Origin of the sequence: Bacillus paralicheniformis, assembly GCF_001042485.2 — a bacterium.
In the GTDB taxonomy this organism is placed as follows: domain Bacteria; phylum Bacillota; class Bacilli; order Bacillales; family Bacillaceae; genus Bacillus; species Bacillus paralicheniformis.
On record NZ_LBMN02000023.1, the window covers coordinates 56,991 to 172,333 of the forward strand.

Sequence of the window (115,343 nt, forward strand, 5' to 3'; positions counted from 1 at the left end):
AGAAGGAAGTGTGACAGTAGACGGCGTGACAATGCCGCTTTCAAAACCTTTTTTTGTAATGGCCACACAAAACCCCGTCGAGTATGAAGGGACATATCCGCTGCCGGAAGCTCAGCTTGACCGCTTTTTATTCAAGCTGAGAATGGGATATCCGACAGTGCGCGAAGAGCTTCAAGTGCTCGATCTTCAGGAAAACCGCAGCCCGATTGAGGAAGTTGAGCCTGTCATAGAGAAAGAAGAGCTTGCTGCATTTCAAAAAGAGGCTGAAAAGGTGTATGTAGACGCTGCGATTAAAGAATACATTGTTGAGATCGCCCAAAAAACGAGGAGTCATTCCGCCGTTTATCTCGGCGTGAGTCCGCGCGGCTCAATCGCCTTGATGAAGGCTGCTCAGGCGTTTGCATTTTTATATAACCGTGATTATGTCATTCCTGATGATATTCAGTATTTGGCGCCTTTTACCCTTGCACACAGAATGATTCTACGGTCAGAGGCGAAATTTGAAGGAAAGCGGCCTGAAGCTGTTCTTCAGGACATTATGTCAAAAACGGAAGTTCCGGTCAGAAGGCCGATGAGCAACTGATGAGAGAGCGCATCGGTCTTGTGAAGTACGGATGGAAGCTGTTTATCGTGTTTCTTCTGTTTGCTTCAACGTTTTGCTATGCGATGTTTCAAGGGGGATTTGTCAGCTGGTTTTTGTTCTACTCATTTCTTCCCTTTGTGCTTTATGCTTTCATGCTTGCCTTTTATCCGCTGAAGAACATGACAGCGGAGCGGAGGCTGAGCCGCGGGCAGTATAAAGCCGGTGATCAATTGGAGGCTTTTGTCGTGCTAAAGAGAAAATGGCCCTTTCCGATCATGTTTATGATCGTGGAAGACTGTCTGCCTGATTCGCTGGGGAGAAACGGGCGTTCGGCAGAAGCCAAACAGTTTCTCTTTCCTTGGTTTAAAAAAGAAATTAAGATGACGTACACGATCAATTCGGTCCCGAGAGGAGACCACCGTTTAGCAAAAATCAGGGTCCGCACAGGTGATCCGCTCGGACTGCTGGAAAGAGAATGCGAGATTCAATTGGAAGACTCCTTTCTCGTTCTGCCTTCCTATCAAGAGATTACTTTCCGCGCCAGCGGAAGCTCTTATGATGAACATGCAGGCCGCGTTTCAGAGCTTCGCCGAAAGGACAGCACACTGGCATCAGGTATCAGGGAATACCAGCCGGGCGACCGGTTTGCATGGGTCGACTGGAAGACGTCAGCACGGCGCAGCCAGCTGATGACGAAGGAATTTGAGCAGACGAAAGGGGATGACCTGCTCGTCTTCATGGATCAGTCTCCCTCTGATGCTTTTGAAGAGATCGTCGCGTTTACCGCTTCTATCATTCGTTCGGCCATGAGGAGCGGGACGAATGCAGGGCTTGTTTCCACAGGAAAAGAGCGGAATGTCTTCCCGGTTCGGCAAGGGGAGGAGCATCTGAGAAAGCTGTTTTACTACTTGGCGCTTGCCGATTGCGATGCGGTCCAGCCGTTTCACAGTCTGCTGGAGGGGGAATTTGGCCATCCCGATATGAGAAAAGCCGTTAAATATATTGTGACAAGCCGGATCACCAACGAATTGGTGCAGGTTTTGAAGAAACCGCTCTCCAGCGGACTGCCCGTCATTTGTTTGGTGAAGAAAAAAGGCGGAGCTCTCTCAAGTGAGGAAAGCGCCGCTGTCCAACAATTAAAAGCGCGGGGGATTGAAGTGAACGTCATTTACGGGGAACATTTTTCCCGGGGTTTTGCTGAAGCGAGGTGAGAAAATGTTGTCCGGGGGAAAAAGAAACAGTTTCGGTTTATTGCTTTTTTATGTCCTAACCTTTTTGCTTCTGTGGGAATGGCTGCGTCCTTTGCAGTATTTTACCGATACGGGGCACACCGTCTTTTTTATTTTGTTTATTGCCTTAGTATTCTTGCTTACATTTTTTAAGGTCCCTTGGTTTATCAGATTTCCGGTCAGCCTTGGCTTCGTTCTGTTTGCGCTGCACACGATTTTTTACGAAGGATCGGTGTTTTCACCTTCATGGATTGCCCTGCTTTTTCAGGATTTAAATCAAAATTTCTCCTATATTTTCTCCGGCATGTGGCGGGATATGTCGCCGTTGTTTCGGACGCTGCTCTTTTACGTCCTTCTTTGGCTGCTTGTATACTTGCTGCATTACTGGGTGATCTATCAGCGCAGAATTTTATTCTTTTTTATCATGACCGTTGTTTATATCGCGGTGATCGATACATTTACGCCGTTTGACGCATCATATGCGATCGTCCGGATCGTGCTGATCGGCTTTTTGCTTCTCGGCCTGCTGTATTTGGAACGGATCAGGGAATCAGAAGCGTTAAAATCCTCAAGATCGCGGTTTGCCAAATGGTTTACACCGCTCTTATTGATGACTGCCGCTGCCGTTTGCATCGGCGCGGTCTCGCCGAAAGCCGATCCCGTCTGGCCTGATCCGGTGCCGTTTCTGCAGACGGCTGCGACAGGCGATTTTGCTTCCTCAGGCAAAAGCAAAGTCGGCTATGGAACGAATGATGAGGCATTGGGCGGGCCATTTTCAAAAGACGATACATGGGTATTTACGTGGCAGGGAAATGAACGAAGCTATTTCAGGGTGGAAACGAAAAGCCGCTATACAGGTAAAGGCTGGATTGAAGACGAAAAAACGGGCGCGTCCATCCAGCTTGACAAGGGTGAGCTGGATTACCAGTGGTACGACGAAGGCGTGAAGACCGAAACGCGCAAAGCGATCGTCGATATCGATCCGGCTTATCGGTACGATCACGTCCTGTATCCGATTGGGACGACTGAAATCAAGCTCAACAATTTCTTTGTGCCGCTCCGCATGAACTTAAACACAGAGAAAATAAAACCGGCCGGCAAGACAGGCGCGGACATTCAGAACCTGGAAAGCTATTCGGCCACCTATAAATCACCCGTCTTTGATGTTGATCAGCTGAGGAAGGTCAGCTTTGAGTCGGAGGGAAAATGGAGCAGAAGCCATGAGAAGTATCTGCAGCTTCCCACTTCCCTTCCCGACCGCGTGAAAACATTGGCGCACGATTTAACGAAAGACGAAGATAATATATATGACAAAGCGAAAGCGATTGAGAAGTATCTCGGTTCTTCCGAGTTTTCTTATGAAACGGAAGATGTGGCTGTTCCTAAAGGAGAGCAGGATTATGTCGATCAGTTCTTATTTGAGACGAAAATCGGCTACTGCGACAATTTTTCCACAGCTATGATCGTGCTGCTGCGGTCGGCCGGAATACCGGCCCGCTGGGTGAAAGGCTATACATCCGGTGAATATGCAGGAACGACGGCAGACCGGAAACGGACGATTTACGAGGTGACAAACAACAATGCCCATTCCTGGGTTGAAGTGTACTTTGAAGGACAAGGCTGGGTTACGTTTGAACCGACGAAAGGCTTTTTAAATCCGGAGCAGCTCGTTGAAGAGTCCAGCGGCCGGCAATCTGGCGCGGCTTCTGATAAAAAAGAAGATGATAAGAAAAACGACGGAGGTCAGCGTCCGCAGGATGTAAAAGAACAAGACAACAAAGAGAAGCCCGAACCTCAGACAAAGCGTGATGCCAATGGCGGTTCTCATGCCGGCAGCGGGGATGCAGACCGTACCCTTTTGACTGGTGCGGCCGTACTCGGTCTGTTGCTGGCGTTGACAGCGGTGCTTTACTTTACAAGGGCAAAATGGATGCCGCACATCATCATCAACAGGCTGAAAAAACGGCGTGATGGCGCGGTTTTCTTCAAAGCTTACGAAGAGCTGCTCCGCCAGCTGAAGCGCCAAGGCATGCAAAAAGAAGAAGGACAGACGCTGCGCGAGTTTGCGAAGACGGTTGATGAACGCTTTCAAAACGGTGAAATGACAGCTTTGACCCGGCAATATGAACGGGCTTTGTATCGAAAGGAAGACGCCGCAAAGCTGTGGAATGATTCGGCGGAGTTATGGGAAAATTTAATTAAAAAGAGATAGTCTTGACCGCTTTCAGTCGTATTGTTAGAATAAATGAATATTAAAAACCCTTATATATTCTTGCTGGCAGGCTCGGCGGCTTATCTATCGGACAAGCCGGGCCTTGTCCCGTGAATGGGGGCAGGACGGCCTTGTGTCTGCCGCCATTTTTTCTGTGCAAAAAGACAATTTGATAAAGAGGTGACACCATGACGAAGTTAGTAAATGAAATGATTCTTGTGTTGGATTTTGGAAGTCAGTACAACCAGCTGATTACCCGCCGCATTCGTGAGTTTGGTGTATACAGTGAATTGCATCCTCATACATTGACGGCAGAGGAAATTAAAGAAATGAATCCGAAAGGAATTATTTTGTCCGGCGGTCCGAACAGCGTTTATGACGAAGGATCTTTCCGCTGCGACGAAAAGATTTTCGAACTGGATATCCCTGTTCTTGGCATTTGCTACGGCATGCAGCTGATGACGCATTACCTTGGCGGAAAAGTAGAAGCGGCGAGCCAGCGCGAATACGGAAAAGCGAACATTCATATCGAGGGTGAACCGGATCTGTTTAAAGATCTTCCAAACGAACAGGTCGTCTGGATGAGTCATGGTGATCTAGTTGTTGAAGTTCCAGAAGGCTTTACCGTTGATGCGACAAGCCATCATTGCCCGAATTCAGCAATGAGCAAGAAGGATAAGAAATGGTACGGCGTACAATTCCATCCGGAAGTCCGCCATTCAGAATACGGAAACGACCTTTTGAAAAACTTCGTTTTCGGTGTTTGTGAATGTGCCGGCGAATGGTCAATGGAAAACTTTATTGAGATTGAAATGCAGAAAATCCGCGAAACAGTCGGCGATAAGCAAGTACTGTGCGCCTTGAGCGGAGGGGTTGACTCCTCTGTCGTTGCGGTCTTGATCCATAAAGCGATCGGCGACCAGCTCACTTGTATTTTCGTAGACCACGGGCTCCTTCGAAAAGGCGAAGCGGAAGGCGTGATGAAGACGTTCAGTGAAGGCTTCAACATGAACGTGATCAAAGTTGATGCGAAAGACCGCTTCCTGAACAAGCTTAAAGGCGTCTCAGACCCTGAGCAAAAACGTAAAATCATCGGTAATGAGTTTATCTACGTGTTTGACGATGAAGCGGAAAAACTGAAAGGTATTGACTTCCTTGCACAGGGAACGCTTTACACCGACATTATCGAGAGCGGAACAGCGACAGCTCAGACGATCAAATCGCATCACAATGTCGGCGGACTTCCGGAAGACATGCAGTTTGAACTGATCGAACCGCTGAATACGCTCTTCAAAGACGAAGTGCGTGCGCTCGGTACCGAGCTCGGCATCCCTGACGAAATCGTGTGGCGCCAGCCGTTCCCGGGGCCAGGCCTCGGCATCCGCGTTCTTGGAGAAGTGACGGATGAAAAGCTTGAAATCGTCCGCGAATCAGATGCGATTCTCCGCGAAGAAATCGCCAAAGCTGATCTTGAAAAAGATATTTGGCAATACTTCACTGTTCTTCCTGATATCCGCAGCGTCGGCGTCATGGGAGACGCAAGAACTTATGACTATACGATCGGCATTCGCGCCGTGACATCGATTGACGGCATGACATCCGACTGGGCGAGAATTCCTTGGGATGTCCTTGAGACAATCTCGACACGGATCGTCAATGAAGTGAAGCACATTAACCGTGTGGTTTACGACATTACGAGCAAGCCGCCTGCAACAATCGAGTGGGAATAAGACAAATGCCCCAGCCTTTATGAGGCTGGGGCGTTTTTTTATTGGGAGAGGAATCAGTTATATTCATTGCTTTCATCACCGCAACAGCTCTGTTTCTGCTCAAGAAAAAAATAATTTCCCGAATGGCCTTATCAGGCGTCCTCTGTCTGTTCGCCGTACTTGCGTTCATTTTTTATTTTGCTGCAACGGTGAACTTTACATCCGTCAGTCTGGAAAACGAGAGTATTGCAGGCTTAAAAATCGGCGACAGCGTTAAAAATGACCATCGATTTGTAAAAAGTGGAACAGGGGTTGTGGAATATAAAGCCAAAAATATGTCAGGCGTAAAAGCAGAAATAGATAAACAGGAGAAAATTGTGCTATTGTTCAATATTTCTTCCGCTCAAACCGTGACTATTGCAAAAGGCATCAAAATCAACGATACACTTCAAACAGTGGTCGAAGTATATGGAAAAGAATATAAAGAGCTTTGGTTTGTCGAAGGGTATGAAACCGGAATACAATATCAGGATAAAAAAAGAGACGTGGTGCTTGAATTTTATTTCAATGATCACAAGGTGCACTTGATTGAATTGAAGAAAACAGGGAATTAACCCGCTGCAGACCACGGTCAGAATCTGGAAAAAGCAACGAACGAAGCGAACATTAAAATCATTAATGTTCGTTTTTTTGTATTGTGTTCAGCGTTAGATATTGCTACAATAGTATAGTAATTCAAAAAAGACTTGTCGTATAATCATGGGGATATGGCCCATAAGTTTCTACCAAGCTACCGTAAATAGCTTGACTACGCTTGTATACAATATTTTGTCCGTGAAAAAAACATTTTTTCAGTATGAAATATGCCGTAGTCAAGCGTCCCGCCAATTGGGGCGTTTTTTGTTTAAAAGCAAAGGTTTTTGAAACAATAAAAGCGACAGACAAACGAGAGGAGTATACCATTTTGAAGCGTTACTTTCAGTTTGAAGAATTGGGTACAAACTACCGGAGAGAAATGATCGGCGGACTTACCACATTTTTGTCCATGGCATATATTTTGATCGTCAACCCGCTTACCCTTTCTCTGGCGTCGGTGGAAAATTTCCCGGATGCATTGAGAATGGATCAAAGCGCGGTCTTTACGGCAACAGCGGTTTCAGCAGCTGTCGGCTGTTTTATCATGGGGCTGCTTGCGAAGTATCCGATCGCCCTTGCGCCCGGAATGGGGCTTAACGCATTCTTTGCATTCTCCGTTATTCTGAACATGCAGATTCCATGGCAGACGGCCCTTTCCGGCGTTATGGTTTCCGGACTAATTTTTATCGCTCTTTCGCTGTCCGGTTTGAGGGAAAAAATTATCAATTCGATTCCTTATGAGCTGAAAATGGCTGTCGGTGCGGGAATTGGTCTGTTTATCGCTTTCGTCGGTTTGCAGGGCTCCAAAATCGTCGTATCCAACCCGGATACCATTGTGTCGTTTGGAAATATTCATTCAGGTCCCGTTCTTTTGACTGTTTTCGGACTGATCATTACTGTCATTTTAATGGTATTGCGCGTGAACGGCGGCATTTTCTTCGGTATGCTGCTCACGGCGATTGTCGGCATGATCTTCGGTCAGATTGATGTTCCTGACAAAATTGTCGGTGCTGTTCCCAGCCTTGCACCGACATTTGGACAAGCCTTTATCCACCTTCACGATATCTTTTCGGTGCAGATGCTTGTCGTTATTTTAACGTTTTTATTCGTCGACTTTTTTGATACGGCCGGTACATTGGTGGGGGTTGCATCACAAGCCGGTTTGATGAAGGATAACAAACTGCCGCGCGCTGGCAGGGCTTTGCTTGCCGATTCTTCCGCAACTGTTGCCGGAGCGATCCTTGGTACATCGACTACGACCGCTTATGTTGAGTCAAGTGCCGGGGTAGCGGCCGGAGCGAGAAGCGGTTTTGCGGCGATCGTAACAGGCGCTTTGTTCTTGCTGTCGCTGTTCTTCTCGCCTGTCCTCAGCGTTATCACTTCGCAAGTGACGGCGCCTGCTTTAATCATCGTCGGCGTGCTGATGGTGGCGAATCTCAACAAAATCGACTGGACGAAGTTTGAGATTGCGGTGCCAGCATTCTTCACGATGATCGCGATGCCGCTGACATACAGCATCGCCACCGGAATCGCGATCGGATTTATTTTCTACCCGATCACGATGATCTTTAAAGGCAAAGCAAAAGAGATCCATCCGATTATGTACGGATTGGCTGTTGTATTCATTCTTTATTTCATTTTCTTGAAATAAGGTGTGCTGTGCGAAAAAGGCTTGTTCATTTGGACAAGCCTTTTTTATTTTCAAATCATTAAAAACGGAACCTTCCGCCTTCGTTTTTCGTCATATATAAGGGCTGCCGCATCTATGATAAAAAGAGGTTTGTCTTGACTGTTTCACACAGCTTATGTAATTTATAAAAGTGCTTTTCATTTATGTAAAGCTTTTGAATAGAATAGGAGTTGCTTATATGATTGAAGAACATCACAAACGAAATGAAGATGATATAGAAGAACCTGCTTCGAGGATGTCGAGGAATTCCCGGAAAAAAGCGAAGAAAAGCAAGGAGACGAATCCGTCTGCGGCGAAAGTCAAATCGGTGATGGAGAGCGTGATTGCCGCTTTGTTCCGCTATTTCAGCTTTGTGCTCGATATTTTAAAATCCCCGGTGCGCAGCGCACTTGATTTTGACCGGTCTTATTTTAAGTATTCCGTTATTTCAATGACGCTTTTAGCCGTTTTCTTTTCGCTCGGCAACTTTTATCAGCTGCTTGCGGGCAGGGGGAGAATTCTCGGGTTCGGCGTGTCAGTGCCGTTCCTGGAAGTGTTTTTGGTTGTGTTTATCTATTGCATGGCTTTCATGTTTTGGATGGCAGCATCGAGCTGGGTTGTATCGAATTTTATGCTCAGGTATAAAGTTTCATTTTTCGATATCACGGCAAAGTACGGTTCTCTATTGGTTCCGTTTATCGTCCCCGCCGCTTTGTGGATGATATTCGCGATTATCAACTTCACGGCCGCGACGGTGATTCTCTCGATCGTCATCTTTATGGGATTGACATTCGGGACTTTTACGCTGATTCAATCGATTTATGAAAAAAGCGAAAAAGCGCGGTTTGACCTGATGTACTGTGTGTTTACCGTCTTTTTGCTTGAATTGGTATTCGTTGCGGCAACATGGAAGCTGGTAGGCGGATACTTGTTGTCGTCGCTTATTCCTGTTTAAGGAGATATTGCCGGTTCTTCTTGAAGAACCGGTTTTTTCTCCGCATTAATTCTGAGTTGACTCATAAGAATAATATATATTTTAACCAATAAGATGGGGGAGTGATCGATGGCTAACTTTCTTCGAAAAGCTGTAAAACAAAAAAAGGAGTATTTAATCAGGCAGCTTGCAAAATCAGGGCGGCTGGACAATTTGAAAGACCTCTCGTCATACACGCTGAGCGATTTGGAAAAGGAGCACCGCAAACTGAGCGAATCCGTTGGAGATCGTCAGCGGGATCATAAGCACCAGCTCTGAAAGACGTTCATTTGAACGTCTTTTTTAATTGTGTTTCAATGCTTTGAAACCGGCAGAAAAAGGGTAAACTGATGGGAGTGAGCAATGTCGAAAAATTTTGTGGTGAAGCAGGGCCATTACAGGATTGTGTATGGAGAATTTCTCTAGTAGAATATGATTGCTTTGCATCTAAAGGAGGGATTTCAATTGCTTCACTCAGCACTATTGAATGGTGTGATCATGGTTGGAATTATTCTGGTTATCAATATTATATACGTAACGTTTTTAACCCTTCGAATGATACTGACTCTTAAAGGCCAGCGGTATCTCGCCGCTTTTATCGGGACAATCGAAATGCTTGTCTACGTCGTCGGGCTGGGGCTCGTTCTAGATAATTTAAATCAAATCCAAAACGTGATTGCTTACGCGGTCGGATTTGGAATCGGAATCATCGTCGGCACGAAAATTGAAGAAAAGCTCGCTTTGGGCTATATTACCGTTAACGCCATTACGAAAGAGCTTGATTTGGATTTGCCGAAACAGCTCAGGGAAAAAGGCTACGGCGTCACCCACTGGGTCGTCGGCGGACTTGAGGGAGACAGAACGGCGATGCAGATTTTGACGCCGAGAAAATACGAACTGCAGCTGTACGAAACGATTAAATCAATCGATTCAAAAGCATTTATCATTTCCTATGAACCGAAGACGATACACGGCGGATTCTGGGTGAAAGCCGTAAAGAAAAGGAGAATTAAAGAATAATGACAAAGCCGAAAAAAAAGCGCTTTGAAGTAACGGAAGGCGAAACGATCGAATCCGTGTTGACGAAGATGCAGGAAGAAGGCTATACACCGGTGCGTCGAATGGAGGAGCCGGTCTTCAAAGAAACAAAGGAAAATGGAACGATTCAGGTTGTTCCGTGCGGAAGAAAAATTATATTCGAAGGTAAATTACTCTAAACCCGAACATTAGAACAACAAAATATACTATCGTTCGATAATGTCGTTGACATTATCACAGTCCGTTGTTAAGATAAACATGACATGAAAACACATCCTCATATAATCTTGGGAATATGGCCCATAAGTCTCTACCCGATGACCGTAAATCATCGGACTATGCAGGAAAGTGGACAATAAACTGACATGGAGATCGCGAGAAGCGGACTAACTGACGATACACGCGCCATGCCCGGTTTGTGTTGCTTCCTACAAATGCAATACATGCCGGGCTTTTTATATGCGAAGAATAACAGCTAAAGGTGGGACAAAAAGATATGCAGCCTCTTCTTGGTGTTATCATGGGAAGCACATCTGACTGGGAAACGATGAAACATGCCTGCGGCATCCTCGATGAACTGGGAATTCCGTACGAAAAAAAGGTCGTCTCCGCACATCGGACGCCTGATTTAATGTTCGAATATGCCGAAACGGCGCGGGAAAGAGGCTTGAAAGTCATCATTGCCGGAGCGGGCGGAGCCGCTCACCTGCCGGGAATGGTCGCAGCCAAAACGACGCTGCCCGTCATCGGTGTGCCGGTTCAGTCAAAAGCGCTGAACGGTCTCGATTCGTTGCTTTCAATCGTTCAAATGCCGGGCGGTGTACCCGTTGCGACCGTTGCCATCGGCAAAGCGGGAGCGGTCAACGCCGGACTGCTTGCGGCGCAGATTTTGTCAGCTTTTGACGAAAAGCTTGCCGGAAGATTGGATGAACGAAGGGAAAGCATCAGAAAAACCGTGTTGGAAAGCAGTGATCAGCTTGTATAAACAAACGATTTTTCCGGGAGCGACAATCGGCATTATCGGAGGCGGACAGCTTGGCAAAATGATGGCGGTCGCGGCCAAACAAATGGGCTATAAAATCGCTGTTGTTGACCCTGTCCCTTCATCACCGTGCGGACAGGTCGCAGACCTTGAAATTACGGCTGCTTATAATGATCGCGAAGCGATACGGAAGCTTGCCGAAGCGAGCGATGTGATTACTTATGAATTCGAAAACATCGATTATGATGCGCTGAACTGGCTGAAAGAGCACGCTTACCTTCCGCAAGGGAGCGAGCTGTTGCTCCTTACGCAAAACAGGGAAACCGAGAAAAAAGCGATTGAATCAGCGGGCTGCAAAGTCGCCCCGTACCGAATCATTCACGACCGGACGGAACTGGAAGCATCCGTAGCGGAGCTCGGTCTTCCGGCGGTGCTGAAAACTTGCCGCGGCGGGTATGACGGAAAAGGGCAGTACGTCCTGAAACAACAAGCACAAATCGGGGAAGCCGCAGCACTTTTACAGCACGGCACATGCATTTTGGAAAGCTGGGTTCCTTTCAAAATGGAATTGTCCGTGATCGTGACGAGATCGGTTCACGGAGAGACAACCGTTTTTCCGGCGGCAGAGAACATCCATAAACAAAATATTTTATTCCAGAGCATCGTCCCGGCACGGGCCGATAAAGCGGTTCAGGAACAAGCGGCAGCACTTGCCCTCAGGCTTGCCGAAAAGCTTCAGCTTGTCGGAACACTGGCCGTTGAGCTTTTCCTGAAAGAAGACGGCGAACTTCTCGTCAATGAGCTAGCGCCGCGGCCGCATAATTCCGGCCATTACACCCTTGATCTTTGCGAAACGAGCCAGTTTGAACAGCATATCCGTGCTGTCTGCGGACTGCCGCTCGGCAAAACGGACCTTCTGAAGGAAGGAATGATGGTAAACCTTCTCGGAGATGAAGTGTACATGGCTGAAGAAGATCCCGAACTATTAAAAGAAGCGAAGCTTTATATATACGGAAAGCATGAAGTCAAACCGGGCCGCAAAATGGGGCATATCACATTTTTAAGAACACCCGACAATGAATGGATCGGGAAGATGACAGAAAAGTGGATTGAAAGAGATGGAGGACGAAAACAATGATCGAACGTTATTCAAGACCGGAAATGGCTGCGATTTGGACGGATGAAAACAGATTCCAAGCATGGCTGGAGGTTGAAATACTGGCTTGTGAAGCTTGGGCTGAGCTCGGCGTCATTCCGAAAGAAGATGTGAAGGTTTTACGGGAAAAAGCGTCGTTTGACATCAACCGCATCTTTGAAATCGAGCAGGACACGCGCCACGATGTCGTCGCATTTACCCGCGCCGTATCGGAAACGCTTGGCGAAGAGAAAAAATGGGTGCACTACGGACTGACATCAACAGATGTGGTCGATACCGCTCTTTCCTATCTATTAAAACAGGCGAACGATATTTTGCTCAAGGACATTGAGAGATTTGTTGACATCTTGAAAGAAAAAGCAAAGGAACATAAATATACGGTCATGATGGGACGCACACACGGCGTGCATGCAGAACCGACGACATTCGGCTTGAAGCTCGCCCTTTGGTATGAAGAAATGAAGCGCAACCTGGAACGCTTCAAGCAGGCGAAAGAAGGCATCGAAGTCGGTAAAATTTCAGGCGCCGTCGGAACGTACGCGAACATCGATCCATTCGTCGAGCAGTACGTATGTGAGAAGCTCGGCTTAAAACCGGCGCCGATTTCAACACAGACGCTGCAGCGCGACCGCCACGCCGATTATATGGCTGCACTGGCGCTAGTTGCGACAAGCATCGAGAAATTCGCCGTTGAGATCCGCGGCCTCCAAAAAAGCGAAACCCGCGAAGTCGAAGAATTTTTCGCAAAAGGCCAAAAAGGTTCTTCTGCCATGCCGCATAAACGCAATCCGATCGGTTCGGAAAACATGACGGGAATGGCGCGCGTCATCCGCGGCTACATGCTGACCGCCTATGAAAATGTACCGCTTTGGCATGAACGCGACATTTCGCATTCATCAGCAGAGCGCATCATTCTGCCTGATGCGACGATCGCGCTGAACTACATGCTGAATCGCTTTGGCAACATTGTGAAAAACTTGACCGTGTTCCCTGAAAACATGAAGCGCAACATGGACCGTACACTCGGATTGATCTACTCTCAGCGCGTTCTTCTCGCTCTCATTGATACCGGCATGGCGCGTGAAGAAGCGTATGACACCGTTCAGCCGAAAGCGATGGAAGCATGGGAGAAACAAGTGCCGTTCCGCCAGCTTGTCGAGGCTGAGGAAAAAATTACGTCCCGACTGTCTCCGGAACAAATTAACGACTGCTTTGATTACAATTACCACTTGAAAAACGTCGACTACATTTTTGAACGTTTAGGCTTAGCGTAGAATAGACCGCCCGCTTTAACAGGCGGGGGTCTAAAAGATGAAATATTTCCAACATTCGGGTTAGGAGGCCTTCTGTGAATATTGTGAAAAATGAACTTTTATATGAAGGAAAAGCGAAAAAGATATACCTGACGGATGATGACAACACGTTGTTTGTCGAATACAAAGACTCGGCGACGGCTTTTAACGGAGAAAAAAAAGCCGAGATTGATGGAAAAGGCCGTTTAAATAACGAAATTTCCAGCCTGATTTTCACAAGGCTTCACGAGAAGGGAATCAACAACCACTTTGTTGAACGAATTTCAGAAACGGAGCAGCTCATTAAAAAAGTGACGATCATCCCGCTTGAAGTCGTTGTCCGCAATGTCGTTGCAGGAAGCATGTCCAAACGGCTCGGCATTCCGGAAGGCACGGAGCTGGAGCAGCCGATTATCGAGTTTTACTACAAGGATGACGCGCTCGGCGATCCGCTGATCACAGAAGACCATATCCGGATTTTAAACGCGGCTGAGCCTGAACAGGTGGAGAAAATCAAATCGATTACGAGACAGGTAAACGAAGAGCTGCAGACGATTTTCGCGGCTTGCGGTGTCAGATTGATAGATTTCAAGCTTGAGTTCGGGCGCGATAAAGACGGCGAGGTCCTGCTGGCCGATGAGATTTCCCCGGATACGTGCCGGCTGTGGGATAAAGAAACGAATGAAAAGCTTGATAAAGATGTGTTCAGAAGAAACCTGGGCGGATTGACGGATGCATACGAAGAAATATTCAAAAGACTTGGAGGCATGTAATATGTACAAAGTGAAAGTGTATGTCAGCTTAAAAGAGAGTGTTTTAGATCCTCAGGGGAGCGCCGTTCAGCATGCTTTGCACAGCATGTCCTACAAAGAAGTTCAGGACGTCCGCATCGGCAAATACATGGAGCTCACAATTGAAAAATCGGACCGCGACCTTGACGTTCTCGTCAAAGAAATGTGCGAAAAACTTTTGGCCAACACGGTGATTGAAGATTACAGATACGAAGTCGAGGAGGTTGTCGCACAGTGAAATTTGCGGTGATTGTGCTGCCGGGCTCAAACTGCGATATCGATATGTTCCACGCGATCAAGGATGAGCTTGGCGAAGAAGCTGAATACGTCTGGCATACAGAAACAAGTCTTGATGAATATGACGGTGTCCTCATTCCGGGGGGATTCTCATACGGGGATTATTTAAGATGCGGCGCGATCGCCCGCTTCGCAAACATTATGCCGGCCGTCAAAAAAGCGGCTGAAGAAGGGAAGCCGGTGCTCGGCGTCTGCAACGGCTTTCAAATTTTGCAGGAGCTCGGTCTTTTGCCGGGCGCGATGAGACGCAACAAAGATTTGAAATTTATTTGCCGTCCGGTTGAACTGGTTGTCCAAAACAATGAAACGCTTTTTACATCTTCCTACGGCAAAGGCGAATCCATCACGATTCCGGTCGCGCACGGCGAAGGAAACTTCTACTGTGATGAAGAAACGCTTGCCGGATTACAAGAAAACAACCAAATCGCTTTCACATACGGAACGGATATCAACGGAAGCGTCGCCGGCATTGCAGGCGTCGTCAATGAAAAAGGCAATGTATTAGGCATGATGCCTCACCCTGAACGCGCAGTCGATTCTCTGCTCGGAAGCGCCGACGGTCTTAAACTGTTTCAATCTATCGTGAAAAATTGGAGGGAAACTCATGTCGCTACTGCTTGAACCAAGTCAAGAACAAATTAAGGAAGAGAAGCTCTATCAGCAAATGGGTGTCAGCGATGACGAGTTTGCCATGATTGAATCGATTCTCGGAAGGCTTCCAAACTATACGGAAATCGGGATTTTTTCGGTCATGTGGTCAGAGCACTGCAGCTACAAAAATTCCAAGCCGATCCTGAAAAAGTTCCCGACAAAAGGCGAACGCGTCCTGCAAGGGCCGGGGGAAGGCGCAGGAATCGTCGATATCGGCGACAATCAGGCGGTTGTCTTTAAAATCGAATCGCATAACCATCCGTCAGCGATTGAGCCTTATCAGGGAGCTGCAACGGGTGTGGGCGGCATCATCCGCGACGTCTTTTCAATGGGCGCGCGTCCGATCGCTGTTTTGAACTCTCTCCGGTTTGGTGAACTCACTTCACCGCGTGTGAAGTACTTGTTTGAAGAAGTAGTCGCGGGCATTGCCGGATACGGAAACTGCATCGGCATTCCGACCGTAGGCGGTGAAGTTCAGTTTGACAGCTGCTATGAAGGCAATCCGCTTGTCAACGCGATGTGTGTCGGTTTGATCAACCATGAAGATATTAAAAAAGGGCAGGCGAAAGGCGTCGGCAATACCGTCATGTACGTCGGTGCGAAAACGGGGCGCGACGGCATCCACGGCGCCACGTTCGCCTCAGAGGAAATGTCTGACCAATCAGAAGAAAAACGCTCGGCTGTGCAAGTCGGCGATCCATTCATGGAAAAGCTGCTTCTTGAAGCGTGTCTGGAAGTCATCAAATCAGACGCCTTGGTCGGTATTCAGGACATGGGTGCGGCAGGACTGACAAGTTCAAGCGCGGAAATGGCATCCAAAGCCGGATCGGGCATCGAGATGAACCTTGACTTGATCCCGCAGCGCGAAACAGGGATGACGCCGTACGAAATGATGCTTTCCGAATCTCAGGAGCGCATGCTTTTAGTCATCGAACGCGGCCGCGAACAAGAGATCATCGATATTTTTGACAAGTATGATCTTGAAGCTGTGGCTGTCGGTCACGTGACAGACGACAAGATGCTGCGCCTTTTCCACAACGGGGAAATGGTTGCCGATCTTCCGGTTGATGCGCTTGCAGAGGAAGCGCCGGTTTACCATAAGCCGTCAAAAGTTCCGGCTTATTATAAAGAGTTCCTTGAAACAGACGTTCCTGCACCAAAAGTCGAAGATGCGAAAGAAACGCTTCTCGAGCTGTTAAAGCAGCCGACTATTGCGAGCAAAGAATGGGTTTATGACCAATATGACTACATGGTCAGGACGAACACAGTTGTCGCACCGGGCTCTGATGCAGCCGTCCTGCGGATTCGCGGCACGAAAAAGGCGCTTGCCATGACAACGGACTGCAATGCCCGCTACTTGTACCTCGATCCGGAAAAAGGCGGGAAAATCGCTGTCGCTGAAGCGGCCCGCAATATCGTCTGCTCCGGAGCAGAACCGCTTGCCGTTACGGATAACCTCAACTTTGGGAATCCGGAAAAGCCGGAGATTTTCTGGCAGATCGAAAAAGCGGCAGACGGGATCAGCGAGGCGTGCAACGTGCTCAGCACACCGGTCATCGGTGGAAACGTCTCTCTTTACAACGAATCAAACGGAAGCGCGATCTACCCGACGCCTGTCATCGGAATGGTCGGACTGATCGAAGATACAGACCATATTACGACCCAGCACTTTAAAGCAGCGGGCGATTTGATTTATGTCATCGGCGAAACATTCCCTGAGTTCGCCGGAAGCGAGCTGCAAAAACTGTCCGAAGGAAAGATTTACGGCAAAGCGCCTGCCATCGACTTGGAAGTCGAACAAGCGCGTCAAAAAGCGCTTCTGAAAGCGATCCGCACAGGGCTCGTGCAGTCCGCGCATGACGTCTCAGAAGGCGGCATCGGCGTGGCGCTGGCGGAAAGCGTCATATCTTCTCAAGGACTCGGCGCCAATGTAACGCTTGCAGGCGAATCTGCATTGTTATTCAGCGAAACACAATCACGGTTTATCGTCTCTGTGAAAAAAGAGCATCAAGAAGCGTTCGAAAAGCTTGTCAAAGACGCCGAGCTCATCGGCGAAGTAACGTCAGACAGCGCGCTGTCTGTTCAAAGCCAGGAAGGACAACAATGGATTCATGCGCAGATAGAAGAGCTCGAAAGCGCATGGAAAGGAGCTATCCCATGCTTGCTGAAATCAAAGGCTTAAATGAAGAATGCGGCGTATTTGGGATTTGGGGGCATGAAGAAGCACCGCAAATTACGTACTACGGCCTTCACAGCCTTCAGCACAGAGGGCAGGAGGGCGCCGGCATCGTCGCGACAGACGGCGAAAAAATGTCCGCCCACAAAGGCCAGGGGCTGATTACCGAAGTTTTTCAAAACGGCGAGCTCAAAATGGTGAAAGGAAAGGGAGCGATCGGCCATGTCCGCTATGCAACGGCGGGCGGCGGCGGCTTCGAAAACGTCCAGCCGTTCCTTTTCCATTCGCAAAACAACGGCAGCCTTGCGCTTGCGCACAACGGAAACTTAGTAAACGCCAGTCAGCTGAAACAGCAGCTTGAAAACCAGGGCAGCATTTTTCAAACGTCTTCTGATACGGAAGTGCTCGCCCACTTAATTAAAAGAAGCGGCCACTTCGAGTTGAAAGATCAGATTAAAAATGCTCTTTCCATGCTGAAAGGCGCTTATGCTTTCCTGATCATGACGGAAAAGGAAATGATCGTAGCGCTTGATCCGAACGGACTCAGACCGCTGTCTATCGCAATGCTCGGGGACGCGTATGTCGTCGCTTCTGAAACGTGTGCGTTTGATGTGGTCGGCGCGACATATTTGCGAGATGTAGAACCGGGCGAGATGCTGATCATCAATGATGAAGGCATGAAGTCAGAGCGGTTCTCCATCAACATCAACCGCTCGATCTGCAGCATGGAGTACATTTATTTCTCAAGACCTGACAGCAATATTAACGGCATTAACGTTCACAGCGCGAGAAAGAATCTCGGCAAAAAGCTTGCTGAAGAATCAGGCATTGAAGCAGATGTGGTGACAGGGGTTCCGGATTCAAGCATTTCAGCGGCGATCGGCTATGCCGAAGCGACGGGAATTCCTTACGAACTCGGACTGATCAAAAACCGCTATGTCGGCAGAACGTTCATTCAGCCGTCACAGTCGCTCAGAGAGCAGGGCGTGAGAATGAAGCTGTCAGCCGTCCGCGGGGTCGTTGAAGGCAAGCGCGTCGTCATGGTAGACGATTCTATCGTGAGAGGGACGACGAGCCGCAGGATTGTGACGATGCTGCGCGAAGCCGGAGCGACGGAAGTGCACGTCAGAATCAGTTCCCCGCCCATTGCCCATCCGTGCTTTTACGGAATTGACACATCAACGCATGAAGAACTGATCGCGTCCTCCCATTCAGTGGAAGAAATCCGTCAGGAAATCGGCGCCGATACATTGTCATTCTTGAGCATTGAAGGACTCCTTTCCGGGATCGGAAGACAGTATGAAGACGAAAACTGCGGGCAGTGCATGGCCTGCTTTACAGGAAAATACCCGACCGAGATTTATCAGGATACGGTTCTTCCTCACGTGAAAGAAGCCGTTTTGACAAAATAAACCGGCCGGCGCTCTTGAAGCGCCGCGCCTCCTGAAATGAATAAAGGGCAGCAGAAGCGATGCGGCTGCTCTTTTGATTTTGAATATTACGAATGGACAAGCGCGGAATAAGGAGTGGATTGTGTTGTCTGAAAGCTATAAAAACGCCGGGGTTGATATTGAAGCCGGATATGAAGCCGTAAAACGAATGAAAAAACATGTGGAAAGAACGAAGCGAATCGGCGCAATGGGCGGTCTTGGCGGATTTGGCGGCATGTTTGACCTGTCAGAACTGCCGTACAAACAGCCGGTTCTGATTTCGGGAACGGACGGTGTCGGCACAAAGCTGAAGCTCGCTTTTGCGATGGACAAGCATGACACGATCGGCATCGATGCCGTCGCTATGTGTGTCAACGATGTGCTCGCTCAAGGAGCAGAGCCGCTGTTCTTTCTCGATTACCTTGCGGTCGGAAAAGCCGATCCCGTCAAAATTGAAGAGATTGTAAAAGGCGTCGCAGAAGGCTGTGTACAGTCAGGATCAGCGCTTGTCGGCGGAGAAACGGCGGAAATGCCGGGTCTTTATACAGAGGATGAATACGATATTGCCGGGTTTTCAGTCGGAGCTGCTGAAAAAGATGGCATCGTCACGGGCGAAAACATCAGCGAAGGGCACCTTTTAATCGGACTTTCTTCAAGCGGACTTCACAGCAACGGCTTCTCTCTCGTTCGGAAAGTTCTTCTTGAAGATGCCGGTCTGAACCTTGATGAGACGTATACACCTTTTGAACGGCCTCTTGGCGAAGAGCTTTTAGAGCCGACGAAAATTTATGTCAAGCCTGTCCTTGAAGCAGTGAAATCAGGCAAAATTGCCGGCATGGCGCACGTGACCGGCGGCGGCTTTATCGAAAACCTGCCGCGCATGATGCCTGATGGCCTCGGTGTTGAAATCGACATCGGCTCCTGGCCCGTCCCTCCTGTCTTTTCGTTCATTCAGGAGAAAGGCGGCCTGAAGTCCGAGGAAATGTTCAATGTTTTCAATATGGGAATCGGGTTTGTCCTTACGGTGAAAGAAGAGGATATGACAGACGTGATTCAAACGCTCGAAAACAACGGTGAAAAAGCTTATCTCATCGGCAGAGTGAAAGCCGGAAGCGGCGTTGAGTTTGGCGGTGCCGGTCTTTCATGAGAAAACTCGCGGTATTTGCATCAGGAAGCGGAACGAATTTTGAAGCGATCGCAAGAAGAATGAGAGAAGAGAACTGGGATGCCGAAATCGTCCTTGTCGTCTGTGACAAGCCCGATGCGAAAGTGCTTGAAAGAGCGGAAAAAGCCGGAATCCCGTCGTTCGCATTCCAGCCGAAATCGTTCGAAAATAAAGCGGCTTTTGAACAGGTGATCGTTGAACAGCTCCGCCTCCACGGAGCGGAATGGATTGTCCTGGCGGGGTATATGAGACTGATCGGCGATACGCTTCTTTCGGCTTACCGAAATAAAATCATCAACATCCATCCGTCGCTCCTGCCGGCGTTCCCCGGCATCGACGCGATCGGACAAGCGTACAGAGCAGGCGTGAAAGTCGCGGGCATCACAGTTCACTATGTAGACGAAGGCATGGACACCGGTCCGATTATCGCCCAGCGCGCCGTTGAGCTTGAAAAAAGCGAAACACTCGCGTCTCTTGAAGAAAAGATCCACAAATTGGAGCATGAGCTTTATCCCGAAGTAATCAAAGATCTTCTTGAACTAAATGGCAGAGGTGAAAAGGAATGACGATCAAACGCGCATTAATCAGCGTATCTGATAAAACGAACATTGTCCCTTTTGTAAAAGAATTAACAGAACTTGGTGTTGAAGTGATTTCAACGGGCGGCACAAGCAAACTTCTTCAGGAAAACGGCGTTGACGTTATCGGCATTTCTGAAGTGACAGGCTTTCCCGAAATCATGGACGGCCGTCTGAAAACCCTTCATCCGAATATTCACGGCGGGCTTCTTGCCGTCCGCGGCAACGAAAAACACATGGCGCAGCTCAATGAACAGGGAATCCAGCCGATCGACCTTGTCGTTGTTAATTTATATCCGTTTAAAGAAACGGTTTCTAAAGAAGACGTCACATTCGAAGAAGCGATTGAGAATATCGACATCGGCGGTCCAGGCATGCTTCGCGCAGCAGCGAAAAACCACCAGGACGTGGCGGTCATCGTCGATCCCCGCGACTACAGCCCTGTATTGAACGACTTGAAAGAAAACGGCAGCGTCTCTCTTGAGAAAAAACGCGAGCTGGCAGCGAAGGTGTTCCGCCACACGGCAGCATATGACGCGTTGATCGCTGACTATTTAACAAACGTAACCGGCGAAAAAGAGCCTGAACAGTTCACCGTCACTTTTGAGAAAAAGCAATCGCTCCGCTACGGCGAAAATCCGCATCAGGAAGCAGTCTTTTATCAAAGTGCGCTCCCTGTCAAAGGGTCAATCGCTTCTGCTGAACAGCTGCATGGAAAAGAGCTCTCCTACAACAACATCAAAGACGCGGATGCAGCACTACAAATCGTCCGCGAGTTCACCGAGCCGGCTGCGGTTGCTGTCAAGCATATGAACCCTTGCGGCGTCGGGACGGGCAACACGATCGAAGAGGCGTTTAACAAAGCATACGCCGCTGACGAAACGTCGATTTTCGGCGGCATCATCGCCTTGAACCGCGAAGTGGATAAAGCGACGGCTGAAATGCTTCACAACATCTTTTTGGAAATCATTATCGCGCCGGCATTCAGCCAAGAAGCGCTTGATATTTTAACATCCAAGAAAAACCTTCGTCTCTTGACCCTCGATGTTAATCAGCCTGTGAAAAACGAAAAGCAGCTGACATCTGTTCAAGGCGGGCTATTGATTCAGGATCTGGATATGCACGGCTTTGACGACGCCGACATCACAATTCCGACGAAAAGGGAGCCGACCGAACAAGAATGGGCTGACTTGAAGCTCGCTTGGAAAGTTGTGAAGCATGTCAAATCGAATGCGATTGTTCTGGCAAAAGACGATATGACGATCGGCGTCGGCGCCGGGCAAATGAACCGCGTCGGCTCCGCGAAAATCGCAATTGAGCAAGCGGGCGGGAAAGCGAAAGGAAGCGCGCTCGGGTCGGATGCGTTCTTCCCGATGCCTGATACGGTCGAAGAAGCGGCTAAAGCCGGTGTGACGGCGATCATTCAGCCGGGCGGATCGGTTCGTGATGAAGATTCGATTCAAAAAGCGGATGAATACGGGATCGCGATGGTGTTCACCGGAATCCGCCATTTCAAACATTAAGGGAGTGACCAGCGTGAACGTATTGATTATCGGCAGAGGCGGCAGGGAGCACACGCTCGCCTGGAAAGCGGCGCAAAGCCCCCTTGTCGGCACTGTATATGCGGCGCCCGGCAATGACGGAATGGCCGGAACCGCCGTACTCGTTGATCTAGATGAAGGCAATCACGAAGGGCTTCTCGCTTTCGCAAAGGAAAACAATATCGGACTGACGATTGTCGGTCCCGAGGTCCCTTTAATCGAAGGGCTTGTTGATGCATTTGAAGAAGCGGGTCTTCCGGTGTTCGGTCCGTCGAAAAAAGCAGCGGTGATTGAAGGAAGCAAGCAGTTTGCCAAAGATCTGATGAAAAAATATCAAATACCGACAGCAGAATACGAAACGTTTACATCTTTTGAAAAAGCAAAGGCGTATGTTGAGGAAAAAGGCGCGCCGATCGTCATCAAAGCTGACGGGCTTGCCGCTGGAAAAGGCGTCACAGTCGCGATGACAGCCGAAGATGCGGTTCAGTGTCTGCATGACTTTTTAGAAGATGAAAAGTTCGGCGATGCAAGCGCCTCTGTCGTTATCGAGGAATTTTTGAGCGGTGAAGAATTTTCGCTGATGGCTTTTGTCAAAGGTGAAAAAGTGTATCCGATGGTGATCGCGCAAGATCACAAGCGGGCATTTGACGGAGACAAAGGCCCGAATACAGGGGGAATGGGCGCATATTCCCCGGTGCCGCAGATTTCGGATGCGGTCGTTGAAGACGCCGTTAAAACGATTTTGGAGCCGGCGGCCGAAGCGATGGTTGAAGAAGGCCGTTCGTTTACGGGAGTCTTGTATGCTGGCTTAATGCTAACCGAAAAAGGAACAAAAGTGATCGAATTCAACGCGAGATTCGGAGATCCGGAAACCCAGGTCGTACTGCCGCGTCTTGAATCAGACCTTGTACAAGTCTTGCTTGACCTCCTCGCCGACAAAGAAGTGGAGCTGAAGTGGAAGGATACGGCGGCAGTCACCGTTGTTCTAGCATCTGACGGCTATCCGGAAAGCTATGAAAAAGGCACGCCGATCAGCACGCTTGAGCCTGATATGGAACAGACCGTCGTCTTTCACGCAGGCACGAAAAAAAGCGGCGGTCAGTTTGTGACAAACGGCGGCCGCGTCGCCAATGTCACGGCGTTTGCCGAGACGTTTGAAGCGGCCAGGGAAGCAGCCTATCAAGCGGTGGAACGAGTAAGAAAACCGGGGCTGTTTTACCGGACGGATATCGGCGCGCGTGCGCTCAAGGCAGCGCAGAAATAACCGGTGAAGAGACAGAGCGGGAGCACCCGTTTTGTCTCTTTTTTTCGTCAATTTTTTTGGATCATTTTGATCAACGATTCAGCCATCAATTCGGGCGGATAAGGCATGCCATTTTCAAGCCACCATGCGGCTGTGCCCGCAAAGGCGGAAATCACAAATCGCCGCTGGATATCAAGAGGCACTGAGCGGTTAGTATCGGCAGCTGCCGTTTTTTTGATCCCCGTCAAAAAGCTGTCATTCCAAAAATCATTAAGCAGCTCCTTAATGTTCAGCTCATATCTTCTGTTGATGATAATCGCAAAATCATCGCAGTTCTGTTGTAAATGCTGATAAAAGCGCAGCACATACCAGTACGCTTCAGGCTTTTCCCCGCTGCAATCTATATCAAGCGGCGAAAAAATATCCTCTTTCATCGCTTCAAACATGTCTCTCATATTTTGATGAAGCAAATCGTATTTATCTTGATAATGCTGATAAAATGTCGTTCGATTCAAGTTTGCCCGTTGCGTAATATCCTGTACAGAGATTTTTCCCCATTCTTTTTCAGCCAGCAGTTCAAACAAGGCTTTTTTTAAACTTGTTTTCGATTTTGTAATCCGCTTGTCCCCGCGGTAGCTGTCAGCCACTTCAGCCGCCTCCTCAAACTTTTTCGACACTTCTTTTCCATTTGTTGGTTGAATGATCCGGTGGATTCTTTTAATTTTAAACTAACATATTGAACTTCATGAATCAGCTGACAAGAACCGAAGGAGTGAAAGCGAATGAGTCAAACAAAACAGCAGAACCCTATTCAGAAAGCGCTGCTTAACGGAAAGAACAGACAAGACCCGTATGATCCGTTTCCATGGTATGAAAAAATGCGCACCGAATCACCGATTCACTATGATGAAGACAGCAAGGTGTGGAGTGTGTTCCGTTATGACGATGTCAAAAGAGTGATCAGCGACAAAGACTTTTTTTCAAATCAGTTCCATCAGCTTGGAACCGGCAATACGTTTGCGAAAACGTTGATCAGCATGGATCCGCCGAAACACACGAGAATCAGATCGATCGTCAACAAGGCTTTTACTCCGCGTGTCATGAAAGAGTGGGAGCCGCGCATTCGCGAACTGACGAATGAACTGCTCGTTCAAATCCGCGGCAGGGAAGAGATCGACCTTGTACAGGATTTTTCATATCCGTTGCCCGTCATCGTTATTTCGGAATTGCTCGGCGTTCCTTCAATGTATAAGCACCATTTCAAAGAATGGTCCGACGTGTTGGTCAGCCTGCCGAAGAGCGACCGGCAAGAAGATGTGAACGAGTGGAAAAATATCAGGGATCAAGGCGAAGAAGAGCTGACCGCGTTTTTTGAAAAGATGATCGAAGAGAAAAGACAAAACCTCGGCAATGACTTGATTTCGCTCTTGATCAAAGCCGAACAAGAAGGGGACAAGCTTTCTCCTGATGAATTGGTTCCGTTTTGCAACCTGCTCTTGATGGCGGGGAATGAAACGACGACCAATTTGATTTCAAATGCGGTCTACAGCATTCTCGAAACACCGGGTGCGTATGACGAGCTCGCCAGGCATCCTGAACTGATTCCGCAGGCCGTCGAGGAAGCCGTCCGTTTCCGGGCGCCTGCGCCGATGATCGTGCGCTTCGTTAAACAGGATACCGAGATCAGAGGAGTAAGTTTGAAAAAAGGAGAAGGCGTCGTCGCTTTTCTTGCTTCTGCCAACCGTGATGAAGCGAAATTTGAAAGGGCGCACGAATTTGATATTCACCGTCATCCGAACCCGCATATCGGATTTGGCCACGGCATCCATTTCTGCTTAGGCGCTCCGCTCGCGAGGCTGGAAGCAACGATTGCCCTTGAGGGGCTTCTGAAGCAGTATTCCTCGATGGAAAAGCTTGCGATCGCGCCGATGGCGGACAGCAGCATGTACGGCTTGAAACAATTCCGTCTGCGGGTGAAGTCAGCGGGGAAAACGGCGCCATACTAATTTTAAAAGCGCCTGAAGTGGTGCTTTTTTGTTGTTGGTGGAAAAATCGCCTAACCTTTAGTACCATTTTATTAAGACAGTGATAGGGAAGGAGAAAGCATATGAGTCATGTAACCTGCAAAAGGTGTAAAAAACAAATATCAAAAGACGAGACATTTTATTACATAGACAAGCCCGTCGGATTATCAGGAATCACCCATGTCAAAAGGTTTCTGGAGAGCAACGGCTTGATTTTATGTGAAGATTGTATAAGAGAGCATTTGCAAAAATGACCTCATTCAATATCAAAAAAGCCCCTATAAAAGATGACGAAATCCTAAAACTTTAAACCGTTTTAGGATTTCGTCAACAATCTGCCACTTTCATTCCCAAGAAGGTGTTTTTTTACGGACAGGGCATTTCTTTCATAAGCCGGCCAGCAGGAATTTGACTGGATAAGCCTTGTGCCTTAAAATGAAAGTAATAAAAATGAATACTCCAAAGGGGAGTAGCTGTCACAGTAAAGTCGTCATTACGGGATGTCCTAGATCCTCGGCTTTGCTGGCAATCTAATTGTTAGCGAGACCTTTGCCAAATCTGATTTGGTGAAGGTCTTTTTGTTTATCCACTTCACCAAATCGGTGGAGTTTTTTCATTTTTATCAAAAGGGAAAGGAGACTGACCGTGTCTAAGCTCGGGAAATGGCTGAAGCGTGAATTGGTGAAGAAAGGTCTGCCTTTGGCGAAAGAAAAATTAATTCCGATTTTGAAAGAAAAAATGAAAAAGAAACGATAAGGAGGCAAACAATGAAAAGAATTCTTATAGTTCTTGCCGGAATGGGCCTTTTAGGTGCAGGCGGATGCGGAATGCTTGATCAGGTGAATGACGGATTGAACTATACAAATGAAGCGGCCGGATATATCCAAGAAGTGAAGACATTTGCGGAGGAGGCGCCTTCCTTGGCTGAACAGGCTGTAAACGACACGGGTGCAAAAGAAAAGCTGGAAACTCAGCTTGAGTCTATCCAGCAGGCTGCAGCCGATTTTAATGAATTAACCCCTCCCCATGCCGCAGCCGAGATTCATAACACCATCGAGAAGCATAATGAAACACTGCAAAAAAGCGCTGAGGATGTTTTGAAAAGTGTTGAGGAAGGAAAATTAACAGTCGAGAAGCTGGAGCAGTCAGAATTGGTGCAAAGCGCTCAGCAGATCAGCGATGTGATGGGCCAGATTGAAAAATTGACCGAATAGAAAAAAGCATCCCGGTTTAGGATGTTTCAGCTTGTCGACAAAGTCATAAAAAGTGGCTTCATCGACAAGCTTTTTTTAAAAAAATGTGAGTGGAATCTAGATTTTGGAGGTTTTACTATGTTGTCCAAGCACTCAAAAGATCAGCGTGAACAGCTTGAAGTCGTTGCCTTAAGTGAACTTGTCCTTGAAGATGATCTGGTCAGGAAGATGGAAGAAGCCATGGATTTTTCATTTATTTATGAAAAAGTTGCCCCTCTTTATTCTTCAAAAGGACGTCCAAGCATTGATCCCGTTGTATTGATCAAAATGGTTCTGATTCAATACGTGTTTGGGCATCGCTCCATGCGCGAAACCATCGAACGGGTTTTTTGCGGCATGGCCTGCGCTGGACAACCCTGTGGGGAAAGAAAAAATTGTCCATGCAGGCGATGCTTGTTTTCGCTGACATGAATGGACATGGAAAGGCCCTAACCGCCGTCCTTTTCATCGAAAAAACAAAATAAACTGGACAAAAAATAGGTAGGACCTTAGAAATCCGACCTATTTTGTCAACGGTCTGAAATCACCTATAAAAGGTGCTTTTTACGATTGTTCGCCAGCTTCTCCCTGCTGCTTCATATAAGTTTGGCAGACATATGTCATGGGACAAAATCGCAAGATGCCGGAAGCGGCCTTCATCGCCCCCATAAACATGCAGAAAAGCGTCATTCTGCACCACGGTTTTCTCGTAAACTTTGCCGCTGCCGCCGACAGGATCGTCAGTCCGCAGGCAATGCGAAAAACGGCGTCAAACAGTCCGATGTTTTGCTTCATGCTTCATTCCTCCTATTTAAATAATTAAATAAAGTGTTTTTTCGAAAAATTGTAACGGATTGGTAATGCGTGACGATAGTAAATGTGTTAACATAGGATCATTACATGTAAAGGAGAGTATGTGAATGTCCGAACGCACCTTAATTTGGAAAAACAAACACATCAGATCGCAAGTTGATGTTGTAAGTTCAAGGCTGCAGCCAACGCTCCTTTTACGAAATGCCTCTGTACTGAACCCGTATGTAAAGCAATGGATTCTGGCAAACGTATGGATTCATCATGACAGAATCGTTTACGTCGGCCGTGACTTGCCGAAGACGGCTGTTAAAACTACAATAGATTGTGAAGGAAAATACATTGTACCCGGGTATATTGAGCCGCATGTCCATCCTTTTCAAATTTATAATCCCCAAACTTTGGCTGAATATGTGTCACAGTTTGGAACGACGACATTCGTAAATGACAACTTGTTTCTGCTTTTGCATTGCGGAAAAAAGAAAGCGTTTTCTATATTGGAAGAACTGAAAAAACAGCCTGTCCACTACTATTGGTGGTCAAGGTATGACTTGCAGACTGAAGTGTTGAATGAAGATCAAATTTTATCGATCGATTACCGAAAACGTTGGGGAGAACACCCGGACGTCATCCAGGGAGGAGAAATGACAGGCTGGCCGCGCCTCTTGGACGGCGATGATCTGCTCCTTCATTGCATGCAGTGCACGAAAAGAAGGAGAAAGCGGATCGAGGGCCATTTTCCGGGGGCATCGGAAAAAACGCTCACGAAGATGAAGCTTTTCGGCGCTGATGCAGATCATGAAGCCATGACTGGAAAGGAAGTGCTGAAGCGGCTTGAACTTGGATACCACGTCGGCTTGAGGCAGTCTTCCATCCGTCCTGATTTGCGAAAGATTTTGCGCGAGCTGCACGAAGACGGCTTTCACCATTATGACCATATGTTTTATACAACGGACGGTGCAACGCCGAACTTTTATAAAGAAGGCATGACAAACAAGCTGATTGAAATTGCCATCGAAGAGGGCGTGCCGCTGATCGATGCCTATAATATGGCTTCGTTTAATATCGCTAAGTATTATCATATGGAGGATATCCTCGGTGTGGTGGCACCGGGCAGATACGCAACGCTCAACATTTTGAATAGCCCTGATGAACCGAATCCGGAGACAGTTTTGGCAAAAGGGCGGCTGATCAAATCAGGCGGCGTAAATATGAATGCGTTTTCAGTTCCGGATTGGCAAAAAGGGGGTCTTGTCCCTCTGAACCTTTCATATGATCTAACGATGGATGACTTGCAGTTTTCCATGCCGCTCGGCTTAAAAATGAGGAATTCCGTGATTATGGAGCCTTATACGATTGAGATTGACAACTCTGTCAACCAGCTTTCTTTTGACCATGATGAAAGCTATCTCTCGCTGTTCGACAAATACGGAAAATGGCGTGTCAATACGATGCTGAAGGGCTTTGCAACCCGCGTCCAAGGGTTCGTCAGCTCCTATTCGACAACGGGAGATATTATCGCGGTCGGCAAAAACAAGGAAGACATGCTTTTGGCCTTCAAGCGGATGAAAGAAATCGGGGGAGGTATCGTATTAGCGGAAAACGGAAAAATCCTGCACGAAATTCCTCTTCATTTAAGCGGCGGCGCATCAAATGAGATGTATGAAAAGGTGCTTGAAAGGGAAAAGACGTTAAAAGAGCTTTTGTTTGAAAGAGGCTATACGTTTGACGACCCGATCTACACCCTGCTCTTTTTGCAAAGCACTCATCTGCCTTATATCAGGGTGACGCCGAAAGGGATCTTTGATGTGATGAAAAAAACTGTACTCTTTCCATCGATAATGCGTTAAAATATAAAAGAGCGGGAGCTAATCTATGGTGAATCGATATGTAAGAGTACTGCTTTGTTTTGCTTCTCTTTTACTGCTTGCATCGTGCCAGTCGCAGGAACAGCAGGAAAAGGAAAAGAACATTCATCCGCTGACAGGATTGAAGGCGGACGGAGATATTCGGCAGCGGCCCATTGCCGTTGTGGTGAACAATCATTCAAAAGCACGGCCGCAGTCGGGATTAAGCAAGGCTGACATTGTCATTGAAGCTCTCAGTGAAGGACCGATCACACGATTGTTGGCGATCTATCAAAGCGACATGCCTGAAGCGGTTGGCCCAGTCCGCAGCGCCCGGGAGTATTTCATTGATTTGGCTCTCGGTTTTGACAGCCTCTTGGTGCATCACGGCTGGAGTCCGGGTGCAAAAAGCCGCCTGTTGAACGGCGACGCCGATCATATCAATGGGATGGATTACGACGGCAGCCTGTTTTGGAGGGCCGATTTTCGGGAAGCGCCGCATAATTCGTACACGTCATATAAAAATGTAAAGCAAGCAGCAGATGACAAAGGATATGCCATCGAAACCCGCACAGAACCGCTCACTTTTAAAGCAAGCCCTGACAAACCTTCGGATGCGCTTTATTCTATACGGTTAGATTACGGAACAAAATCCGTTACAAACCGTGTCGAATATGGTTATGATAAAAAGGTTGAAGGCTATGTGAGAAAGTCAGACGGTATTTTGACAACAGACCTTGAAACAGAAGAACCGGTTGTTCTTCAAAACATTCTAATAGCGGAAGCCGAACATCATATGAAAGATGCGTACGGGAGAAGGGATATTGACCTTCGTTCAGGCGGAAAAGGACTCCTTTTGCAAAACGGGGAAGTCCATCGGATCAGCTGGAAGAACGAAAACGGCCGGATCATACCGAAGACGGACGGCAAGACCGTTCCGTTTGTGCCGGGAAAAACGTGGATCAATGTCGTTCCCGATCTCAGCAAGGTTTCTATTAGCAAAGGAGAAGGTGTGTAAAGATGCAGATCGATAAATTGCGCGGGAGAGAGCTGGACCAGCTTTTTCAATCCATACTATCACTAAAAGATCTCGAAGAATGCTATCGTTTTTTCGATGATTTATGCACAATAAATGAAATTCAGTCATTGGCTCAGCGGCTCGAAGTAGCCAGAATGCTGCGCGACGGTAACACGTATCACAAAATTGAGACGGAAACCGGAGCGAGCACCGCGACCATTTCCAGGGTGAAACGCTGCCTGAACTACGGAAATGACGCTTATATCATGGCGCTGGACCGCGTCAAAGCAAATCAATCTGAATCATCTTCATGATGTCATGAAACCGCCTGGCTCAGGGCACTGAGCACCGGCGGTTTTTTTGTGCTTTCTGCACGTTTATCGTTTATTCGTTATCCGTTTTTCGAAAGGGGCTGAATTTGTTATAATATTTAAATGGTAAGAACGAATGGAGGAGCTTTTTTCATGTACGATATTACCGAGTGGAAGCATGTCTTTAAACTCGATCCGAATAAAGATATTACGGATGATCAGCTTGAACAGCTGTGCGAATCTGGAACAGACGCGGTTTTGATCGGCGGAAGCGATCATGTCACAGAAGATGATGTCCTTCGGCTGATGTCAAAAGTGCGCCGCTTTTTAGTGCCGTGCGTCCTGGAAGTGTCGACGATTGACGCGATCGTCCCGGGATTTGATCTCTATTTTATTCCGACTGTGCTCAACAGCAGAGATACCGACTGGATTGCCGGCTTACATAAAAAGGCGATGAAAGAATACGGCGAGCTGATGTCACCTGATGAGATTGTTGTTGAAGGGTACTGTATTTTGAATCAGGACTGCAAGGCTGCCGCTTTGACAAACGCAGATACCGAGCTTGACATTGAGGATATTAAAGCATACGCCCGCGTGGCAGAACATCTTTTCCGCCTCCCGGTCTTTTATCTTGAATACAGCGGCATGCTGGGGGATTCGGAGACCGTTAAGGAAACAAAAGCGGTGCTTCAGGAAACGACGCTGTTTTACGGCGGCGGCATCAAAGATGCGGAGACGGCGGTAAAAATGGCTGAGCACGCCGATGTGATCGTCGTCGGAAACGCGATTTATGAGAATTTCGAAGATGCGCTGCAAACGGTAAAGGCCGTAAAAGGATGAGCACAACGAACCGGATTGGTTTATAATAGAACATATGTTTGAATAGGCGGTGAACGGAATTGAATTACATTAGCGACCAATTATTAAGCGGATTAAACAAGATGCAGCAGGAAGCGGTCAAAACGACGGACGGTCCGCTTTTGATCATGGCCGGAGCAGGAAGCGGAAAGACGCGGGTATTGACGCACCGCATTGCGTATTTAATGGCGGAGAAGCGCGTTGCCCCGTGGAACATTTTGGCGATTACATTTACGAACAAAGCGGCCAGAGAAATGAAAGAACGTGTGGAACGCATTCTCGGACCGGGAGCGGACGACATCTGGATTTCGACGTTCCACAGCATGTGTGTGAGAATTTTGCGGAGAGACATCGACAGAATCGGCATCAACCGGAATTTCTCGATTCTTGATACGTCAGATCAGCTTTCCGTCATTAAAGGAATCTTAAAGGAAAGAAACATCGATCCGAAAAAATTCGATCCCAGAAGCATACTCGGATCGATCAGCAGTGCGAAAAACGAATTGATCGACCCGGAAGAGTACGAGAAAACAGCCGGCGGTTTTTTTGAACAAGTCGTCAGCGATGTCTACAAAGATTATCAGAAAAAACTGCGGAAAAACCAGTCGCTCGATTTTGACGATCTGATCATGACGACGATCATCCTGTTTGACCGGGTGCCGGAAGTGCTCGAATACTACCAGCGGAAATTCCAATACATTCATGTCGATGAGTATCAGGATACGAACAGGGCGCAGTATTTGCTCGTCAAAAAAATGGCGCAGCGCTTCGAAAACATCTGCGTCGTCGGGGACTCCGACCAGTCGATCTACAGATGGCGCGGCGCGGACATTGCCAACATTCTGTCGTTTGAAAAAGACTATCCGAATGCAAGCGTCATTCTACTCGAACAAAACTACAGGTCGACAAAGCGGATATTGAACGCGGCCAATGAAGTGATTCAGAACAACTCCAACAGAAAGCCGAAAAACCTCTGGACCGAAAATGACGAAGGAGCGAAAATCTCCTACTTCAGAGGCGACAACGAATTTGGCGAAGGCCAATTTGTCGCGGGCAAAATCAGGGAGCTCGTCGGCTCGGGAAAACGATCTTTCTCTGATATCGCGATTTTGTACCGGACGAACGCTCAATCGCGTGTCATCGAGGAAACGCTGATGAAAGCGAACATCAACTACAACATTGTCGGCGGCACGAAGTTCTATGACAGGAAAGAGATCAAAGACATCCTTGCGTATTTGCGCCTCGTCGCAAATCCTGACGACGATATCAGCTTTGCGCGGATCGTAAACGTGCCGAAGCGCGGCGTCGGTGCGACTTCAGTCGATAAAATTGCGGCTTATGCCGATATGAACGGAATGTCTTTATTTGAAGCGCTCGGACAGGTTGACTTTATCGGCCTCAGCGCAAGAGCGGCGAACGCGCTTGACGAGTTCAGACAGACGATCGAAAACCTGACGAACATGCAGGAATACTTATCTGTCACAGAGCTTACGGAAGAAATTCTTGAAAAAACCGAATACCGCGAAATGCTAAAAGCGGAAAAATCCCTGGAAGCGCAGAGCCGTCTTGAAAATATCGACGAGTTTCTCTCCGTAACGAAAAACTTTGAACAGCAAAGCGAAGATAAATCGCTCGTCGCCTTTTTGACGGATTTGGCCCTTATCGCCGATATCGATCAGCTTGATCAGAAGGAAGAAGAGACCGGAAATCAAGACGCGGTCATCTTGATGACGCTTCATGCCGCAAAAGGACTGGAATTCCCGATCGTGTTCCTGATGGGGCTTGAAGAAGGGGTATTCCCGCACAGCCGCTCCCTAATGGAGGAAGCGGAGATGGAAGAGGAGCGGAGACTCGCATACGTCGGCATCACGAGGGCTGAGGAAGAGCTTTATTTAACTAACGCGCGGATGCGGACATTGTTCGGGAGAACGAATATGAACCCGGAATCAAGGTTCATTGCGGAAATACCGGAAGAATTATTGGACAATCTAAACGAGAAGAAAAAAGATCTGAAAACGCCGTTTGGAAGAAAGCCGGAGCGGAGAGGCCCGGTTACCCGGCCGGCTGCATCGTACAGCAAAACCGGCGGCGACGGTGTCAATTGGGCAGTCGGCGACAAAGCCTCCCATAAAAAGTGGGGCGTCGGAACCGTTGTCAGCGTCAAAGGATCCGGCGAATCGACTGAGCTTGACATCGCCTTCCCGAGCCCGACCGGAGTGAAGCGTCTTCTCGCGGCCTTTGCGCCTATTGAAAAGCAATAAATGGCAAAAGACCTGAAATGAAAGGACGAAACCAATGGAAAAAGAAGCAGCTAAACGCCGTGTGGAACAACTGCATGCATTGATTAACAAATACAACTACGAATATCACACCCTTGACGACCCAAGCGTGCCTGATTCCGAATATGACAAGCTGATGAAGGAACTTATTGCTCTTGAAGAAGAGCACCCCGACCTGAAAACGCCGGACTCTCCTTCTCAGCGCGTCGGCGGAGCCGTTTTGGACGCCTTTCAAAAAGTGCAGCATAAAACGCCGATGCTGAGCCTCGGCAACGCGTTTAATGAAGAAGATCTGCGCGACTTTGACCGCCGCGTCCGCCAGGCGGTCGGAGATGTTGAGTACAACGTCGAATTTAAAATAGACGGTCTTGCTGTTTCACTGCGCTATGAAAACGGCGTATTTGTCAGAGGTGCGACAAGAGGCGACGGAACAACGGGCGAGGATATTACAGAAAATTTGAAGACCATCAGAAACATTCCCCTCCGAATGAAGCGCGATCTTTCAATTGAAGTGCGCGGCGAGGCTTTTATGCCGAAGCGCTCCTTTGAATTGCTGAACAAAGCGCGGCTCGAACGGGATGAAGAGCCGTTCGCCAACCCGCGGAACGCTGCTGCCGGCTCATTAAGGCAGCTCGATCCCAAAATCGCCGCGAAACGAAATCTCGACATCTTCGTCTACAGTATAGCGGAGCTTGACGAAATGGGCGTTGAAACGCAAAGCCAGGGACTTGATTTCCTCGACGAACTCGGCTTTAAAACCAATCATGAAAGAAAAAAATGCAGCACGATCGAAGAAGTCATTGAGATCGTCGAAGAGCTCAAGACAAAACGCGCCGACCTCCCGTATGAAATCGACGGGATTGTCATTAAAGTCAACTCCCTTGATCAGCAGGAAGAACTCGGCTTTACGGCAAAAAGCCCGCGCTGGGCAATCGCCTACAAGTTTCCTGCCGAAGAGGTTGTCACAACGCTTTTGGACATTGAATTAAGCGTCGGCCGGACGGGTGCAGTAACCCCGACTGCGATTCTCGAACCTGTAAAAGTGGCGGGAACGACCGTCCAAAGAGCTTCTCTCCACAACGAAGATTTGATTAAAGAGAAGGATATCAGACTGCTGGACAAAGTCGTCATTAAAAAAGCAGGAGACATCATTCCCGAGGTTGTCAACGTGCTCGTCGAACAGAGGACGGGAGAAGAGAAAGAATTCAACATGCCGAAGGAATGCCCGGAATGCGGAAGCGAGCTTGTCAGAATTGAAGGAGAAGTCGCGCTTCGCTGCATCAATCCGGAGTGCCCGGCTCAGATCAGGGAAGGCCTGATCCATTTCGTTTCCCGGAACGCGATGAATATAGACGGTCTTGGCGAGCGCGTCATCACCCAGCTGTTCCGCGAAGACCTCGTCCACAATGTCGCCGATCTGTATAAGCTGACGCGCGAGCAGCTGATCAATCTCGAGCGGATGGGGGAAAAATCGACCGACAACTTATTGAAGTCGATTGAAAAATCGAAGGAGAATTCATTGGAACGGCTTCTCTTCGGACTCGGCATCCGCTTCATCGGCGCCAAAGCGGCCAAGACACTGGCGATGCATTTTGAAACGATTGACAGGCTCAAAAAAGCGACAAAAGAAGAATTGGTCGAAGTCGATGAAATCGGCGAGAAGATGGCGGACGCCCTCGTCACTTATTTTGAAAAAGAAGAGATTTTAAAGCTGTTGGACGAGCTTGAAGAACTCGGGGTGAACACCGAGTATAAGGGCCCGAAAAAAGCGGCCGCTGAAGCGAGCGATTCGTATTTTGCGGGGAAAACGATCGTCCTGACCGGGAAGCTCAACGAAATGTCGCGGAACGACGCGAAAGTGGAAATCGAAGCGCTCGGCGGAAAAATCACAGGCAGTGTAAGCAAAAAAACCGATCTCGTCATTGCCGGCGAAGCGGCAGGCAGCAAACTGGCGAAAGCTGAAGAGCTGAACATCGAAGTATGGGATGAAGCAAGACTGATCAGTGAGCTAAAGAAATAAGAGGAGTGTTTTCTATTGAAAAAGATATTATGTTTGGCGGCTGCTGCGGGTATGCTCATGCTCTCGGCCTGTGCGCCGAATTTTGGGGGAGAAGAAGAGCAGGAGATGGTGCAGAAAACGGATAAGTCGAAAGAAAAAGCCATCATTCCGAAATACAACATCTCCGATTCTTATTATAAAATGGTTCTTCCTTTCAAGGCGGGGAAAGCCCGCGGCTTGACGACCGAACGCCTGAATACGCGGCTGGATATCGATGAATTTGAGACAGGCATGATGCGCCTTGCGCAAGATTCATTTTCTACTGACGATTACCTTTTTCAAGAAGGACAATATCTGGATGAGGATACAGTTACGAGCTGGCTCGCCCGCAAAAAAACGGGAGACGACCTGAAAAAAGCGGAGAAAGACGATAAAAACTTCAAAAACCTCGGACTGAACCCCGCCCTTTCCGGGAGCGGGTCAACAGAGAAGCAAAACGAAGAAAGCCCGGTATACCTCGCCCATATGCTTGAGCATGACTACCTCGTCCGCAAAGACAAGGATACGATTGAGCTCGGCGGCGTCGTAATCGGCCTTGCGCTGAACTCTGTCTACTACTACCGCGAAAATGTCGGCGACCCGCAAAAAGAAGTGACCATCAGCGACAAAAAGCTGAGGCAGGAAGGCGAAAAAATCGCCGAGGAAGTCGCGAAACGGATCAGAAACATGGATGATTTGAAAAACATTCCGCTGACCATCATGCTCTACAAGCAGGCGCCTAAGTCATCGATCGTCCCTGGAAACTTTATCGCCAAAACCGATGTGAAATCAGGGACAAGCGAGCTCGGCGGCTGGGATAAAATCAATGAAGAGTACACGTTCTTCCCTTCAACAGAAGGTTCAGAGAAACATCCGGATGACGCGGAGCTCTTCAAACGCTTTAAAAACAAAGTCGACACGTATTTTCCAAACTACACAGGGGTTGTCGGCACGGCTCTCTATAAAGACGACCAAATGCAGGACATGAAAATCAACATCCCGATGCAGTTTTACGGCAAAAGCGAAGTCATCGCCTTTACCCAGTTCTTGACCGGTGAAGTGATGGATTACTACGGCAAAAGCGGACTGAACGTTGAGATCAACATTAATTCGTCAGCCGGGCAGGAAGCCGTTATCCTGAAAAAGCCGGGAGACAAGGAACCGACCGTCCATATTTATGATTCATAAAAAAGAAGCAGCCTTCTCGGCTGCTTCTTTTTGTCACGCGGAAAAAGGAATAAGGAGACCTATCATTCATTCACGGTGCGCCAACAACATATTTTTTATAGTGTTCTGAATAATACTATTGCAAAATTAGGATACAACTCTTATAATTGATTATACAGAATATAGTATATTGTTTTGAGGAAGATGAATTATGTGGGAAAAATTTTACTCTAAAAATGGTTTGGCTGCTAAAAATATTGCTAAAGAATTGATGAATATCAAAGCAGGTGAAAAAATTCCCCGCATCTCAGACTACTGTCATAAGTTATCCATCGGCAGGGGGACTGTCCAAAGTGCGCTGAATTTATTGGTTGATATGAAAGCGATTCATTTGGAGGCTAGAGGCCATTTAGGAACGTTTTTGGTAAGTAAGGATAACAATTTATTACTTGAGATTGCAGGTATTGCACCATTAATCGGCTCAATGCCACTTCCGTATTCAAGGAAATATGAAGGGCTGGCAACAGGGATTGTGGAAGGGTTTGAATCAACCGGAAAAACAGTTAACTTGATCTATATGCGTGGCGGAGTGAATCGAATCGAAGCAGTCCGAACAAAAAGAAGTGATTTTGCAATTGTTTCTAAGATGACGGCAGATCATATCATAGCAGAATATCCAAATTTGAAAATTTTTAAGAAATTCGGGGAAAGCAGTTATGTATCTTCCCATAAAATCTTCTTAGCTCATCCAGATGAGGAAATAGGTAAGGATGTCATAAGAGTAGGTGTTGATTTGGAGTCCCTAGATCAGAAACAATTAACATTGGCTGAATTTGAAAATAAAAACGCTGAGTTTGTCAATGTGAATTATATGCAGCTTTTCGATATGCTTCTTTCAAAACAAATTGATGCAGCAGTTTGGAATGCCGATGACAAAAGAATGATTCAAACGTTTAAAGCAATCGATTTTTTTTCACCGAAAGCCAAGAAAATTTCCAAGGATACAACTGAAGCCGTTATTGTTATTGAAGGAGACAGAGAAAAAGAAATAGCAGAAAAGTGGCATTTGGTTAATGAGAAACAAATATTAGACACTCAAAAAAGTGTAGAAAAAGGAGAGAAAATACCGCGCTACTAAAATGCCGGCCCATCCGACTTGTCATTCAATACATGAGGCGATGGGTCAGCATTTGAAATTTAAAATACTAAATACAGTATATTGGAGGAACTGGCGTGAACCAAATACAGCTGGAAGAAAAGTTGTCTATTTTACTAACGAGTCGAGTGATTACAAAAAATGCTTTCAACACAACTTTGAACACATTTGTTTTCTTATCAAAAAAGCTGAAAAAGGAGGTGATCAAAGACTCTGAAATGTTTTGGACGCACATGGCGATGGCTTTAACTAGAATTGAGAGGGGAGAAAGCGAAGAAAGTCCTGCAATTGCCATCATCAATGAAGTGTACGAAACACCATATAAAAATGCTATAGAAGAAGTGATAGATTTTATACATTCACTGGCAGGTTTAGAACTTCCAGAAGGTGAGCGTGTCTATTTTTATCTTCATCTTCATAAAGTCATAGAATCTAATGAATAGGAGGGTTTTATTATGGTGAGAATCGTAATAGGCGGACAGTTGAAAAAACAAGCGATTGAAAAACTTGTTAAAGAAATTGGGGGAAGCAATGTAGAAGTTTTGGTTAAAGGTGATTTAGACGCTGTTATGGCTGTGAAAAACAATAAGGTAGATTATTATATTGGCGCCTGTGAAACAGGATCCGGTGGTGCGCTTGCAATGGCAATTGCATTATTAGGCAAAGATAAATGCGTCACCTTGGCTTCGCCAAGTACCATAAAAAACAAGGAAGAGATCGAGAAGGAAGTAGAAAGCGGCAAAATTGCCTTTGGTTTTACAGCTTCGTCTTCACAAAATATATTAAACATTTTAATTCCTTATTTATTAAAATAAATGAATTTTTTTCTTTATATTTTGTTACACCGGCTTCAACTGTATACATTTTTTTCAGTTAAAGAAAGCGCTTTCCTGGATGATTTAAGAAGCACGGATGACATGATGTACAGAAGATGAGAAAAATCATAGAGGTGAATAATGAATGGACCTTTCTTTAATTCAATGTCTTGTCATAGCGGCTGTTGGTGCATTAGGTTCTATACTAGTAAATCGCGGAGTAGCAGTGTTTAATGATGGTTTGCGACCGATTATGCCTGAATACCTTGAGGGGAGAATGACAAGAGGGGAGCTTGCTGCAACAAGTTTTGCATTAAGTTTTGGCTTAATCATAGGGTTTGGTATTCCGCTTTCAATAGGAGCAACAATCATTATTGGACACAGCATTTTATTGGCCTGTGACATTATTGGCATTTGGACTCCGGAAAACAAAATAGGCATGGTAACTGCAGGGGTTATTGGAGCCGTTTATAGTATTGGAATCGTTTTAGGACTGCAATTTGTAGTAGATTTATTTGGCATGTTTCCCGTAAATTTTATAGATTCTTTAAGTCTTATTGGTCAGCCTATTATTATTGCATTTACAGTATTTCCAGCTGTAGCGGTTGGATATCAGCACGGTTTAAAAAAAGCCGCCGTCACTGCAATCGTCACTTTGGCTTCTTATCTCTTATTCGAGAAGTTTGGAACATTTCAAGCTGCAGGATATAAAATTTCGCTCAGTCCTGAAGGAATGGCTTTATTAGCAGGAATGTTAATGATGATTTATTATGCAGCGAGAATTAGAGGCGGAGATGAATCTACTAATGCAAATTTAGTGAATATATTTAATGAGCGTGTAAATCGAATTAAAAAAAACCGCTGGTTATTAGCTCTTATGGGAGGACTTGTTTCTTTAACATCATCCATGCTGATTTTAGCAGTGGATGCAATGCCTCAAGCATTGATTAATAAAGAGCTTTACACAGAGGCGGCAATCGCTACATTTGCACGTGGAATTGGCTTCATCCCTTTAGTTTTTTCAACTGCGATCGTAACAGGAGTTTATGGTTTAGCTGGTACCACTTTGGTATTTGCAATCGGTCTTATTTTCAGGGATATACCGATTTTAGCATTTCTGTTGGGCTTTTTAGTCATGTATTTAGAGGTCGTATCATTATCCGCAGTATCAAAAAGTATGGACAAACTGCCTGGTGTAAGGGAGATGGGGGAGCATATTCGCACTTCGCTGTCAGATGTTCTAGGAATGGCTATATTAATTGGCAGTGCGATGGCAGGGGAAAAAATTGCTCCCGGTATTGGCTTCTTCTGGGTGATTGGATTTTATTTAATAAACCGAATTGCATCAAAACCACTTGTTGAATTGGCTGTCGGCCCTATTGCAGTTATATTGTTGGGGATTGTTGCCAATCTTCTCTATGCAGTCGGTTTATGGCAGGTTGGCTAAATCATCGAAAGAGGGGAAGTTTCCGAATGTTGAAAGACGGAATGACCTATATGCATGAACATACAACGATAGACCTTTCCGAAGTAAAAAACAATGAGGATTGTAAGTTGGATGTATTTTCTGAAACCGTTAGAGAATTTAAAAGTTTATACGAAAAGGGCGTACGCAATATTGTGGATGTCACGAATATTGGAATGGGGAGAAATATTACATACGTTCAAAAAGTAGCAGAAGAAACAGGCATTAATATTGTCTTTTCAACTGGTTTCTACCAAGATACTTTTTACCCGATCCATGTGTTTCGCGAACCAAAAGAAAAGTTGGCAGAAAGAATGGTAATGGAGATTGTTGAAGGAATTAGAGGAACAGATGCTAAAGCCGAGCTGATCGGTGAAATTGGAACAAGTTACAATAAATGGACGGAAACCGAACAAAAAGTATTTGAAGCGGTTGTTGTGGCGCATAAGAAAACAAAAAAACCAATATCAACCCATACTTCCATAGGAACATTAGGGCATGAACAAGTAGAATTTTTCAAAAAACATGAAGTTGATTTAAACCGAGTGGTGATAGGGCATGTTGATTTATCAGGAGATGCCGATTATATATTGAAAATGCTGAGAGAAGGTGTGTATGTAGAATTCGATACAATAGGTAAAGAAAATTATATGTCTGATCGTGTTCGGGCAGAAATGTTGAAAAAGATACAGGCTAAAGGGTATATAGACAAGGTTTTGCTGTCTATGGACATCACCAGAAAATCACATTTGGTATATAAAGGCGGGGTGGGCTATTCATATTTGATAGACACGTTTATCCCTCTCTTGCAAACCTATGGAATAACTGGTGAATCAATTGATAAGATGTTGATTAAAAATCCTCGCGCTTTTATGAAAGGGGAGAGTGAATGAGCATGGAAACTTATCCTCTATATAGTCTATCTATTGAAGAAGCCATGCATAGACAATTTAAGTTGGTGGATGTCATCACAAGACATTTTCGAGGAGAAGAATTGCTTTCACTTGGCGATTTAGGCGTTGTAAAAGGAATGAATAAACCGCGGTTCACAAAAAAAATAGAAGAGACACTAGCCGATTTCTTTGGCACAGAGAAAGCAATGTTAGTTCGTGGTGCAGGAACAGGGGCATTGAGATTTGGTTTTATGAGTTTTTTAAAGCCAGGTGACGAGATCCTAGTCCATGACGCACCTATATATCCAACAAGTAAAACAACGTTAGAGTCGATGGGGGTCTTGCCAATATACGCGGATTTTCACGATTCTGAACAAATAAAAGAAGCCATCCTCAAACACCCGAAGTTAAAAGGTGTATTGATTCAGCATACGAGGCAAAAAATAGATGACCATTACGATTTGGCTGAAACAATAAAAAAAATACGTTCCATTCATTCTAGTCTAGTCATTATTACGGATGACAACTATGCTGCAATGAAAGCAGAAAAGATTGGAGCGCAAGTCAAAGCCGATTTGTCCACCTTTTCATTGTTCAAGCTACTAGGTCCGGAAGGTATTGGAGTCATTTTAGGCAAAAATGATTTAATACAAAGAATAGAAAATTTAAACTATTCAGGTGGAAGCCAAGTTCAAGGTTATGAAGCTTTAGAAGCTTTAAGGGGTCTGATATATGCGCCGGTTATGCTGGCAATTCAAGCAAGTGTCAATGATCAGTTAGTTCACTCGCTTAATAATGGAGCCATTAAAGGTGTTAAAAAGGCTTATTTGGCAAATGCACAATCAAAAGTCTTACTTGTAGAGTTTGTTAAACCAATTGCCGAAAAAGTGCTCCATCATGCTAATGAATTGGGAGCGGCACCCCATCCGGTAGGTGCTGAATCAAAATACGAGTTTGCACCAATGTTTTATAGAGTGTCTGGCACTTTTTTATCTGCAGATCCATCACTGGCCAAAAAAATGATCCGCATTAATCCATTAAGAAGCGGTCCTGAGACCATTTTAAGAATTCTAAACATATCCGTTCACCGAGCAACAGAAAATCTTAGTGTAAATCCTTCAATAGGGGATGATATAAATGAATAAAAGAGTCATTATCATAATATTAGACAGCTTAGGTGTCGGTTATATGGAAGATGCAAGCGATTATCACCCTTTAGACGTTGGCGCTAATACTTTCTATCACATACTTGATACGGTGCCTTCTTTAAACATTCCAAATCTCGAAAAATTGGGTATAAACAAAATCTTGCACCATCCTAAATTGAAAAATGTAGACCATATTGCCAGCTATGGTGTTTTGAACCTGATGCATCAAGGAGCAGACAGTTTTGAAGGGCATAATGAAATCATGGGGACAAAGCCAAAAAAGACATATTTAGCTCCTTTTGCAGAACATATCAATCATGTTAAACTCGCTTTGGAAGATCAGGGTTATAAAGTTAACATACCAAATTCAGATTTGCCGTATCTATTAGTAAACGATTTAGTAGTCGTGGCCGATAATATCGAAACAGATTACGGGCAAATTTATAATGTAAGCGCTCCGCTGGATGATATTCCGTTTGATGAAGTGTTGAAAATAGGAAGATGCGTCCGTCATCATGTTAAAGTAAATCGTGTGATTGTTCTTGGAGGAGAAAATGTAACACCCGAACACTTGCAGAGGTCAGTTGAAAGAAGAGAAGACGGATTAGTAGGAGTGAATTCGCCTAAATCTAATGTATACAAGCAGGGGTATCAAGTCCGTCACTTAGGTTTTGGTATCTCTCCCGAGAAGCAGTTGCCAACATTGGCGAAAAATGGGGGAATGGAAGTTTCTCTTATCGGAAAAATGCAGGACATTATTTATTGTAAAGGTGCAAATAGGTTTCCGGGTGTAGATACGGAACAAGTTATGAAGGATATTATACAGGAGATGGACCGTGTCAAAAAAGGCGTGATTGCTGCCACAGTACAAGAAACCGATTTAGCCGGACATGCACAGAATCCTGTGCGTTATGCGAATCGGATTGAAATGGTAGATCAATATTTGCCGGAAATTCTCCGGAAAATGACAGATCAGGATCTGCTGATGATTAGTGCAGATCACGGGAATGACCCTACGATCGGCCATAACCAACACACACGGGAAAAAACGTATTTGCTGGCTTATCACAAAAAGTTATCCCCCGTAAATATCGGGGAAAGAAAAACGCTATCCGACATTGCTGCAACTTCTGCTGATTATCTAGGGCTTCGCGATACTGAAAACGGCAGTTCATTCCTTCATTTAATGCAAAAAGGAAAAGAGGAGACAGACTGATGTTTTTGGAATCTACATTAAAATATAATAAAAAATTAATAGAAGCTGCATTGGATTTTCATCAGCGGGGAATCATTTCACCTAACACTTATGTATTAGATTTGGACACTGTCAAGAAAAATGCAAAAGTTTTAAGTAGAAAAGCCAAAAAACAGGATATTGAACTGTTTTTTATGACAAAGCAGTTTGGCCGTAATCCGTTGGTAGCACAAGCTATCGCCGAAAGCGGAATTGACAAAGCGGTTGCTGTAGACCCGTGGGAGGCAATCACACTCAGCCAAAATGGAATCAAGATTGGGCATGTCGGACATCTTGTTCAAATACCTATTCATATGATTCCGGCTATATTAAAGCTTCATCCTGACTATGTTACGGTTTTCAGTCTTGCAAATGCTCGAAACATTAGTAGAGCAGCTAAGGAAATGGGAAGAAAACAAAAAGTGTTTTTACGTATCGCAAACAAAGAGGATTATATATATAAAGGTCAAGAGGGAGGGTTCACTTTTGAACAAATCGTTAAGGATATCGAATCGATTGAACAGTTAGAAGGAATTGAAATTGCAGGTTTAACAAGCTTTCCTTGTATATTGATTAAAGACGGCCTTCCAACAGTTACTCCGAATGTAACATCCATGCAAACCGTAAAATCTTTTTTAATGGAGAGAGGGTATAAAAGGCTTGAGATGAATATGCCAAGTGCAACATCTTGTGGAACAATCAAATTGTTGAAGGAAAATGGTGCAACTCAAGGCGAACCCGGTCATGCTTTAATTGGAACGACACCCATTCATGCAACGAAAAAACTCGCGGAAAGACCTGCAATGGTATATCTAACTGAAGTATCCCACATATCTAATCATCATGCTTATGTTTTCGGCGGTGGATTCTATCCGCGTTCACATATGAAAGCGGCGCTGGTTGGAACAAATAAAAATCATCTTAAGAAGGTTCAAGCTATTGAAATGACACCTGATCATATTGATTATTATGGCGCATTAAACACAGTTGAAGCAAAAGTCGGCGATACGGCAATATTTGCTTTTCGTACACAAGTCTTTGTCACAAATGCGCATATTGCAATCTTAAAAAACGTTTCTGAAGATCCTGAACTTATCGGTGTATTTGATTCTAAAGGAAATGTAATCGAGTAAATGATCGTTATCAGCGGAATATCGGAGTTCTTGAATAATGGATTGTCTTACTGAGGTGTAGCGAAGATGCCTTGTCTTTTTGAAGTGCAGTTTAATACAGTAGTCCGTCTTGGACATGTTATTTTGCGGAAAGGAGAACGACGTGAAAATTATTCATGTATCAGGTTATGAAGAAATGAGTGAAAAATCAGCTGATTTAATGACTGAGCTCATTAACAATTCAAAAAATCCTGTTATCGGTTTTGCAACAGGTTCGACACCGCTAGGTTTGTATAAATGCCTGATCAAAAAGTATCGGCAAAAGGAAATATCATTTAAGAATGTTACTGCTTTTAATTTAGACGAGTACGTTGGACTGGCTAAAGAAAATAAAAACAGCTACCATTATTATATGAATGAAATATTATTCAAACATCTGGATATTAGGCAAAGGAATATCAATATCCCAAATGGGATGGCGGAAGATTTGGAACAAGAATGCATCAGTTACGATAGACTTGTTTCCGAAAAAGCAATTGACATACAAATATTGGGGATGGGATTGAATGGTCATATCGGTTTTAATGAACCGGGGACAAGCTTTAAAAGCAGAACCCATATCGTTGATTTGGATAAATCAACCCGGCAGGCAAATTCTCGGTTCTTTCGTTCCTTGGAAGAAGTACCGACAAAGGCATTGACCATGGGAATTGAAACAATAATGGAAAGTAAGCGGATCCTTCTGCTCGTGTCTGGAAATGAAAAATCTGAAGCATTGGCACGGCTGCTAAACAGCACCCGTGTCTCCCAAGAGTTCCCTGCTTCAATTTTAAGGAAACATAATGATGTGATTGTGATGGCAGATGATGCGGCCTTAAATAAAATTCAATAACAGACATCGGTTGATGAAGTTTAAAAATTTCAAGAGATCTCCTAGCGATCAAACAGTAAAAAACGACTGAATATAGCAAATTTCCACCCTGCTGATAAGGACTTACATATACAGGTTTTGCTTGTCTCATATTGTTTACTCGAACAGTTGAAAAGGGGAGAATGGAGGAAAATGAATAACTCCTCTAGGCGAGAGAAAGCCATCATCCTATAGAACCGACTGTCCATATTTATGATCCACAAAAAAAGCAGCCAAAGGGCTGCTTTTTTTAAAGCGTATCGCATTTTACGCCGACGACGCCGTCGATCGCTTTGATATCGTAATAGACATCGGTGACATACCGTTTCTTATGAACCATGATTTTCGTTTCCATGACCGGAAATTCATTATCGCGCATATCATCGATCCGGACGGAATGAATCCGGATTTTTTTCGCTTTCATTTCCTTGAGGATATCCGTCAGTTTATCCTTGTCATTCAGAGACATGCGGACGCGGATTTCTTTTTCCTGCAATCGGTTCGGGCCGATTTTGCCGACGATCCACGGCAAAAACTCGACGCTGATTAAAATGAAAATGAGACTGACAAATGCTTCTTTATAAAAGCCCGCTCCGATGGCGACGCCGAGGCCGGCTGCTCCCCAGATCATCGCTGAAGTGGTCAGGCCGGAAATGACGTCGTTGCTTTTGCGTAAGATCACGCCCGCTCCGATGAAGCCGATCCCCGATATGATTTGTGCGGGAAGCCGCAAAGGGTCCATCATAATTCTGTTCGACTTTGGAAAATGGTATGCCGCATCAATGCTGATCATTGTCAGAACACAGGAACTGATCGCAATCACGATGCACGTTTTTAAGCCGAGCGGCTTGTTTTTCAGCTCCCTTTCGAGACCGATGACCATTCCGATTAATGTTGCGATGCCAAGCTTCAACAGTGTTTCTGTTTCAATATGCCAATCCATGCCCATGATCTCCTTTCCGACAATATCTTATATGATTGATATGATTTTCTCACAGACGCTATGGATCGACAACTGTTTTTGAAGGGGATGTCGCGGAACCATTCATCAGCAAGAAAGCCCAATACTCCTACCATTATATTGCCGGTGTGGCATCAAAAGAATTCCGTCTGAGCAAAAAAGCCGCCGGATATCGCCCGGCGGCTTTCATTGCCTGATCATTTAAGAATGTTCTTCCTCATGCGTCTGTTCCATTTCTTCAAACATATCTCTTGCTTCTTTTGCCGGCTTGTTCGTGATCATGCTGACAGCGTAAACGACAATCAAGCTCAGGAAGAAACCAGGGATCATTTCATAGATTCCCGTCTTCTCCTGCAGACCGGTCAGAATGCAAATCAGCACGGTCACGGCTCCTGTGATCATACCGGCCAATGCGCCCCACTGGTTCATCCGCTTCCAGTACAAGCTGAGAAGGATGGCGGGTCCGAATGCGGAACCAAACCCGGCCCACGCATAGCCGACCAAATCAAGGATCGTGTTGTTCGGTGTCAGAGACAGAAGGATCGCGATGACGGCGACAAGCAGAACGCTCAGACGTCCGACAAGAACGAGTTCCTTATCCGAAGCTTTGCGCCGGAAAAACGTCCGGTAAAAATCTTCCGTCATGGCGCTTGATGTGACAAGCAGCTGGGAAGACACCGTACTCATAATCGCCGCGAGCAAAGCGGAAAGCAAAAATCCGGTAATCAGCGGATGGAATAATACCTTTGAGAACACGATAAAAATCGTTTCCGGATCTTTAAGCGCTGTACCCGTTTCATGGACATACGCCACACCGATCAGTCCGACAAGCAGTGCGCCGATTACGGAGATGATCATCCAGCCCATTGCGATGCGGCGCGCAGGCTTCAGCTCTTTTACGGATGAAATCGCCATAAAGCGGACGATAATATGCGGCTGACCGAAATAGCCCAGTCCCCAGGCGAGAAATGAAATAATGCTAATGACGGTCGTTCCTTTGAAGAAATCGAGCAAGCTTGGATTGATTTCTTCGATCACATTGAAAGTCGGCGTAATTCCGCCTAATTGAGTAAAGGCAACGATCGGCACGAGCACTAAAGCGATAAACATAATCAAACCTTGCACAAAGTCAGTCAGACTGACGGCCAAAAACCCTCCGAACAGCGTATAAGCAATCACGACTGCTGCCGTTAAGAAAAGACCCATTTTATAATCGAGGCCGAACGCCGTTTCAAACAGTCTTCCTCCGGACACCATACCCGCCGACGTGTACAGTGTGAAAAACACCATAATGACGATGGCTGATGCCAGGCGCAAGATTCTCGTCGTATCATTAAACCGATTTTCGAAAAAATCCGGAATTGTAATCGCATCGTTTGCTACTTCTGTATATGTGCGCAGCCGGGGAGCGACAACCAAGTAGTTCACATAAGCTCCGATTGTTAAACCGACGGCAAGCCAGGCGCTCGAAAGTCCTGTCACATACATGGCTCCGGGCAGTCCCATCAGCATCCATCCGCTCATGTCCGACGCGCCGGCCGATAAAGCCGTAACAGCAGGCCCAAGACCTCTGCCGCCGAGCATGTAGTCATTCAAATTGGATGTCTTTCTGTAGGAATACCAGCCGATTAAGAGCATCGCGGCAAAATAAATCCCTAACGAAATAAATATTTCAACACTCACGTTTCATATCTCTCCTCTTTAAAAATAATGTGGCATCACCTCTTTAAAATTTTCGACAATACTGACTTGCGGTACGAAGAAAATTGCAGGGCCCCCTCTTTAAAAAATCAAGTATTGGAATTAAGGCGCTGCCGGTTAGATCGTACTTAGTTACCTAACCTATCAAACTATTCCCCATCAATCAACCGTGAAAAACATCCGATTTTATTGAAAAAGAGCGTGATGGTTCTGATAAGCATCATAATGAAAACGCTTACAAATATTATATAAAGTAAAAATATTCTGAATATTAGTACGTGCTATTTTACTGAATTTTTCATGTGCGATAAAATAAAAGCCGCCTAATGGGGCGAAGATCGTGGTTTTGTTGATTTAGAAGGCTAAAATTTGATATGATCAGTATTATGACTAAGCGAGAATAACCTTGGAGGTGTTTTTAGTATGTCGCGTATTTCTATAGAAGAAGTAAAGCATGTCGCCCATCTTGCCAGACTGGCGATTACGGACGAAGAAGCGGCGATGTTTACCGAACAGCTTGACAGCATTATTTCATTTGCAGAAGAGCTGAACGAAGTCGATACAGAGAATGTTAAACCAACAACGCACGTATTGCAAATGAAGAATATCATGAGGGAAGATGTCCCTGATAAAGGACTTCCGGTTGAGGACGTTGTCAAAAACGCGCCTGATCATAAAGACGGCTACATCCGCGTGCCGTCAATCTTGGACTGAATAAAGGAGGGAGCGAGAAAACATGTCACTGTTTGACCATAAAATATCTGAATTAAAACGTCTCATACATAATAAAGAGATCAGCATATCAGATTTAGTCGATGAATCTTACAAACGGATTCACGAAGTTGACGGAAAGGTACAAGCCTTTTTGCAGCTTGATGAAGAAAAAGCCCGCGCATACGCCAAAGAATTGGACGAAGCGCTTGATACCCGTGATGAGCACGGCCTTCTTTTCGGGATGCCGATCGGTATTAAGGACAATATCGTAACAAAGGATCTGCGGACAACGTGCGCAAGCAAAATTCTCGAGAACTTTGACCCGATCTATGATGCAACCGTTGTTGAGCGTCTTCACGAAGCTGAAGCGGTCACCATCGGAAAGCTGAACATGGATGAATTCGCGATGGGCTCTTCCACAGAAAACTCAGGCTTTAAAAAGACAAAAAACCCGTGGAATCTCGAAACTGTTCCGGGTGGATCAAGCGGAGGCTCTGCGGCTGCGGTTGCGGCCGGGGAAGTGCCGTTTTCACTTGGATCTGACACGGGCGGATCGATTCGCCAGCCGGCATCTTTCTGCGGCGTCGTCGGCTTAAAGCCTACATATGGACGCGTTTCCAGATACGGCCTTGTCGCATTTGCTTCTTCATTGGATCAAATCGGCCCGATCACAAGATCTGTCGAAGACAACGCCTACCTTCTTCAGGCGATTTCAGGCGTCGACAAAATGGATTCGACGAGCGCCAATGTGGACGTGCCCGACTATCTGTCAGCGTTAACCGGCGACATTAAAGGACTTAAAATCGCCGTGCCGAAAGAATACCTCGGCGAAGGAGTGGGAGAAGAAGCGAGAAATTCCGTGCTTGAAGCGCTGAAAGTGCTCGAAAGCCTTGGCGCGACATGGGAAGAAGTATCGCTTCCGCACAGCAAATACGCGCTGGCGACTTACTACCTGCTTTCTTCATCTGAAGCATCGGCAAACCTGGCGCGCTTCGACGGCATCCGCTACGGCTACCGCACGGACAATGCCGACAACCTGATCGACCTGTACAAACAAACGCGTTCCGAAGGATTCGGAAACGAAGTGAAACGCCGCATCATGCTCGGCACGTTCGCGCTCAGCTCAGGCTACTATGATGCGTACTATAAAAAAGCGCAAAAAGTCAGAACGCTGATCAAAAAGGACTTTGAAGACGTATTTGCAAACTATGACGTTATCATCGGACCAACAACGCCGACGCCGGCATTTAAAATCGGCGAAAAAACGAGCGATCCGCTGACCATGTACGCCAATGACATTCTGACGATTCCTGTCAACCTTGCGGGCGTACCGGGAATCAGCGTACCGTGCGGCTTGGCGAACGGCTTGCCGCTCGGCCTGCAAATCATCGGCAAACACTTTGACGAAAGCACAGTATACCGCGTCGCCCATGCATTCGAACAGGCGACAGACCACCATAAAGCAAAACCTGAACTGTAAGGGGTGAAAAAACATGAACTTTGAAACGGTAATCGGACTTGAAGTCCACGTGGAGCTCAAAACAAAATCGAAAATTTTCTCCAGTTCTCCAACGCCATTCGGCGCGGCGGCCAACACGCAGACAAGCGTTATCGACTTAGGCTATCCGGGTGTACTGCCTGTGTTGAACAAAGAAGCCGTTAATTTCGCGATGAAAGCCGCGATGGCGCTCAACTGTGAAATTGCGACAGAAACGAAATTCGACCGGAAAAACTATTTCTACCCCGACAACCCGAAAGCTTATCAAATTTCTCAATTTGATAAACCGATCGGCGAAAACGGCTGGATCGAAATCGAAGTCGGCGGAAAAACGAAGCGCATCGGCATCACCCGCCTTCATTTGGAAGAGGATGCGGGAAAACTGACGCATACAGGCGACGGCTACTCCCTTGTCGACTATAACCGCCAGGGAACACCGCTCGTTGAAATCGTCTCCGAGCCCGATATCAGAACGCCTGAAGAAGCTTACGCCTACCTTGAAAAACTGAAATCAATCATTCAGTATACAGGCGTTTCCGATTGTAAGATGGAAGAGGGCTCGCTCCGCTGCGACGCCAACATCTCGCTCCGTCCGATCGGACAAGAGGAGTTCGGCACAAAGACAGAGCTGAAAAACCTGAACTCATTCGCCTTTGTTCAAAAAGGCCTTGAGCACGAAGAAAAACGCCAGGCGCAAGTTCTTTTGTCAGGCGGTGTCATTCAGCAGGAGACGCGCCGCTATGATGAAGCGTCCAAAACGACGATTTTAATGAGGGTCAAAGAGGGATCTGACGACTACCGCTACTTCCCTGAGCCTGATCTTGTCGAGCTTTACATTGACGATGAGTGGAAACAGCGCGTGAAAGACAGCATTCCTGAGCTTCCGGACGAGCGCCGCAAGCGCTACATCGAAGAGCTTGGCCTGCCTGCCTATGACGCGAAAGTGCTCACTTTGACAAAAGAAATGTCCGACTTCTTCGAAGCAGCTGTCGAAAAAGGCGCAGACGCGAAGCTGGCGTCGAACTGGCTGATGGGTGAAGTGTCGGCTTACTTGAACGCTCAGCAACAAGAGCTTGCGGATGTTGCGCTCACGCCTGAAGGCCTTGCCGGATTGGTCAAGCTGATCGAAAAAGGCACGATTTCATCGAAAATCGCGAAAAAAGTCTTCAAAGAATTGATCGAAAAAGGCGGAGACGCAGAAAAAATCGTCAAAGAAAAAGGCCTTGTGCAAATTTCTGACGAAGCGACGCTCAGAAAGCTTGTCACAGAAGCGCTCGACAACAATCCGCAATCGATCGAAGACTTTAAAAACGGAAAAGACCGTGCGATCGGCTTTCTTGTCGGCCAAATCATGAAAGCCTCAAAAGGACAAGCGAACCCGCCGATGGTCAACAAGCTTCTTCTTGAAGAGATTAATAAACGATAAAAAAACAGACTTATGCTACTTAAATGGAGGTCCTCATATTGGGGACCTTTTTTTATTTGTGTAAAGATGTAAATAAATAAAATTAAAATTTATTTGAACTTTATTTAGATATATATTATCATTAATTTAAGTTTTGTTTTTAAATTTATTGATAAGAGGGGCTGTCTATGGAAAGAAAAGATGTACCCGAATGGATATTGGCTTTAGAAGAAGAGGATGTAGAATTTATTAAAAATTTTATGCTGAAATCTGGTTCGTTAAAAGAAATTGCAAAGAGTTATCAAGTATCCTATCCAACAGTTAGGGTTAGGTTGGATCGATTAATACAAAAAATTCAACTCATTGATGAATTGGAAAATGAGACTTTTGTTCATTTTATTAAACAGTTAGCTATCGATGATCAGATAAGTCTGGAAAATGCAAAGTTAATCATTGAGAAATATAAAAAAGAGCGGGGTGTTCATAAATGAATACTATATATATACTACTGATCGGATTTGCAATACTGGGAATTCAATATTTTTTATCGACCAGAAATCGTACTTTTTGGGGAGCTATACTGCCAACAGCTTATATCATTTTTCTCGTTGCATTATCCATTCATGAAGGAAAATCTTTCGCATCATTTTATCTTCCTCTTATTGGCGGACTGGCTTTATTGCTGGGGGAATGGATTAAAGGCAGAGAAGCTTTGAAAAAAAAGCAGGAAAGAGAAATGAGAGTTATGAAAGCCATGGATATTAAATAACAGGACCAGCCTCAAAAGGACAGAACAAGCTGCTTAAAAAACCTTGGAGAATAATTCTCCAAGGTTTTTTCGTTATTCCACAACAGGCGTCAAAGAACCGCCGTCCCAGATGTCTCCTTTATTCAGCGTCCATGGATGAAGATAGAGGGCGCCCGCTCCCTTATTCACAGCAGGGCTCCACCCATCGTTCCACGCCAGGAAGTACGTCGTATTCGGGTATTTCTCTTTGATTGCATGGATAAACCGCGCGTAATCCAGCCCGCCGTTTGTCGTCTGTGGCCCGACCTCTGTAAAGGCAAACGGCTTGTTCAGAGATGTGAGCTGATCGTAGCCATCAATGGCGTGCGGGTCATCAAAATAAGCGTCAAGCCCGACGATGTCAACATATGATGCGCCCGGATAAAAGTCTGTTTTAAAGTCTCTGTTGGCGTCAGGCGCATACACCCACAACAGATGATCCAAGCCTCTTGTCTTTGTCATATAGTCATAGATTTTCACATAGAGCCGTTTGTATAAGGAGATTCTCGCGCTGTCTTTTTGATTATATTGCGTCAGCCCCCACCAGAACCATTCGCCGTTCATTTCATGAAGGGGTCTGAATAGAACGGGTACGCCTTCATTTTCAAGCTCCTGAAGGCCATCGGCGATTTTGCTCAGCATCGCCTCAAGCCGTTTTCCTTCGGGCGTGGAAGAATCTAAAATTCTCTCATACTGGCTGTTTGAAATCTGAGTTTTATAATGACCCGAAGTAAACGCGGGGTTTGCGAGGTGCAGGCTGATTTGCGGAATGCCTCCGCTTTTCCAGTATGCGATCAAGTCGCTGTTGCAGCTGTAGTCAATCGTATCGGCGATCTCTTCCGGCTCCAGCCATCCCCTTGCATAATCGCAGCCGTATATGGCTGGCAGCTGTCCTGTTGCCTGTTTGATCCGGTCGGCTTCAGTCAGCGAAAATGTGTCGAGGCTGTATCCTCCGAATGCCCCGGACATCACTCGGTTTTCCGTCCGATTGGGCAGGTGGGCAAGCCAGTTCATCACCGCTTTCGTCGTCGGCTGGGCATTCGGATTCACCGGAGAAACGGTGTGTGCGTAGCTCGGCTGCGAAACGGCAAAAGCAAGGAGCAGCGCGAAGATAGAGCAAACGATGCTTTTTTTCACTAAGGTAAAACCCCCTAAAAATCTAGATTGTCTTAAGCGATCTTATTATACATGCTGTTTCCAAAATATTCATGGTCAGATCGTCGTATTGTAGGGAAATAAAAAAACAGCCATCAGGCTGTTTTATGAATGAAGGAAACGGGTGATCATTCCATAGAGATGCTGGACATTGTCCTGATGCTCCAAATTTGTCAGCATGCCCTGGAGCACGGGGATGCGGGGCGAATCTTTTCTCAGCTCTTCCTCGATCACATCCAGTGTAATGAGAATGTCTTCCGGCAGCGCCGGCTGACGTTTGGCATCTTCAAGCTCCCGCAAAATCGTATGTTTATCGGCCGTACTGCCGGCGTTCCGGTAATAGCTGTACGTCCGTCCGGCCAGGATCGGCTGCTCCCCGTTTTGAACCATGCCATCAATCATGTCATCGATTCTTCTCATAATAAAATCCGCAAGTTCGTAAAAATCGATATCCAGTTCATTAAAGATAAACAAATTTTGATAAGACTGCACGATGCCTTGAACGATCACGGACAAGTCTGACAGATAGGGCTTCACAATGTCCCCGTAGGCTGCTGACAGCGCGTTTTTATACGTCTCGTGGAATTTTTGGCTGACATTTTTAAAATATTCTTCGATCTTGCTGTTTTCCGGGATGCTGTGTTCGCTGATCATCACGAGAATAAAGTCGCGGTGCTCCTTGCTCTCACTGAATTGATAAGCAATCTGCTCCTTGAACGTTTCCTTCGGAGGAAAATTCTTTTGCTGAATGATCTTCATATTTTCCATCGTTCGATCGATATAATACTTAATGATTGCAAGCAAAAGCGCTTCTTTCGACTTGAAATGGAGGTAGAAAGCTCCTTTTGAGATGTTGCATTCATTGGCGATGTCCTGAATCGTTGTGGAAGCAAACCCGTTTTTCGCGAACAGGTGCAGGCCTGCTTTAATGATTTTTTCTTCTTTTTCTGTCATGAATGTACCCCTTTAACACTTCTTTAAAATTGAATAAATTTTAACATATATAAGTTGACGCTGTTTACTTTTGAAGTTTATTATTGTATAGAATGACCAGTCAGTCAATCTGTATTCTGAAAATGATATACACAATGGAGGTCGTAATGAATTCTATCATTAATTTTGTACTAAAGAACAAGTTCGCTGTGTGGCTGATGACGATTATTGTTACGGTTGCCGGCATTTATGCGGGTTTAAATATGAAGCAGGAATCAATTCCTGATGTGAACATGCCTTATTTGACCGTCAGCACGACATACCCCGGAGCCACTCCGAGCCAGGTAGCTGATGAAGTCACAAAGCCTGTTGAACAAGCCGTGCAAAACCTGGACGGCGTCAGCGTTGTGACGTCCACTTCGTATGAAAACGCATCATCGGTGATGATTGAATACGATTATGAAAAGGATATGGACAAAGCGAAGACGGAAGCCGCTGAAGCATTGGCGAATCTCGATCTGCCGGACAATGCGAAAGAGCCGAGCATTTCGCGCTACAGCATGAATTCCTTCCCGATCCTCGCGCTCAGCGTGTCCAGTGATAAAGACGATCTTCAAAGCTTGACGAAAAAAGTGGAAGACAGCCTCCTGACGAAGCTTGAAGGCCTTGAAGGCGTAGCTTCCGTTCAGCTTTCCGGGCAGCAGGTTGAAGAAGTCGAATTTTCATTTAAAAAAGACAAATTGAAGCAATATGGGCTTGACGAGGATACAGTCAAGCAAGTGATTCAAGGATCTGATGTGACGACTCCGCTTGGGTTGTACACATTCGGGAAAGAAGAAAAATCGGTCGTCGTGAGCGGCGATATCGAAACAATTAAAGACTTGAAAAATATGAGAATTCCAGCGGCGTCTGCCGGAGGCGCAAGCGCGCAAGCCGGAGCGCAAAGTGCGCAAGCGGCCCAGGGCGCGCAGGCTCAAGCCGGAGCACAGAGCGCCGGACAAGCTCAGCAAAGCGCGGGAGTCCCGACGGTTAAGCTGTCTGACATCGCAACGATTAAAGATGTCAAAAAAGCCGAATCCATTTCACGAACCAATGGTAAAGACAGCATCGGCATCAGCGTCATTAAAGCAAACGACGCCAATACCGTCGAGGTAGCCGACAACGTAAAAGCTGAACTCGAACAATTCAAAAAAGACCACAAAGGCTTCAAATACAGCTCGACATACGATCAAGCCGAACCGATCACCGAGTCGGTCGAGACGATGCTGAGCAAAGCGATTTTCGGAGCGATCTTTGCGGTTGTGATCATTCTCTTATTCCTAAGGGATATTAAATCAACATTAATCTCGGTCATTTCGATTCCATTGTCATTGTTAATCGCACTGCTTGTCTTGAACCAGCTTGATATCACGCTCAATATCATGACGCTCGGCGCCATGACGGTCGCCATCGGACGGGTTGTCGACGACTCGATCGTCGTCATTGAAAACATTTACCGCCGCATGAGGCTGAAAGATGAGCCGCTGCGCGGAAAAGCGCTCGTGCGCGAAGCGACGAAGGAAATGTTCATGCCGATCATGTCATCAACGATCGTGACGATCGCGGTATTCCTGCCGCTCGCACTCGTCGGCGGTCAAATCGGCGAATTGTTCCTGCCGTTTGCCTTAACGATTGTATTCGCGCTTGCCGCATCCCTGCTGATCGCGATCACGCTCGTGCCGATGCTTGCGCACACCCTCTTCAAAAAGTCGTTGACAGGTGCGCCGGTGAAGGCGAAAGAACACAAGCCTGGGGTACTGGCCAACTTCTACAAAAAAGTGTTGAATTGGTCGCTCAGCCATAAATGGATCACTTCGATCATCGCGGTTCTAATGCTGGTCGGAAGCTTGTTCCTCGTGCCGCTAATCGGAGCGAGCTACTTGCCTGCTACAAAAGATAAAATGGTGCAAATCACATACACTCCTGAACCGGGAGAAACGAAAAAAGAAGCGGAAAAAGAAGCGCAAAAAGCTGAAAAAGTCCTATTGGACCGCAAACACGTCGATACGGTTCAATATACGTTAGGAGCGGGAAATCCGCTGATGGGCGGAAGCTCAAACGGCGCGTTGTTCTATATCAAATATGAGGAAGACACACCTGATTTTGATAAAGAAAAAGACAACGTCCTAAAAGACATTCAGAAGCAATCCAAACGCGGAGAATGGAAAACCCAGGATTTCAGCTCTTCAGGCAATAACAATCAGTTAACCTATTATGTGTACGGAGATTCAGAAAAAGAGATTAAAGGCACTGTAAAAGAGATCGAAAAGATTATGAAAGACCAAAATGACCTGAAGAACGTAAACTCAGGCCTGTCCAGCACATATGACGAATTTACTTTTGTCGCTGACCAGGAGAAATTAAGCAAACTCGGGTTAACGGCATCACAGATTTCTCAGGCGCTCATGAAAGAAACATCGCAGGCGCCGCTTACAACCGTGAAAAAAGACGGAAAAGATCTTGATGTCACGATTAAAACAGAAGAAGAAACATATAAAAGCGTCAAAGATTTAGAAAACAAGAAAATCACAACTCCGACCGGCCAAAAAGTGAAAATCGGCGATGTCGCGAAAGTGAAGGAAGGCACGACATCTGACACGATTTCAAAACGCGACGGCAAAATCTATGCCGATGTCACGGCGGAAGTCACATCGGACAACGTCACGGCCGTATCAGTCGACGTACAGAAAAACATCGACAAGATCGACCTGCCTGACAACGTCACAATCGATACAGGCGGCGTATCCGCTGATATCGAAGATTCCTTTACAAAACTCGGACTCGCAATGCTTGCGGCGGTTGCGATCGTCTACCTCGTGCTTGTGATTACATTCGGCGGAGCACTGGCGCCATTTGCGATCCTGTTCTCGCTGCCGTTTACCATTATCGGCGCCTTGGTGGGACTTTACGTATCAGGAGAAACAATCAGCTTGAACGCAATGATCGGAATGCTGATGCTGATCGGTATCGTCGTTACAAACGCGATTGTCTTAATCGACCGCGTCATCCATAAGGAAGCGGAAGGGCTCTCAACGAGAGAAGCACTCCTTGAAGCCGGCTCTACAAGGCTCCGTCCGATCCTGATGACGGCCATCGCCACAATCGGCGCCCTGATTCCATTGGCGCTCGGATTTGAAGGCGGCAGCCAGGTCATTTCAAAAGGACTAGGCGTCACCGTTATCGGCGGTTTGATCAGTTCGACGCTCCTTACCCTTCTGATCGTACCGATCGTATACGAAGTGCTGGCGAAATTCCGCCGGAAAAAACCGGGTATGAAAGAAGAGTAAGTCGATAAAACATGAACCCCTTGGAATGCTCCTTTCCAAGGGGTTTTTTCTTTGATGAGACGATCGTCGGTGTTTAACAAATATATCCTGTGTTATGCTTTGTTTAAAAAAGGCAACAGAGGAGGCAGTGAATGGAATCGAAAGGAAACAACGAACCAAGCCCCAAAGCCGTAAAGCGGCTCACCTGGATCATACCGATCGTGTTGATCGGAGTCATTTTTCTCTTGAAAAATATAAGAAATCCTGTGACTGATGTTTTATTTTATATTGTATGTGCAGGTGTTATCGCCTTAGTCATTTTCAGCATCATGAAAGAGACAAAAAGCAGATGAAAGCATGTTATGAGCTTGTCGATAAAGGTTGAAATGATCTTCATCGACAAGCTTTTTTAATGCTGCTGATTTCGTTTTCCAGCCCCGCAAAGAAGCGGTTAATCATGCGGATTGATTACCGCCAGCAGCTGATGGTCTTCCCATTTTCCGTTGATCTTAACGTTTTTCCGGGCGATGCCTTCTTTGTGAAAGCCCGCCTTCTCCAGCACCCGGATCGAGGCAAGATTACGGGGCATGACGCCGGCTTCGATGCGATGGAGCTTGAGATCTTGAAAGGCGAACTCGACCATCAGCTTGACGGCTTCTGTCGTGTAGCCTTTGCCGTTGTGTTTCTGATCCAAAAAATAGCCGATGAAGGCGCTTTGCAAGGAGCCGCGCAGTACCTGGAAAAGGTTGATCGTTCCGATCAGCGTATCGTTTGCAGGATCAAAGATGCCAAAATAATAATCTACATCGTTCTGCATATTTTCATATAAACTTTGAAGCCTCTTCTGTTGTCCTTCGATTGTATAAAACTCTTCGTTCCGCTCCATTGAAAACTGTTCAAAAAACGGGCGGTTTGCGTTCTGCAAGTCAAGGCAAGCCTCGGCGTCTTCAGCCGTGAGCGGCCTGATATAAATGTTTGTCCCTTTTTTGATCATGGAAAGTCTCCTTTTATAAAGATGGAATGCGGTCGGCTTTTTTCATCAACTCTTCAAAATACGCAAAAAATTGATCCCTGTCGACTTGATCGACGACTTCGACCATTCTGCCGTGAGGATGCTCTTCTGTCGTTCCTTGGCGCGGGCTTTCCGTATGGACAACCGCCTTGACGCTGCGCGAGCGTGTCATATCGACTGTGCCGAGTGTCAGCGTCGTCAGCACATCCCAAAGGTAGTATGTCGAATTCGTCTCGTTATGGACAAGCGGCGGACACATCGCATAGCACTGGCCGATAAAATCGATCCCGACATGCTTTCTGAGGCTTGCCCAATGGGAGCGGATATCGTTTGTCAATGGCACCTGGTTCGTGCTTTCAAGCGCGACCATTTCGATCTGAATATCGCGTTCAAACACCGTCTTGACGCTGTAAGGGTCCCAAAAGGCGTTCCATTCCGCCGTCCCGTCGTGCTCAGGCTCTTCCACATTTCCTTTCTCAAGGAAGGTACCGCCCATCCAGACAAGTTTGGCAATGTGCTTGATGATCGCCGGTTCTTCCTCAAGCGCCCTCGCCAAGTCTGTCAGCGGGCCGGTGAACAGCAGCGTCACCGGTTCCGGGCTCTGTTTGACGCATTCAATGAGATGGAGGTGAGCGGGCAGGTCTGACACAGGGGTCCGGACTTCGCCTTTTTCATTTAAAAGCGGCAGGGCGTCGACATAAAAAGCGTGCATGCGCCACTCCTTCGGGAACGGATGCACCCCTCTCGAATCGGATGCCGCAGTCTCGACCTGGTACGAACCGAAGCGGTCAATGATTTTTCGGCTGGCACTGAGAGCCGGCTCCAAATAGCAATCCGCCGGTATGACGGATGCTCCGATCAATTTGACATCTTCCATCTGCAATAGCAGAAATAAAGAGACGAGATCATCGACGCCTCCGTCATGGTTAAAATAAACGGGCTTTTTCACAGCAACATCTCCTTTTTTCTTAATATTAATTATTTTACATCAATTAGATCCCGAAGTCTTTTTTACCATGAATTAGGGCATTTTATCTAAAATTAAACAAATAATAAAACCCATTTTGTTGCGATTTTTTCAACAACTAGTATAATTAAAGGTTGTTGGTAAAGAAATGATACGGATACTCTAATAGGATGATGAAAACATGAAACGTGCACGAATCATATACAATCCGACTTCCGGACGCGAAATTTTCAAAAAAAACCTTGCCCAAGTTCTGCAGAAGTTCGAGCAGGCAGGCTATGAAACGTCTTGCCATGCGACAACAGGGGAAGGGGATGCCGTACAGGCCGCCAGAAACGCCGCTGAGCGGGAATTTGACTTGATTGTTGCGGCCGGAGGAGACGGCACATTAAATGAAGTCATCAACGGACTGGCGCCGTTGGAACACCGTCCCAAGCTCGGAGTCATTCCGGTCGGAACGACGAATGACTTTGCGAGAGCGCTCGGCATTCCGCGCGAGGATATTTTAAAGGCGGTAAACACAATACTAGAGGGAGAAGCCCGTCCGATTGACATCGGCCGCGTCAACGGCCAATATTTCATCAATATTGCCGGCGGCGGACGCCTCACCGAACTGACATATGACGTACCAAGCAAATTGAAGACGATGCTCGGCCATCTTGCCTATTATTTAAAAGGAATGGAAATGCTCCTTCCTTCGCTAAGGCCGACCGAGGTCGAAATCGAATACGACGGCAAGCTGTTTGAAGGAGAAGTGATGCTGTTTCTCGTCATGCTGACGAACTCCGTCGGCGGCTTTGAGAAGCTCGCTCCAGACTCAAGCTTGAATGACGGCATGTTTGACCTCGTTATTTTAAAACGGGCAAACCTCGCCGAATTCATCAGACTTGTCGGACTTGCCCTCCGCGGCGAACATATCAATGACGAGCATATCATCTACACGAAAGCAAACCGCGTCAAAGTGACGGTCAAAGACAAAATGCTCCTCAACCTTGACGGCGAATACGGCGGCGAACTGCCAGGCGAATTCGAAAACCTCTACCGCCATATCGATGTCGTCATGTCAAAAGAAAAAGCGAGAAAATTGGATGATTGAACTTGGTCTAAAGAGCTGGCCAAGTTTTTCTTATAGCAGGTGAAAAAGATGAAACAAAAAGCCCCCGTTCAAAAAAATGAATATTACAATGTCGTATTTGAAGATTTAACACACGAAGGAGCCGGCGTCGCCAAAGTCGACGGCTTCCCGATTTTCGTGCCGAACGCACTCCCTGAAGAAAAGGCTCAGATCAAAGTGACCCGGGTCAAAAAAGGCTTCGCCTTCGGCCGCCTTATCGACTTGAAAGAAGAAAGCCGCTTTCGTACAGACGCGCCGTGCCCGATCTACAAGCAGTGCGGCGGCTGCCAGCTTCAGCACATCAACTACGAAGGCCAGCTTCTCTACAAGCAGAAGCAAGTCAAAGACGTGCTTGAGCGAATCGGCAAGCTCGATTTAAGCCGGATCACCGTCCACCCGACCCTCGGCATGGAAGACCCGTGGAACTACCGAAACAAAGCGCAGGTCCCTGTCGGCGAAAGAGAAGGCGGTCTGATCGCAGGCTTCTACCAGCAGCGCAGCCATGAAATCATCGACATGAACGAATGCCTGATCCAGCAGTCGGAAAACGACCGCGTCGTTCAAGCGATTAAAGAAATCTGCGGCAAATACGGCATCAAGGCGTACAACGAAGAACGCCACAAAGGCTGGCTCAGACACATCATGGTCAGATACGGCGCCGTCACAGGCGAAATGATGGTCGTCTTCATCACAAGGACAAACGACTTCCCGCACAAAGCGAAAATCGTCGAGGAGATCACCGCGGCATTCCCGCGCGTCAAATCGATCGTCCAAAACATCAACCCGAAAAAAACAAACGTCATCTTCGGCGACGAAACGCACGTCATCTGGGGAGAAGAATACATTTACGACACCATCGGCGGCATCAAATTCGCTATCTCAGCCAGATCCTTTTACCAAGTCAACCCCGAGCAAACAAAGGTGCTCTACGACAAAGCGCTTGAATACGCCGAACTGAACGGCGAAGAAACCGTCATCGACGCGTATTGTGGCATCGGCACGATTTCGCTCTTCTTGGCGAAGAAGGCGAAAAAAGTATACGGCGTCGAAATTGTGCCGGAAGCGATCGAGGACGCGAAGCGGAATGCTGAGTTGAATGGTATTGAGAACGCTGAGTTTGAAGTTGGCGAAGCTGAGACCGTGATTCCGAAGTGGTATAAGGAAGGCATTACAGCTGACACGCTTGTGGTTGACCCGCCGCGCAAAGGGTGCGACGAGGCGTTGCTGCGGACGATTTTGGAGATGAAGCCGAAGCGTGTAGTGTATGTATCATGCAACCCGGGAACCTTGGCGCGCGATTTGCGGGTGCTGGAGGATGGCGGGTATGCGACGCTTGAGGTGCAGCCTGTTGATATGTTTCCGCATACGAGCCATGTGGAGTGTTGTGCGTTGATAAAATTAATTAAATAATTAGCAGAAGAGTCCGGGAATCGATAAAAAATTCTCGGACTTCCGTTTGTTTTTATTTCAATTCTTTCTATGTAAGTAAGCGGTGAAAAATATCAGATGTTATTTATTGGAAATTAACGTGTTCGTCAAGCTGTTGTTTTAGTTCAAGTAATGCTAATTGATCTTATTTAGTTTCAAGAGCTGTTTTCATTAAAAAAACGCTCAACTTTCATATGAATATCCTCCAAATTCATAAAGAGGTCTAGACCTAATTTTGAATAATTTCCTGTAATCTCAGTTGATTTTTAGTAGTAATTATAAAAACAATCTGAAAATCCGACTATATTTTACTTGGTTGTGAAGAGTATTCATATTAAACGGTGTGACGATACCAACTTTATAGTTCACAAAAGTAAATCCTCCAATTTGCTCTATTATTCTTAAAAATCCCTTATATAGATAAAAATTTTTCTGAGGTACTAGGTTTTTATAGTGCCTTTGGCTAATGGCCTTTTGTGCCCCCCAAGAAGTGAGGAAAACCAGAGTACCTCAGCGAGGCGGACTGAAATTGTTATAGATAGCTAAAATAACTTTATAGTGGGGAGAAATCTCAGTTAAAAAACGCTACAAGGAAATTGGCACAATTGGTCTGTTCTTCTAATATACATATAGAAGTACTCTAATTCTGTTGGTATAATAGTATTATGAAATTTAAGTTTTTTGTAATTTGTATGGTGAATCCAACGATTTTACAAATGAGAGAAGGAGATAGATGTTGTATAGCACATCAGACAAGTCTTTAGTACATTGTAGTGTACCTCAGCAGATATTTTATCGAGCCGAAGAGTGTATGGGTGATGAAATTGTTGGGTCCCTGTTGTGCAAGGAAAACATATTGCTCTGTACACCGAGAAAGTACATATTTCCACATCTAGTATTGAGAGCGCTTAATATGGATGAAACAATGGGGTTTCAGAAAAGAGAGAATCCATCTAAAAGGGCGGAAATCTTGGTGGTAACCAATCGCTTAGAGATGCTGGCCTTCCTGGAGACTTGCCGTGTGAATGCGGAGAGGCTCTTTCAAATATGCAGTAATATTCATCAATATATTGGGTATTGCAATATGGGGGATACCTACTTTGCTCGAGTGTATTGGAGGCATATTCTTTACCATTACTACGAAGGCAAGTTACCCCAAGATGTTCCCTTGCACTACATATATCCTGTTGCATCAGGCTACCGCAAGTTTAATGCCCTTTCAAGGGGGAACAGAAATATATTGGGGAGGAAGGATAGTCAAAATCCCACAATTTATGTTACGGAGAATTTGGACATGCTCAATGAGCAGGAACATAGTTTTGATTATATTTTTGTGGATTGTTCTTACATTAAAAAGGGCTTATCGAACTTACCTAAGAGCACTTTGTTGTTCTTTGACAACCTTTTAGATGACCGCATCCCATATCTACAGAAAAGTGCTGTTAAGAATTATATAGTTGATGGGGATTGTATCCAGAATATTGATGAAAACGAAATACAGCAACCTATGATTAATATAGAAGAATTGCTACATAAAGTGAGCATTCATTCGCTGGATGTAGAGTATGTTAAAAGTAGTTTTGAGCAGGAAATTGAGCGACTAATCCACCTATTGGATAAATTAAGAAAGGGGAAATTTTCAAGATATGATACGAATGTTGCGGCAAAGCTGGTGTATATTTTAATCCGACTTCCTATCGGTGCTGGACTTTACGATTTAATTGCATCAATGCAGCCATATTGGGACACTGTTCTCGGATTACTCCAAGAATTAAAGGATAGCGAAAGTCGTTATGAAAATGATTCTTTTGAGGAAATGGTGTCTTTATTTGAGGATATTTTGTACAAACATTCTCTTGACCGTTCTAACCCTAAGGGGGATGAATTGAAGGCATTCATTCTAAACGAAGTAAAGCAAGGCAAGAGTGTTTGTGTGGTCTCCAATAGTCGAAAGAACCAACTTGCTCTAAAAGAGTTCATCTCGTTGGCAATGGGAATGACAATAGAGGAATTGGCTGAATACGATTTGCAATTCTTTGTGTCTAAAGATATTTGGGCTCAAGATATTACTGTACATTGTGATTCTCTTGTCATGTACTCTGCAATAAATTTTAGAGATTTACAGTCATTGTTGAAAATTTCTTATAAGAGAGCCAAATTATATTTGTACAGTTCAGAAATTAACTTAATTACTCAAAAATTGAAAACGATATTGGAAGCGGAAAATTATGCATTAAGGCATTTTGTTCAGAACTCAACCCAACAGGATAGCACTAACTTTTATAGGTATCTCTATAATCGATTCAACAAGTTTGCTCGTCAGAAAGTCATTGGTTTAAATAGTGCTGCTGCTGATTTGTTAGAGAAGAGTACAACAGTGTCCCCTGCTGTTTACCGTGGGGAGAAGGATTATAAAGGTACAGATGCTGTTAAAGCAACTTTGGTTCATTTTACAGATGGAAGTGTATCCTTCTTTACAAAGAACAGTGCAGTTTATGTGCTAGATAACAAGAATAAACGAGTTACACATAAACATTTTCACGAAATAGGATTAAAAGACACTATTCTTTTTGTCGATAACGATGCTAGGAAAGATTTGTATAGGATATTCATTCAATCTGTTGACGCGAAGGACACTAGTAAACAAGCATATCTGTCTATTAAAAAGTGGAGAGAATTATATGAAGAAAAGTTTATGGAAAAACGGATGGACGATGATAGGCTTTTCCGATTGATGCGAACTGCAGGTTGGAATAAAACCACAAAATCCGTTCTGCGAAACTGGAGGACGGGATATAGCTATGGCCCTCGGGACAGGGAGGACATTATGGTATTGGGTGAGGTACTTGGAATAAATACTTTTGTGGAAGATGTCCAAACCTACTATAATGCAATGTCGAAAATTAGGGTGGAGCGACGCAAAGCTTCTAGAATTTTAAATAAATTGATTTATTCCTCAAAACAAGTTCTTGGTAATGAGGACTCAGCTATATTGGCCAGATACAATCTTACTTTAGAGCAGTTAAATGAATCGTTAGTTACCAAAAGCATTAAGGAAATTGTTTCAGACAGGATGTATTACATAAAACCTGCGGAAGTTGGCCTTTTATACAATGTAGATGCCAAGGAGTGACAGTATGAGTAAAGCAGAACGTGAAATGTACAAGAAAGTTCGCCGTATTATGGTTAGTGATTTAAAAAGGGATTTAATTGGACCAGCACATGACGAGTCTGATGTGATTTATGAAGCACCATCCCAGGCATATATTACGGGAATTTTATATCCTCTCGAATCCGAGGTAGAAACAGAAAAATCTTTAGAAGATGTTCAATTTGCTGACGTGTACGATGAACCTGAGTCGGGAATGGAAGAAGATGTGGAACAACAAAGAAATTCTGAACTTGAACAAGAAGCTGAAGAAGAGAAGATTACACCGAACAAGAAATTCAAGCATCAAAACTCTCTGGGAATAAGGTGCTATGTGCGAGAAACAACTGATCATATACGTGCATCAATCGCATGGGGGCGGTACACATCATCTAAGAAATTTGATTCCGAAAGGAAAAGAGAAGTTATTTTATGGACACGTCAAATTGAGTGTTTTGAGGAGTATATTTCCTTGTCCTCATTCGATCAGAATATTGATATCCCTATTACACAGGAAGTATCACTTGTTGTTAGCAAAAAAAAGCTTTCAGGTACAGATGTATTCCTTGTTTCAGTTTTCCTTGTAAATAAACGAGTTGATAAAAATAGCAATAATGCCATGTTCCAGTGTGAGCTTACTCTAACTCATGAAGAAGGTAAAGGTATTTTCCTATGTGAAAACGAAGCAAGGAAGGATAAAAATGACTTTAGTGAGTTCCTATATCGGAATAAGCCTGTGTTTGCAAAAGGGTTTGGCTGTGCTGTTACCTGGAAAGCAGAGAGCAGCAACTACGCAAGTGAATTAAAGTCAGCCTTTATCCCAGAACATGAAGTCGAGAGTATGAGCACAGACTTACCGTACGATGAAAATTATGGTGAACTCCCTAAAGGTTATTTTTCCATTAAGCAATTTGCAGAGGCTGATGACCAACGTGAGACTATAGACAAGCTGAATAACCTAGCGAATAGGTATGAGAGCTGGATCAACAAGTTGCCTGTTGATAAGGTAGCAAATAAAGAAGCAACTGAGCGAGTTATTAAAGATTGTCAAGCAACTCTAACACGTATCAGAAGAGGCATTCAGCTGTTAGCGAACGAAGAGAATAATAAGGCATTTGTTGCTTTCAAATTTATGAATACAGTCATGCATACACAGGATGCCATGAAAAGATATTCTAGGAATAATAAGACCACCACACTCGAGACAGAGATACGCAAGGAAAATCTTGAATGGCGGCCTTTTCAGTTGGCGTTTATTTTGCTCAACTTAGAAGGGTTAGTAGATTTAAAATCAAAAGATCGTAAAATTGTAGACCTTCTTTGGTTCCCAACAGGTGGAGGAAAGACAGAGGCATACCTAGGCATTTGTGCTTTCCTATTGGGATATAGACGACTATTTGCTTCTACTAGCAGCGCCTATGAGCGTGATGGCGGTGTGACGATTCTTCTAAGATACACTCTCCGCCTTTTAACTACTCAGCAACGTGATAGATTAATGCGTATGATAAGCGCATGTGAGTATACACGTCAAAAAACCAATGCCTTTGGACAGTCAGAGTTTTCGGTTGGCTTCTGGGTAGGGGCACAAGTGACGGTAAATAAGCTAGATGACCTTACTGAGAACGAGTACTACCTTGACAGGGACAAGGTGCTGAAGGAATATGAAAAGATTGAAAAGCAAGTAATTGAATGCCCTTGCTGTGGGACAAAGGGCTTAGAGTATAAGTTTTTGCCAAGTAGAGACACCAAGACAAAAAAGACCGGAATTAAAATCTTTTGCACAAATGAGTCATGCTTCTTTTCAAAAACACATATCCCAGTCTACTTGGTGGACGAAGAGATTTATCGTAAATTGCCTACTGTGGTTATATCTACAGTTGATAAGTTTGCGCGGCTACCTTGGGATGAAAAGACCGCAGCTTTATTCGGAAAAGTAAATAGGTTTTGTGAACGGTGTGGCTATATTGCTGAGGGGGAAAAGCATGAAAAATCTCATCGAAACCCTAAGGCTAGTGTTCACGATGTTAAACCATTTTATCCACCAGAACTTATAATTCAGGATGAGTTACATCTCATAACTGGGCCACTAGGAACTGTGTACGGCGGGTACGAAACGGTTATTGAAGAGCTAAGTACAGCTCATGAGGGCGAAGATTATCTCAAGCCTAAGTACATTGCTGCGACTGCTACAATTAAGAATGCTGAGGTGCAAGTCGAAAAGGTGTTCGGAAGGAAACTCACACAGCAATTCCCGCCTCCTGGATTGAAGGTAGAGGATTCTTTTTTTGCGCGAGAAAGAAACTTAGATGAGTTTCCCTTCAGGCTTTATGCAGGTGTTTGTGTATCTGGTCACTCAATGAAGACAGTCCTATTACGGATATATGCGGTGCTACTTCAAACAACAGAGCACCTTTTGGAAGATGAAGAACTTTCAAAATATATTGATCCGTATAGAACCCTTGTTGGTTATTTCAACAGTATCAGGGAACTAGGTGGTGCAGTGCGTTTGTTAGAGGATGACATAAAAAAGAGAATTCAAACCCTGCAGAAGAAGTATAAGTACAGTAAGCAGAGATACATCAGCCGTAAGCCAGAACTCACCTCCCGTGTGCCATCAAGTAGAATTCCTAAGGTATTGGAGCAGTTGGAAAAGGAGATAGGCAACGAGGAACTAGATGTGGTTTTGGCTACTAATATGATTTCTGTTGGGATGGACGTTGACCGTTTAGGACTTATGGTAATTACAGGTCAACCAAAGCAAACTTCTGAGTATATACAATCATCTAGCCGTGTGGGTCGTAGTAAGCCAGGACTCGTAATTACTGTGTACAACCCTTACCGGCCTCGTGATATGTCACATTATCAGAATTTCAAGGGTTATCACCAGCGATTATACCATTTTGTAGAGGGAACTACAGCAACTCCATATGCTTCTAGGGCTAGGGACCGCTTTTTGCACGCTATTGCAGTTGCTTTGCTGAGGTTGAGCTATCCAGAGTTGGCAAAGAACTTGGATGCAAAGAATATAAAGGATATGGACTTGAACTATCTCAAGGATGTAGTTAAAAAGCGTGTATCCACTGTGGAATATCGAAATGTCTCGGATACTATGGAGCATTTGCAACATTTCCTAGACGAGTGGATCAGTCGGGCCGTATCGGAAGACAATTTGCAGTATTACTTCAATCCTAAGACAAGAAGCGCAAGAATAGGAAACCAAAGTCGTTTACTAGCACGTTTTTCTGAGGAGAAAAAACATGGCGGAAAGCCAACTCTCGATTCAATGAGGCAAGTAGAGGGTACATCTTCGTTGTATATCTATGAAGGGTGGAATAGCAGTGAAGAATGAAGTAGGGGAAGTCCGACCAGGGCAATTAATTACAACATACGGTCCAGGAGCAATTATGGACTCTGTAAATGACTCACTTGTGATTTTGGACATAAAGTATTGGACTAATCATAATAATAAGAAGATATTTGATAAAAATTTGATGAAGTTCCTAAAAAAGGACTATTTCAGGAAAATCCCATCTACGAAACACAAGGATTTGCCAGCAATTCCATTTCCAAACTACCATGTGTGTAGCAATGTAAAATGCTCACGTCTCTTTGACCTTAGAGATAATTTTGTAATGAGCGACTATCTTAAAGGTGGTCCCAAGTGTCCTGATTGCTCACGAAAGTCGTATCCTGCCCGTTTCGTGGTCTCGTGTCAAGAGAATCATTTAGATGATTTTCCTTGGAGATGGTGGGCGCATGGTAAGCAGGATACGGAATGTAAAGGAAAACTGCGTTTATGGAGTACAGGTAATACATCTAGTTTGGATTCTCTGTATGTAGAGTGTGAATGTAAAAAGAAGAAGAGCCTTCGAGGTGCGATGCAAGATAGTTCCTTTGAGAACTACAAGTGTACAGGTAATCATCCCCATAAATTAAATGAGAAGTCAAATTGTAACGAACCTGTAATTCCTTTGCAGCGGGGAGCTTCAAATGTTTACTTTCCAGCTTTAAGAAGTGCTATTGTTATTCCTAGCAACGCCAGTGAGGATAACAATCTTGATGATTTTTTTACTTCAGTTAAGGAAGTTATCAATACTTATGCTGACCTTATAGGTGAAAACTGGCATTATAAATTCTACAGTGATCGTTTAACCGGTCACAGTGAGTTCTCAGATGCTGAGGATTTCATCGCGAAGTGGACTTCATATCTTAATAGTAACGATTCAGAAGAAGAAATTGAGTATAATCAGATTAAGGAAGCTGAGTATAGGGCTTTTACTGCGTTTGATAGGAAGGTAAAGATGGGAGACTTCGAGGCGGAAGTTGAAACAGTTCCAGATGATTTTCAACCTTACTTCAATAGAATTGTAAAGGCTCACAGATTAAAGGAAATTCTTGTGCTTCTAGGGTTTATGAGGAATGACAGTCCTGAACCGGATGTCAATGAACCGAAGAAGATTGTATGGTTAGAGTCAGATGGGTATGAAAACTGGTTACCAGCAATTGAAGTGCACGGAGAAGGGATTTTTATTGAATTTAACCATACGACTATAAGCAAGTGGCTCGAAGAAAACAGTGAGCTTCCTAAGCGATCAGAGAAGTTTTCATCCTTGTACGCAAGTTGGATAGAGAGTAAAGGATGGGAAGTACGTGATGAAAAAGATATTGTGTACGTTATGCTGCATACATTTGCACACCTATTGATTAAACAGTTATCTTTGCAATCGGGGTACTCGTCAGTGGCGATTAAAGAAAGAATATATTGTGGAAAGAACATGGCTGGTGTTCTCTTGTACACTGGAAGTACTGATCAAGAAGGTTCCTTAGGTGGTCTTGTCGAAATGGGTAGTATAGATAAACTTCGGCCACTAATTGTAGATGCACTTGAAGAGGCCATATTCTGTTCTAATGACCCATCTTGTGCGAGCTTAGAGCCGAGTGAGGATAACCAGTTAAACGGCTGTGCCTGCTTTGCTTGTTCCATGGTTGCTGAAACTTCTTGCGAAACAGGAAACCGATTATTAGACCGTTCACTGTTGGTAAAAACAATAGACAGCAAGTACTCACCATTCTTTAAGGGGTTATTGTAGATGAGGAATGTGACTCGTTCGCATATGGTACTTCACCAAATTCAAAGCGTACTAAAAAAGTATGAGGAAGTTAGTGCACAAGAATTATATGAGTCCTTAGATAAAGGGACTGTACAAAGAGAATTTGGAGTACGATCAGTCGATTTATCACGCTTGAGTGTTTCCGAAGAGCAGTTTTCAGAACTGCTCTTGCTTTTTAAGCTCTACAGTGACCAGCAACAACAGAGTAGCATAGAGTTTGTTGCAACAGTTCCAAGTGAAGTAGACGTTAGGCTTAGAAAAACTATTGCTGTCATTAGAGAAATGATTCACGGTGCACAAAATACTATCCTTGTTACAGGATATGCAGTGTCAGAGTATGTAGATGAAATTATGGAAAGGGTTTTAGAAAAGGCACTTGCTGGAGTTAATGTTGATATTTTTCTTGACCGGAATCCCCAGACTGATCGCTATATAGAAAACATAAGAGGGAGAAATCTTCCGAGTAACTTTAATGTGTATGTATATAAAGGTTCTCAAGGATATTCATCTCTGCATGCAAAAGTAATTATGGTTGACGAAGAAAAAGCCTTTGTCTCATCCGCAAATCTTTCCTATAATGGGATAGTAAATAATATAGAGATAGGTACATTGGTTGGCGGAGAAAAAATTTTGGTAATAAAAAATGTTCTCCTAGAATTGGTTAAGAATAATTATTTCGAAAAAATTATATGGTATGCATAGGGAGATTGAAAATGATTGTAATTGATTTATTTTCTGGAGCGGGAGGGCTGAGTGAGGGATTTCATAAGCACGATTTTAAAATTGCGGCGCATGTTGAAAAAGAATACTGGGCGTGTGAAACAATTAAAACGCGTTTGTTTTACCATTTTCTAAAGGCACAGAACGATTTAGAATTGTATCACGAATACTTAAGGGTGTCAGACAATTACCGCAATATTGAACAATCGAGAGCTTTTGTCTTTCAACGTTATCCTGAGTTAAGAGAGAAGCTTGAGATGGAAGTACTAAATCGGAAGTTTGGCAATCCCCATAATGACCCAACAGCGACTTCTTCAACACAGATGATACAACTTATTCAGAATTCGTTACAGTATAGCCGTGCTACAAGTGTAGATTTAATTATTGGTGGACCGCCATGTCAAGCATACTCTTTGGTTGGGCGAAGCAGGATGAAAGATAGTGTAGGTAAGGATTCAAGAAACTATCTATTCCAGTATTATAAAAGAATTGTCGATGAGTTTAAACCCAAAGCGTTTGTGTTTGAAAATGTTCCGGGGATACTTACTGCTAAGCAGGGGAAGGTGTACCAAGAGATTAAAGAGTCGTTTGATCAAATTGGTTACACAGTGTTATCAGGAACAAGCCAAGAAGACAGGAGTAATGTAATCGATTTTGCTGATTTTGGTGTACCTCAAAGAAGAAAAAGGGTTATCTTGTTTGGCTTTCAAAAGAAATTAAATTATGAGTACCCTAACTTTGAAAGACATAAATTATCTTGGAATAGTCCTTTAACCACCCGAGATGTTATTTCAGACCTACCAGTCTTGAAGCCAAAACAAGGTCATGATCTTCGACTTTTCGAGTATGATACGACACAGGGTGTTGATCAATTGTCGCCTTATGAACTGATGATGAGAGAGGACAGTATTGGATTTACTAATCACTTTGCAAGACCTATTAAAGAGCGTGATGCAGAAATATATCAAATTGCTATAGAACATGCCACCCAAGGAAGACAAATCAAGTACAATGAGTTGCCCGAGAGATTGAAGACACATAAGAATGAAAAGGCATTTCTAGACCGATTTAAGGTACATTGGTGGGATATTATTCCACACACTGTAGTTGCTCATATATCAAAAGATGGTCATTATAACATTCACCCTGACATTGAACAGTGCAGGTCTCTAACGGTAAGAGAAGCTGCCCGGATACAGGGTTTCCCTGATAACTATAAGTTTGAAGGTCCGCGTACCGCTCAATATACACAGGTCGGAAATGCTGTGCCGCCTCTCATGTCTGGAATAATTGCGAGAGCAGTGAAAGATGTTATTAATGGTCACCATTAAAAGACTGACTAGTAATTCTTGTACCTGCAAAAGTAGATGTTTCATGAAATTGAATAGACCCAATAACGTGACTTAAACTTGTTAAAATAGTTTTCTTATTGAAAAGATGAAGTGATACTGGAAGACACTTAGCCTTTTGGCGAGTGTTTTTTACTATGTAAGAGTAAAATAATCCCCACCAGAATTTTAGAAAATGAGAGACAGACCACAGGATCTTATAATGAGATGTAAGTAAGGAACGGACACAAGAATATTTTTGGATTGTGACTGATTCTTGGTCTATCTTTTAGTGGTTTTAATAATTCATCTCTAGTATGAAATTTTTGTAATTGAAATCAAAACAAGGGGCTCTAAAAATGAGTTCCTTGTTTTAAAGTTGGGGGAAATTTTGCATTGTTTTCAGGGGATTAACGGCATGGGTGCGAAAGATGTTGTTGAAAGCGATGGATCGATCCATGATGATTATCGTATTAACTATTTCAGAGAACATTTCCGTCAGATGAAAGAAGCCATTGAAGAAGGTGTAGATCTCTTCGGATATACCAGCTGGGGATCCATTGACATTATTAGTGCGGGAACATCTCAAATGTCCAAACGATATGGATTTATCCATGTTGATCAAGATGACGATGGCAACGGGACATTGAAGCGCTCACGTAAAGATTCATTCTACTGGTATAAGAAAGTGATCGAGTCAAATGGAGAAGTATTAGACTAAAAAACCGCATTCATGAAAAGGTGATGGCGATGTTTAAAATAAAAAAGGTTTTAAACTCGAGTGTGGTACTGGCTGAAGATCAGAACCGACAGGAGCTGGTTTTATGCGGCAGAGGCATCGGTTACGGACGAAAACCTGGGCATATGATTGAAGAAAAACAAGCTGATCAAGTGTTTATGCCAGTAGACAATATGAAGGCAAAAGAATTTCTTCAACTGTTGGATTCAATACCGCAAGAATTTATTGAATTGACACAGCAAATTGTTCATTATGCAGAAGAAAAATTAAAAACAAAGCTAAATTCCGGCGTTTACTTCACATTAATGGATCACTTAAATTTTGCAGTAGAGCGTTATAAAAAGAACATCAATATTACGAATCGCGTCTACTGGGAAATTAAAAACTACTATACGGAAGAGTTTGAGGCAGGGAATTATGCGCTGCAGCTCATCAATGAAACACTGGGGATCCAATTGCCGAAAGAGGAAGCGGCAAATATTGCGTTCCACTTAATTAATGCATTAGGTGAAGAAACAGAATCTAAAAATGGAATGAAGTATGCAAAAATGATCGGGAGCATTGTCAATCTTGTCCGTTACACATTAAACATGAAATTAGATCAAGAAAATATTCATTACAGCCGATTTATCACACATGTTAAATTTTTCGTTGAAAGATTTTACGCTGATAAATTGTTGGCAGATCAGGAGAATGAATTGTTTGAGCAAATTGCTAATTTATATCCGCAAGCAATGGATGTAGCTTTCAAAATCAAAGATTATATCAAACAGGTACACGGAATCGTCATTCCGAACGATGAACTAACATACTTGGGAGTCCATATTCATCGCTTGATTTCTTATCAGCAATTAAAATAAATGAAGAACCACTTGCCTTTGTGGAAGGCGAGTGGTTTCTTGTTTTTGAAAAAGAAGGAGCATTTCTGTTTATAGGCCAGATGAGTTGATTGATCTATACCAACAGTTAAAATTGACAACAAAAGGCTTTTTCAATTGTTGACAAAAACATAACACTAATTGACAAAAGGTCATTACAAAAATTTACACATGTGATAAGATCATTTTACAGATAGAGAACAATCCTAAAGAGAAAGAGGGGGTTCGGCATGAGCAAGGTCGCTTCAGAAGTGGTTGCGGGGGTGTTGAACGAATTCCATTTGGCAATTAAAAAGCATGATATTGAGCAGGCAAAGCATCTTTTTGAAGAGGCAAAGTCGATGTTTTCCGGGATGGAAGAGGATCAGAATGTGCTGGCTTATTTTTCGCTTCTTGAGGAGCGGTATCGGATGATGCTTTATGATGCGAGGGGAGAGCGGCTGCCGCGGGAGTCTTACTTTAATGATTCGCAAATCGAGTGCATCGAGCAGACGGATCATATGATCGATTACTATTTCTACTTTTTTGAGGCGATGCATGAAGCGTACAACAAGAATGTTGAGCGGGCGATCAGCCTGTACAAGGTTGCCGAGAAAAAACTGGCGAAGGTGCCCGATCAGATCGAAGCGGCCGAGTTTTATTTTAAAGTGTCCTGGCTGTATATGTCTCTTCGGCAAAATGCGGTTTCTCTCAATTATGCGAGAGACGCGATGAATATTTACAAAATGCATGACGGGTACGAAAAAAAGCTGGCGATATCCCAGGTTGTGATGGGGACAAATTACATGCAGATGCAGCGCTTTAAAGATGCGGAGAAGTATTTCGAAGAATCGATTGAAATTTCCAAAAAGATCGACGATTCGTTTTTAGAGGCGATGCTTCATCACAATATCAGCATTCTGTATTCCAATTCCGGCCGGTCTCAGGAATGCATTCTCGCCGTCCAGCATGCGTTGAGCAATGCCGAATGGTGCGAGTCAAGCTACTATATCAACTCGCTTTACATGCTGATCAGAGAGTTTTTCAAAATCGGCGAAACAGAAGCGGCCCTGTTCTATTATAAAAAAGGACAGGAGGAATTAGAGAAAAACGGGAATAAGCATTATGAAAAGAAAATAAATATTATGTATGAGCTTTATTGCCATGAAAACGTTAAAAGCATCAAAGACGACATCGATTCCTTGGACGAGATGAATGATTTAGACGGTGTCTGTGACCTTTCATTGCTCATCTCAAGCTATTTTGAGAAAAAAGGAGATTTCAAGGAAGCGCTGGAATTTGTTAAAATATTCATGAAAGCCGAAAACAAAATGAGATCATTAGGGAGTGAGGTATTGTCATGAAAAAATTGATTCTTTGCTTATCGTTAACTGCTATGGTCTTAGGCGGAGCTGCTTTATCCCAAAGCCACAATCAGGCGTCAGGCGGCGTTCAAACAGCTGAGCTGCCGGTTGGAGGTTAATATTTGCTGAAGTCCTTTTACAGGCTTCTTTTTTAAAGCCATGAAATGGGGTGCGATTACAGTGAATCTACAAGAGCATGAAATATAAAAACCTTCCAAATTCGCGAGAGGCCCTCCAATCGTTTAAAACATATTTAAACATTAAAATTGGAGGGGGATACTATGAATGACAAAACATTTCTTTCATATTTAAAACACGCAGATAAGCCTTTCAGCGGCTGGGATTTTTCTTTCATTGACGATACGGGAAGAATGAAAAGCGACCTGCTTTCATGGTCATACGGAAGCATGGCTCTGTCTCTTATTCAAGATTCCAAATCCATGCTCGATATGGGGACAGGCGGCGGAGAATTTTTATCGAAATTGGGGCCGTTTCCTTCGTCAGCATACGCTACTGAATGCTATTTGCCCAATGTGCCAGTTGCAAAGGAACGATTGACGCCTTTAGGGGTTCAGGTCGTCCAAATTGATGATGATGAAGATCTTCCATTTGAATCCGGCCAATTTGACCTGGTCATCAATAAACACGAGTCATATTCAGCACAAGAGGTGAGGAGAATCCTTTCAAAAGGAGGACTGTTTCTCACTCAGCAAGTCGGCGGGCATGATTGCGAAGAAATCAATGAAAAACTTGGTGTGCCGCTAAATGAAGAATTTAAGGACTGGAACTTGGAAAAAGCGTTAAAAGAAATAGAAAAACATGATTTTAAGGTTTTAAAAAGCAGGGAAGAGTGTCCGACTCAAAGGTTTTATGATATTGGAGCTCTGGTCTATTACTTAAAAGCCATTCCCTGGCAGGCGCCCGGTTTTGAAGTGGATCAATACACGGATGAATTGTACGCGATTCATAAAATGATTGAAGAAAAGGGTTATTTTGATGTCACACAGTACCGGTTTATGATTTTAGCGGAAGCGATTTAGAGTTTGATCAAAGATTTGCCTATGAAGGGTGTCTCATATTATATGGTGACATCCTTTTTTATTTTCCTATATTTTTGTAAAGCCAGTTATTTATCCATATATTCATTTAGGATATAATTGTTACTACTTAATGTTATTACCAGTATTATGTTTTTTTCATACATCAGGAGGAAAAGCGATGGCATCCCAAACTGTAACCAAGTATTTTCGCGATAGTGTCGCTGCGAAACTAAAAATCAACTTTAAAAACAGTCGTTTTATGATTTCAGATTTGAATAGCCTTATACAAGGAAAGATAGACAGTAAGTACTACGCGGTTCTTTCAGACCACAAAAATGTCTCCGGTAAACTCGATGTTATCGTTGTGGCAAAGACGATCAAGACGAAATTCGACGTGCAGCAAAGGGTTGAGACAAATATTGAAGATATGACCGGCATTCTTTATATCCCGGCAGTTTTGACTGCCAATGGTATGTTGTTGCCTTCAGAAGACAAATATCCATGGATTCCGAGAGAGCATCTTCATCCAATCATTGACGAAGAGCTTGCGATCGGCTATGTCAATGACTTTGATGAATATATGAGCAACAATTATCAGAGGTTGGAAAGCAACCTCACTTGGAAAAGCTATTTTGAGTTTGCAAAAGATATGTATGAGTCAGTTACAGAAACCGAAATAACTTCAAATACAGTTAAAGAAATAGAATTAGAGAAAAATGTTTATATCTTTAAGGATGATTCCATCAATGCAACCAGAAATATATTAAAGTTATATGATCACCTTTTATCCAGCCAGCCGAATCATCTGCAGCTTTATCAAAATTTTATCAACCAAAAATTCACTTCTTTATCGCCGCTTATTCCAAACCGGATGTCAGAAATGCAGAAGCATGTCGGACAAATGGGCGGGGAATATCCTTTGTCGCCATCGCAAAGGGAGTGCCTGAACCATTTCAACAATATGGAAGATGGAGAAATTCTTGCAGTCAACGGTCCGCCGGGTACGGGGAAAACGACGTTATTGCAGTCGCTCGTTGCCAATCTTTATGTCGAACGAGCATTAAAAAAGGAAGATCCTCCTGTCATTGTCGCTTCATCAACAAACAATCAGGCAGTAACCAATATTATTGAATCATTCGGAAAGATTAAACCAAAATGGGAAAACAATCATTTAGAGCAGCGATGGATCGAAGGAGTCGACAGCTTTGCTGTTTATTTTCCGTCCGGCAGCAAGGAGAAAGAGGCGCAAGAAAAAGGATTTCAATATACGAACCCTCGGGGAGAAAACTTTTTTGACGAAGTTGAAAGCAACGAGAACATTGAGCGATCAACCGAAAAGATGCTCAAAGAATGCAGTCGATATTTTGAAACAAACCATACTGATATTAAGCAATGTGAGCATACGATTTCAAATCGGTTAACAGCGCTTGAAGAAATCAGACAAAAAGTTTTATCCTTATTCTCCGAATATGATCAAATAGCTCCCAAAGGCGTTTCTTTAGATACATACATGACGCAATTGACCGAGGAAAAAACCGAGTGGGAAAGCACGTTTCAATCGATACAACAAAGAATAAAAGAGTGGCAGACGCACTTTTCAAACTTGCCGTTCTTTGTTCGCTTATTCAAGTTTCTGCCGTTCTTCAAGAGCAAATTAGTCAGTCGTGTCAGATATTTTATTCAGCCGGATGAAGAATTTATTGATGAGTCAATGAATCTCGATAAAATTCTCTCTCTGTATAGCGAAAAAGCAAAAGAGACGAGAGAAAAAATAAAGCAGATCGATGCGACATACCAACAAGTCAGCAAATTGAACACAAAATATAAACAATTAATGGTGGAACTTATATCACTGAACATTCTTGAGAAATATCCTGGTTCATTTTCTTCTTTAGATAAGGCGAATGAATTTTTAGATACAACCATAAAATACGCCTCTTTTTGGCTAGCAGTTCATTACTATGAGTGCAGATGGCTTTTAGAGAAAAGACTGTCGGAAAAACAAAGAGGCACAAATTTCGATAATGTGTTAAATCAGTTTTATACAAATTTAAGTATGTTGACCCCTTGTTTTGTGATGACTTTTTATCAGCTTCCGCGAATGCTGCTGGCCTATAACAATGGGAAGGAGCATTTTCTCTACAATTATATTGATTTACTAATCGTAGATGAAGCAGGACAGGTGACTCCTGAGATTGCGGCATGTTCATTTTCGCTTGCGAAACGGGCAGTTGTTGTCGGAGATGTTTATCAGATTGAACCGGTGTGGAATATCAACGAAACATTGGATATTTCATTAGCTCTTTCAAATGATGTTATTACTTCGATCGAACAGTTTGAGAAGCTTCGCGAACTCGGCTTGAATACGTCAGAATCTAGTGTGATGAGGGTAGCGTGCAAAAGCTGTAAATACGAAAAACATCAGCAACGCGGTTTGTTTTTGAGCGAACATAGGCGCTGTTATGATGAAATTATTGAATACTGCAACAATCTGGTGTATAGAGGAAAACTTGAGCCAATGAGAGGCAAAGCGGCAGAGGATAAGAAAAATCCGCTTGTTCAATTATCGATTCCACCTCTTGGTCATATGCAGGTTGACTCATACCAGTCAAGCAAAAAAGCGGGCAGCCGATATAATGAAATAGAGGCAAGGGCCATCGCCACATGGATCAATGAGCATTTCTACAACATCCGAAATGCATATCATGAAGATGATCCAAAAAGTCTCATTGGCATCATCACCCCTTTTAAAATGCAAGTCGGCATCATCAAGCGTGCGCTATCACCCGATGTTAAACCGTTTATCGACGTAGGAACGGTCCATACCTTTCAAGGCGGCGAAAGAAAGGTCATCATCATGTCGACGGTGTACGGGAAAAATGACGGCTGCTTTTTTATAGACGCCAATAAAAGCCTTCTAAACGTCGCAGTTTCAAGGGCAATGGACAGCTTCCTTGTCATGGGTGATATGAATTGTTTATCAGACAGCGCGAATAAACCGAGTGGATTGTTGAAGAGGATGCTTTTAGAAAATGACGTTGTTCATTCTTAATGAAGGTAAGGAGCGCAGCCATGAATCTCTTTCAATTACACCATCAAGATATGAAAGAAATCCGGGAAATACCGTTTGAGAAAGAAAAAGACATACAGCACCTATGTGAAAAAAATTTAAAGCAATTATTAGGCCTCAAGTTCATTGCCTCTGAGTTTCGAGTCGCCGGATTTCGGATTGATACGCTAGCATTTGATGACCAGACACAATCGTTTGTTATTATTGAATATAAAAACAAGAAACATTCCAGCGTAATAGATCAAGGCTATGCTTATCTGTCCATCATGCTTAATAATAAAGCTGACTTTATTCTTGAATATAATGAAAATCAAGAGAAGCTTTTAAAAAGGAACAGTGTCGATTGGTCGCAATCAAGGGTCATCTTTATTTCGCCTGAGTTTACTACACACCAAAAGGAATCCATTAATTTTAGAGATTTGCCGATGGAATTGTGGGAAATCAAAAGGTATGAAAATGACCTGCTACAAATGAATCCTATTAGACCAAATGGGGCATCGGGGTCGATAAACACAATTTCGAATCAAAGTGAAGCAATCGAACAAGTGAGCAGGGAAATCAAAGTTTTCACAGAAGAAGATCATCTAGTCCGTAAGCCTGATGAGGTGATTGATCTATACCAGCAGTTAAAAGAAGAGATTTTAAATGTGGGTGACAACATATCTGTCAAAGCAACAAAGCTGTATATCGCATTTACTGTTCATAAGCGTAACATGGTAGACGTTCTTCTCTTAAAAAAGGGCTTAAAAATTTGGATAAATGCCAAAAGAGGCGAGTTAGATGATCCCATGGATTTATTTAGGGATGTCGCAAACACCGGCCACTGGGGGAACGGTGATTATGAAATTCAAATCGATGATGAAAAACATATCGAATATATCGTTGATTTGGTTAAACAAGTTTATGAGAAAAATAAAGTTTAAGAGCCTTTTCCATATAAAAAGGCTTTTTTCTAATGTGAAACCATTCTTTGCCTGACAACTGATCGATTAAAAAATGAAACGAGATTGCAGCATCCATTGGGAAATTTTCGTTTTCGCAAGCGGCGCCCATTCCATTGAAAAAGGATGCCCCCGGGTCCGGACATCCTTTCTAGTTTTCTTGGAGATAAGCAGAATTAAATTATTCGAGTTTGTAAATGCTATTTTTCGTTCCTCTGTATGTAAACAGTACACCGCCTATCGTTATGATTCCCCCGGCAAGTGATAGGAAAGCGGGAATTTCGCCTATCCATACCCATGATATGAAAAGTGTTGCGGCTGGCGTTAAATAAAGCGAAATCGCGGCCTCTGAAGATCCTCTGTACGAGGTGATATAAGCAAGCGCAAAATATGGGACAACTGTAGGGAGCAATCCTAAATAAACAACACTTGCAGTAGATTGAATGGAAGCATGAGAAAGCTCTTCGAATAGCCCGGGCAAAAAGGACAGCATGGGGATGGTTCCTCCCCAAATCGCGTATGAAACAAAAGGGATAAAACCGTATTTTTGAATGTAGCGCTCTTGAAAAACGAAATAGATGCTTTCACATATCGCGGCCAGTAAAATGAACAACACCCCAGCCGCCGTGTTTTCAAAGTTTCCGACGCCGAGTGATATAAGCATGACGCCTAAAAAGCTGATCCCTGATCCGAGCCATTTCGCTGCACCAAATCGTTCTGCGAAAAACAGCCTCGCTAACAATGCTGAAAAAATAGGCGTTGTCGTGACCAGGAGGCTTGCCATTCCGGCGCTGACCGTTTCCTCGCCTTGATTGAGCAATGTGTGGTAAGCGGAAAATCCTAAAAAACCGAGCAGCAAAATGATGGGGATGTCCTTTGCTTCCGGCAGGCGCATCCGGACGGCAGCAGCCAGCAATATTAGAGCCGAAGAACCTGACAGCAGCCGAAGCAATGTGAGGTGCTGAGGCGTATAATCCTCCAGCCCGACTCGAATCCCCGGAAAAGCCGAAGCCCAAAAGCCGATCATCAGGCAGTATGACAACATGATGTACATCCTCTGTTTCTTCATCATTTTTCAATCTCCTTTTTAAAAAAACCAACCGGTTTAAATGTGTGTATCCATCTTAATAGACGTTTGGTAAAATGGCTTCAACCAGTTTTGAGAATATAAACCCAACCACTTATCGATAAAAGGAGATCCATTTATGCCCCACGCGCCAAAATACAAACAAATCATTCAATTTATAAAAGAGAAGATTGCAAATGGAGAATGGCCGATCGGCACCAAAATTCCGAGTCAGCGTTCATTGGCCAAACATTTCGCTGTGAACAGAAGCACGGTGATTACAGCTTTGGAAGAATTAATAGCCGATGGATTAATAGAAGGCAGAATGGGGAAAGGCACGATCGTTATAAACAATACATGGACATTGTTGGCCAAACATTCGACCCCTGATTGGGATAAATACGTGGCAGCCGGATTCCAGCAGCCCAGCCGGAAAACGGTTCAGGAGATTAATCAATCTGAATCGAATTCAACATTGATACAGCTCAGCAAAGGCGAACTTTCAAATGAATTGTTTCCGCTGGACATTATGAAGGAGATGATGGAGAAGGTTGCTCATAACATGGATGCCTTTGGGTATGAGGAGCCAAAAGGTTATCTTCCTTTAAGAGAGGCGTTGAGCAGCTATTTACAAACGGTCGGCATCCACGCTTCCCCGTCTTCCATCTTAATCGTTTCCGGCGCGCTGCAAGCATTGCAGTTAATGGCCATGGGGCTTTTGCAAAGCGGATCAACCGTTTTTCTTGATCAGCCGTCTTACCTTTATTCGCTGCATGTCTTTCAATCTGCGGGAATGAGGATGGCCGGATTGCAAATGGATGAAGAAGGCCTCATGCCAGAAAGCATCAAGATGACGCCAAACATGCGGACGAGAGCCATTTTGTACACCAACCCTTGTTTTCAAAATCCGACCGGAGTGTTAATGTCCAAAAAGCGGAGGGAAGAGATTCTGGCTTTCAGCGAACAACACCACCTGCCTATCATTGAAGATGATATATACCGCGAATTATGGATTGATGCACCGCCGCCTGCTCCAATGAAAGCGATGGACAAAAACGGCCGCGTCTTATACATTGGCAGTTTTTCGAAAACGTTGAGCCCGGGATTAAGAATCGGCTGGATCGTCGGCCCGGAGCCGGTCATTGAACGTTTATCAGATATTAAAATGCAGACGGACTACGGCTCGAGTTCACTGTCTCAGAGAGTCGCAGCCGAATGGCTGACATCTGGGCTTTATCAGAAACATTTGGAAAACGTCAGAGAACAGCTAAAAATAAGAAGAAACTTTGTGTTGCATGTGTTAAAAACAGAGTTGGAAGGACTCGCGGAATGGAGCGTTCCAGCAGGCGGCTTCTTTATTTGGCTGAAGATATTGCCGCCGGTATCCATGAAAACTCTTTATGCCAAATCACTTTCAAAAGGAATTCTCTTTAATTCTGGCGCCATATACGGGCAGGAAAGAGGCGATTACATGAGGCTGTCATATGCATTTGCTTCCTGTGAAGACCTGAAGAAAGGGATTACGCAATTAAGCGGACTGATTAAAATGCTGTCTGGTTGATGTGCATGAGTTGAAAATATTTATTCCAAAAGAAATAAATTTTACCTTATTTTTGTTAAACTTAAAAAGGATTTTAAATACATCATGACAGGAGAAACCTTATGCGGAACCCAATTTCAGTTTATTTTTCTTTAGCTCTCGCCATGGCGATCGTCGGGAGTTCGGTTGTTGTCGGCAAGCTGATGGTGAAGACGATTCCGGTGTTTTTGTCGTCAGGCATTCGTTTTTTTATCGCGGCTGCCGTTTTAATGATCTTGCTTTTTTGGATTGAGAAAGGCATTCCCGCTCTATCGAAAAAAGATGTCTTTGTTCTTTTGCTGCAGTCTTTTACGGGTGTCTTTCTGTTCAGCATCTGCATGCTTTACGGGGTTAAGCTGACGACGGGGATGGAAAGCGGCATTATTACGAGCACGACGCCGATGGCTGTCGGTATTTTGGCTTTCTTTTTATTAAAAGAAAAAATAGAAAAGAGAATGGCCGCTGGCATCGTGCTGGCCGTTATCGGCGTGATGGCGATCAACCTGTTCGGGGCCGGCGGCGAAGCGGGGAGCCCTTATGCATTGATGGGAAATCTGTTAATCGCGGCCGCAGTGATCGGTGAAGCGATGTTTACGCTAATGGCAAAATTGCTGTCGCCCCATATTTCCGCATTGGCGATTTCGGCGTTTGTTTCCTTGTTCGGTTTTTTGTTTTTTCTGCCGTTTGCGGTCATTGAGGCTGTCTCGTTTGATTTTAGCGTTCCCGGACTTCTTGATTGGTCATATGTCCTTTATTACGCGCTGATTGTTACGGTGCTTGCTTTTTACTTATGGTACAACGGCGTGACGAAAGTGCCGGCGAGCGTTTCCGGGATTTTCACTTCGGTTCTCCCCGTATCGGCCGTTGTGCTCTCAGGCGTCATTTTGAAGGAGCAATTCACACTGGTTCATTTGACCGGAATCGTGTTTGTAATTGCAGGAATTTTCATTACTGTTTTGAAAAAAGAGCAGAAGAAAGACAGCGGAAAACTCGCATCTTAAGACGGATTTCCAAAAAAATGTCGTAAATTCGATGCATCAATTTGATGAAATCGCCCGGCCCTGCGGTATAATAGATTTTGTGAATGAAAGATTCAATGTTGAAAGAGAGTGGTTACATCATGGGCCGTAAATGGAACAATATAAAAGAGAAGAAAGCGTCCAAGGATGCGAATACGAGCCGAATCTACGCCAAGTTCGGCCGCGAAATCTATGTGGCGGCAAAGCAGGGAGAGCCCGACCCCGAACTGAACCAGAACCTGAAATTCGTGCTAGAGCGCGCCAAAACATACAATGTCCCGAAAGCGATTATTGAGCGGGCGATTGAAAAAGCGAAGGGCGGTTCTGAAGAAAATTATGACGAACTGCGCTATGAAGGCTTCGGGCCGAACGGAGCGATGGTGATCGTTGACGCGTTGACAAACAACGTCAACCGCACGGCTGCCGATGTGCGCTCCACATTTGGCAAAAACGGCGGAAACATGGGTGTGAGCGGATCTGTCGCTTACATGTTTGATCCGACGGCCGTCATCGGTTTTGAAGGCAAAACGGCTGATGAGACGCTCGAATTATTGATGGAAGCGGATATTGATGTCCGTGATATTTTAGAAGAAGACGATGCGGTGATCGTCTATGCCGAGCCCGATCAGTTCCACGCCGTACAGGAGGCGCTGCAAAACGCCGGCATCACAGAGTTCACGGTGGCCGAGCTGACCATGCTCGCGCAAAATGACGTCGCCCTTCCTGAGGATGCGCGCGCGCAGTTTGAAAAACTGATTGACGCGCTGGAAGATTTGGAAGACGTTCAGCAAGTTTACCATAATGTCGATTTAGGGGCGTAAAAAGAAATCGTGAAGTAAAAAGATAGATGAACAGGCGAAAGTCTGTTTTGTCTATCTTTTTTTATTTGTAAAGTTAACTTGACACCTGATTTTTTGTTAAGTATACTTTACGTATAGTAAACTTTACATTCTGATGGAGGAAAGATGAAAACGTTAATAAAGGAAAAGCGCACTTCGCTGAACATGACACAAGAAGAACTGGCTAAAAGGCTCGATGTGTCAAGGCAAACGGTGATTTCCCTTGAAAAGGGGAAGTATAAACCTTCACTTGTTCTGGCGCATAAACTGGCTCAAATTTTTGAATGTCTGATTGAAGATTTATTTATTTTTGAGGGGGATGAAAATATTGACTGAAACGATGACAAACACACTGATCGCTTTAGCAGGTTTAGGAATAGGCGTGCTCGGGATCGCAATTATTTACAGTGTAAACAGACGGATTGGAAAAAAAGAGAGGCTGTTCGATGAACGCCAGCAGAAAATTAATTATCAGGCTAAGGCGCTCTCCTGGAACATTACAATGGCGGCTATTTTAATGGCCTGGACATTGGCAATTATTTTCCAAGGGATTTCCTTTTCATTTTTCTTAATAACAGGTTTATATATCCTGCAATGTTTATCAATGCTGATCACAACCGTTTACCTTGCGCAGAAAAACTAAGATGGTGCTGTTCCCCTTTGTATCCGGATTTTACCGATTTATCGGTAAAATCTTTTTTTGTGGAAAAGAAAACCCGAGGCAGGGCCTAGGGTTCCAAACGGCACGCAAATCTGAAATACAGATACGAGTCGGTATTTTCGGTGTGCTGGACATTACGTAGATAAAGCAGGAAGAAACAAAAAGTAATAGAAACATATATACGAAATCAGATCGAAGATGATATCGTCGCGTGGGGATTTAGATACATGGGATCCTTTGTATATGAAAAGGTCAAGAAAAGGAAGCAAAAATAAGAAAAGACCTTTGAGCTTGCCACTAAAGTGGTACATTAAAACGAACCATTAAGCCCGTCACCCAATCAAGTCATTCAGCTGGATATCATCTTGAGGGGAAGATTATTGCAAACAAATCCCCATCATACAGATGACTGAATTGGAAAAATTTTTATTCTACGTCTTTTAGTATGGCTTCAATTTTCTCAAGCCGCTGTTTGATATCCTTTATTTCCTCGTTTTCAAGTCTCAATTTCTCTTCGGCCAATTTGCCGTTCCTTAAATATCTTTTGACAACCTTTGTTAAGGCAACGATACCCGCAATGACAAGTGCTGCCATTACAAAATAGTATACTGGTATTAAAATTGTGATAATATCAACTGTCCCCATCTTTAGTCTCCTTACATTCTGTAGATTGTTGTTTCCCCAAATTCTCGATTAAATCATTATCAATCGTAAAGGAAAATTCTTTTAGATAATAGTACTTAAGAGCTTTACCATCTAATGAAACTTTCATTTCACTAAATATAATTCCTGTCTCCTCGAGCTTGGTTAGATGCAAATAAAGTAATGTCCTATTGATTTCTAACTTGCGTGCAAGCTCACTAACATAGCAACCTCCTTTTGATAAGATGGTTAGAATTTGTAAGCGAATTGGGTTTCCAAGTGCCTTTGCAATTAAGATTAATTGGTTTGGATCATTTATTTTATTCATATGTAACAATAATTTAACACATGTGCATCTAAAAAAAAAGGTGTTTTTTCAAAAAAATGATTCATTTGTTATATTATGTTAATCATAAAAAGGAGCATTATCTTAAAACACATTTTAATCAAAAAATAAATTTTATAGAGAAGAAAGATAAAATTAAAAGTATATTTTAATATAAATGCAATTAAAGTATATTTTTTCCGATTTGTTATTGTCTCTAAGTATTATACATGATAATATTAACAATAGTTGAATAGAATTCCAGTTAAATACACCTAAAAAAATTACTTTATTCGGAGGGTGATTTGAATGAAGAGATTCTTATTATTAGTATCCTTTTTGCTAGTGTTCCCTACTGCCTATGGGACTGCCATTGCAAAGGAAAAAACGCAAGGTTTAAGTTTGGAAGAAAAAATTTTTGAAATTGATAAAAGTGATGATTTATCAAAACAAGTTAAAAAACAAAAGTTTATCCAAGCTTTGGAGGATTCAACTGATGAGGAGAAGACTGAATATCTTGAAGAAGTAGGAGAGCGAGTACAAAATACTTTAAGTGAAGTTGATGTTCAATTAGGTGAAAATAAAGAAATAGATTTAGGCATGGGGACGACTATTGAATTAGAGTCTTCCGATGTTATAGAGTCAACTGAAGATGAATTAGTAAAGACTTCTGGATATGATTTTTCAAAAGGAAATGTACTCGAAAAAAAATATGGTGCTAGAAGATTTACATGTAGGGTTAGTGTGAAATCCCTTGGCATCACATTAGGATCTTTAGTGCTACGAAACCACTATACAGTGGGGAATTTTGGATTGAAAATGAGGTATGCATCCGATAGTGGAACATCTGGAATAGATCCTTTAATGATTATCACAAGTTCTTCTACATCGGTTCCTGACGGTAAAGCTGAAAAGGTAGGGTATGATATGAATGCAAGAGGTTCGTATAAATGGAAACTAGGTATTTCAGGTATATATGCATCTTTTACATCAGAAATATACAGTACAATCAAGTTACATAAGCTAAATAAGAAAAAGAAATTTGCTGTTGTATATCAAAATTACAAATTTACTGAGTGATCATGCCTTAAACATCAGCTGAAAAAAGATGAAAAGACAAATGTCAGACTGTTTCAGATTTATGAAAACAGAGTTTGATGATCGATTCCGGATTTTACCGATTTATCGGTAAAATCTTTTTTTATATCCAAAAGACTCATGAGATTGAATTTTCTTGAAAGACTGCCGATACATAAGATGTAGTCTAACTTTTCCCAAAACTGTTTGATAGGAGATGGACTGAATGATTCAAATAACTGACCTCAACCGTCAATACATAGGAGGGGAATGGAGAGACGGCCAAAGTGAAAGCGTCTTGGCCGATCTGAATCCTTTTACCCATAAAACGATTACCTCTTTTCGGAAAGCGACGCGGGAGGATGTCGATGCGGCGTACAAAGCTGCGCTTGAGGCGAAAAAGAAATGGGATAACGTCAATCCTTATGAAAAAAGAGCGATTTTAGAAAAAGCCGCGGCTTATATTGAAGACAATAAAGAAGCGATCGTGTACCTCATTATGGAGGAACTTGGCGGAACACGGCTGAAAGCGGCTTTTGAAATCGATCTTGTCGTCAATATGATCAAAGAAGCGGCAGGTTTCCCGCTCAAAATGGAAGGTAAAATTCTCCCTTCACCGGTTGATGGGAAAGAAAATCGGATATACCGCATTCCGGCGGGAGTGGTCGGTGTCATCAGTCCGTTCAACTTTCCGTTCTTTTTATCTGTAAAATCGGTTGCACCTGCGCTTGGCGCAGGGAACGGCGTTGTCTTAAAGCCGCATGAAGAAACACCGATTTGCGGCGGCACGCTGATTGCAAAGATTTTTGAAGAAGCCGGTCTTCCGGAGGGACTTCTGAATGTTGTCGTCACGGATATCGGGGAAATCGGCGACAGCTTCGTTGAGCACCCGATTCCGAGAATCATCTCGTTTACCGGATCAACGAAGGTCGGCAGCTATATCGGGCAGCTGGCGATCAAACATTTTAAAAAACCGTTGCTTGAACTCGGCGGAAACAGCGCATTGATCGTTCTTGAGGATGCCGATTTGGAATACGCTGTCAATGCCGCGGCTTTCAGCCGCTTCACACATCAGGGGCAAATCTGCATGTCGGCCAACCGGATTCTCGTTCAAAAAGAAGTGTATCCGGAATTTTTAAAGCTGTTCAGCCAAAAAATCTCCGGGTTTAAAACGGGTGATCCGCTGGATCCTGAAACTGTGATCGGCCCTGTCATTAATGAACGCCAAGCTGAACATTTAAGAAAATCGATTGAGAAAGGCATCGAAGAAGGCGCCACACCGCTTCTGAAAGGCGATATTAAAGGCAATCTCGTCGAGCCGACGATTCTTGCGGATGTCACGTCTGACATGTCTGTCGCCAAGGAAGAGCTGTTCGGCCCGGTTGTGTGCGTCATGCCGTTTGAGACCGAAGCAGAAGCGGTTGAGATCGCGAATGACACTTCGTTCGGACTGAGCGGAGCCGTACACACGGGAAATGTGGAGCGCGGCGTTGCCATCGCGAAGCAAATCGAGACGGGCATGATCCATGTCAATGACACAACGATCAACGACGAGCCACATGTCGCTTTCGGCGGTGAAAAGCAATCGGGGATCGGAAGGCTGAACGGCGAGTGGAGCCTTGACGAATTTACGACATTAAAATGGATTTCCGTCCAGCACCAGAAAAGGATTTTTCCATATTAAAAGGAGGATTTGATACATGAATGAAGCAGTAAAAACGGACATCCACCCGCTGCTGGATGCTTTTGTGAAAGTGGCGCCGTTTCTGAATCAGCTGATTCAGGACGATGTGACAGTGGGGATTTACGATACTGAAAAGCTGATCGTCAACATTCCGGGAAAGACATTTTCCCTTGATGTTAAAGCGGGTGATCCTTTGCAGGAAGGCGATATTATTACAGACGCTATCCGCCAAAACAAAAAGAAAGTGAGCATGGTGCCTAAGGAACTGTTCGGCTTCCCTCTTGCGGCGAGAGCGATCCCGCTCCATGACGAGAACGGAAGGGTTATCGGCGGAGTCGGACTCGGTACGAGTCTTGAAAAATCGGATCAGCTTCACCGCGTCGCAGAAAGCCTGTCGGTCATCGTCGAGCAGACGGCCTCAGCCATTCAGGATATCGCCGAATCTGTCAGCGGGTTTTCCGGACAAATGTCCGACATTTCCAAGCAGGCGAAAGAAGTCAGTGAAAGCGCCGGAGAAATTGAGAAAATTTCAGTTACCGTAAAAGGCATTTCAGATCAAAGCAACCTGCTCGGACTGAACGCGGCGATTGAAGCGGCGAGAGCCGGAGAGTCAGGAAAAGGGTTCTCCGTCGTCGCCGACGAAATCCGCAAGCTCGCGACACACTCAAAAGAAAACGTCGGGCAGATTGACCAAATCACGAAGAAAATCCACGCGTTATTGAAAGACCTTGAGCATTCGATCGAAGTCATCAATGAACATACGAGCGGCCAGGCCGCCGGCGTTGAACAAATTTCCGCCACCATGCAGGAGATCAGCAGCAACGCGCATAACCTCGCCAAGATGGCGGAACATCATTTTGAAGACTAGAGATAGAAAAAAACTGCCTGACAATGTGTCGGCAGTTTTTTTACTAACACTACTACACTAGCGATTGAAATGACTGCCGTAAATATGGCTCATGAGTATGCTCTTTCCCGTCACACTGCAATTCCTTCAAACGTGTAAAAGAGACGAAATCAAATAACTATATATTGAAAATAACTCCGATAAGAGAATAGATAATGACAGTCGAAAAAAGAATTGTCATATGAATCAGAGAGTAAATAAACATGGATTTTGCCCATTTCTCTGAATCCATTTTTTTGTAACCATACACACTAAGAACCAACCATATGACACCTAATATAAGGGAAACAAGCATAATGCCGAGGCTCAAAGAAATAAAAAGGAGACTTGTCCCGATAAGGATGATTAAATAAATATTAGTTTGTATATATGTTCTTTTAACTCCTTTGATAACAGGGAGCATTGGAACTTTCGCAGCCTTATACTCATCATTTTTTCGAATGGCTATAGCATAGAAATGAGGCATTTGCCATATCACAGATGTCACAAAAAGACCGAGAACAGCAGGATGTGTGATGTCCGGATAGACAGCTGACCATCCAATAAGAGGCGGCATAGCTCCGCCGATACTCCCGACCTCTGTATTGTAAACTGTTCTTCTCTTACTCCACATGGTATACGGGACAATATAAAAAAACAATCCTAGAAACCCTAGGAGTGCTGCCAGAGAGGTGGTGAAACCAAGGATTATTACACCAAAAATCATCATAAAGATACCGAGCCATAGAACTGTTTTAGGCTTTATTTCTCCTGTAACGGTTGGTCTGTTTTTGGTTCTCTCCATAATAGAATCTATATCCCGGTCATATAAGTTGTTAAAAGCTCCTGCCGCTCCCATTACTAAAATAGACCCAATTAATGCAAAAAATATTTCTGGTAATTTCTCAGAAAGGCTGATTTTATAAGTATATAAAGATAATGTTAATCCAGAAAACATCGGAATAAGGTTAGATTTAATAATTCCTGTTTTAATGGTTTTTGACAATATGATGGACACAGGTCGTTTATCCGTTTTGATATTATTTTCAATTTGCATCATTCTTCTCCTCTTTTTAATGGCCACACGTTGATTTAGTGAAGTGCTAGTGATACCTTTCAGAATATACATACTATATGGTATGTTAATTCTGAACAGTATGATTGTTAATAAGAGGAGGAAGAAGAATGCTTAGAAGAAGGCTAACCCAAAAAGAGCGAAAAGAGGAAACACGTCAATTGTTGTTAGAATCGGCTGTTGAGATTTTTTCGGAGCTTGGCTTTCATGGGGCTTCTGTTGAAAAAATTGCTGAACATGCCGGATTTAGCAAAGGAGCGGTTTACTCCAATTTTAAATCTAAGGAAGAGCTCTTTCTGGCCTTATTGGAACAACAAATGAATTTACAAGTGAATAACATCGATCAAATCATAAATAATCAGCATTCACTTTCATATTTTATTGAAACAATGAATGATCATTTTGTCTCAGTGGTGAAAGAAAATCAAAAGTGGATGATTTTAAATATGGAATTTCTTCTTTATGTGATGCGTAATGAGTCAGTGCGCTACAAATGGTCTTGCATGATCAGGGAGTCTGTGGACCGGATCTCCAAGTCTGTCGCGAAACTAATGTTGAAAGAGAATCATGAGGTTACGCTATCTTCGGAAGAAATCGCTTGGACTATTTTTTCACTTGAAAATGGTCTTGCGATATTCAATTTTATTAATGGAGAAAGCGTCCCGATGAATTTATATGGAAAAGCGCTAAAAAATTTGCTTTCAGCCTCTGAGTGACTTTTTAATAGAAAAGTTGTACTTTTCAATTTCTAGGCTCAGTGTCATACATTAATTTAAATTTTATTTTAAATTTTTTAGAGGAATTTTCCCCGGGCGAAGCGAAAGTGATGAATGGGAAATCGCTTTCAAAGGGGGAAGGGGTAAATGAGAGTATATACACCGACTAAACTGACCGGATTGTTATTGGGGCCGATCAGTTTTTTGCTGATTCTCGGCTTGATACCGGAAGCTGAGTTGGCTTACGCGCCGCGGATCGTTCTTGCGGTTACAGGTTGGACGGCCGTCTGGTGGATTACGGAAGCCGTGCCGATTCCGGCGGCATCGCTCTTGCCAGTCATTTTGCTGCCGACATTGGGCGGTTTAGATATGGAAACGACGGCCAAAGCATACGGCGATCCGATTGTGTTTATGTATATGGGGGGATTTATCATTGCGATCGCCATCGAAAAATGGAATCTTCATAAACGGATGGCCTTGCATATTTTGAAGCGGATCGGGGCTGAAAGCCATCGAATCGTGCTCGGCGTGATGGCGGCGACGGCATTTTTATCGATGTGGATTTCGAATGCTGCCACCGCTTTGATGATGCTTCCCGTAGCGCTTGCAGTTATTAAAGAAGTGCAGGAAAAAGAAATTTTAAAAGGCGAATCGCTGCAGAAGTTCAGCAAAAGCATTTTGCTGGCTGTCGCGTATGCGGCTTCGATCGGCGGACTTGCGACATTGGTCGGTTCCGTGCCGAATGCGGTCTTTGCCGCGATGTCCAAACAGATGCTCAATCACGAAATTATGTTTTTTGAGTGGTTTTTATTCGGGTTCCCGGTTTCCGTTCTGTTTCTTGCCATTTTATATGTTTATTTAACGAAAATAAAATTTAAAGTGAGCGCCTTTCAAGGAAAAAAACCTGATTTTATCGATCATGATTTAAAGGCGCTTGGCGCAATGACGAGGGAGGAAAAATCGGTTTTTGCCGTTTTTTTGTTGACCGCATGTTTGTGGATGTTCAAATTCATCCTGCCGTTTCAAATTTCAGATACGTCGATTGCGATTTTCGGAGCGGTTTTGCTGTTTTTAATTCCGAGTACAAAGGATGAACGGATTTTGGAATGGAAGGATATGCAGACGCTGCCATGGGGGCTGCTTCTGTTGTTTGGAGGCGGCTTGTCGCTTGCGGCCGGTTTTTCGGCGACCAATCTGACGGCATGGATCGGCGGCAAGCTCAAGCTGTTGGAAGGCCATCCTTACTTATTTGTACTGATCATTTTGACGGCTGCGATTTTATTTATGACCGAAATCATGTCTAATACGGCTGTCGCCAATATGGTGATTCCGATGACGATCGGTCTTGGCGCCGCGCTTCAGGTTGAGCCGTACGGGCTGATGGCGGCAGCTGCGCTTGCTTCATCATGCGCCTTTATGCTCCCGATCTCTACCCCGCCGAATGCGGCCGTCTTCAGCTCCAATCTGCTGACGATGAAGGACATGGTCAGGGCGGGTTTTTGGCTCAATATCGCAGGTGTCGTCTTGATCGTGATCAGCGTATATTTCTGGCTTCCGGCCGTCTTCCTGTAATGTCCGTGAAAAAGCTCTCACTAGTTTTCTTGCATCATCTGCATTAAAATAAGGTTATGACATTACGTTAGGATTGGTAGACAGATGAGCATTTTTAAAGCGGAAGGTTTATATAAAACTTACGGAGATAAAACATTATTTGACCATATATCGTTTCATATTGAAGAAAACGAACGGATCGGCTTGATCGGACCGAACGGAACGGGAAAAAGCAGTTTGCTGAAAGTGATCGCGGGCCATGAATCGACCGAAAAAGGAGACATCACCAAGCCTGGCAGCCTCCATATCGAGTACTTGGATCAGGATCCTGATTTGGACGGTCCGGAAACCGTACTTGAGCACATTTATTCGGGAGATTCCGTGATGATGCGGACGATGAGGGCGTATGAGCAGGCGCTTCAGGAGCTGAATGCTTCGCCTGATGATCCGAAGAAGCAGGAAAACCTGCTGGCGGCACAGGGGAAAATGGACGAACACGGCGCCTGGGACGCGAATACAGCGGCAAAAACGATTTTAACGAAGCTTGGCGTCGCGGATGTGGCAAAAGAAGTAAGCTCGCTATCAGGAGGGCAAAAAAAGCGGGTTGCGATTGCGAAAACATTGATTCAGCCTGCTGACCTCCTCATTTTGGATGAGCCGACAAACCACTTGGACAATGAAACGATCGAATGGCTTGAAGGCTATTTGAGCGGGTATCCGGGCTCCGTCGTCCTCGTCACCCATGACCGCTACTTTTTAAACCGGGTGACAAACAGGATCTATGAACTGGATCGCGGGCGCCTATACACATACAAAGGGAACTACGAAGTGTTTTTGGAAAAGCGGGCCGAAAGAGAAGCGCTCGCCGAACAAAGCGAAACGAAGCGGCAAAACCTTCTCCGAAGGGAGCTTGCCTGGCTGAGAAGAGGAGCCAAAGCCCGTTCGACAAAACAAAAAGCAAGAATTCAGCGGGTGGAGGAACTAAAGGAACAAGATGCGCCTGAAACCGGCTCTTCCCTTGATTTCGCCATCGGCTCCCACCGTCTCGGCAAGCAGGTGATTGAAGGGGAAGGTGTTGACATCAGCCGCGGCGGCAATCAGCTTGTCCGTTCATTCGATGAACTGATTGTGCCCGGGGACCGGATCGGCATCATCGGACCGAACGGGATCGGCAAAACTACGCTTTTAAACGCGCTTGCCGGCCGCGTCAAGCCTGATGGAGGGCAGATCACGATCGGCCAGACTGTAAGAATCGGATACTATACACAGGATCACAGCGAAATGAACGATGCGCTGCAGGTCGTCGAATACATTAAGGAGACGGCTGAGGTCGTCAAAACGGCCGACGGACAAGTGGTCACAGCTGAGCAGATGCTGGAAAGGTTCCTTTTTCCGCGGAGCATGCAGCGCAACTTGATTCGCAAGCTGTCAGGCGGAGAAAAGAGGCGCCTTTATCTCTTGAAAGTGCTGATGGAAGAGCCGAACGTCCTGTTCCTTGATGAGCCGACAAACGACCTTGATACCGAGACGCTCGGAGTGCTGGAAGATTATTTGGAACAGTTTCCCGGCGTTGTCGTGACCGTTTCCCATGACCGCTATTTCCTTGACCGTGTCGTCGACAGGCTGCTTGTATTTGAAGGCAGCGGAAACGTTTCGCGTTTTCAAGGTTCATACAGCGAATATATGGAGAAGCAAAAGGAGACCAGCCGTCAAAAGCCGGCGCCTGAAGCCGCAGAACCTGTCAAACCTGAGAAAAAGAAAAGAAAGAAGCTATCTTATAAAGATCAGCTGGAATGGGACGGCATCGAAGACAGAATCGCCGCTCTGGAAGAAAAGCATAAACGGCTTGAAGAGGAAATCGCCGCCGCCGGCAGCGACTTCGCCAAGATTCAGACGTTGATGGAAGAGCAGGCGCAAACAGCCGCAGAACTCGATGCGGCAATGGAGCGCTGGACCGAGCTGTCTCTGATGATCGAGGAGCTGGAACAATCGTAATGGAAGCTGCCGGGAAATCCCGGCAGTTTTTAATTTGTCGGGCTTTTTTCAGCATCGTTACAAAAATAGCCGATTACTTTTTCCTTTAATAAAGACGCCGCCAGACTCAGCTCTCTGTCTTGATGGACGATGAGCCCGTGGGTGGAGACAATCGGGGCAGTCACAGGCAGCAGTTTGAATTGCTTGGCTTCAAGTTCTTGTTTGACTGCGATTTCAGGAATGAAGGCAAAGCCGATGCCGCATTTTACCGCCTCTTTGATCATGGCGATGCTTGGGTATTCCAGGGCGCTGTTTCCTTCAATCCCGGCATCTTGCAATAATCTGCCCGCTTTTGTGTGGTAGACGCAGCTTGTGCCGAAGCTGATGAATGTTTCACGACTAAGAGCGCCAAGGCTCTCAGTTTCAACCTTTTCAGCGAGATCATTGGAAGCGATGAACACCAGCTTTTCTTCGAGCAAAGGGGTAAAAAAGATGTCGGGCCTATTCGGATTTTGCGGTACGATTCCGAAATCGACGGCATGATTTTGCACCTGCTGAACGATATCGTGCTGAAACCCGTTTTCCAATTGCAATCTAATCTTTGGATATTCTTTAATAAAATCCCGGATCAGGAGAGACGTGCGCGTCAGAAAAAACGATTCCTGCATGCGGATGCGGACGGTTCCTTGCGGCTGATCCAGTTCATTCATCGCTTCTTCCAAGGTGCTGCCTAAATGAATAAATTGATAGGCATATTTACTTAGCTTCAAACCGGCCGGTGTCGGCTTCACACCTCTTGACAGCCGGTGAAACAAACGCTGTCCGCAAGCCTGCTCCAAAAGCTGAATATGGCTGGTGACTGTCGACTGTACATACCCCAGCCGATCAGCGGCGCGGCTGAAGTTTTTTTCTTCCATGACGGCGATGAAGGTTTTAAAAAATTTACCCTCTAAAAGCTCAATCATAGCTTGTCATCTCCTTAATATCGAAAATCAAAATGATTTCCATCGTAATCATTCATAAGTAAAATGTCTCTCCCCATGATATCGTAGGTTTTGCAAGAATAAAAGAAAAATTGAGGAGGAAAACAATGAAAAGAACGAGAGGATTCAGACTTGGCGTGTACATTTTCAAGGATGCTGAAATCATCGACTATGCCGCCCCATATGGAGTGTTTTCAGTGGCGAGGAGGCTCGATCCTGAACTGGACGCCTTTCTTGTGGCGGATGCGATGAAACCGGTTCAGACGCAAGCCGGGCTTACCGTTCATCCGAATTACAGCTTCAATGACCAGCCAGATATGGATGCTTTCTTAATTCCGGGCGGTTTCGGTACACGACAGGAGACCAACAACAAACGGCTGCATCAGTTTATCCGCTCTCTGCCTGAGTCGACGCTTTTGGTGAGCGTATGTACAGGTTCATGGATTTACGGGCGCATGGGGCTCTTAGACGGGCTTTCCGCCACAAGCCGGAAAGAGCCGGATCGGCTTGAGGCGTCAGAGATGGGGCAAGTACCGATCGACCGCTTGGCGGACATCGCGCCGGCCTGCCGCGTCAGCCGGGCGAGAATCGTCGACAGCGGACGGATCATCACCGCCGGGGGAATTGCTTCAGGCATGGAAATGGGCTTTCACTTATTGAGAAGAGCGGGCTATGATGAAAGCTTCATAGAAGAAACGGCGCGTGTTATGGAGTATCAAGAGGGGTACAGCCAGTATCAGGATGATATTGAATACGTGCGGAAAGAGAAATAAGTCGAAGCTGCCGGGGAGAACCCGGCAGTTTACAACGGTTCGTCTGCCTGTAAAACGATTTGAAGCAACCCCGGAAAACGGCTGTCCAAGTCCTCTTGGCGAAGCGAAATAAACCGTTGTGTTCCTTCTATTCTTGTATGAATGACTCCCGATTCCCTAAGGACTTTAAAGTGATGAGACAGGGTTGATTTTGGAATGGGAACGTTAACAGCGCTGCACGATTGTTCGCCGGCTTCTGCAAGATTTTTTATGATTTGAAGTCTGATTTGATCACTGAGGGCGTAAAGAACAGCGGATAAACTGATGTCAGGGCGGTTTGTCTGTTTGCATCGGTATTATACATTTTTTCAATGCTCCTGTTTAAAAACAGCCGGGCGCTGAATCAATCAAAAACTGCATAAGGATCGAGTCTGCCGGAAAAACCGGCAGCTCTTTTTAATTCATATTTTGGAAAACGACAGCCGCGCTACGGCATCATGCATGTGAATCGATTCTTCGTTCCGGCATTCGATCTCAAAGGCGGAGATCCAGTTCATTTCGTATAAGTCGGCAGCCGTTAAGCGGATGACGTCTTCTACAAATCTTGGATTTTCATAAGCCTGTTCAGTCACTCTTTTTTCGTCGGGCCTTTTTAAGACGGGATGGAGCTTTGCGCTTGCGTTCGTTTCCGCTGCGGCAAGAAGCTCGGTTTTGAAATCGTACGGCATCTCCGCCTGCTCATTGATATGTGCGGTGATCTTGATTATGCCGCGCTGGTTATGGGCGCTGTATTCGCTGATTTCTTTTGAACACGGGCAGAGCGTCGTCACATGGGCCGTGATGCCGACGGTTTGTGAAAAGCCTTTGTTTTCATGATAAGAGACTGTCATATGGATATCGGCGTGCATCAATCCTGACAGTTTGGTTTCCGGGCTGAGGCGTTCGAAATACCATGGAAAACTGACAGAGACGGATGCGCTTTGCTGTTCCATATTGTCGGCTAAATCCTTTGCAAAATCTTTCAGTGTATGAACATCAATCGTCCAGTTTGCTTCGTGATAGCGCTGCAGCTGTTCTGTCAGGCGGCTCATATTGATTCCTTTGCGGCCGCGCGCAAGGCTCGTCGTAAAGGAAAAAGCGCCGATCGTCGTTTGTGTAAACGGCTTGAGCGAGGATGCAATCAAAATCGGATGCGAAACGTTTGAGACACCGACATGGTCAATGTCAAAAAAATAGTCGTTCGGTGTATTTTGAATATCCTTCATCTGTTCTTTATCGGTCGGTTTTATTCCTTTCACGGCTTCGACAGATCCGAAGCGGCGGTGGCGTTCGGGTTTTGCGGGCAAATGCAGTATACGTTCCATTGATGAGACCCCTTTCTGTAGTAAATCGAAATAGTTCCTATTTATTTTGAGGGAATGCTGTGATAAAATCAAGTGGTCATGTCTAAAGCATGCAAATTAAATCGAAATGATTTCGTTTAGGGAGTGGTTGTTTTGCAGCATAGCGAAATCGTCATTGTTGGAGCGGGACCCGCAGGTATTGGAATGGGAATCGTTCTGAAAAAACTCGGTTTTCAATCGTTTGCGATTTTGGAAAAAGACCGTGCAGGAGCTTCATTTCGAAGCTGGCCTGAAGAAATGAAACTGATAACACCGTCCTTTACCGGACAGGGGTTCGGGGCTTTGGATTTAAATGCTGTTGCTCCGGGAACATCCCCTGCCTTTACTTTTCACCGCGAGCACTTGAGCGGGCAGGAGTATGGAGATTATTTGGCGCTTTTGGCCGATCATTTTCAGCTTCCAATTCAAGAAGGCACATCGGTTCGCAACGTTTATAAAGACGACGGCGGTTTTTCAGTTGAAACTAATAAAGGCATGATGAAGGCCAAAGACGTTATTTGGGGAGCCGGTGAATTCCAATTTCCGAAATATTCGTTTCATGGTGCAGAGATTGGCATCCACAACAGCAAGGTCGCCAGATGGAGCCAATTTGAAAAGGCCCATTATTACGTGGTAGGCGGCTATGAAAGCGCAATGGATGCGGCGGTTACACTGGCGTCCTATGGCAGCGATGTGACGGTTGTGATGCCGAATTCGCTCAGCGAAAACGCTGAAGCCGATCCAAGCCGGTCGCTTTCACCTTATACATGGGAGCGTCTTGAAGATGCGTATGAAAAAGGGAAGGTTCAGTTTTTGGAAAAAGCCCTGGTAGAGAAACTGGCGAAAAACGGACCAGCCTATGATTTATATTTGTCAGACGGGAGGAAAATCCGCTCGGAAACACGGCCGATTATCGCGACAGGCTTTCATTCCGGGGCAAAACAAATCGAGCATTTGTTTGAATGGGGAGAGAACGGCAAACCGCTTTTAACGAATGAAGATATGTCGACCGTGACGGACGGTCTTTATTTAATCGGGCCGAGCGTTCAGCACCAAAACGCCGTCTTTTGTTTCATTTATAAATTCAGGCAGCGATTCGCCGTCATCGCCGAGCATTTGTTGGAGAAACGAAAGTTTTCGATCGATGAAAAGGTGCTGACAGAATACAGGGAAAATCAAATGTTTCTCACGGATTTGAGCTGTTGTGAGGTGCAGTGTGAATGCTGAAAGAGCCAACGCGGCGGCAGCGCATGCTCTTCATCGGACTCGAATCGGTCGGGAAAACAACGCTTTTTTCCGCGATCACAGATCAGAGAGCAGGCGAAGCAGCCAATGTGAAAGGATCGACGATATTTGCGGCTGAACGGGAGATCAAAAGCCTTCCGGGCTGGCAAGCCATTGATACACCGGGCATTCGGGAGGATGACAGCGTGTCGAAAAGAGCGCTGAAAAAAGAGATCGAAAAGGCCGATGAGGTGGTTGCCGTCTTGCGCGGCACCCATTTTTCAGAAGAGGTGAACGCGGTCTTGGACCTGATTCCGCCGGATGCCAGGCGCGTCTGCTTTATCGTTACGTTTCAGGACAAAATGACGGACGCCATGCGCCGGACGCTTTCTGAGCAAGTGGCCAAGCACAGTCTCCCGGTCCTGCTGGTTGATACGAGAACTGTGACAGACGATAAAAAAGAGCATATCATCGCTTTTTTAAGAAAAGAGGCTGAATTTCATCCGCTGAAACGGAAACGGATGAAACAGATTGAACTTGAAAGTGTGGCTGTTCAGCAGTTTGTGTTTCATCGTCCCGTAGTTGGGCCTGTTGTGAGTACTGCACTTTTATGTTTGTTATTTATGGTGCCGATCATATTGGCTTATCATACATCAGAGTGGATGCAGCAATACGCGGACGAATGGGCGGTTGAACCTCTCCAAAATGCGGTCGGAGGCTTGCCGTCATGGCTGAGCGCGGCATTGGCGGGGAATTATGGCCTGTTATCCCTTGGCATTTACTCGTTTGTTTGGGCGTTTCCTGTCGTTTTGTTTATGTCTATAGCAAATGCGGCAGCAGATGATTCGGGTTTAAAGGACCGGATCGTCGATTCACTGGACCCGCTGATGCGGAAGATCGGTCTGAACGGCCGCGATTTAGTTCCGCTTTTGACCGGATTTGGCTGCAATGTCGTTGCCGTTCAGCAGACGCGGTCGTGCAGCATGTGTACGAGAAAGCGTTGTGTATCATTTATTTCTTTCGGATCAGCGTGCAGCTACCAAATCGGCGCGACGCTGTCGATTTTTCATACTGCGGGAAGGGAGTGGCTGTTTATCCCTTACCTCGCTGTTCTTGTTGCCGCAGCAGCCGCTCATAACCGGATATGGTATCGCATTGATCAGAAATGGGCCGCTTACTTCGAGCGCCGGCAAACGTTTTTACAGATGCCGTCCTGGAAAGGGATCGTCTTTCGAGTAAAGGAAGTGCTTCAGCAATTTATCTTTCAGGCGATGCCGATCTTTCTCATCATTTGCCTGGCGGCGACAGTATTGAATGAACTCGGTGTCATCCGTCTTGTGACATTGCTTGTCTCGCCTGTTTTAAGCCTGTTCGGTGCTCCGGAAGATGCGGCGCCGGGCCTTGTTTTTTCTCTGATCAGGAAAGACGGCATTCTCTTGTTCAATGAAGGGAATGGAGCGCTTCTTGATGTGCTGCCGGGGGCAACGCTCTTTCTGCTCATTTACTTGGCATCAACCTTTACTCCATGCATGGTGACGGTTTGGACAATTGCCAAGGAACTGGGGATGAAAACGGCGGCAGCCATTATGGGAAAACAGATGGCCACTTCAGTCGTGTCAGTTTTGATCATCATGATCATCTGGAAGCTGACACTTTGCATTTTTAAATAAATTGTGGTGAAATAAAATACAAATCGTAATCATTACGATTTGATAAGAGAAAGGAGAATGGAAAAATGAGTAAAAGGATTCCTGTAACAGTATTAAGCGGATACCTGGGGGCGGGTAAAACGACGCTGCTGAATCACATATTGCAAAACCGCCAAGGGCTGAAAGTCGCCGTTATCGTTAATGACATGAGCGAAGTCAACATTGATGCCGGGCTTGTCAAGCAAGGCGGCGGCCTGTCGAGGACGGATGAAAAGCTGGTCGAAATGTCAAACGGCTGCATTTGCTGCACACTCAGAGAGGACTTGCTGGTTGAAGTCGAAAAACTGGCGAAGCAAGGAAATATCGATTATATCGTGATCGAATCGACCGGTATCAGCGAACCGATCCCGGTCGCTCAGACGTTCTCTTACATCGACGAAGAATTGGGTATTGATTTGACGCGGTTCTGCCGTTTGGACACAATGGTCACGGTGGTCGACGCCAATCGTTTTTGGCACGATTTTCAGTCGGGTGACAGCCTGCTGGACCGGAAAGAGGCTGTCGGTGAAGAGGATGAACGTGATATCGCCGATCTGCTCATCGATCAAATCGAGTTTTGCGATGTGCTGATTTTGAATAAATGCGACCTTGTCTCCGAGGAAGATCTGGGAAAGCTTGAGAAAGTGCTGAAAACGTTGCAGCCTAAAGCAAACATCATCAGAGCGGTCAAAGGAGAGGTCGATCCGAAGGTCATCTTAAACACCGGTCTTTTCAATTTTGACGAAGCAAGCGGCTCAGCAGGCTGGATCAGGGAATTAAACGAAGGACACCACCAGCATACGCCTGAGACTGAAGAATACGGAATATCTTCGTTTGTATACGAAGCGCGCCGTCCTTTTCATACCGAGCGGTTTTATAACTGGATTCATTCGCTGCCGGAAAACGTCGTCAGGGCGAAAGGAATCGCCTGGTGTGCGACGCGCAACAGCCTTGCCCTTTTGATGTCGCAGGCAGGCCCATCCGTGTCGCTGGAACCGATCTCTTATTGGGTGGCCGCGCTGTCCAAGGCGGAACAGGAGCAAATCCTCAGACAGAATCCAGAGCTATTAAAAGAATGGAATGAAGAATTCGGAGACCGCCACACAAAGCTCGTCTTTATCGGATTGGATCTGTCCCCGTCAGAAATTACCGCCGAAGCGGATCGATGCCTTTTGACAGATTCGGAGATGGCGGACGACTGGTCGCTTTTATCTGACCCGTTCGATTGGCAGATTGAAAGAGCTAGATAAATGAATTTCCACATTAAGACAAAAGAGATATCTCTTTTGTCTTTTTTTATTTCAAACAAACCGGTGTTTTGTACACCATGTTGACATATCAGGAAAGGAATACTAATATTTTATTGTAATGTTAACTTAAATTATTTATAGGTTAACATATGAGTGCGGTGTTTAGAGGGGGGATGAAAGCATGAAGGGAGAAGCGTATTACAGTGTGAGAATGAGAGCCTCCGAGAACGGTCCCCATGAAGAGGGGGGAAAACACATATCCGGAGGAGAGCGGCTTGCGCCTTTCATCGGTGTAAAGGATGCCGTCAGCGATTTATTGGAAAAAGCATTGTCTCATTCGCGGGGCAAGCCGGACTTTATGCAAATTCGCTTCGATCTTGTAAACGAACCGATAAAGTTTGTCCAGCCTCTGCGCATTGAAACGAATGAAACAAAATCAGCGGAAGAAGGACAAGCGCTTGCCCGTGAGCTGATCAGCCGCGCCGGCGTACCGAAAAACGCGGTAGACAAAGCGTTTCAAGGCATTGCCGAATACTCGGACGTAAGGGGCGCCGTTTTGTTTGACATTCATTCAGGCCGGAGGATTGACGGAAGAAAACAAAAAGGAGTGCGCGTCTCACGGCTCGATTGGCCGGAAGCCGATTTTCAAATGTGGGCGGCTTTGTGCGGAATGCCGCCGAATCCGCGGTTGAAAGAGGCGCTTGCCATCGCTTCTAAGGTATGTGAGCATCCGGCTGTCGTCGCCGAATTATGCTGGTCAGATGACCCTGATTACATAACGGGCTATGTTGCCGCTAAAAAGCTGGGTTATCAGCGGATAACAAGGATGAAAGAGCATGGAGACGAGAGCGGCTGCCGGATTTTTTTTGTTGATGGATTAACAGATATCAAGAGCTGTATAGACGGCTTGGAAAAACAGCCTGTATTCATTCGGTCGGGAGGTAAAACATGAATCAATCATTCGTTGAAAAAAGCAAAAAATATCTTTGGCTGCCTTTTACCCAAATGAAAGACTATGACGAAAACCCGCTGATCATCGAAAGCGGGGAGGGCATCAAACTGAAAGATATCGACGGCAGGGAGTACTATGACGGATTTTCTTCAGTATGGCTCAATGTCCACGGCCATCGCAAGAAGGAACTGGATGAAGCCATCAATAAACAGCTCGGCAAAATCGCTCATTCGACATTGCTGGGGATGACAAATGTTCCGGCGACAGAGCTTGCCGAGGTGTTAATCAAGATCACACCGGAAAAGCTGACGCGTGTTTTTTATTCGGACAGCGGCGCTGCAGCAATGGAAATCGCGCTGAAAATGGCCTTTCAATATTGGAAAAACATCGGCAAGCCGGAGAAACAAAAATTCATTTCGATGAAAAACGGCTATCACGGCGATACGATCGGCGCTGTCAGCGTCGGTGCGATCGAGCTCTTCCACCATGTATACGGGCCGCTTATGTTTGAAAGCTTTAAGGTAAATGTTCCTTACGTGTACCGCTCGAAAAGAGGCAACCCGGACGAGTGCCGCGATGAATGCCTCGCAGAACTCGAACGGCTCCTGAGCGAGCGGCACGGTGAGATCGCCGCGCTGTCGGTCGAATCGATGGTCCAAGGGGCATCGGGGATGATCGTGATGCCTGAAGGATATTTGGCAGGCGTCCGGGAGCTTTGTACGAAATATGACGTTTTAATGATTGTCGATGAAGTGGCGACAGGATTCGGCCGAACCGGGAAAATGTTTGCCTGTGAGCATGAACGTGTTCAGCCTGACTTGATGGCGGCTGGAAAGGCCATTACCGGAGGCTATTTGCCGATCGCCGTCACTTTTGCGACAGAGGAAATTTATCAGGCATTTTATGATGACTATGACAAACTGAAAACGTTTTTCCACGGCCATTCGTACACGGGGAACCAGCTTGGCTGCGCCGTTGCTCTGGAAAATTTGCGCCTGTTCGAATCGGAAAAAATCGTCGCTCAAGTTGCGGAAAAGTCGAAAATAGTGGAATCGCTTTTTCATGATCTTGCAGCGCTCCCTCATGTCGGCGACATCCGCCAGCTCGGTTTAATGAGCGGGATCGAACTCGTTCAGTCGAAAGAAACGAGGCAGCCTTATCCGCCTGAAGAGCGAATCGGATACCGGGTGTCTTTGAAAATGAGGGAGCTTGGCATGCTGACGAGGCCGCTCGGGGATGTTATCGCATTTCTTCCTCCGCTCGCCAGCACCGCCGATGACCTGAGCGCCATGGTGTCCATTATGAAAGAAGCGATTCAAGAGGTTACAGGCCGTGCCCATTGACGAATGGCTCAGCAGTCGGCTCGCCAGGACGAAGGCAGCCGGGCTTTACCGCTCGCTTAAACCGCCTCAAGCTGTCGCGGAAGCGAAACGTACGAATTGGGCGTCAAACGATTATTTGAGCCTGGCGAACGACAAACGGCTGATTCACGCCGCAGAAACGGCGCTTCGCCGCTTTGGAGCCGGGAGCACAGGGTCAAGGCTGACGTCCGGCAATACCGAATGGCATGAAAAACTTGAGCGGAAAATCGCCGGTTTTAAGCAGACAGAAGCCGCTCTCTTGTTTTCAAGCGGATATTTGGCCAATATCGGCGTGCTTTCGTCTTTGCCTGAAAAAGGAGACGTCATATTAAGCGATCAATTGAACCATGCGAGCATCATCGACGGCTGCCGCATTTCAAAAGCTGATACGGTTGTTTACCGCCACACGGATATGAATGATCTTGAAGAAAAACTCCGCACCGCACAGAGCCGTGCTCGCTGTTTTATTGTGACAGACGGCGTGTTCAGCATGGACGGCACAATTGCACCGCTTGACGAAATCATGCTCCTTGCCAAGCGGTACCGGGCCTTTGTCATCGTTGATGATGCCCACGCAACAGGGGTTTTGGGAGATGCCGGCAGGGGAACGGGCGAGTATTTCGGCGTCTCCCCAGATGTTGTGATCGGCACGTTAAGTAAAGCTGTAGGCGCGGAAGGCGGCTTCGTCGCGGGCTCTAAAGCATTGATCGATTTTTTGCTGAATCATGCGAGAACGTTTATCTTTCAAACGGCTGTCCCGCCCGCAAGCTGTGCGGCGGCATGCAGAGCTTTAGACATCATTAAAGACAGCCGGGATAAACGCCGGCTTTTGCAATCATCGGTGACCACGATCAAACGGGGTCTCGAGGATATCGGGTTTACGGTCAAGGGAGAAGATACGCCAATCATACCCGTTATGATCGGAGACCCTCAAAAAGCCGTTCGATTTGCAAACGGCCTCAAGGAGAAAGGGATTGAGGCCCCGGCCATCCGCCCGCCGACTGTTGCGGAAGGAGAGAGCCGAATCAGGCTGACCGTCACCGCAGATCGCAAGTTAAGAGATATTGAAGCTCTATTAGAGGGGTTTAAATTAGTGGGAAGAGAGTTGAACTTGGTGAAATGAAGGGTTTTTTTGTAACGGGAACTGATACGGGAGTAGGGAAGACGTTTATCGCTTGCGGCCTTGCCGCTTTGTTGAAAGAGCAGCATGTTGATGTCGGCGTGTTCAAGCCGTTTTTGAGTGGAGAGCTTAGCAGCGATCCGCAGAGTGATACAGCACTTTTGAAGAACAGCTCTGAAACATCTCTCGCTGATGAGGAGATCACACCTTTCGTGTTTAAAGAGCCGCTTGCACCTTACACAGCAGGGAAGCTCGAAGGGAGGACCGTCGGGCTGGAAGATGCCGTGAACCATTGGAAAAAGATTAAGGATCGGCACGATTGCTTCATTGTTGAAGGGGCAGGCGGGATTGCGGTGCCGCTCGGAGAGGATTATTTCGTCAGCGACTTGATCAAAGCGCTCGATTTGCCGGCTGTCATTGTGGCTCGTCCCAATCTTGGAACGATCAACCATACGTATTTAACCGTCCAATACGCGAAACAAATGGGGATACGCGTGATCGGCATCGTGATCAACGGCATCAGCAGCCGGCCCGGACTTGATGAACAGACGAATCCGGACATGATTGAAAGATTTTGCGGTGTGCCGCTCCTCGGCGTTACGCCGAAGCTTGAAGACGTTTCACCAACACAAATTCACCACATGATCAAGGAGCATGTCGATGTTTCCTTGATTATGAATCAAATGCAAATGGGGGCAGAAACATGAATCAGTGGATGGAACTTGCAGAACGGGTGCTGGATGGCGGAGAAGTAACTGAAAAAGAGGCGCTTTCCATCTTGGAATGCTCGGATGACGACGTTCTCCTGCTTATGCATGCTGCATTTCAAATCAGAAAACGCTACTTTGGAAAAAAAGTAAAGCTCAATATGATTATGAATGCAAAATCTGGACTTTGTCCGGAAAACTGCGGCTACTGCTCGCAGTCTTCGATATCAAAAGCGCCGATCGACAGCTACAGGATGGTCGACAAAACGACCCTGCTTGAAGGTGCAAAGCGTGCGCACGATTTAAATATCGGAACGTATTGCATCGTGGCGAGCGGCAGAGGCCCGTCCAACAGAGATGTCGATCAAGTGGTCGGCGCCGTTAAAGAAATTAAAGAAACGTACGGCTTAAAAGTCTGTGCATGCCTCGGACTGCTAAAGCCCGAACAGGCCGAGCGGCTGAAGGAAGCCGGAGTGGACCGGTACAATCACAACATCAATACATCAAAAAGCAATCATTCAAACATTACAACGTCCCACACGTATGATGACAGAGTAAACACTGTGGAAACAGCCAAAAAATCCGGCATGTCCCCATGCTCGGGCGTCATTGTCGGGATGAAAGAGACGAAGCAGGATGTCGTCGATATGGCGAATAGCTTAAAGGCGCTTGATGCAGACTCAATTCCGGTTAATTTTTTACATGCGATCGACGGAACTCCGCTGGAAGGGGTCAATGAATTAAATCCGCTTTATTGTTTAAAGGTTTTGGCTTTGTTCCGCTTTATCAACCCGACAAAGGAAATCCGTATTTCAGGGGGGCGCGAAGTCAACCTCCGCTCCTTGCAGCCGCTGGGGCTGTATGCCGCCAATTCGATCTTCGTCGGAGACTATTTAACAACGGCAGGGCAGAATGAAACAGAGGACCATAAGATGCTCCATGATTTAGGATTTGAAGTCGAATCGGTGGAAGAAATGAAAGCCAGTTTACAGCGGTAACACGGGGGAGATATAACATGACGACAGAACTGCACGAGGCAGGGCCGCGTCTGAAATCGGATTCGGATTTTTGGAGAGATCCATATCTGTTTTACGATAAACTGCGGTCCGTTCATCCTGTATATAAAGGAACCGTTTTAAAGCATCTGGGATGGTATGTCACCGGATATGAAGAAGCGGCGGCGATTTTGAGGGACGCGGTATTTAAAAACCGCGTTCCTCTCCCTGAAGCCTCTACAAAATATGAACAACTTCACGAATTGCAGCGGAATATGATGCTGTTTCAAAATGAGTCTGGCCATAAGCGGATGCGGACGATTGTCGGCAAAGAATTCATGCCGCAGAAGACGGCATCTTTCCGTCCTGTTATAGAAGAAATCGTCCATGAATTGCTCGATCAGCTTGAAAACAAGAAGATGGCGGACATGGTATCCGAATTCGCCTTTCCTTTGGCAAGCCTTATCATTGCCGACATGCTCGGCGTCCCCGCAGAGGAGAGATATCAATTCAGGCAATGGACGGCGGATCTCATTCAAACGATCGATTTGACCCGCACACGAAAGGTGCTGGCAAAAGGCGGGGATACCGTTGCCAAGCTGACGGCGTATTTTAAAGATTTGATTGAAAAGCGAAAAGCTCATCCTTCTCAAGACCTGATCAGCACATTCGCCGGTCATGAGCAGCTCGCCGAAGATGAAGTTCTTGCGACGTGCATTCTGCTTGTGATTGCCGGGCACGAGACGACGGTCAACCTTTTGACGAACGGATTGTTTTTGCTCATGAACCATCCCGGCCAGCTCAGCGCGCTGAAAGAAAATCCGCTGCTGATTGAGTCAGCCGTTGAAGAATGCCTGCGCTATGAAAGTCCGACACAGCTGACAGCGCGCACCGCGTCAGAGGACTGTGAAATCAACGGGAAGATCATCAAAAAAGGAGAGCACGTATACATCCTTTTAGGCGCCGCCAACCGCGATCCGAAGATATTTCAAAATCCGCATGTATTTGACATCACGAGAAAACCGAATCCGCACCTTGCCTTTGGAGCCGGTGCACACGTATGTTTAGGCTCGGCATTGGCGCGGCTCGAAGCGCAAATTGCCATTCCCGCATTGTTGGAGCGGCTGCCTAAGTTGAAGCTTGCTTCAACAGACATTCCATTTCGCAGGTTAATCGGCTTTAGATCGCTGGCCGAGCTGCCTGTCATTCTCAATTAAAGACAAAAAAGGGCTGGCTTACAGGTGCCGGCCCTTTTTAATCTTTCTTTTCATTTTGCGTGATATAGGTTTCCAGAAGCGCTTTTAATTCTTTAACCTCCGCGCGCAGTTCTTTGATTTCTTTTGTATCCTCTTTCAGCTCGCCTGTCTCATCTTCTATTTCCTGAGAAATTTTTTGTGCATTATTCACGATTTCCCCGACGATCAAGTTGATCATAATGAAAGTCGCAATGATGATAAATGAAACGAAATAGAGCCATGACCAGCCGCTCTCGGCAAAAATCGGCCTGAATATGCCGCTTGCCCACGATTCGAGCGTAAAGGTTTGGAACAGTGTCAGAAGGCTGAGCTGCAGGTTGCCGAAGTATTCCGGCGCGATAGCAGAAAAGAACATCGTACCGATGACGGCGTACACATAAAAAATGATGCTCATCAGAATAATGACGCTGCTGATAGTCGGAATCGCCATAAACAGCGCATTGACGATCCTTCTTAATGAGGGAACGGAAGTGATCGTCCGCAGCACCCGCAGCACCCGGAAGATACGGAGAACGCTGACGAAATTCGTATTGTAAAGAATCAAACTGCCGGCGACGATTACGAAGTCAAAAACGTTCCAGTTGTTTTTAAAAAAGTGCTGTTTTTGAACGAATAGTTTAAGAGATAGTTCGATGACAAATATCGTTAAAAACAAACAATCCACAATAAAAAATACTTTTTGATAAGGTTTAAAGAAAGCGTAAGTTTCCAAACCGATCGAGATGGCATTCAACACAATGACCGTCGTTATGAATGACTGAAACAGCCGGCTTTCAATCAATGCCGAAACTTTACTTTGAACTGAAAATCGATTTTGATGAGTGTTCACTCTGATTATTTGTCCTCCTGTTTAGTTGTCCATTCTATGATACGTTACAGCAGCAGGATGATGTCAAGTCAGTTCTTTTTTTTGTATCGAAAAAAACTTAACGTTTACGTAAAAGTATAATAGTAGTATAATAGAAAAGAAGAAAAATCTCGGGGGGATATGGACGTGGAGTGGATGAAGATTGATCAAATGGCCAAGCGAAGCGGCCTGACGAAAAGAACGATCCGCTTTTACGAAGAAATCGGTCTGCTTTCTTCACCGAAGCGGACGGAAGGCGGTGTCCGTCTTTACTCTGAAGACGATCTTGAAGAGCTTGAAAGAGTGATCAGCGCGAAGGAAGTGCTGGGATTCTCGCTGCAGGAGCTCCAGCAGTTCATGGAAACGGGCAAGCACTTGGAGATGAATAAAGAAGGATACCTTTTATCGCTGGACAAACGGGAACGAAAAGAAAAGCTCGAAGACATTCAGAGGATGCTGAATGAACAGATGAGAATGATTGATGAAAAGATTGAAAAATTTCAATCATTCAAGAAGCGCTTGGAGGCTATGCAGGCAAAAGCCGAGAATGCGCTTGAATCAATTGATTAAACAAGAAAAACGCTATTTTTATAGCGTTTCTTTATTTGCAAAGAAAGGTTTGATAGATCATGAATGAACAACCACCTGAGAACTCAAGTATGTTTAAACAGCCAAAAGCGGTCTGGGCCGTGGCCTTTGCTTGCGTGATCTCGTTTATGGGGATCGGGCTTGTCGATCCGATTCTGCCGGCGATTGCGCGGCAGCTGCATGCTTCCCCCAGCCAAGTTTCGCTTTTATTTACAAGCTATCTGCTAGTCACAGGTTTCGCCATGCTTTTATCAGGCGCCGTATCGAGCCGGATTGGGGCAAAGCTGACGTTAATCAGCGGCTTGATCCTGATCATCGTTTTTGCAGGCTTGGGCGGGCTTTCGCATTCCATTTCTCAGCTCGTCGGCTTTCGCGGCGGCTGGGGACTCGGAAACGCCATGTTTATCTCAACTGCGCTTGCCGTCATTGTCAGCGTGGCATCTGGCGGAAGCGCAAAAGCCATTATTTTGTATGAGGCGGCTTTGGGATTGGGCATTTCGGTTGGACCGCTTGCCGGTGGAGAGCTTGGCACAATATCGTGGAGAGCGCCGTTTTTCGGCGTATCGGTTTTAATGGCGGCCGCTCTTTTGGCCATCTTTTTTCTTTTGCCGCCTGTCCAAAAGCCGCGGAAGAAAATTTCCGTCAGCGCGCCGATCAAAGCGCTTCGTTATAAAGGGCTATTGACGCTTTCAGGCGCCGCATTCTTATATAACTTCGGTTTCTTCACCCTGCTTGCATATTCGCCGTTTGTTCTTGACTTAAATGAACGGGGCCTCGGCTACGTCTTTTTCGGCTGGGGGCTGTTTCTTGCGATCACTTCCGTTTTCATCGCTCCGGCCGTACAGCGGATCTTTGGAACCGTCCGCTCGCTGATCTTTCTGTTTATGCTGTTTGCAGCTGATTTGCTCGCGATCGGGATTTGGACGGAGCACATGGCGCTCGTCATCGGGGCGATCATCATAGCCGGAGGGATTCTGGGCATGATCAATACGATTTTGACAACAGCGGTGATGGAAGCTGCGCCTGTCGAACGGTCTGTCGCTTCATCTGCCTACAGCTCCATCCGGTTCATCGGCGGGGCCATTGCGCCTTGGATCGCCGGTGTGTTAGCCGATCATTTTACTGCGCATACTCCCTATTTTGCAGGATGCATCGCCGTGCTTGCCGGCATGGCCGTTTTGACTGGAGGCCGCCGTTATTTGGCAGGCATCAAAGCCGGTCATTAATGAAATCAGCGTGTCGAGAAACCCTCGCATTCGTTGTCAGGCCTGCGCGTCGGTGCTCACGAATAGAGGAAGGATCGGCGACTAACCGCCCAGGCGTCCTGCCTGAACGTCGCCGTCATCACCTCCTGTGAAAGTCCGCTCCGATGCTCGGCCTTCCTAGACTGCAAAGGTTTTCAATCACGCAGAAAGGATGACAAAATCCTAAAACAAAAAGCCGTTTTGGGATTTTGTCAACAATCTGAAAGCTTGTTTCCCTAAAAGGAAACAAGCTTTTTTTGTTTATAAAACTTTCGTTGTCCATGACTCGCAATTCCATGTTTCTGTCGCGATGTCCATATAGAATTCAGGTTCGTGAGAGATGAGCAGGACGGAGCCTTTGTATTCTTTCAAAGCTCTTTTTAATTCTTCTTTTGCTTCAACATCAAGGTGGTTTGTCGGTTCATCGAGTACAAGCAGGTTCGTTTCCGAATTGATAAGCTTGCATAGTCTGACTTTTGCTTTTTCCCCGCCGCTTAATACGGATACCCTGCTTTCGATATGCTTTGTCGTCAGTCCGCACTTCGCCAGAGCCGCGCGGATTTCGTACTGTGTAAAGGACGGAAAATCGTTCCACACTTCTTCTATGCATGTGTTGTTGTTGGTCTCTTTGACTTCCTGCTCGAAATAGCCGATATGAAGGTGTTCGCCGCGTTCGACTTCTCCCGACAGCGGTGAAATTTCACCCAGAAGGCTTTTCAGCAATGTCGTTTTTCCGATGCCGTTGGCTCCGTACAGAGCGATCTTTTGGCCCCGCTCCATTCTCAAGTTCAGCGGACGGGACAGCGGCTCGTCATAGCCGATGACGAGCTCTTTCGTTTCAAAAATCAGCTTTCCGGATGTTCTTGCTTGTTTAAAATGAAATTCAGGCTTCGGTTTTTCCGACGGGAGCTCGATCATATCCATTTTATCGAGCTTTTTTTGCCGGGACATCGCCATATTTCTTGTGCTGACGCGCGCTTTGTTGCGGGCGACGAAATCTTTCAGCTCCGAAATCTCCTGCTGCTGTTTCTTGTAGGCTGCTTCAAGCTGCTGTTTTTTCACTTCGTATACTTCGCGGAATTGGTTGTAGTCGCCGACATAGCGGGTCAGCTCCTGGTTTTCCACATGGTAGATCAAATTAATGACGCTGTTTAAAAACGGAATGTCGTGAGAAATCAAAATAAAGGCGTTCTCGTACTCCTGCAAATAGCGTTTCAGCCATTCGATATGCTGTTCGTCCAGGTAGTTTGTCGGCTCATCGAGCAGCAGGATGTCAGGCTTTTCCAAGAGCAGTTTAGCAAGCAGCACCTTTGTCCGCTGGCCGCCGCTCAAATCCGCGACATCCCTGTCAAGGCCGAGATCGTTAAGCCCGAGGCCGCGGGCGATTTCTTCAACTTTTGCGTCAATCGCGTAAAAGTCGTTGTTGGTCAGGGCGTCCTGGATCGTTCCGACTTCTTCGAGAAGCTTTTCAAGCTCATCGGGGTCAGCCTCGCCCATTTTTGTGTAGATGGCATTCATTTCTTCTTCCATCGCAAATAAATAATGGAAAGCGTTTCTCAGCACGTCGCGGATTGTTTGTCCGCGCTCAAGTGATGTATGCTGGTCAAGATAGCCGACCCGGACCTTTTTGGACCATTCGACTTTTCCTTCGTCAGGCTCAAGTTTCCCTGTAATGATATTCATGAAGGTCGATTTTCCTTCGCCGTTTGCTCCGATGAGACCGACATGTTCGCCTTTCAGCAAGCGAAAGGATATATCATGAAAGATCGCCCGGTCGCCAAAACCGTGGCTCAGCTTTGTGACTGTAAGTAAACTCATGTTTTGCACCTCAAAAAATATAATCTGTATTCTATAAGATTATATCGAATTCAGAGGGAACAATAAAAGAAAAATTGCGCAGCCGCTTTTGTTTTGAGATACTAGGAGCAGAATCAACCTGATAAAAGGAGAAAAACATGACAGAAAGATGGCCATTTTTAAATAAAGCAAAACTGTTTATTCAAGAAAACTGGAAGGCATCGGGCTTTCAAGAGCCGACGAGTGTCCAAAAAAATGCAGTCGATCTGATTTTGGACGGGCGTGACGTGATCGCCGAGTCGCCGACTGGAACGGGCAAAACGCTCGCTTACGTCCTGCCGATTCTGGAAAAGCTGGAGGCGGATCAAAAGAACGTGCAAGCTGTGATTTTGGCTCCGTCCCGCGAGCTTGTCATGCAGATTTTTGATGTGATCGTCGAATGGAAAAAAGGCTCGGATATCAGAGCCGCTTCCCTGATCGGCGGCGCCAATGTTAAAAAGCAGCAGGAAAAGCTGAAAAAACACCCGCACATCATTGCGGGCACACCTGGACGCGTATTTGAGCTGATTAAAATGAAAAAACTGAAAATGCATGAAGTGAAGACAATCGTCCTTGACGAAACCGATCATCTGCTTACGCCGGAGCATCGCGGGACGATACAAAGCATCATCAAATCGACGCTCCGCGACAGGCAGCTCCTCTGTTTTTCGGCGACTTTAAAAGACGACGCCGAACGCGAGCTCCGCGACATGACGACAGAAGCGGAAGTTCTCAGGATCAAGAGGTCGAAAGAAGAATCTGCAAAAATCAAACACCAATTTCTCGTATGCGACCAGCGGGATAAGGTGAAGATCCTGCAAAAATTCTCGCGGCTTCCAGGCATGCAGGCGCTCGTCTTTGTCAAAGACATCGGCAACTTAAACGTGTATGCCGAAAAGCTCAAATTTCATCATGTCGACATCGGCGTCCTTCACAGCGAGGCAAAAAAAATCGAGCGCGCCAAAATATTGCAGGCATTTGAAGCAGGTGAATTCACACTGCTTCTCGCGACCGATATCGCAGCGCGCGGAATCGACATCGAAGATCTCCCTTATGTCATCCACGCCGATTTGCCAAACATTGAAGGCTATATCCACC

The 115,343-nt window shown here is 45.2% G+C and carries 102 protein-coding genes, 1 pseudogene and 2 riboswitches (2 of these 105 cut by a window edge); of the genes and pseudogenes, 86 read left to right on the forward strand and 17 right to left on the reverse strand.

Annotated features, from left to right (window positions below):
* The 22 genes from ACH97_RS15555 to purD all read left to right on the forward strand — a co-directional run.
* Positions 1-583: the 3' portion of an AAA family ATPase gene (locus ACH97_RS15555; protein ID WP_020450424.1), read on the forward strand. 380 nt of this gene lie to the left of the window's left edge; 583 of the gene's 963 nt are visible here — the last part of the coding sequence; the start codon falls outside the window, past its left edge; it ends in the stop codon at positions 581-583.
* Positions 583-1,794: a DUF58 domain-containing protein gene (locus tag ACH97_RS15560; protein WP_020450425.1), complete on the forward strand. Its 1,212-nt coding sequence runs from the start codon at positions 583-585 to the stop codon at positions 1,792-1,794. The genes ACH97_RS15555 and ACH97_RS15560 overlap by 1 nt, the downstream gene beginning before the upstream one ends.
* A gap of 4 nt (positions 1,795-1,798) precedes the next feature.
* The gene (locus ACH97_RS15565) at positions 1,799-4,024 is read left to right on the forward strand and encodes a DUF4129 domain-containing transglutaminase family protein (protein ID WP_020450426.1); all 2,226 of its coding nucleotides are present in this window, start codon (positions 1,799-1,801) and stop codon (positions 4,022-4,024) included.
* 188 nt (positions 4,025-4,212) lie between these two features.
* On the forward strand, positions 4,213-5,754 hold the full coding sequence (gene guaA / locus ACH97_RS15570) for a glutamine-hydrolyzing GMP synthase (RefSeq protein WP_020450427.1): 1,542 nt from the start codon (positions 4,213-4,215) through the stop codon (positions 5,752-5,754).
* A 41-nt stretch (positions 5,755-5,795) separates the two neighbouring features.
* The gene (locus ACH97_RS23495) at positions 5,796-6,347 is read left to right on the forward strand and encodes a hypothetical protein (protein ID WP_020450428.1); all 552 of its coding nucleotides are present in this window, start codon (positions 5,796-5,798) and stop codon (positions 6,345-6,347) included.
* Positions 6,348-6,462: 115 nt separating this feature from the next.
* Positions 6,463-6,564: riboswitch (purine riboswitch) on the forward strand.
* Between the two features lie 133 nt (positions 6,565-6,697).
* The gene (locus ACH97_RS15580; RefSeq protein ID WP_020450429.1) at positions 6,698-8,020 is read left to right on the forward strand and encodes an NCS2 family permease; all 1,323 of its coding nucleotides are present in this window, start codon (positions 6,698-6,700) and stop codon (positions 8,018-8,020) included.
* A gap of 217 nt (positions 8,021-8,237) precedes the next feature.
* Entirely contained in the window at positions 8,238-8,993 is a 756-nt protein-coding gene (locus ACH97_RS15585) for a BAR domain-containing protein (RefSeq protein ID WP_020450430.1), read from the forward strand.
* Positions 8,994-9,101: 108 nt separating this feature from the next.
* The gene (locus ACH97_RS15590) at positions 9,102-9,290 is read left to right on the forward strand and encodes a hypothetical protein (RefSeq protein WP_020450431.1); all 189 of its coding nucleotides are present in this window, start codon (positions 9,102-9,104) and stop codon (positions 9,288-9,290) included.
* A 153-nt stretch (positions 9,291-9,443) separates the two neighbouring features.
* Positions 9,444-10,031: a DUF2179 domain-containing protein gene (locus tag ACH97_RS15595; protein WP_370510518.1), complete on the forward strand. Its 588-nt coding sequence runs from the start codon at positions 9,444-9,446 to the stop codon at positions 10,029-10,031.
* Positions 10,031-10,228, forward strand: coding sequence for an NETI motif-containing protein (locus ACH97_RS15600; RefSeq protein ID WP_020450432.1), 198 nt, complete (start codon positions 10,031-10,033; stop codon positions 10,226-10,228). The genes ACH97_RS15595 and ACH97_RS15600 overlap by 1 nt, the downstream gene beginning before the upstream one ends.
* Positions 10,229-10,306: 78 nt before the next feature.
* A riboswitch (purine riboswitch) is annotated at positions 10,307-10,409 on the forward strand.
* Positions 10,410-10,545: 136 nt separating this feature from the next.
* On the forward strand, positions 10,546-11,034 hold the full coding sequence (gene purE / locus ACH97_RS15605; RefSeq protein ID WP_020450433.1) for a 5-(carboxyamino)imidazole ribonucleotide mutase: 489 nt from the start codon (positions 10,546-10,548) through the stop codon (positions 11,032-11,034).
* On the forward strand, positions 11,027-12,169 hold the full coding sequence (gene purK / locus ACH97_RS15610) for a 5-(carboxyamino)imidazole ribonucleotide synthase (protein ID WP_025810313.1): 1,143 nt from the start codon (positions 11,027-11,029) through the stop codon (positions 12,167-12,169). Before purE ends, purK begins: the two co-directional genes overlap by 8 nt.
* On the forward strand, positions 12,166-13,461 hold the full coding sequence (gene purB / locus ACH97_RS15615; protein ID WP_020450435.1) for an adenylosuccinate lyase: 1,296 nt from the start codon (positions 12,166-12,168) through the stop codon (positions 13,459-13,461). The genes purK and purB overlap by 4 nt, the downstream gene beginning before the upstream one ends.
* A 74-nt stretch (positions 13,462-13,535) precedes the next feature.
* The gene (gene purC / locus ACH97_RS15620; protein ID WP_020450436.1) at positions 13,536-14,252 is read left to right on the forward strand and encodes a phosphoribosylaminoimidazolesuccinocarboxamide synthase; all 717 of its coding nucleotides are present in this window, start codon (positions 13,536-13,538) and stop codon (positions 14,250-14,252) included.
* 1 nt (position 14,253) lies between these two features.
* Positions 14,254-14,508: a phosphoribosylformylglycinamidine synthase subunit PurS gene (gene purS / locus ACH97_RS15625; RefSeq protein WP_003179532.1), complete on the forward strand. Its 255-nt coding sequence runs from the start codon at positions 14,254-14,256 to the stop codon at positions 14,506-14,508.
* Positions 14,505-15,188 (forward strand): phosphoribosylformylglycinamidine synthase subunit PurQ, encoded by a 684-nt coding sequence (gene purQ, locus ACH97_RS15630; RefSeq protein WP_020450437.1) that lies wholly within the window; start codon positions 14,505-14,507, stop codon positions 15,186-15,188. The genes purS and purQ overlap by 4 nt, the downstream gene beginning before the upstream one ends.
* Complete coding sequence (purL, locus tag ACH97_RS15635) at positions 15,172-17,400, forward strand: phosphoribosylformylglycinamidine synthase subunit PurL (protein ID WP_020450438.1); 2,229 nt, start codon at positions 15,172-15,174, stop codon at positions 17,398-17,400. Before purQ ends, purL begins: the two co-directional genes overlap by 17 nt.
* A complete protein-coding gene (gene purF / locus ACH97_RS15640; protein ID WP_048350361.1) occupies positions 17,376-18,806 on the forward strand; it encodes an amidophosphoribosyltransferase in 1,431 nt (476 codons plus the stop codon). The genes purL and purF overlap by 25 nt, the downstream gene beginning before the upstream one ends.
* A gap of 124 nt (positions 18,807-18,930) precedes the next feature.
* Positions 18,931-19,971, forward strand: coding sequence for a phosphoribosylformylglycinamidine cyclo-ligase (gene purM / locus ACH97_RS15645; RefSeq protein WP_048350360.1), 1,041 nt, complete (start codon positions 18,931-18,933; stop codon positions 19,969-19,971).
* Positions 19,968-20,555: a phosphoribosylglycinamide formyltransferase gene (gene purN / locus ACH97_RS15650; protein ID WP_048350359.1), complete on the forward strand. Its 588-nt coding sequence runs from the start codon at positions 19,968-19,970 to the stop codon at positions 20,553-20,555. Before purM ends, purN begins: the two co-directional genes overlap by 4 nt.
* Positions 20,552-22,090, forward strand: coding sequence for a bifunctional phosphoribosylaminoimidazolecarboxamide formyltransferase/IMP cyclohydrolase (purH, locus tag ACH97_RS15655; protein ID WP_048350358.1), 1,539 nt, complete (start codon positions 20,552-20,554; stop codon positions 22,088-22,090). Before purN ends, purH begins: the two co-directional genes overlap by 4 nt.
* A 13-nt stretch (positions 22,091-22,103) precedes the next feature.
* Positions 22,104-23,372: a phosphoribosylamine--glycine ligase gene (gene purD, locus ACH97_RS15660; protein WP_050820906.1), complete on the forward strand. Its 1,269-nt coding sequence runs from the start codon at positions 22,104-22,106 to the stop codon at positions 23,370-23,372.
* Positions 23,373-23,419: 47 nt separating this feature from the next.
* Here purD and ACH97_RS15665 read toward each other — a convergent pair whose 3' ends face one another.
* Positions 23,420-23,998, reverse strand: a complete 579-nt coding sequence (locus ACH97_RS15665; RefSeq protein WP_050820905.1) for a TetR/AcrR family transcriptional regulator — start codon at positions 23,996-23,998, stop codon at positions 23,420-23,422.
* Between the two features lie 135 nt (positions 23,999-24,133).
* Here ACH97_RS15665 and ACH97_RS15670 point away from each other — a divergent pair, with 135 nt between their 5' ends.
* From ACH97_RS15670 to ACH97_RS23505, 3 genes and pseudogenes are all read left to right on the forward strand, one after another.
* On the forward strand, positions 24,134-25,357 hold the full coding sequence (locus ACH97_RS15670) for a cytochrome P450 (protein WP_048350357.1): 1,224 nt from the start codon (positions 24,134-24,136) through the stop codon (positions 25,355-25,357).
* A 785-nt stretch (positions 25,358-26,142) separates the two neighbouring features.
* Positions 26,143-26,589 carry a DUF6376 family protein gene (locus ACH97_RS15675; protein ID WP_050820904.1) on the forward strand — a complete coding sequence of 149 codons (447 nt, stop codon included), beginning with the start codon at positions 26,143-26,145 and terminating at the stop codon, positions 26,587-26,589.
* Between the two features lie 117 nt (positions 26,590-26,706).
* Positions 26,707-26,970 (forward strand): annotated as a pseudogene (locus ACH97_RS23505) (transposase); the annotation flags it as partial.
* A gap of 201 nt (positions 26,971-27,171) precedes the next feature.
* Here the strand turns inward: ACH97_RS23505 and ACH97_RS15685 are convergent.
* The gene (locus ACH97_RS15685) at positions 27,172-27,402 is read right to left on the reverse strand and encodes a YgaP family membrane protein (RefSeq protein ID WP_020450448.1); all 231 of its coding nucleotides are present in this window, start codon (positions 27,400-27,402) and stop codon (positions 27,172-27,174) included.
* Positions 27,403-27,527: 125 nt separating this feature from the next.
* On the opposite strand from ACH97_RS15685, the gene ACH97_RS15690 reads away from it, so the two are divergent.
* The 16 genes from ACH97_RS15690 to nagB all read left to right on the forward strand — a co-directional run bounded on the left by ACH97_RS15690 (position 27,528) and on the right by nagB (position 45,650).
* Positions 27,528-29,267 carry an adenine deaminase C-terminal domain-containing protein gene (locus tag ACH97_RS15690; protein ID WP_020450449.1) on the forward strand — a complete coding sequence of 580 codons (1,740 nt, stop codon included), beginning with the start codon at positions 27,528-27,530 and terminating at the stop codon, positions 29,265-29,267.
* A 28-nt stretch (positions 29,268-29,295) separates the two neighbouring features.
* The gene (locus ACH97_RS15695) at positions 29,296-30,282 is read left to right on the forward strand and encodes a DUF3048 domain-containing protein (RefSeq protein WP_025810323.1); all 987 of its coding nucleotides are present in this window, start codon (positions 29,296-29,298) and stop codon (positions 30,280-30,282) included.
* Positions 30,283-30,284: 2 nt separating this feature from the next.
* Positions 30,285-30,596 (forward strand): YerC/YecD family TrpR-related protein, encoded by a 312-nt coding sequence (locus tag ACH97_RS15700; protein WP_003179568.1) that lies wholly within the window; start codon positions 30,285-30,287, stop codon positions 30,594-30,596.
* Positions 30,597-30,746: 150 nt separating this feature from the next.
* On the forward strand, positions 30,747-31,433 hold the full coding sequence (gene pcrB, locus ACH97_RS15705) for a heptaprenylglyceryl phosphate synthase (RefSeq protein ID WP_020450451.1): 687 nt from the start codon (positions 30,747-30,749) through the stop codon (positions 31,431-31,433).
* A gap of 59 nt (positions 31,434-31,492) precedes the next feature.
* Positions 31,493-33,712 (forward strand): DNA helicase PcrA, encoded by a 2,220-nt coding sequence (pcrA, locus tag ACH97_RS15710; RefSeq protein ID WP_020450452.1) that lies wholly within the window; start codon positions 31,493-31,495, stop codon positions 33,710-33,712.
* A 34-nt stretch (positions 33,713-33,746) separates the two neighbouring features.
* Positions 33,747-35,750: an NAD-dependent DNA ligase LigA gene (gene ligA / locus ACH97_RS15715; RefSeq protein WP_048350653.1), complete on the forward strand. Its 2,004-nt coding sequence runs from the start codon at positions 33,747-33,749 to the stop codon at positions 35,748-35,750.
* Positions 35,751-35,765: 15 nt separating this feature from the next.
* Positions 35,766-36,956, forward strand: coding sequence for a CamS family sex pheromone protein (locus tag ACH97_RS15720; RefSeq protein WP_023855598.1), 1,191 nt, complete (start codon positions 35,766-35,768; stop codon positions 36,954-36,956).
* Between the two features lie 190 nt (positions 36,957-37,146).
* Positions 37,147-38,073, forward strand: coding sequence for a GntR family transcriptional regulator YhfZ (gene yhfZ / locus ACH97_RS15725; RefSeq protein WP_048350654.1), 927 nt, complete (start codon positions 37,147-37,149; stop codon positions 38,071-38,073).
* Positions 38,074-38,168: 95 nt separating this feature from the next.
* Positions 38,169-38,534: a PRD domain-containing protein gene (locus ACH97_RS15730; RefSeq protein ID WP_020450456.1), complete on the forward strand. Its 366-nt coding sequence runs from the start codon at positions 38,169-38,171 to the stop codon at positions 38,532-38,534.
* A 12-nt stretch (positions 38,535-38,546) separates the two neighbouring features.
* A complete protein-coding gene (locus ACH97_RS15735; protein ID WP_020450457.1) occupies positions 38,547-38,906 on the forward strand; it encodes a DUF2620 domain-containing protein in 360 nt (119 codons plus the stop codon).
* A 145-nt stretch (positions 38,907-39,051) separates the two neighbouring features.
* A complete protein-coding gene (locus ACH97_RS15740) occupies positions 39,052-40,353 on the forward strand; it encodes a YhfT family protein (protein WP_025810329.1) in 1,302 nt (433 codons plus the stop codon).
* Positions 40,354-40,379: 26 nt separating this feature from the next.
* Positions 40,380-41,264, forward strand: coding sequence for a phosphotriesterase family protein (locus ACH97_RS15745; protein WP_048350655.1), 885 nt, complete (start codon positions 40,380-40,382; stop codon positions 41,262-41,264).
* Positions 41,261-42,409 (forward strand): aminotransferase class V-fold PLP-dependent enzyme, encoded by a 1,149-nt coding sequence (locus tag ACH97_RS15750; protein WP_048350656.1) that lies wholly within the window; start codon positions 41,261-41,263, stop codon positions 42,407-42,409. Before ACH97_RS15745 ends, ACH97_RS15750 begins: the two co-directional genes overlap by 4 nt.
* Entirely contained in the window at positions 42,402-43,628 is a 1,227-nt protein-coding gene (locus ACH97_RS15755; RefSeq protein WP_048350657.1) for a phosphopentomutase, read from the forward strand. The genes ACH97_RS15750 and ACH97_RS15755 overlap by 8 nt, the downstream gene beginning before the upstream one ends.
* On the forward strand, positions 43,628-44,779 hold the full coding sequence (locus ACH97_RS15760) for a YhfX family PLP-dependent enzyme (RefSeq protein ID WP_048350658.1): 1,152 nt from the start codon (positions 43,628-43,630) through the stop codon (positions 44,777-44,779). The genes ACH97_RS15755 and ACH97_RS15760 overlap by 1 nt, the downstream gene beginning before the upstream one ends.
* Before the next feature lie 142 nt (positions 44,780-44,921).
* Positions 44,922-45,650, forward strand: a complete 729-nt coding sequence (nagB, locus tag ACH97_RS15765; protein ID WP_039073300.1) for a glucosamine-6-phosphate deaminase — start codon at positions 44,922-44,924, stop codon at positions 45,648-45,650.
* 268 nt (positions 45,651-45,918) lie between these two features.
* Here the strand turns inward: nagB and ACH97_RS15770 are convergent, their stop codons facing one another.
* A complete protein-coding gene (locus tag ACH97_RS15770) occupies positions 45,919-46,611 on the reverse strand; it encodes an MgtC/SapB family protein (protein ID WP_020450464.1) in 693 nt (230 codons plus the stop codon).
* Positions 46,612-46,830: 219 nt separating this feature from the next.
* Complete coding sequence (putP, locus tag ACH97_RS15775) at positions 46,831-48,312, reverse strand: sodium/proline symporter PutP (protein WP_020450465.1); 1,482 nt, start codon at positions 48,310-48,312, stop codon at positions 46,831-46,833.
* Positions 48,313-48,753: 441 nt separating this feature from the next.
* Here putP and gatC point away from each other — a divergent pair, with 441 nt between their 5' ends.
* From gatC to ACH97_RS15800, 5 genes are all read left to right on the forward strand, one after another.
* On the forward strand, positions 48,754-49,044 hold the full coding sequence (gene gatC / locus ACH97_RS15780) for an Asp-tRNA(Asn)/Glu-tRNA(Gln) amidotransferase subunit GatC (RefSeq protein WP_003179590.1): 291 nt from the start codon (positions 48,754-48,756) through the stop codon (positions 49,042-49,044).
* Positions 49,045-49,066: 22 nt separating this feature from the next.
* On the forward strand, positions 49,067-50,524 hold the full coding sequence (gene gatA, locus ACH97_RS15785) for an Asp-tRNA(Asn)/Glu-tRNA(Gln) amidotransferase subunit GatA (RefSeq protein ID WP_023855604.1): 1,458 nt from the start codon (positions 49,067-49,069) through the stop codon (positions 50,522-50,524).
* 13 nt (positions 50,525-50,537) lie between these two features.
* Entirely contained in the window at positions 50,538-51,968 is a 1,431-nt protein-coding gene (gene gatB / locus ACH97_RS15790; RefSeq protein WP_020450467.1) for an Asp-tRNA(Asn)/Glu-tRNA(Gln) amidotransferase subunit GatB, read from the forward strand.
* A 167-nt stretch (positions 51,969-52,135) separates the two neighbouring features.
* On the forward strand, positions 52,136-52,438 hold the full coding sequence (locus ACH97_RS15795) for a DUF2089 family protein (RefSeq protein WP_025810340.1): 303 nt from the start codon (positions 52,136-52,138) through the stop codon (positions 52,436-52,438).
* Positions 52,435-52,716, forward strand: coding sequence for a hypothetical protein (locus tag ACH97_RS15800; RefSeq protein ID WP_020450469.1), 282 nt, complete (start codon positions 52,435-52,437; stop codon positions 52,714-52,716). Before ACH97_RS15795 ends, ACH97_RS15800 begins: the two co-directional genes overlap by 4 nt.
* Positions 52,717-52,788: 72 nt before the next feature.
* On the opposite strand, the gene ACH97_RS15805 is transcribed toward ACH97_RS15800, so the two are convergent.
* Both ACH97_RS15805 and ACH97_RS15810 read right to left on the reverse strand, forming a co-directional pair.
* Entirely contained in the window at positions 52,789-53,871 is a 1,083-nt protein-coding gene (locus tag ACH97_RS15805) for a glycoside hydrolase family 26 protein (protein WP_048350347.1), read from the reverse strand.
* Positions 53,872-53,994: 123 nt separating this feature from the next.
* Complete coding sequence (locus tag ACH97_RS15810) at positions 53,995-54,843, reverse strand: TetR/AcrR family transcriptional regulator (protein WP_025810344.1); 849 nt, start codon at positions 54,841-54,843, stop codon at positions 53,995-53,997.
* Positions 54,844-54,989: 146 nt separating this feature from the next.
* On the opposite strand from ACH97_RS15810, the gene ACH97_RS15815 reads away from it, so the two are divergent.
* Complete coding sequence (locus ACH97_RS15815; RefSeq protein WP_048350346.1) at positions 54,990-58,148, forward strand: efflux RND transporter permease subunit; 3,159 nt, start codon at positions 54,990-54,992, stop codon at positions 58,146-58,148.
* 131 nt (positions 58,149-58,279) lie between these two features.
* Entirely contained in the window at positions 58,280-58,480 is a 201-nt protein-coding gene (locus ACH97_RS15820) for a hypothetical protein (protein ID WP_020450473.1), read from the forward strand.
* A gap of 98 nt (positions 58,481-58,578) precedes the next feature.
* Here the strand turns inward: ACH97_RS15820 and ACH97_RS15825 are convergent, their stop codons facing one another.
* Positions 58,579-59,121 carry a GNAT family N-acetyltransferase gene (locus ACH97_RS15825; RefSeq protein ID WP_048350345.1) on the reverse strand — a complete coding sequence of 181 codons (543 nt, stop codon included), beginning with the start codon at positions 59,119-59,121 and terminating at the stop codon, positions 58,579-58,581.
* Positions 59,122-59,134: 13 nt separating this feature from the next.
* Positions 59,135-60,088 (reverse strand): nucleoside hydrolase, encoded by a 954-nt coding sequence (locus tag ACH97_RS15830; RefSeq protein ID WP_025810350.1) that lies wholly within the window; start codon positions 60,086-60,088, stop codon positions 59,135-59,137.
* A 199-nt stretch (positions 60,089-60,287) separates the two neighbouring features.
* Between ACH97_RS15830 and ACH97_RS15835 the strand changes: the two genes are divergently transcribed.
* From ACH97_RS15835 to ACH97_RS15900, 14 genes are all read left to right on the forward strand, one after another.
* A complete protein-coding gene (locus ACH97_RS15835; protein ID WP_023855610.1) occupies positions 60,288-61,202 on the forward strand; it encodes a diacylglycerol kinase in 915 nt (304 codons plus the stop codon).
* 48 nt (positions 61,203-61,250) lie between these two features.
* Entirely contained in the window at positions 61,251-62,630 is a 1,380-nt protein-coding gene (gene rlmD, locus ACH97_RS15840; RefSeq protein WP_048350344.1) for a 23S rRNA (uracil(1939)-C(5))-methyltransferase RlmD, read from the forward strand.
* Positions 62,631-63,381: 751 nt separating this feature from the next.
* The gene (drmE, locus tag ACH97_RS15845; RefSeq protein ID WP_020450478.1) at positions 63,382-65,781 is read left to right on the forward strand and encodes a DISARM system-associated protein DrmE; all 2,400 of its coding nucleotides are present in this window, start codon (positions 63,382-63,384) and stop codon (positions 65,779-65,781) included.
* Between the two features lie 4 nt (positions 65,782-65,785).
* A complete protein-coding gene (gene drmA / locus ACH97_RS15850) occupies positions 65,786-69,145 on the forward strand; it encodes a DISARM system helicase DrmA (RefSeq protein ID WP_020450479.1) in 3,360 nt (1,119 codons plus the stop codon).
* The gene (gene drmB, locus ACH97_RS15855) at positions 69,117-70,886 is read left to right on the forward strand and encodes a DISARM anti-phage system protein DrmB (protein WP_033155048.1); all 1,770 of its coding nucleotides are present in this window, start codon (positions 69,117-69,119) and stop codon (positions 70,884-70,886) included. The genes drmA and drmB overlap by 29 nt, the downstream gene beginning before the upstream one ends.
* The gene (gene drmC / locus ACH97_RS15860) at positions 70,887-71,609 is read left to right on the forward strand and encodes a DISARM anti-phage system protein DrmC (RefSeq protein WP_020450481.1); all 723 of its coding nucleotides are present in this window, start codon (positions 70,887-70,889) and stop codon (positions 71,607-71,609) included.
* An 11-nt stretch (positions 71,610-71,620) separates the two neighbouring features.
* Positions 71,621-72,958: a DNA cytosine methyltransferase gene (locus ACH97_RS15865; protein ID WP_020450482.1), complete on the forward strand. Its 1,338-nt coding sequence runs from the start codon at positions 71,621-71,623 to the stop codon at positions 72,956-72,958.
* Positions 72,959-73,292: 334 nt separating this feature from the next.
* On the forward strand, positions 73,293-73,676 hold the full coding sequence (locus ACH97_RS15870) for a family 1 glycosylhydrolase (RefSeq protein WP_256379619.1): 384 nt from the start codon (positions 73,293-73,295) through the stop codon (positions 73,674-73,676).
* 29 nt (positions 73,677-73,705) lie between these two features.
* The gene (locus ACH97_RS15875) at positions 73,706-74,554 is read left to right on the forward strand and encodes a PRD domain-containing protein (RefSeq protein ID WP_023855797.1); all 849 of its coding nucleotides are present in this window, start codon (positions 73,706-73,708) and stop codon (positions 74,552-74,554) included.
* A gap of 248 nt (positions 74,555-74,802) precedes the next feature.
* Positions 74,803-75,915: a Rap family tetratricopeptide repeat protein gene (locus tag ACH97_RS15880; RefSeq protein WP_035337001.1), complete on the forward strand. Its 1,113-nt coding sequence runs from the start codon at positions 74,803-74,805 to the stop codon at positions 75,913-75,915.
* Entirely contained in the window at positions 75,912-76,034 is a 123-nt protein-coding gene (locus ACH97_RS15885) for a PhrK family phosphatase-inhibitory pheromone (RefSeq protein ID WP_011197633.1), read from the forward strand. The genes ACH97_RS15880 and ACH97_RS15885 overlap by 4 nt, the downstream gene beginning before the upstream one ends.
* 162 nt (positions 76,035-76,196) lie before the next feature.
* Complete coding sequence (locus tag ACH97_RS15890) at positions 76,197-76,955, forward strand: class I SAM-dependent methyltransferase (protein ID WP_020450486.1); 759 nt, start codon at positions 76,197-76,199, stop codon at positions 76,953-76,955.
* A gap of 178 nt (positions 76,956-77,133) precedes the next feature.
* Entirely contained in the window at positions 77,134-80,007 is a 2,874-nt protein-coding gene (locus ACH97_RS15895) for an AAA domain-containing protein (protein WP_048350343.1), read from the forward strand.
* Positions 80,008-80,027: 20 nt separating this feature from the next.
* A complete protein-coding gene (locus ACH97_RS15900) occupies positions 80,028-80,948 on the forward strand; it encodes a DUF5655 domain-containing protein (protein WP_020450488.1) in 921 nt (306 codons plus the stop codon).
* A gap of 199 nt (positions 80,949-81,147) precedes the next feature.
* Here the strand turns inward: ACH97_RS15900 and ACH97_RS15905 are convergent, their stop codons facing one another.
* The gene (locus ACH97_RS15905; RefSeq protein WP_048350348.1) at positions 81,148-82,035 is read right to left on the reverse strand and encodes a DMT family transporter; all 888 of its coding nucleotides are present in this window, start codon (positions 82,033-82,035) and stop codon (positions 81,148-81,150) included.
* Between the two features lie 136 nt (positions 82,036-82,171).
* On the opposite strand from ACH97_RS15905, the gene pdxR reads away from it, so the two are divergent.
* The 5 genes from pdxR (at position 82,172) to ACH97_RS15930 (ending at position 86,112) form a co-directional block, all read left to right on the forward strand.
* On the forward strand, positions 82,172-83,593 hold the full coding sequence (gene pdxR, locus ACH97_RS15910; RefSeq protein WP_048350342.1) for a MocR-like pyridoxine biosynthesis transcription factor PdxR: 1,422 nt from the start codon (positions 82,172-82,174) through the stop codon (positions 83,591-83,593).
* 101 nt (positions 83,594-83,694) lie between these two features.
* Positions 83,695-84,612, forward strand: coding sequence for a DMT family transporter (locus ACH97_RS15915; RefSeq protein WP_079289168.1), 918 nt, complete (start codon positions 83,695-83,697; stop codon positions 84,610-84,612).
* A gap of 119 nt (positions 84,613-84,731) precedes the next feature.
* Complete coding sequence (locus tag ACH97_RS15920) at positions 84,732-85,451, forward strand: YebC/PmpR family DNA-binding transcriptional regulator (RefSeq protein ID WP_003179658.1); 720 nt, start codon at positions 84,732-84,734, stop codon at positions 85,449-85,451.
* Positions 85,452-85,595: 144 nt separating this feature from the next.
* Positions 85,596-85,805 carry a helix-turn-helix transcriptional regulator gene (locus ACH97_RS15925; protein WP_020450493.1) on the forward strand — a complete coding sequence of 70 codons (210 nt, stop codon included), beginning with the start codon at positions 85,596-85,598 and terminating at the stop codon, positions 85,803-85,805.
* Positions 85,789-86,112 (forward strand): DUF2178 domain-containing protein, encoded by a 324-nt coding sequence (locus tag ACH97_RS15930; protein ID WP_229105622.1) that lies wholly within the window; start codon positions 85,789-85,791, stop codon positions 86,110-86,112. Before ACH97_RS15925 ends, ACH97_RS15930 begins: the two co-directional genes overlap by 17 nt.
* Before the next feature lie 444 nt (positions 86,113-86,556).
* On the opposite strand, the gene ACH97_RS15935 is transcribed toward ACH97_RS15930, so the two are convergent.
* Both ACH97_RS15935 and ACH97_RS15940 read right to left on the reverse strand, forming a co-directional pair.
* Positions 86,557-86,775 carry a hypothetical protein gene (locus tag ACH97_RS15935; RefSeq protein WP_020450496.1) on the reverse strand — a complete coding sequence of 73 codons (219 nt, stop codon included), beginning with the start codon at positions 86,773-86,775 and terminating at the stop codon, positions 86,557-86,559.
* On the reverse strand, positions 86,762-87,100 hold the full coding sequence (locus tag ACH97_RS15940) for an ArsR/SmtB family transcription factor (protein WP_041817423.1): 339 nt from the start codon (positions 87,098-87,100) through the stop codon (positions 86,762-86,764). Before ACH97_RS15940 ends, ACH97_RS15935 begins: the two co-directional genes overlap by 14 nt.
* Before the next feature lie 306 nt (positions 87,101-87,406).
* Here ACH97_RS15940 and ACH97_RS15945 point away from each other — a divergent pair, with 306 nt between their 5' ends.
* The 3 genes from ACH97_RS15945 to ACH97_RS24520 all read left to right on the forward strand — a co-directional run bounded on the left by ACH97_RS15945 (position 87,407) and on the right by ACH97_RS24520 (position 90,726).
* Positions 87,407-88,177: a hypothetical protein gene (locus tag ACH97_RS15945; RefSeq protein ID WP_020450498.1), complete on the forward strand. Its 771-nt coding sequence runs from the start codon at positions 87,407-87,409 to the stop codon at positions 88,175-88,177.
* 223 nt (positions 88,178-88,400) lie between these two features.
* Positions 88,401-89,858: a benzaldehyde dehydrogenase gene (gene yfmT, locus ACH97_RS15950; RefSeq protein WP_020450499.1), complete on the forward strand. Its 1,458-nt coding sequence runs from the start codon at positions 88,401-88,403 to the stop codon at positions 89,856-89,858.
* A 466-nt stretch (positions 89,859-90,324) separates the two neighbouring features.
* Positions 90,325-90,726: a methyl-accepting chemotaxis protein gene (locus tag ACH97_RS24520; protein ID WP_373367318.1), complete on the forward strand. Its 402-nt coding sequence runs from the start codon at positions 90,325-90,327 to the stop codon at positions 90,724-90,726.
* 157 nt (positions 90,727-90,883) lie between these two features.
* On the opposite strand, the gene cyoE is transcribed toward ACH97_RS24520, so the two are convergent.
* Positions 90,884-91,801: a heme o synthase gene (gene cyoE, locus ACH97_RS15960; RefSeq protein WP_023855785.1), complete on the reverse strand. Its 918-nt coding sequence runs from the start codon at positions 91,799-91,801 to the stop codon at positions 90,884-90,886.
* A gap of 128 nt (positions 91,802-91,929) precedes the next feature.
* Here cyoE and ACH97_RS15965 point away from each other — a divergent pair, with 128 nt between their 5' ends.
* The 3 genes from ACH97_RS15965 to ACH97_RS15975 all read left to right on the forward strand — a co-directional run bounded on the left by ACH97_RS15965 (position 91,930) and on the right by ACH97_RS15975 (position 96,081).
* Positions 91,930-92,535, forward strand: coding sequence for a TetR/AcrR family transcriptional regulator (locus ACH97_RS15965; RefSeq protein WP_020450502.1), 606 nt, complete (start codon positions 91,930-91,932; stop codon positions 92,533-92,535).
* Positions 92,536-92,682: 147 nt separating this feature from the next.
* Positions 92,683-94,107 carry an SLC13 family permease gene (locus ACH97_RS15970; RefSeq protein ID WP_020450503.1) on the forward strand — a complete coding sequence of 475 codons (1,425 nt, stop codon included), beginning with the start codon at positions 92,683-92,685 and terminating at the stop codon, positions 94,105-94,107.
* Positions 94,108-94,191: 84 nt separating this feature from the next.
* Positions 94,192-96,081: an ABC-F family ATP-binding cassette domain-containing protein gene (locus ACH97_RS15975; RefSeq protein ID WP_020450504.1), complete on the forward strand. Its 1,890-nt coding sequence runs from the start codon at positions 94,192-94,194 to the stop codon at positions 96,079-96,081.
* Between the two features lie 29 nt (positions 96,082-96,110).
* Here ACH97_RS15975 and ACH97_RS15980 read toward each other — a convergent pair whose 3' ends face one another.
* Positions 96,111-97,025 carry a LysR family transcriptional regulator gene (locus tag ACH97_RS15980; RefSeq protein WP_020450505.1) on the reverse strand — a complete coding sequence of 305 codons (915 nt, stop codon included), beginning with the start codon at positions 97,023-97,025 and terminating at the stop codon, positions 96,111-96,113.
* A gap of 125 nt (positions 97,026-97,150) precedes the next feature.
* Between ACH97_RS15980 and ACH97_RS15985 the strand changes: the two genes are divergently transcribed.
* A complete protein-coding gene (locus ACH97_RS15985; RefSeq protein ID WP_020450506.1) occupies positions 97,151-97,816 on the forward strand; it encodes a DJ-1/PfpI family protein in 666 nt (221 codons plus the stop codon).
* Between the two features lie 29 nt (positions 97,817-97,845).
* Here the strand turns inward: ACH97_RS15985 and ACH97_RS23055 are convergent, their stop codons facing one another.
* Positions 97,846-98,121 carry an ArsR/SmtB family transcription factor gene (locus tag ACH97_RS23055; RefSeq protein ID WP_075213022.1) on the reverse strand — a complete coding sequence of 92 codons (276 nt, stop codon included), beginning with the start codon at positions 98,119-98,121 and terminating at the stop codon, positions 97,846-97,848.
* A 135-nt stretch (positions 98,122-98,256) separates the two neighbouring features.
* Positions 98,257-99,159, reverse strand: a complete 903-nt coding sequence (gene folE2, locus ACH97_RS15990) for a GTP cyclohydrolase FolE2 (protein WP_020450507.1) — start codon at positions 99,157-99,159, stop codon at positions 98,257-98,259.
* A 132-nt stretch (positions 99,160-99,291) separates the two neighbouring features.
* On the opposite strand from folE2, the gene ACH97_RS15995 reads away from it, so the two are divergent.
* The 9 genes from ACH97_RS15995 to ACH97_RS16035 all read left to right on the forward strand — a co-directional run bounded on the left by ACH97_RS15995 (position 99,292) and on the right by ACH97_RS16035 (position 109,691).
* Positions 99,292-100,404, forward strand: a complete 1,113-nt coding sequence (locus ACH97_RS15995) for an NAD(P)/FAD-dependent oxidoreductase (protein WP_020450508.1) — start codon at positions 99,292-99,294, stop codon at positions 100,402-100,404.
* Complete coding sequence (locus tag ACH97_RS16000) at positions 100,398-102,071, forward strand: nucleoside recognition domain-containing protein (protein ID WP_020450509.1); 1,674 nt, start codon at positions 100,398-100,400, stop codon at positions 102,069-102,071. The genes ACH97_RS15995 and ACH97_RS16000 overlap by 7 nt, the downstream gene beginning before the upstream one ends.
* Positions 102,072-102,136: 65 nt before the next feature.
* Complete coding sequence (locus ACH97_RS16005; RefSeq protein ID WP_020450510.1) at positions 102,137-103,339, forward strand: GTP-binding protein; 1,203 nt, start codon at positions 102,137-102,139, stop codon at positions 103,337-103,339.
* 181 nt (positions 103,340-103,520) lie between these two features.
* The gene (gene bioW, locus ACH97_RS16010) at positions 103,521-104,291 is read left to right on the forward strand and encodes a 6-carboxyhexanoate--CoA ligase (protein WP_020450511.1); all 771 of its coding nucleotides are present in this window, start codon (positions 103,521-103,523) and stop codon (positions 104,289-104,291) included.
* Complete coding sequence (gene bioA, locus ACH97_RS16015) at positions 104,288-105,634, forward strand: adenosylmethionine--8-amino-7-oxononanoate transaminase (protein ID WP_020450512.1); 1,347 nt, start codon at positions 104,288-104,290, stop codon at positions 105,632-105,634. The genes bioW and bioA overlap by 4 nt, the downstream gene beginning before the upstream one ends.
* Positions 105,624-106,775, forward strand: coding sequence for an 8-amino-7-oxononanoate synthase (bioF, locus tag ACH97_RS16020; protein WP_048350573.1), 1,152 nt, complete (start codon positions 105,624-105,626; stop codon positions 106,773-106,775). Before bioA ends, bioF begins: the two co-directional genes overlap by 11 nt.
* Positions 106,772-107,479, forward strand: a complete 708-nt coding sequence (gene bioD, locus ACH97_RS16025; protein WP_020450514.1) for a dethiobiotin synthase — start codon at positions 106,772-106,774, stop codon at positions 107,477-107,479. Before bioF ends, bioD begins: the two co-directional genes overlap by 4 nt.
* Positions 107,476-108,477, forward strand: a complete 1,002-nt coding sequence (bioB, locus tag ACH97_RS16030; RefSeq protein ID WP_020450515.1) for a biotin synthase BioB — start codon at positions 107,476-107,478, stop codon at positions 108,475-108,477. Before bioD ends, bioB begins: the two co-directional genes overlap by 4 nt.
* A gap of 17 nt (positions 108,478-108,494) precedes the next feature.
* Positions 108,495-109,691, forward strand: coding sequence for a cytochrome P450 (locus tag ACH97_RS16035; protein WP_020450516.1), 1,197 nt, complete (start codon positions 108,495-108,497; stop codon positions 109,689-109,691).
* Positions 109,692-109,728: 37 nt separating this feature from the next.
* On the opposite strand, the gene ACH97_RS16040 is transcribed toward ACH97_RS16035, so the two are convergent.
* Positions 109,729-110,559 (reverse strand): ion transporter, encoded by an 831-nt coding sequence (locus ACH97_RS16040; RefSeq protein WP_020450517.1) that lies wholly within the window; start codon positions 110,557-110,559, stop codon positions 109,729-109,731.
* A gap of 165 nt (positions 110,560-110,724) precedes the next feature.
* Here ACH97_RS16040 and ACH97_RS16045 point away from each other — a divergent pair, with 165 nt between their 5' ends.
* Both ACH97_RS16045 and ACH97_RS16050 read left to right on the forward strand, forming a co-directional pair.
* Entirely contained in the window at positions 110,725-111,147 is a 423-nt protein-coding gene (locus ACH97_RS16045; protein WP_035336978.1) for a MerR family transcriptional regulator, read from the forward strand.
* Between the two features lie 59 nt (positions 111,148-111,206).
* Positions 111,207-112,391 carry an MFS transporter gene (locus ACH97_RS16050; protein ID WP_020450519.1) on the forward strand — a complete coding sequence of 395 codons (1,185 nt, stop codon included), beginning with the start codon at positions 111,207-111,209 and terminating at the stop codon, positions 112,389-112,391.
* A 279-nt stretch (positions 112,392-112,670) separates the two neighbouring features.
* Here the strand turns inward: ACH97_RS16050 and ACH97_RS16060 are convergent, their stop codons facing one another.
* On the reverse strand, positions 112,671-114,227 hold the full coding sequence (locus tag ACH97_RS16060; protein WP_020450520.1) for an ABC-F family ATP-binding cassette domain-containing protein: 1,557 nt from the start codon (positions 114,225-114,227) through the stop codon (positions 112,671-112,673).
* Between the two features lie 137 nt (positions 114,228-114,364).
* On the opposite strand from ACH97_RS16060, the gene ACH97_RS16065 reads away from it, so the two are divergent.
* A protein-coding gene (locus ACH97_RS16065; protein ID WP_048350542.1) for a DEAD/DEAH box helicase crosses the window boundary here: on the forward strand, positions 114,365-115,343 show its 5' portion. Its footprint extends 152 nt past the window's final position; the window shows 979 of its 1,131 coding nt (coding positions 1-979); it begins with the start codon at positions 114,365-114,367; its stop codon lies off the right edge, out of view.

Coding starts and splice junctions, on each gene's coding strand:
- ACH97_RS15560 (WP_020450425.1), top strand. CDS start 583: ATGAGAGAGCGCATCGGTCTTGTGAAGTACGGATGGAAGCTGTTTATC.
- ACH97_RS15565 (WP_020450426.1), top strand. CDS start 1,799: ATGTTGTCCGGGGGAAAAAGAAACAGTTTCGGTTTATTGCTTTTTTAT.
- guaA (WP_020450427.1), top strand. CDS start 4,213: ATGACGAAGTTAGTAAATGAAATGATTCTTGTGTTGGATTTTGGAAGT.
- ACH97_RS15585 (WP_020450430.1), top strand. CDS start 8,238: ATGATTGAAGAACATCACAAACGAAATGAAGATGATATAGAAGAACCT.
- ACH97_RS15590 (WP_020450431.1), top strand. CDS start 9,102: ATGGCTAACTTTCTTCGAAAAGCTGTAAAACAAAAAAAGGAGTATTTA.
- ACH97_RS15595 (WP_370510518.1), top strand. CDS start 9,444: ATGATTGCTTTGCATCTAAAGGAGGGATTTCAATTGCTTCACTCAGCA.
- ACH97_RS15600 (WP_020450432.1), top strand. CDS start 10,031: ATGACAAAGCCGAAAAAAAAGCGCTTTGAAGTAACGGAAGGCGAAACG.
- purE (WP_020450433.1), top strand. CDS start 10,546: ATGCAGCCTCTTCTTGGTGTTATCATGGGAAGCACATCTGACTGGGAA.
- purB (WP_020450435.1), top strand. CDS start 12,166: ATGATCGAACGTTATTCAAGACCGGAAATGGCTGCGATTTGGACGGAT.
- purS (WP_003179532.1), top strand. CDS start 14,254: ATGTACAAAGTGAAAGTGTATGTCAGCTTAAAAGAGAGTGTTTTAGAT.
- purL (WP_020450438.1), top strand. CDS start 15,172: ATGTCGCTACTGCTTGAACCAAGTCAAGAACAAATTAAGGAAGAGAAG.
- purF (WP_048350361.1), top strand. CDS start 17,376: ATGCTTGCTGAAATCAAAGGCTTAAATGAAGAATGCGGCGTATTTGGG.
- purN (WP_048350359.1), top strand. CDS start 19,968: ATGAGAAAACTCGCGGTATTTGCATCAGGAAGCGGAACGAATTTTGAA.
- purH (WP_048350358.1), top strand. CDS start 20,552: ATGACGATCAAACGCGCATTAATCAGCGTATCTGATAAAACGAACATT.
- ACH97_RS15670 (WP_048350357.1), top strand. CDS start 24,134: ATGAGTCAAACAAAACAGCAGAACCCTATTCAGAAAGCGCTGCTTAAC.
- ACH97_RS15675 (WP_050820904.1), top strand. CDS start 26,143: ATGAAAAGAATTCTTATAGTTCTTGCCGGAATGGGCCTTTTAGGTGCA.
- ACH97_RS15685 (WP_020450448.1), bottom strand. CDS start 27,402: ATGAAGCAAAACATCGGACTGTTTGACGCCGTTTTTCGCATTGCCTGC.
- ACH97_RS15690 (WP_020450449.1), top strand. CDS start 27,528: ATGTCCGAACGCACCTTAATTTGGAAAAACAAACACATCAGATCGCAA.
- ACH97_RS15700 (WP_003179568.1), top strand. CDS start 30,285: ATGCAGATCGATAAATTGCGCGGGAGAGAGCTGGACCAGCTTTTTCAA.
- pcrB (WP_020450451.1), top strand. CDS start 30,747: ATGTACGATATTACCGAGTGGAAGCATGTCTTTAAACTCGATCCGAAT.
- ligA (WP_048350653.1), top strand. CDS start 33,747: ATGGAAAAAGAAGCAGCTAAACGCCGTGTGGAACAACTGCATGCATTG.
- yhfZ (WP_048350654.1), top strand. CDS start 37,147: ATGTGGGAAAAATTTTACTCTAAAAATGGTTTGGCTGCTAAAAATATT.
- ACH97_RS15735 (WP_020450457.1), top strand. CDS start 38,547: ATGGTGAGAATCGTAATAGGCGGACAGTTGAAAAAACAAGCGATTGAA.
- ACH97_RS15740 (WP_025810329.1), top strand. CDS start 39,052: ATGGACCTTTCTTTAATTCAATGTCTTGTCATAGCGGCTGTTGGTGCA.
- ACH97_RS15745 (WP_048350655.1), top strand. CDS start 40,380: ATGTTGAAAGACGGAATGACCTATATGCATGAACATACAACGATAGAC.
- ACH97_RS15750 (WP_048350656.1), top strand. CDS start 41,261: ATGAGCATGGAAACTTATCCTCTATATAGTCTATCTATTGAAGAAGCC.
- ACH97_RS15755 (WP_048350657.1), top strand. CDS start 42,402: ATGAATAAAAGAGTCATTATCATAATATTAGACAGCTTAGGTGTCGGT.
- ACH97_RS15760 (WP_048350658.1), top strand. CDS start 43,628: ATGTTTTTGGAATCTACATTAAAATATAATAAAAAATTAATAGAAGCT.
- ACH97_RS15770 (WP_020450464.1), bottom strand. CDS start 46,611: ATGGATTGGCATATTGAAACAGAAACACTGTTGAAGCTTGGCATCGCA.
- gatC (WP_003179590.1), top strand. CDS start 48,754: ATGTCGCGTATTTCTATAGAAGAAGTAAAGCATGTCGCCCATCTTGCC.
- gatA (WP_023855604.1), top strand. CDS start 49,067: ATGTCACTGTTTGACCATAAAATATCTGAATTAAAACGTCTCATACAT.
- gatB (WP_020450467.1), top strand. CDS start 50,538: ATGAACTTTGAAACGGTAATCGGACTTGAAGTCCACGTGGAGCTCAAA.
- ACH97_RS15795 (WP_025810340.1), top strand. CDS start 52,136: ATGGAAAGAAAAGATGTACCCGAATGGATATTGGCTTTAGAAGAAGAG.
- ACH97_RS15800 (WP_020450469.1), top strand. CDS start 52,435: ATGAATACTATATATATACTACTGATCGGATTTGCAATACTGGGAATT.
- ACH97_RS15810 (WP_025810344.1), bottom strand. CDS start 54,843: ATGACAGAAAAAGAAGAAAAAATCATTAAAGCAGGCCTGCACCTGTTC.
- ACH97_RS15815 (WP_048350346.1), top strand. CDS start 54,990: ATGAATTCTATCATTAATTTTGTACTAAAGAACAAGTTCGCTGTGTGG.
- ACH97_RS15820 (WP_020450473.1), top strand. CDS start 58,280: ATGGAATCGAAAGGAAACAACGAACCAAGCCCCAAAGCCGTAAAGCGG.
- ACH97_RS15825 (WP_048350345.1), bottom strand. CDS start 59,121: ATGATCAAAAAAGGGACAAACATTTATATCAGGCCGCTCACGGCTGAA.
- ACH97_RS15835 (WP_023855610.1), top strand. CDS start 60,288: ATGAAACGTGCACGAATCATATACAATCCGACTTCCGGACGCGAAATT.
- rlmD (WP_048350344.1), top strand. CDS start 61,251: ATGAAACAAAAAGCCCCCGTTCAAAAAAATGAATATTACAATGTCGTA.
- drmE (WP_020450478.1), top strand. CDS start 63,382: ATGTTGTATAGCACATCAGACAAGTCTTTAGTACATTGTAGTGTACCT.
- drmA (WP_020450479.1), top strand. CDS start 65,786: ATGAGTAAAGCAGAACGTGAAATGTACAAGAAAGTTCGCCGTATTATG.
- drmB (WP_033155048.1), top strand. CDS start 69,117: ATGAAGGGTGGAATAGCAGTGAAGAATGAAGTAGGGGAAGTCCGACCA.
- drmC (WP_020450481.1), top strand. CDS start 70,887: ATGAGGAATGTGACTCGTTCGCATATGGTACTTCACCAAATTCAAAGC.
- ACH97_RS15865 (WP_020450482.1), top strand. CDS start 71,621: ATGATTGTAATTGATTTATTTTCTGGAGCGGGAGGGCTGAGTGAGGGA.
- ACH97_RS15875 (WP_023855797.1), top strand. CDS start 73,706: ATGTTTAAAATAAAAAAGGTTTTAAACTCGAGTGTGGTACTGGCTGAA.
- ACH97_RS15880 (WP_035337001.1), top strand. CDS start 74,803: ATGAGCAAGGTCGCTTCAGAAGTGGTTGCGGGGGTGTTGAACGAATTC.
- ACH97_RS15885 (WP_011197633.1), top strand. CDS start 75,912: ATGAAAAAATTGATTCTTTGCTTATCGTTAACTGCTATGGTCTTAGGC.
- ACH97_RS15890 (WP_020450486.1), top strand. CDS start 76,197: ATGAATGACAAAACATTTCTTTCATATTTAAAACACGCAGATAAGCCT.
- ACH97_RS15895 (WP_048350343.1), top strand. CDS start 77,134: ATGGCATCCCAAACTGTAACCAAGTATTTTCGCGATAGTGTCGCTGCG.
- ACH97_RS15900 (WP_020450488.1), top strand. CDS start 80,028: ATGAATCTCTTTCAATTACACCATCAAGATATGAAAGAAATCCGGGAA.
- ACH97_RS15905 (WP_048350348.1), bottom strand. CDS start 82,035: ATGAAGAAACAGAGGATGTACATCATGTTGTCATACTGCCTGATGATC.
- pdxR (WP_048350342.1), top strand. CDS start 82,172: ATGCCCCACGCGCCAAAATACAAACAAATCATTCAATTTATAAAAGAG.
- ACH97_RS15915 (WP_079289168.1), top strand. CDS start 83,695: ATGCGGAACCCAATTTCAGTTTATTTTTCTTTAGCTCTCGCCATGGCG.
- ACH97_RS15920 (WP_003179658.1), top strand. CDS start 84,732: ATGGGCCGTAAATGGAACAATATAAAAGAGAAGAAAGCGTCCAAGGAT.
- ACH97_RS15925 (WP_020450493.1), top strand. CDS start 85,596: ATGAAAACGTTAATAAAGGAAAAGCGCACTTCGCTGAACATGACACAA.
- ACH97_RS15930 (WP_229105622.1), top strand. CDS start 85,789: ATGAAAATATTGACTGAAACGATGACAAACACACTGATCGCTTTAGCA.
- ACH97_RS15935 (WP_020450496.1), bottom strand. CDS start 86,775: ATGGGGACAGTTGATATTATCACAATTTTAATACCAGTATACTATTTT.
- ACH97_RS15940 (WP_041817423.1), bottom strand. CDS start 87,100: ATGAATAAAATAAATGATCCAAACCAATTAATCTTAATTGCAAAGGCA.
- ACH97_RS15945 (WP_020450498.1), top strand. CDS start 87,407: ATGAAGAGATTCTTATTATTAGTATCCTTTTTGCTAGTGTTCCCTACT.
- yfmT (WP_020450499.1), top strand. CDS start 88,401: ATGATTCAAATAACTGACCTCAACCGTCAATACATAGGAGGGGAATGG.
- ACH97_RS24520 (WP_373367318.1), top strand. CDS start 90,325: ATGTCCGACATTTCCAAGCAGGCGAAAGAAGTCAGTGAAAGCGCCGGA.
- cyoE (WP_023855785.1), bottom strand. CDS start 91,801: ATGCAAATTGAAAATAATATCAAAACGGATAAACGACCTGTGTCCATC.
- ACH97_RS15965 (WP_020450502.1), top strand. CDS start 91,930: ATGCTTAGAAGAAGGCTAACCCAAAAAGAGCGAAAAGAGGAAACACGT.
- ACH97_RS15970 (WP_020450503.1), top strand. CDS start 92,683: ATGAGAGTATATACACCGACTAAACTGACCGGATTGTTATTGGGGCCG.
- ACH97_RS15975 (WP_020450504.1), top strand. CDS start 94,192: ATGAGCATTTTTAAAGCGGAAGGTTTATATAAAACTTACGGAGATAAA.
- ACH97_RS15980 (WP_020450505.1), bottom strand. CDS start 97,025: ATGATTGAGCTTTTAGAGGGTAAATTTTTTAAAACCTTCATCGCCGTC.
- ACH97_RS15985 (WP_020450506.1), top strand. CDS start 97,151: ATGAAAAGAACGAGAGGATTCAGACTTGGCGTGTACATTTTCAAGGAT.
- folE2 (WP_020450507.1), bottom strand. CDS start 99,159: ATGGAACGTATACTGCATTTGCCCGCAAAACCCGAACGCCACCGCCGC.
- ACH97_RS16000 (WP_020450509.1), top strand. CDS start 100,398: ATGCTGAAAGAGCCAACGCGGCGGCAGCGCATGCTCTTCATCGGACTC.
- ACH97_RS16005 (WP_020450510.1), top strand. CDS start 102,137: ATGAGTAAAAGGATTCCTGTAACAGTATTAAGCGGATACCTGGGGGCG.
- bioW (WP_020450511.1), top strand. CDS start 103,521: ATGAAGGGAGAAGCGTATTACAGTGTGAGAATGAGAGCCTCCGAGAAC.
- bioA (WP_020450512.1), top strand. CDS start 104,288: ATGAATCAATCATTCGTTGAAAAAAGCAAAAAATATCTTTGGCTGCCT.
- bioD (WP_020450514.1), top strand. CDS start 106,772: ATGAAGGGTTTTTTTGTAACGGGAACTGATACGGGAGTAGGGAAGACG.
- bioB (WP_020450515.1), top strand. CDS start 107,476: ATGAATCAGTGGATGGAACTTGCAGAACGGGTGCTGGATGGCGGAGAA.
- ACH97_RS16035 (WP_020450516.1), top strand. CDS start 108,495: ATGACGACAGAACTGCACGAGGCAGGGCCGCGTCTGAAATCGGATTCG.
- ACH97_RS16050 (WP_020450519.1), top strand. CDS start 111,207: ATGAATGAACAACCACCTGAGAACTCAAGTATGTTTAAACAGCCAAAA.
- ACH97_RS16060 (WP_020450520.1), bottom strand. CDS start 114,227: ATGAGTTTACTTACAGTCACAAAGCTGAGCCACGGTTTTGGCGACCGG.